This is a genomic window from Mycobacterium terramassiliense (genome assembly GCF_900157385.1).
Classification (GTDB): Bacteria; Actinomycetota; Actinomycetes; order Mycobacteriales; family Mycobacteriaceae; genus Mycobacterium; species Mycobacterium terramassiliense.
The window spans coordinates 1-113149 of the sequence record NZ_LT717701.1; the positions used below are offsets into that span (position 1 = coordinate 1).

Annotated in this window: 104 protein-coding genes and 4 pseudogenes (1 of these 108 cut by a window edge); 35 read left to right on the top strand and 73 right to left on the bottom strand. The window is 68.6% G+C overall.

Going from position 1 to position 113149, the window contains the following annotated elements:
- The 3 genes from MTAB308_RS14615 to MTAB308_RS14625 all read left to right on the top strand — a co-directional run.
- Positions 1-843: L,D-transpeptidase (locus MTAB308_RS14615; RefSeq protein WP_216823672.1), on the top strand; the 843-nt coding region annotated here is incomplete at its 5' end.
- A 108-nt stretch (positions 844-951) separates the two neighbouring features.
- Complete coding sequence (locus MTAB308_RS14620) at positions 952-1539, top strand: TetR/AcrR family transcriptional regulator (RefSeq protein WP_077100212.1); 588 nt, start codon at positions 952-954, stop codon at positions 1537-1539.
- Entirely contained in the window at positions 1536-3770 is a 2235-nt protein-coding gene (locus MTAB308_RS14625) for a molybdopterin-dependent oxidoreductase (protein ID WP_077100213.1), read from the top strand. The genes MTAB308_RS14620 and MTAB308_RS14625 overlap by 4 nt, the downstream gene beginning before the upstream one ends.
- Here MTAB308_RS14625 and MTAB308_RS14630 read toward each other — a convergent pair.
- Entirely contained in the window at positions 3767-5743 is a 1977-nt protein-coding gene (locus MTAB308_RS14630) for a M13 family metallopeptidase (RefSeq protein ID WP_077100214.1), read from the bottom strand. The two genes, MTAB308_RS14625 and MTAB308_RS14630, sit on opposite strands and share 4 nt — an antisense overlap.
- 42 nt (positions 5744-5785) lie before the next feature.
- Here MTAB308_RS14630 and MTAB308_RS14635 point away from each other — a divergent pair, with 42 nt between their 5' ends.
- Together MTAB308_RS14635 and MTAB308_RS14640 are read left to right on the top strand one after the other, a co-directional pair.
- The gene (locus tag MTAB308_RS14635) at positions 5786-6439 is read left to right on the top strand and encodes a hypothetical protein (protein ID WP_077100215.1); all 654 of its coding nucleotides are present in this window, start codon (positions 5786-5788) and stop codon (positions 6437-6439) included.
- The gene (locus tag MTAB308_RS14640) at positions 6436-7125 is read left to right on the top strand and encodes a hypothetical protein (protein ID WP_077100216.1); all 690 of its coding nucleotides are present in this window, start codon (positions 6436-6438) and stop codon (positions 7123-7125) included. Before MTAB308_RS14635 ends, MTAB308_RS14640 begins: the two co-directional genes overlap by 4 nt.
- On the opposite strand, the gene MTAB308_RS14645 is transcribed toward MTAB308_RS14640, so the two are convergent.
- Together MTAB308_RS14645 and MTAB308_RS14650 are read right to left on the bottom strand one after the other, a co-directional pair.
- Positions 7126-7662 carry a transcriptional regulator gene (locus MTAB308_RS14645; protein ID WP_077100217.1) on the bottom strand — a complete coding sequence of 179 codons (537 nt, stop codon included), beginning with the start codon at positions 7660-7662 and terminating at the stop codon, positions 7126-7128. It abuts the gene before it with no gap.
- Entirely contained in the window at positions 7659-10694 is a 3036-nt protein-coding gene (locus MTAB308_RS14650) for an MMPL family transporter (RefSeq protein ID WP_077100218.1), read from the bottom strand. The genes MTAB308_RS14645 and MTAB308_RS14650 overlap by 4 nt, the downstream gene beginning before the upstream one ends.
- Before the next feature lie 322 nt (positions 10695-11016).
- Between MTAB308_RS14650 and MTAB308_RS14655 the strand changes: the two genes are divergently transcribed.
- A complete protein-coding gene (locus tag MTAB308_RS14655) occupies positions 11017-11553 on the top strand; it encodes a hemophore (protein ID WP_077100219.1) in 537 nt (178 codons plus the stop codon).
- On the opposite strand, the gene MTAB308_RS14660 is transcribed toward MTAB308_RS14655, so the two are convergent.
- Entirely contained in the window at positions 11550-12716 is a 1167-nt protein-coding gene (locus MTAB308_RS14660; RefSeq protein WP_077100220.1) for a lysylphosphatidylglycerol synthase transmembrane domain-containing protein, read from the bottom strand. The genes MTAB308_RS14655 and MTAB308_RS14660 overlap by 4 nt on opposite strands.
- 158 nt (positions 12717-12874) lie before the next feature.
- Here MTAB308_RS14660 and MTAB308_RS14665 point away from each other — a divergent pair, with 158 nt between their 5' ends.
- Entirely contained in the window at positions 12875-14032 is a 1158-nt protein-coding gene (locus MTAB308_RS14665) for an AI-2E family transporter (RefSeq protein WP_077100221.1), read from the top strand.
- A 152-nt stretch (positions 14033-14184) separates the two neighbouring features.
- Here MTAB308_RS14665 and MTAB308_RS14670 read toward each other — a convergent pair whose 3' ends face one another.
- Entirely contained in the window at positions 14185-15342 is a 1158-nt protein-coding gene (locus tag MTAB308_RS14670; protein WP_077100221.1) for an AI-2E family transporter, read from the bottom strand.
- Positions 15343-15500: 158 nt separating this feature from the next.
- On the opposite strand from MTAB308_RS14670, the gene MTAB308_RS14675 reads away from it, so the two are divergent.
- Positions 15501-16667, top strand: a complete 1167-nt coding sequence (locus MTAB308_RS14675) for a lysylphosphatidylglycerol synthase transmembrane domain-containing protein (protein ID WP_077100220.1) — start codon at positions 15501-15503, stop codon at positions 16665-16667.
- Here MTAB308_RS14675 and MTAB308_RS14680 read toward each other — a convergent pair.
- Positions 16664-17200 carry a hemophore gene (locus MTAB308_RS14680; RefSeq protein ID WP_077100219.1) on the bottom strand — a complete coding sequence of 179 codons (537 nt, stop codon included), beginning with the start codon at positions 17198-17200 and terminating at the stop codon, positions 16664-16666. The two genes, MTAB308_RS14675 and MTAB308_RS14680, sit on opposite strands and share 4 nt — an antisense overlap.
- 322 nt (positions 17201-17522) lie before the next feature.
- Here MTAB308_RS14680 and MTAB308_RS14685 point away from each other — a divergent pair, with 322 nt between their 5' ends.
- Together MTAB308_RS14685 and MTAB308_RS14690 are read left to right on the top strand one after the other, a co-directional pair.
- Positions 17523-20558 (top strand): MMPL family transporter, encoded by a 3036-nt coding sequence (locus tag MTAB308_RS14685; protein WP_077100218.1) that lies wholly within the window; start codon positions 17523-17525, stop codon positions 20556-20558.
- Complete coding sequence (locus tag MTAB308_RS14690; RefSeq protein ID WP_077100217.1) at positions 20555-21091, top strand: transcriptional regulator; 537 nt, start codon at positions 20555-20557, stop codon at positions 21089-21091. The genes MTAB308_RS14685 and MTAB308_RS14690 overlap by 4 nt, the downstream gene beginning before the upstream one ends.
- Here MTAB308_RS14690 and MTAB308_RS14695 read toward each other — a convergent pair whose 3' ends face one another.
- Together MTAB308_RS14695 and MTAB308_RS14700 are read right to left on the bottom strand one after the other, a co-directional pair.
- A complete protein-coding gene (locus MTAB308_RS14695; protein ID WP_077100216.1) occupies positions 21092-21781 on the bottom strand; it encodes a hypothetical protein in 690 nt (229 codons plus the stop codon).
- Positions 21778-22431 (bottom strand): hypothetical protein, encoded by a 654-nt coding sequence (locus tag MTAB308_RS14700; protein WP_077100215.1) that lies wholly within the window; start codon positions 22429-22431, stop codon positions 21778-21780. The genes MTAB308_RS14695 and MTAB308_RS14700 overlap by 4 nt, the downstream gene beginning before the upstream one ends.
- A gap of 42 nt (positions 22432-22473) precedes the next feature.
- Here MTAB308_RS14700 and MTAB308_RS14705 point away from each other — a divergent pair, with 42 nt between their 5' ends.
- Positions 22474-24450, top strand: coding sequence for a M13 family metallopeptidase (locus MTAB308_RS14705; protein WP_077100214.1), 1977 nt, complete (start codon positions 22474-22476; stop codon positions 24448-24450).
- Here the strand turns inward: MTAB308_RS14705 and MTAB308_RS14710 are convergent.
- The 5 genes from MTAB308_RS14710 to ricR form a co-directional block, all read right to left on the bottom strand.
- Positions 24447-26681, bottom strand: coding sequence for a molybdopterin-dependent oxidoreductase (locus tag MTAB308_RS14710; protein WP_077100213.1), 2235 nt, complete (start codon positions 26679-26681; stop codon positions 24447-24449). The genes MTAB308_RS14705 and MTAB308_RS14710 overlap by 4 nt on opposite strands.
- Positions 26678-27265, bottom strand: coding sequence for a TetR/AcrR family transcriptional regulator (locus MTAB308_RS14715; RefSeq protein ID WP_077100212.1), 588 nt, complete (start codon positions 27263-27265; stop codon positions 26678-26680). Before MTAB308_RS14715 ends, MTAB308_RS14710 begins: the two co-directional genes overlap by 4 nt.
- Positions 27266-27373: 108 nt before the next feature.
- The gene (locus MTAB308_RS14720; RefSeq protein ID WP_077100222.1) at positions 27374-28381 is read right to left on the bottom strand and encodes a L,D-transpeptidase; all 1008 of its coding nucleotides are present in this window, start codon (positions 28379-28381) and stop codon (positions 27374-27376) included.
- Positions 28382-28499: 118 nt separating this feature from the next.
- Positions 28500-29741: an MFS transporter gene (locus MTAB308_RS14725; RefSeq protein ID WP_077100223.1), complete on the bottom strand. Its 1242-nt coding sequence runs from the start codon at positions 29739-29741 to the stop codon at positions 28500-28502.
- A gap of 118 nt (positions 29742-29859) precedes the next feature.
- The gene (ricR, locus tag MTAB308_RS14730) at positions 29860-30150 is read right to left on the bottom strand and encodes a copper-sensing transcriptional repressor RicR (RefSeq protein WP_077100224.1); all 291 of its coding nucleotides are present in this window, start codon (positions 30148-30150) and stop codon (positions 29860-29862) included.
- Between the two features lie 77 nt (positions 30151-30227).
- On the opposite strand from ricR, the gene ilvD reads away from it, so the two are divergent.
- Positions 30228-31955 carry a dihydroxy-acid dehydratase gene (gene ilvD, locus MTAB308_RS14735; protein WP_077100225.1) on the top strand — a complete coding sequence of 576 codons (1728 nt, stop codon included), beginning with the start codon at positions 30228-30230 and terminating at the stop codon, positions 31953-31955.
- 28 nt (positions 31956-31983) lie between these two features.
- Here the strand turns inward: ilvD and MTAB308_RS14740 are convergent, their stop codons facing one another.
- Entirely contained in the window at positions 31984-32421 is a 438-nt protein-coding gene (locus MTAB308_RS14740) for an SPW repeat protein (RefSeq protein ID WP_077100226.1), read from the bottom strand.
- A 116-nt stretch (positions 32422-32537) separates the two neighbouring features.
- Here MTAB308_RS14740 and MTAB308_RS14745 point away from each other — a divergent pair, with 116 nt between their 5' ends.
- Positions 32538-33521 (top strand): nitronate monooxygenase, encoded by a 984-nt coding sequence (locus tag MTAB308_RS14745; RefSeq protein ID WP_077100227.1) that lies wholly within the window; start codon positions 32538-32540, stop codon positions 33519-33521.
- 5 nt (positions 33522-33526) lie between these two features.
- On the opposite strand, the gene MTAB308_RS14750 is transcribed toward MTAB308_RS14745, so the two are convergent.
- Entirely contained in the window at positions 33527-34186 is a 660-nt protein-coding gene (locus tag MTAB308_RS14750; protein ID WP_077104359.1) for an O-methyltransferase, read from the bottom strand.
- Between the two features lie 69 nt (positions 34187-34255).
- Here MTAB308_RS14750 and mymT point away from each other — a divergent pair, with 69 nt between their 5' ends.
- Positions 34256-34444 (top strand): copper-binding metallothionein MymT, encoded by a 189-nt coding sequence (gene mymT / locus MTAB308_RS14755; protein WP_173842187.1) that lies wholly within the window; start codon positions 34256-34258, stop codon positions 34442-34444.
- 42 nt (positions 34445-34486) lie between these two features.
- On the opposite strand, the gene MTAB308_RS14760 is transcribed toward mymT, so the two are convergent.
- The 4 genes from MTAB308_RS14760 to MTAB308_RS14775 form a co-directional block, all read right to left on the bottom strand.
- Positions 34487-36562 (bottom strand): beta-glucosidase, encoded by a 2076-nt coding sequence (locus MTAB308_RS14760; RefSeq protein ID WP_077100229.1) that lies wholly within the window; start codon positions 36560-36562, stop codon positions 34487-34489.
- 104 nt (positions 36563-36666) lie between these two features.
- Positions 36667-37167 carry a TIGR04338 family metallohydrolase gene (locus tag MTAB308_RS14765; protein ID WP_077100230.1) on the bottom strand — a complete coding sequence of 167 codons (501 nt, stop codon included), beginning with the start codon at positions 37165-37167 and terminating at the stop codon, positions 36667-36669.
- The gene (locus tag MTAB308_RS14770) at positions 37164-37913 is read right to left on the bottom strand and encodes a DUF2786 domain-containing protein (protein WP_077100231.1); all 750 of its coding nucleotides are present in this window, start codon (positions 37911-37913) and stop codon (positions 37164-37166) included. The genes MTAB308_RS14765 and MTAB308_RS14770 overlap by 4 nt, the downstream gene beginning before the upstream one ends.
- A 122-nt stretch (positions 37914-38035) precedes the next feature.
- Positions 38036-38875, bottom strand: a complete 840-nt coding sequence (locus MTAB308_RS14775; RefSeq protein WP_077100232.1) for an alpha/beta hydrolase — start codon at positions 38873-38875, stop codon at positions 38036-38038.
- Here MTAB308_RS14775 and MTAB308_RS14780 point away from each other — a divergent pair.
- Both MTAB308_RS14780 and MTAB308_RS14785 read left to right on the top strand, forming a co-directional pair.
- Positions 38823-39948, top strand: a pseudogene (locus MTAB308_RS14780) (sigma-70 family RNA polymerase sigma factor). The gene MTAB308_RS14775 and the pseudogene MTAB308_RS14780 overlap by 53 nt on opposite strands.
- A complete protein-coding gene (locus tag MTAB308_RS14785) occupies positions 39945-41375 on the top strand; it encodes an alpha/beta hydrolase domain-containing protein (protein WP_077100234.1) in 1431 nt (476 codons plus the stop codon). Before MTAB308_RS14780 ends, MTAB308_RS14785 begins: the two are co-directional and overlap by 4 nt.
- On the opposite strand, the gene MTAB308_RS14790 is transcribed toward MTAB308_RS14785, so the two are convergent.
- The gene (locus MTAB308_RS14790; RefSeq protein ID WP_077104362.1) at positions 41366-42235 is read right to left on the bottom strand and encodes an SDR family oxidoreductase; all 870 of its coding nucleotides are present in this window, start codon (positions 42233-42235) and stop codon (positions 41366-41368) included. The two genes, MTAB308_RS14785 and MTAB308_RS14790, sit on opposite strands and share 10 nt — an antisense overlap.
- Positions 42236-42339: 104 nt before the next feature.
- Here MTAB308_RS14790 and MTAB308_RS14795 point away from each other — a divergent pair, with 104 nt between their 5' ends.
- Positions 42340-42912, top strand: coding sequence for a TetR/AcrR family transcriptional regulator (locus MTAB308_RS14795; RefSeq protein WP_077104364.1), 573 nt, complete (start codon positions 42340-42342; stop codon positions 42910-42912).
- Here MTAB308_RS14795 and MTAB308_RS14800 read toward each other — a convergent pair whose 3' ends face one another.
- Positions 42913-44052 carry an NAD(P)H-dependent amine dehydrogenase family protein gene (locus MTAB308_RS14800; RefSeq protein WP_077100235.1) on the bottom strand — a complete coding sequence of 380 codons (1140 nt, stop codon included), beginning with the start codon at positions 44050-44052 and terminating at the stop codon, positions 42913-42915.
- Positions 44053-44114: 62 nt separating this feature from the next.
- Here MTAB308_RS14800 and MTAB308_RS14805 point away from each other — a divergent pair, with 62 nt between their 5' ends.
- The 4 genes from MTAB308_RS14805 (at position 44115) to MTAB308_RS14820 (ending at position 48325) form a co-directional block, all read left to right on the top strand.
- Positions 44115-44969 carry a MarR family transcriptional regulator gene (locus MTAB308_RS14805; protein WP_108637322.1) on the top strand — a complete coding sequence of 285 codons (855 nt, stop codon included), beginning with the start codon at positions 44115-44117 and terminating at the stop codon, positions 44967-44969.
- Between the two features lie 10 nt (positions 44970-44979).
- The gene (locus MTAB308_RS14810) at positions 44980-45705 is read left to right on the top strand and encodes a pirin family protein (protein WP_077100236.1); all 726 of its coding nucleotides are present in this window, start codon (positions 44980-44982) and stop codon (positions 45703-45705) included.
- A 36-nt stretch (positions 45706-45741) separates the two neighbouring features.
- Positions 45742-47136, top strand: coding sequence for a YhgE/Pip domain-containing protein (locus tag MTAB308_RS14815; protein WP_077100237.1), 1395 nt, complete (start codon positions 45742-45744; stop codon positions 47134-47136).
- A gap of 79 nt (positions 47137-47215) precedes the next feature.
- Complete coding sequence (locus MTAB308_RS14820) at positions 47216-48325, top strand: phosphodiester glycosidase family protein (protein ID WP_108637323.1); 1110 nt, start codon at positions 47216-47218, stop codon at positions 48323-48325.
- Here MTAB308_RS14820 and MTAB308_RS14825 read toward each other — a convergent pair.
- The 14 genes from MTAB308_RS14825 to fadD5 all read right to left on the bottom strand — a co-directional run bounded on the left by MTAB308_RS14825 (position 48318) and on the right by fadD5 (position 64094).
- Positions 48318-49049, bottom strand: coding sequence for a YoaK family protein (locus MTAB308_RS14825; protein WP_077100239.1), 732 nt, complete (start codon positions 49047-49049; stop codon positions 48318-48320). The genes MTAB308_RS14820 and MTAB308_RS14825 overlap by 8 nt on opposite strands.
- A 22-nt stretch (positions 49050-49071) precedes the next feature.
- On the bottom strand, positions 49072-49785 hold the full coding sequence (locus MTAB308_RS14830) for a mammalian cell entry protein (RefSeq protein WP_077100240.1): 714 nt from the start codon (positions 49783-49785) through the stop codon (positions 49072-49074).
- Positions 49752-50306, bottom strand: coding sequence for a mammalian cell entry protein (locus tag MTAB308_RS14835; RefSeq protein WP_077100241.1), 555 nt, complete (start codon positions 50304-50306; stop codon positions 49752-49754). Before MTAB308_RS14835 ends, MTAB308_RS14830 begins: the two co-directional genes overlap by 34 nt.
- On the bottom strand, positions 50303-51292 hold the full coding sequence (locus MTAB308_RS14840; protein WP_077100242.1) for an RDD family protein: 990 nt from the start codon (positions 51290-51292) through the stop codon (positions 50303-50305). The genes MTAB308_RS14835 and MTAB308_RS14840 overlap by 4 nt, the downstream gene beginning before the upstream one ends.
- Entirely contained in the window at positions 51289-51954 is a 666-nt protein-coding gene (locus tag MTAB308_RS14845) for an Mce protein (RefSeq protein ID WP_077104369.1), read from the bottom strand. Before MTAB308_RS14845 ends, MTAB308_RS14840 begins: the two co-directional genes overlap by 4 nt.
- Before the next feature lie 191 nt (positions 51955-52145).
- Positions 52146-53696, bottom strand: coding sequence for a virulence factor Mce family protein (locus tag MTAB308_RS14850; RefSeq protein ID WP_077100243.1), 1551 nt, complete (start codon positions 53694-53696; stop codon positions 52146-52148).
- Positions 53690-54850 carry a virulence factor Mce family protein gene (locus MTAB308_RS14855; protein WP_077100244.1) on the bottom strand — a complete coding sequence of 387 codons (1161 nt, stop codon included), beginning with the start codon at positions 54848-54850 and terminating at the stop codon, positions 53690-53692. The genes MTAB308_RS14850 and MTAB308_RS14855 overlap by 7 nt, the downstream gene beginning before the upstream one ends.
- Before the next feature lie 50 nt (positions 54851-54900).
- Positions 54901-56520, bottom strand: coding sequence for a virulence factor Mce family protein (locus MTAB308_RS14860; protein ID WP_077100245.1), 1620 nt, complete (start codon positions 56518-56520; stop codon positions 54901-54903).
- Positions 56517-58106: a virulence factor Mce family protein gene (locus tag MTAB308_RS14865; protein WP_077100246.1), complete on the bottom strand. Its 1590-nt coding sequence runs from the start codon at positions 58104-58106 to the stop codon at positions 56517-56519. Before MTAB308_RS14865 ends, MTAB308_RS14860 begins: the two co-directional genes overlap by 4 nt.
- On the bottom strand, positions 58103-59143 hold the full coding sequence (locus tag MTAB308_RS14870; protein ID WP_077100247.1) for a virulence factor Mce family protein: 1041 nt from the start codon (positions 59141-59143) through the stop codon (positions 58103-58105). The genes MTAB308_RS14865 and MTAB308_RS14870 overlap by 4 nt, the downstream gene beginning before the upstream one ends.
- The gene (locus MTAB308_RS14875; RefSeq protein ID WP_077100248.1) at positions 59140-60489 is read right to left on the bottom strand and encodes an MCE family protein; all 1350 of its coding nucleotides are present in this window, start codon (positions 60487-60489) and stop codon (positions 59140-59142) included. The genes MTAB308_RS14870 and MTAB308_RS14875 overlap by 4 nt, the downstream gene beginning before the upstream one ends.
- Before the next feature lie 2 nt (positions 60490-60491).
- Complete coding sequence (locus tag MTAB308_RS14880) at positions 60492-61361, bottom strand: MlaE family ABC transporter permease (RefSeq protein WP_077100249.1); 870 nt, start codon at positions 61359-61361, stop codon at positions 60492-60494.
- A gap of 1 nt (position 61362) precedes the next feature.
- Positions 61363-62178: an MlaE family ABC transporter permease gene (locus MTAB308_RS14885; RefSeq protein WP_077100250.1), complete on the bottom strand. Its 816-nt coding sequence runs from the start codon at positions 62176-62178 to the stop codon at positions 61363-61365.
- Between the two features lie 275 nt (positions 62179-62453).
- Positions 62454-64094, bottom strand: coding sequence for a fatty-acid--CoA ligase FadD5 (gene fadD5 / locus MTAB308_RS14890; RefSeq protein ID WP_077100251.1), 1641 nt, complete (start codon positions 64092-64094; stop codon positions 62454-62456).
- A gap of 150 nt (positions 64095-64244) precedes the next feature.
- Between fadD5 and MTAB308_RS14895 the strand changes: the two genes are divergently transcribed.
- Positions 64245-64925: a GntR family transcriptional regulator gene (locus MTAB308_RS14895; RefSeq protein WP_216823700.1), complete on the top strand. Its 681-nt coding sequence runs from the start codon at positions 64245-64247 to the stop codon at positions 64923-64925.
- A 230-nt stretch (positions 64926-65155) separates the two neighbouring features.
- On the opposite strand, the gene MTAB308_RS14905 is transcribed toward MTAB308_RS14895, so the two are convergent.
- The 16 genes and pseudogenes from MTAB308_RS14905 to MTAB308_RS14980 all read right to left on the bottom strand — a co-directional run.
- Positions 65156-65593 (bottom strand): SRPBCC family protein, encoded by a 438-nt coding sequence (locus MTAB308_RS14905; protein WP_077100254.1) that lies wholly within the window; start codon positions 65591-65593, stop codon positions 65156-65158.
- A 61-nt stretch (positions 65594-65654) separates the two neighbouring features.
- Positions 65655-66125, bottom strand: a complete 471-nt coding sequence (locus MTAB308_RS14910; RefSeq protein ID WP_077100255.1) for an acyl-CoA thioesterase — start codon at positions 66123-66125, stop codon at positions 65655-65657.
- A 3-nt stretch (positions 66126-66128) separates the two neighbouring features.
- The gene (locus MTAB308_RS14915; RefSeq protein WP_077100256.1) at positions 66129-67436 is read right to left on the bottom strand and encodes a hydroxyacid-oxoacid transhydrogenase; all 1308 of its coding nucleotides are present in this window, start codon (positions 67434-67436) and stop codon (positions 66129-66131) included.
- A 7-nt stretch (positions 67437-67443) separates the two neighbouring features.
- The gene (locus tag MTAB308_RS14920) at positions 67444-68637 is read right to left on the bottom strand and encodes an enolase C-terminal domain-like protein (protein ID WP_077100257.1); all 1194 of its coding nucleotides are present in this window, start codon (positions 68635-68637) and stop codon (positions 67444-67446) included.
- A 31-nt stretch (positions 68638-68668) separates the two neighbouring features.
- Complete coding sequence (locus MTAB308_RS14925; RefSeq protein ID WP_077100258.1) at positions 68669-69610, bottom strand: alpha/beta hydrolase; 942 nt, start codon at positions 69608-69610, stop codon at positions 68669-68671.
- A complete protein-coding gene (locus MTAB308_RS14930; RefSeq protein ID WP_083746555.1) occupies positions 69607-71097 on the bottom strand; it encodes a flavin-containing monooxygenase in 1491 nt (496 codons plus the stop codon). The genes MTAB308_RS14925 and MTAB308_RS14930 overlap by 4 nt, the downstream gene beginning before the upstream one ends.
- Complete coding sequence (locus MTAB308_RS14935) at positions 71079-71807, bottom strand: SDR family NAD(P)-dependent oxidoreductase (RefSeq protein ID WP_077100260.1); 729 nt, start codon at positions 71805-71807, stop codon at positions 71079-71081. The genes MTAB308_RS14930 and MTAB308_RS14935 overlap by 19 nt, the downstream gene beginning before the upstream one ends.
- On the bottom strand, positions 71804-72202 hold the full coding sequence (locus MTAB308_RS14940; protein WP_077100261.1) for a nuclear transport factor 2 family protein: 399 nt from the start codon (positions 72200-72202) through the stop codon (positions 71804-71806). Before MTAB308_RS14940 ends, MTAB308_RS14935 begins: the two co-directional genes overlap by 4 nt.
- The gene (locus tag MTAB308_RS14945) at positions 72199-72960 is read right to left on the bottom strand and encodes an HpcH/HpaI aldolase family protein (RefSeq protein ID WP_077104372.1); all 762 of its coding nucleotides are present in this window, start codon (positions 72958-72960) and stop codon (positions 72199-72201) included. Before MTAB308_RS14945 ends, MTAB308_RS14940 begins: the two co-directional genes overlap by 4 nt.
- 2 nt (positions 72961-72962) lie before the next feature.
- Positions 72963-73931, bottom strand: coding sequence for a zinc-binding dehydrogenase (locus MTAB308_RS14950; RefSeq protein ID WP_077100262.1), 969 nt, complete (start codon positions 73929-73931; stop codon positions 72963-72965).
- Position 73932: 1 nt separating this feature from the next.
- Positions 73933-75144: a cytochrome P450 gene (locus MTAB308_RS14955; protein WP_077100263.1), complete on the bottom strand. Its 1212-nt coding sequence runs from the start codon at positions 75142-75144 to the stop codon at positions 73933-73935.
- 8 nt (positions 75145-75152) lie between these two features.
- The gene (locus MTAB308_RS14960; RefSeq protein WP_077100264.1) at positions 75153-75857 is read right to left on the bottom strand and encodes an NIPSNAP family protein; all 705 of its coding nucleotides are present in this window, start codon (positions 75855-75857) and stop codon (positions 75153-75155) included.
- Positions 75857-76408, bottom strand: coding sequence for a hypothetical protein (locus tag MTAB308_RS14965; RefSeq protein WP_077100265.1), 552 nt, complete (start codon positions 76406-76408; stop codon positions 75857-75859). Before MTAB308_RS14965 ends, MTAB308_RS14960 begins: the two co-directional genes overlap by 1 nt.
- 123 nt (positions 76409-76531) lie before the next feature.
- Positions 76532-77701, bottom strand: coding sequence for a CaiB/BaiF CoA transferase family protein (locus MTAB308_RS14970; protein ID WP_077100266.1), 1170 nt, complete (start codon positions 77699-77701; stop codon positions 76532-76534).
- A 79-nt stretch (positions 77702-77780) separates the two neighbouring features.
- Positions 77781-78029, bottom strand: coding sequence for a hypothetical protein (locus MTAB308_RS14975; RefSeq protein ID WP_077100267.1), 249 nt, complete (start codon positions 78027-78029; stop codon positions 77781-77783).
- A 26-nt stretch (positions 78030-78055) separates the two neighbouring features.
- A pseudogene (locus MTAB308_RS14980) lies at positions 78056-78556 on the bottom strand (PE family protein); the annotation flags it as partial.
- A gap of 213 nt (positions 78557-78769) precedes the next feature.
- On the opposite strand from MTAB308_RS14980, the gene MTAB308_RS14985 reads away from it, so the two are divergent.
- On the top strand, positions 78770-79447 hold the full coding sequence (locus MTAB308_RS14985) for a DUF427 domain-containing protein (protein ID WP_077100269.1): 678 nt from the start codon (positions 78770-78772) through the stop codon (positions 79445-79447).
- A 69-nt stretch (positions 79448-79516) separates the two neighbouring features.
- Here the strand turns inward: MTAB308_RS14985 and MTAB308_RS14990 are convergent.
- The 3 genes and pseudogenes from MTAB308_RS14990 to MTAB308_RS15000 form a co-directional block, all read right to left on the bottom strand.
- Positions 79517-80669: pseudogene (locus MTAB308_RS14990) on the bottom strand (acyl-CoA dehydrogenase family protein).
- Positions 80670-81584, bottom strand: coding sequence for an LLM class F420-dependent oxidoreductase (locus MTAB308_RS14995; RefSeq protein ID WP_077100270.1), 915 nt, complete (start codon positions 81582-81584; stop codon positions 80670-80672).
- Positions 81585-81599: 15 nt separating this feature from the next.
- Positions 81600-82490, bottom strand: a complete 891-nt coding sequence (locus MTAB308_RS15000; protein ID WP_077100271.1) for an acyl-CoA thioesterase — start codon at positions 82488-82490, stop codon at positions 81600-81602.
- Positions 82491-82587: 97 nt separating this feature from the next.
- Between MTAB308_RS15000 and MTAB308_RS15005 the strand changes: the two genes are divergently transcribed.
- From MTAB308_RS15005 to MTAB308_RS15020, 4 genes are read left to right on the top strand one after another with little or no spacing between them, the layout of a single operon-like run.
- Positions 82588-83079 (top strand): SRPBCC family protein, encoded by a 492-nt coding sequence (locus MTAB308_RS15005; RefSeq protein WP_077100272.1) that lies wholly within the window; start codon positions 82588-82590, stop codon positions 83077-83079.
- Between the two features lie 51 nt (positions 83080-83130).
- The gene (locus tag MTAB308_RS15010) at positions 83131-83949 is read left to right on the top strand and encodes an SMP-30/gluconolactonase/LRE family protein (protein WP_077100273.1); all 819 of its coding nucleotides are present in this window, start codon (positions 83131-83133) and stop codon (positions 83947-83949) included.
- Between the two features lie 19 nt (positions 83950-83968).
- Positions 83969-84808, top strand: a complete 840-nt coding sequence (locus MTAB308_RS15015; protein ID WP_077100274.1) for a thioesterase family protein — start codon at positions 83969-83971, stop codon at positions 84806-84808.
- A 24-nt stretch (positions 84809-84832) separates the two neighbouring features.
- A complete protein-coding gene (locus MTAB308_RS15020) occupies positions 84833-85372 on the top strand; it encodes a TetR/AcrR family transcriptional regulator (RefSeq protein ID WP_077100275.1) in 540 nt (179 codons plus the stop codon).
- Positions 85373-85453: 81 nt separating this feature from the next.
- Here the strand turns inward: MTAB308_RS15020 and MTAB308_RS15025 are convergent, their stop codons facing one another.
- The 5 genes and pseudogenes from MTAB308_RS15025 to MTAB308_RS15045 form a co-directional block, all read right to left on the bottom strand.
- On the bottom strand, positions 85454-85804 hold the full coding sequence (locus MTAB308_RS15025) for a PNPOx family protein (protein ID WP_077100276.1): 351 nt from the start codon (positions 85802-85804) through the stop codon (positions 85454-85456).
- 34 nt (positions 85805-85838) lie between these two features.
- Positions 85839-87188 carry an FAD-binding oxidoreductase gene (locus MTAB308_RS15030; protein WP_077100277.1) on the bottom strand — a complete coding sequence of 450 codons (1350 nt, stop codon included), beginning with the start codon at positions 87186-87188 and terminating at the stop codon, positions 85839-85841.
- A gap of 126 nt (positions 87189-87314) precedes the next feature.
- A pseudogene (locus tag MTAB308_RS15035) lies at positions 87315-87632 on the bottom strand (WhiB family transcriptional regulator); the annotation flags it as partial.
- A gap of 105 nt (positions 87633-87737) precedes the next feature.
- Positions 87738-88478, bottom strand: a complete 741-nt coding sequence (locus tag MTAB308_RS15040) for a glucose 1-dehydrogenase (protein WP_077100278.1) — start codon at positions 88476-88478, stop codon at positions 87738-87740.
- A gap of 15 nt (positions 88479-88493) precedes the next feature.
- A complete protein-coding gene (locus tag MTAB308_RS15045; RefSeq protein WP_077100279.1) occupies positions 88494-89594 on the bottom strand; it encodes an NAD(P)H-dependent amine dehydrogenase family protein in 1101 nt (366 codons plus the stop codon).
- 104 nt (positions 89595-89698) lie between these two features.
- On the opposite strand from MTAB308_RS15045, the gene MTAB308_RS15050 reads away from it, so the two are divergent.
- Positions 89699-90595: an alpha/beta hydrolase gene (locus MTAB308_RS15050; protein ID WP_077100280.1), complete on the top strand. Its 897-nt coding sequence runs from the start codon at positions 89699-89701 to the stop codon at positions 90593-90595.
- Between the two features lie 139 nt (positions 90596-90734).
- Positions 90735-92246, top strand: coding sequence for a PE family protein (locus tag MTAB308_RS15055; protein WP_077100281.1), 1512 nt, complete (start codon positions 90735-90737; stop codon positions 92244-92246).
- A 12-nt stretch (positions 92247-92258) separates the two neighbouring features.
- On the opposite strand, the gene MTAB308_RS15060 is transcribed toward MTAB308_RS15055, so the two are convergent.
- Positions 92259-92882 (bottom strand): TetR/AcrR family transcriptional regulator, encoded by a 624-nt coding sequence (locus MTAB308_RS15060; RefSeq protein ID WP_077100282.1) that lies wholly within the window; start codon positions 92880-92882, stop codon positions 92259-92261.
- Between the two features lie 161 nt (positions 92883-93043).
- On the opposite strand from MTAB308_RS15060, the gene MTAB308_RS15065 reads away from it, so the two are divergent.
- Entirely contained in the window at positions 93044-93169 is a 126-nt protein-coding gene (locus MTAB308_RS15065; RefSeq protein ID WP_108637325.1) for a hypothetical protein, read from the top strand.
- A 123-nt stretch (positions 93170-93292) separates the two neighbouring features.
- On the opposite strand, the gene MTAB308_RS15075 is transcribed toward MTAB308_RS15065, so the two are convergent.
- Genes MTAB308_RS15075 through MTAB308_RS15090 form a run of 4 tightly spaced genes read right to left on the bottom strand, consistent with a single transcriptional unit; the run spans position 93293 to position 96693 of the window.
- Positions 93293-94726, bottom strand: a complete 1434-nt coding sequence (locus MTAB308_RS15075) for an NAD(P)(+) transhydrogenase (Re/Si-specific) subunit beta (RefSeq protein WP_077100283.1) — start codon at positions 94724-94726, stop codon at positions 93293-93295.
- Positions 94723-95061: an NAD(P) transhydrogenase subunit alpha part 2 gene (locus MTAB308_RS15080; RefSeq protein WP_077100284.1), complete on the bottom strand. Its 339-nt coding sequence runs from the start codon at positions 95059-95061 to the stop codon at positions 94723-94725. The genes MTAB308_RS15075 and MTAB308_RS15080 overlap by 4 nt, the downstream gene beginning before the upstream one ends.
- Positions 95062-95071: 10 nt before the next feature.
- Positions 95072-96175 carry a Re/Si-specific NAD(P)(+) transhydrogenase subunit alpha gene (locus MTAB308_RS15085; protein ID WP_077100285.1) on the bottom strand — a complete coding sequence of 368 codons (1104 nt, stop codon included), beginning with the start codon at positions 96173-96175 and terminating at the stop codon, positions 95072-95074.
- A 56-nt stretch (positions 96176-96231) separates the two neighbouring features.
- Positions 96232-96693 carry a nuclear transport factor 2 family protein gene (locus tag MTAB308_RS15090; protein ID WP_077104375.1) on the bottom strand — a complete coding sequence of 154 codons (462 nt, stop codon included), beginning with the start codon at positions 96691-96693 and terminating at the stop codon, positions 96232-96234.
- Positions 96694-96842: 149 nt separating this feature from the next.
- Here MTAB308_RS15090 and MTAB308_RS15095 point away from each other — a divergent pair, with 149 nt between their 5' ends.
- The 4 genes from MTAB308_RS15095 (at position 96843) to MTAB308_RS15110 (ending at position 102579) form a co-directional block, all read left to right on the top strand.
- Complete coding sequence (locus tag MTAB308_RS15095) at positions 96843-98063, top strand: acyl-CoA dehydrogenase family protein (protein WP_173842242.1); 1221 nt, start codon at positions 96843-96845, stop codon at positions 98061-98063.
- Positions 98056-98889: a tyrosine-protein phosphatase gene (locus MTAB308_RS15100; protein ID WP_077100287.1), complete on the top strand. Its 834-nt coding sequence runs from the start codon at positions 98056-98058 to the stop codon at positions 98887-98889. The genes MTAB308_RS15095 and MTAB308_RS15100 overlap by 8 nt, the downstream gene beginning before the upstream one ends.
- Before the next feature lie 160 nt (positions 98890-99049).
- Entirely contained in the window at positions 99050-100708 is a 1659-nt protein-coding gene (locus MTAB308_RS15105) for a PE family protein (protein WP_077100288.1), read from the top strand.
- A 173-nt stretch (positions 100709-100881) separates the two neighbouring features.
- Positions 100882-102579 carry a PE-PPE domain-containing protein gene (locus MTAB308_RS15110; RefSeq protein ID WP_077100289.1) on the top strand — a complete coding sequence of 566 codons (1698 nt, stop codon included), beginning with the start codon at positions 100882-100884 and terminating at the stop codon, positions 102577-102579.
- 7 nt (positions 102580-102586) lie between these two features.
- Here MTAB308_RS15110 and MTAB308_RS15115 read toward each other — a convergent pair whose 3' ends face one another.
- The 8 genes from MTAB308_RS15115 to MTAB308_RS15150 form a co-directional block, all read right to left on the bottom strand.
- Entirely contained in the window at positions 102587-103555 is a 969-nt protein-coding gene (locus MTAB308_RS15115) for an NADPH:quinone oxidoreductase family protein (RefSeq protein ID WP_077100290.1), read from the bottom strand.
- A 4-nt stretch (positions 103556-103559) separates the two neighbouring features.
- Entirely contained in the window at positions 103560-104420 is an 861-nt protein-coding gene (locus MTAB308_RS15120) for an SDR family oxidoreductase (RefSeq protein ID WP_077100291.1), read from the bottom strand.
- Between the two features lie 54 nt (positions 104421-104474).
- Positions 104475-105914 (bottom strand): aldehyde dehydrogenase family protein, encoded by a 1440-nt coding sequence (locus MTAB308_RS15125; RefSeq protein ID WP_077100292.1) that lies wholly within the window; start codon positions 105912-105914, stop codon positions 104475-104477.
- Between the two features lie 145 nt (positions 105915-106059).
- A complete protein-coding gene (locus MTAB308_RS15130) occupies positions 106060-106989 on the bottom strand; it encodes an SAM-dependent methyltransferase (RefSeq protein WP_077100293.1) in 930 nt (309 codons plus the stop codon).
- Entirely contained in the window at positions 106990-107931 is a 942-nt protein-coding gene (locus tag MTAB308_RS15135; RefSeq protein ID WP_077100294.1) for a class I SAM-dependent methyltransferase, read from the bottom strand.
- A 12-nt stretch (positions 107932-107943) separates the two neighbouring features.
- Positions 107944-108888 (bottom strand): class I SAM-dependent methyltransferase, encoded by a 945-nt coding sequence (locus MTAB308_RS15140; RefSeq protein ID WP_077104377.1) that lies wholly within the window; start codon positions 108886-108888, stop codon positions 107944-107946.
- Positions 108889-108971: 83 nt separating this feature from the next.
- Positions 108972-109607: a TetR/AcrR family transcriptional regulator gene (locus MTAB308_RS15145; RefSeq protein ID WP_077100295.1), complete on the bottom strand. Its 636-nt coding sequence runs from the start codon at positions 109605-109607 to the stop codon at positions 108972-108974.
- Positions 109608-109609: 2 nt separating this feature from the next.
- Positions 109610-110572 (bottom strand): pirin family protein, encoded by a 963-nt coding sequence (locus MTAB308_RS15150; protein WP_077100296.1) that lies wholly within the window; start codon positions 110570-110572, stop codon positions 109610-109612.
- A gap of 238 nt (positions 110573-110810) precedes the next feature.
- Here MTAB308_RS15150 and MTAB308_RS15155 point away from each other — a divergent pair, with 238 nt between their 5' ends.
- Positions 110811-112778 (top strand): chloride channel protein, encoded by a 1968-nt coding sequence (locus MTAB308_RS15155; RefSeq protein ID WP_077100297.1) that lies wholly within the window; start codon positions 110811-110813, stop codon positions 112776-112778.
- Here MTAB308_RS15155 and MTAB308_RS15160 read toward each other — a convergent pair.
- Positions 112775-113149, bottom strand: partial view of a Dps family protein gene (locus MTAB308_RS15160; protein WP_077104379.1) — the 3' portion only. It continues 174 nt past the right edge of the window; the window shows 375 of its 549 coding nt (coding positions 175-549); the start codon falls outside the window, past its right edge; the stop codon is at positions 112775-112777. The two genes, MTAB308_RS15155 and MTAB308_RS15160, sit on opposite strands and share 4 nt — an antisense overlap.

Sequence of the window (113149 nt, forward strand, 5' to 3'; positions counted from 1 at the left end):
CCGCCGCCGGCACCCGACCCGCTGGCCGCGCCCCCGCCTCCGTTTGCGCCGCCGCCGTTTACCTTCCCGGGTGCGTCGCCGGTGGCGGCGGGTCCCGCCGCCGGGCAGAACCCGACGCCGTTCACGGGCACGCCGCCGTTCGGGCCGCCGTCGTTCGTCCCGAAAAACGGCTCGACGGTGGGCGTGGGCCAACCGATCATCATCAACTTCCCCGGCCGGGTTGACGACGCGGGCGCGGCCATCGACGCGGTCCACGTGTCATCGGTCCCGCCGGTGCCGGGCAAGTTCTACTGGATGACCCCGACCCAGCTGCGCTGGCGCCCGCTGAGCTTCTGGCCCGCTCACACCGACGTGACGGTCGACGCGGGCGGCACCGTGTCCACCTTCCACACCGGCGACACCCTGATCGCCACGGCCGACGATTCGACCCACCAGCTGACCGTGACGCGCAATGGCACCGTGGAGAAGACCATCCCCATGTCGATGGGCATGACGTCCGGCAACCACCAGACCCCCAACGGCACCTACTACGTGCAGGAGAAGATGCCGTCGGTGGTGATGGACTCCTCGACCTACGGCGTCCCGGTCAACTCGACGTACGGCTACAAGGTGACCGTCGAGCTGGCCGTCCGCTTCGACAACGTTGGGGACTTCGTGCACAGCGCCCCGTGGTCGGTGGACGACCAGGGCAAGCGCGACGTCAGCCACGGCTGCATCAACATCAGCCCGTCCAACGCGAGGTGGTTCTTCGACAACTTCGGGCCGGGGGATCCGATCATCGTGAAGAACTCCACCGGCGGCGACTACAAGAAGAACGACGGCTCGAGCGACTGGATGTCGTAACGGCGTAGCCGAGCAGTCCCAAGAGCCCCCTTTTCGTCACGAACCGGGGGCTTTTGCGGCCGCTGGGCCCCTTTCGCGGGCCGGCCTGTTATGTATAGCATCATACATATGCGTAGCCCCCGCGAGCGGATGGTGGTGTCCGCCGCGCTGCTGATCAGGGAGCGCGGCGCGCACGCCACGGCCATCTCGGACGTCCTCGAGCACAGCGGCGCGCCGCGCGGGTCGGCCTATCACTACTTCCCGGGCGGGCGGACCCAACTGCTCTGCGAGGCCGTCGACTACGCGGGCGAACACGTCGCCGCCGTCATCGCAGGGGCCGCCGGCTGCCGCGAACTGTTGGACACGCTGATCGACAAGTACCGCCGACAGCTCCTCGAGACCGACTTCCGCGCCGGCTGCCCCGTGGTCGCGGTCTCCGTCGAAGCCGGCGAGCAGTCCGACCGCGACCGGATGGCACCGGTGGTCGAGCGTGCCGCGGCGGTGTTCGACCGCTGGTCCGGCCTGATCGCCCAGCGCCTCATCGCCGACGGCATCGCGGCCGATCGTGCCCGCGAGTTCGCGGTGCTGGCGACCTCGGCGCTCGAGGGGGCGATCGTCCTGGCCAGGGTGCGGCGCGACCTCGCCCCGCTCGATGTCGTCCGCCGCCAGCTACACCGACTGCTCGTGGCCGAACTCTCCGAAGGGGTTTCGCAATGACCACCACTGAATGGGCGCCGACGGCCTGCATCCTGTGCGAATGCAACTGCGGCATCGTCGTGCAAGTCGAGGACGGCCACCTGGCCCGCATCCGGGGCGATAAGGCGCACCCGGGGTCGCAGGGGTACACATGCAACAAGGCGCTGCGGCTCGACCACTACCAGAACAACCGCGCCCGCCTGACCTCGCCGATGCGCCGCCGCGCTGACGGCACGTTCGAGGAGATCGACTGGGACACGGCGATTGTCGAGATCGCCGAGGGGTTCAAGCACATCCGCGACGCCTACGGCGGGGACAAGATCTTCTACTACGGCGGGGGCGGGCAGGGCAACCATCTGGGCGGCGCCTACAGCGGCGCGTTCCTGAAGGCGCTCGGTTCGCGGTATCGGTCGAACGCGTTGGCGCAGGAGAAGACCGGGGAGGCCTGGGTCGACGCGCAACTCTATGGCGGTCATACGCGGGGCGAGTTCGAGCACGCCGAGGTGTCGGTGTTCGTGGGCAAGAACCCGTGGATGTCGCAGAGCTTTCCGCGGGCCCGGGTGGTGCTCAACGAGATCGCCAAGGATCCGGCCCGGTCGATGATCGTCATCGATCCCGTCGTCACCGACACCGCGAAGATGTCCGACTTCCACCTGCGGGTGCGCCCGGGAACCGACGCCTGGTGCCTGGCCGCCCTGGCGGGCGTGCTCGTCCAGGAAAACCTTTGCGACGAAGCCTTTCTCGCCGAGCACGTGCGCGGCTCCGACGCCGTGCGCGCGGCGCTGCGCGAGGTTCCGGTCGCCGACTACGCGTCGCGCTGCGGGGTCGACGAGGAACTGTTGCGCGCGGCCGCGCGGCGCGTCGGCGCCGCCGCGAGCGTGGCGGTGTTCGAGGACCTCGGGGTTCAGCAGGCGCCCAACAGCACCCTGTGCTCCTACCTGAACAAGCTGCTGTGGATCCTCACCGGCAACTTCGCGAAAAGGGGCGGCCAGCACCTGCATTCGTCGTTCGCGCCGTTGTTCAGCCAGGTCACCGGGCGCACGCCCGTCACCGGTGCGCCCGTCATCGCCGGGCTGATACCGAGCAACGCGGTGCCCGAGGAAATCCTGACCGACCACCCCGACCGCTTCCGGGCCATGATCGTCGAGAGCAGCAATCCCGCCCACTCGCTGGCCAACTCGGCCGCCTGCCGCGAGGCCTTCGGCGCGCTGGAACTGATGGTGGTAGTGGACGTCGCGATGACCGAGACCGCACGGCTCGCCCATTACGTGCTACCCGCGGCGTCGCAGTTCGAGAAGCCCGAGGCGACCTTCTTCAACTTCGAGTTCCCCGCCAACACTTTTCAGTTGCGCCGGCCGTTGCTGCCGCCCCTGCCGGGCACGCTGCCCGAACCCGAGATCTGGGCGCGGCTGGTGCGCGCGCTCGGCGTACTCGACGACGCCGAGCTGCGCCCGCTGCACGAGGCCGCACGCCGCGGCCGGCAAGCCTACGCCGAGGCGTTCCTTTCCGCCGTGGCCGCCAATCCGACCGTGGCGAAGCTGGTTCCGTACGTGCTCTACGAGACACTGGGGCCGACACTGCCCGACGGGTTGGCCGGCGCGGCCGCCGCGTGGGGGCTGGCCCAGAAGACCGCGATGGCCTACCCCGAGGCCGTCCGGCGGGCCGGCCACGCCGATGGCAACGCGCTGTTCGATGCCATCCTGGCCAGCCCATCGGGCGTCACGTTCACCCGGCACGAATACGAGGATGACTTCGCGCTGATCAGCCACGCGGACCGCAAGATCGCGCTGGAAATCCCCGAAATGCTGAAGGACCTAAGGGCTTTGGCCGCGGCGCCGCCCCGCCTGACCACCGCGGAGTTCCCGATCGTCCTGTCCGTCGGTGAGCGGCGCGCCTACACCGCCAACGACATCTTCCGCGACCCGTCCTGGCGCAAGCGCGACGCCGACGGCGCGTTGCGGGTCAGCGTCGAGGACGCCCAGGCCCTGGGGCTCGCCGACGGGCAACGGGCCCGGGTCAGCACCGCTGCCGGCAGCGCCGAGGTGGCCGTCGAGATCACCGAGACCATGCTGGCCGGGCATGCGGCCCTGCCCAACGGTTTTGGCCTCGACTACGTCGACGACGCAGGCGATACCGTTGTTCCGGGCGTCGCCCCGAACGCGCTCACCTCGACGGAGTGGCGCGACCCGTACGCCGGCACGCCGTGGCACAAGCACGTGCCCGCGCGCATCGAAGCGTGCGGGGTGGCCTAGTTCCAGATCCTGACCCGCCGCTGCGGCGCGAGGTACAGGGCGTCGCCCTCGGTCACGTCGAAGGCGTCGTAGAAGGCATCCATGTTGCGGATGACACCGTTGCAGCGGAACTCCGGCGGCGAATGCGGGTCCACCGCCAATCGCCGGATCGCTTCGGCATCACGGGATTTGGTGCGCCACACCTGCGCCCAGCCGTAGAATACTCGCTGCACTCCGGTCAGGCCATCGATGACCGGGGCGGGTTCGCCGTTCAGTGACAGCTGGTAGGCCAGCAGCGCGATGGACAGCCCGCCGAGGTCGCCGATGTTCTCGCCGACGGTGAACGCGCCGTTGACGTGATACCGGCCGTCGAGCGCCCGGGGCGTGTACGCGTCGTACTGCTCGATCAGCGCCTTGGTGCGGGCACCGAACTCGGTGCGGTCGTCGTCGGTCCACCAGTCGACCAGGTTGCCGTCGCCGTCGTATTTGGCGCCCTGGTCGTCGAAACCGTGCCCGATCTCGTGACCGATCACCGACCCGATCCCGCCGTAGTTGGCGGCGTCGTCGGCCTCGGCGTCGAAGAAGGGCGGCTGCAAAATGGCTGCGGGGAAGACGATTTCGTTCATCCCCGGGTTGTAGTACGCGTTGACGGTCTGGGGCGTCATGAACCACTCGTCGCGGTCCACCGGCCCGCCGAGCTTGGCCAGCTCGCGGTCGTGATTGACCGCGTATCCGCGTTGGTAATTGCCGTACAGGTCGTTGCGGTCGATCACCAGCGCCGAGTAATCCCGCCACTTCGCCGGGTAGCCGACCTTGGCGGTGAACTTCTCCAGCTTGGTCAGCGCCCGCTCGCGGGTCTGCGGCGTCATCCAGTCCAGTTCGCTGATGGACAACCGGTACGCCGCCTTCAGGTTGTCCACCAGGGCGTCGATGCGGGCCTTGGCGCTCGGCGGGAAATGCTGCTGCACGTAAAGCTTTCCGACGGCATCGCCCAGCAGGCCCTCCACCAGCGACACCGCCCTCTTCCAGCGCTCGCGGATCTGCTCGGCGCCGGTCAGCAGGCGACCGTAGAAATCGAAGTCCGCGGCGACGAGGTCGTCGGTCAACCACGCGGCGCGGGCGCGGATCACGCGCCAACGCGCCCAGCGCTTCCAGTCCTCGATGTCTTCGCTGTCCCACAGCGCGGCGAACGCGGTCAGGTAGTCCGGTTGGCGCACAACCACTTCCGCGAGGGCGTCGGGGGAGCCGCCCAGCGCGGCCGCCCAGCCGGCCCAGTCGAAGCCCGCCGCCTCGTCCCGCAGCCCGGCGAAGGTGCGCAGGTTGTAGGTGAGGTCGGCGTCGCGGCGCTTGACCACGTCCCAGTGCGCGGCCGCGAGTTTGCTCTCCAGCGCCACGATCCGGGCCGCGGTGTCGGCGTGATCGCCGCCGTACACGAGGCCGAACATCCGCGCGATGTGTCCCGGGTAGGCGGCCAGCACGGCGGCGTGCTGCTCCTCGCGGAAGTACGACTCGTCGGGCAGGCCGATGCCCGACTGCGAGAAGTGCACCAGGTAGCGGGCCGAGTTCTTGGCGTCGGTGTCCACATAGAACGCGACGCCGCCGCCTACGCCCGTGCGCTGCAGGGCGCCGATCGCGCCGGCCAGGGCGGCGCGGTCCGCGCAGGCGTCGATCGAGGCCAGCTCGTCGAGCAGCGGGGCCAGGCCCCGGCGTGCGACGGCGTGTACGTCGAGGAAGCTGCCGTAGAGGTCACCGATGCGTTGCTCGTCGGTGTTCGCCGGGGCGCCCCGCCGGCTGGCCTCCTCGATCAGGTCGCGGACCTGCTCCTCGGCCCGGTCGTACAGCGCGCGGAACGCGCCGTCGGTCGCGCGGTCGGGGGGAATCTCGTAGTCGGCCAGCCAGCGGCCGTTGACATGGCCGAACAGGTCGTCTTGGGGGCGGGCGGTCGCGTCGACAAAGCTCAGGTCGACGCCCGATCGGATGGCCTCTACAGTCACCCCGCCATCCTTCCATCTTCTTTTGGATGCAACGATCGGCCCATGTCAGACGACGCCGAACTGGTCGAAGCCGAAGACGACGTCGATCCCGACGACGACGTCGACCCCGCAACCGCCGACTCCGAGCCCGAACCGGCGGCCCCCCGGATCTTTTCGCCGTACGGCATCGCGTCCACCGTGCTCGGCGTGCTGGCGGTGGCCGCCGTGGTGTTCGGCTACTTCATCTATTCCGCCCACCGCGACGAGCTGGGCGAGCGCAGCTACCTGACGCGCGTCATGCAGACCGCCGCGGAGTGGACCGGCGTGCTGATCAACATGAACAGCGGCAACATCGACGCCAGCTTGCAGAAGCTGCACGACGGCACGGTCGGCGAACTCAACACCGACTTCGACGCGGCCGTGCAGCCCTACCGGCAGGTGGTGCAGAAGCTGCAGTCGCAGAGCGCAGGCCGGATCGAGGCGGTGGCGATCGAAACGGTGCACCACGACCTGGACACCCAGCCCGGTGTCTCGCGGCCGGTGGTCACCACCAAGCTGCCGCCGTTTGCCACCCGGACGGATTCGGTGATGCTGGTTGCCACGTCGGTCAGCGAGAACGTCGGGGCCAAGCCGCAGGTGGTGCATTGGAACCTGCGGCTCGACGTCTCCGACGTCGACGGCAAGCTGATGATCTCCGGGCTGGGATCCATCCGATGAGAAACATCTGGCGGCTGCTGGCCTTCGACGTCGTGGCGCCGCTGGCCGCCATCGCCGCCCTGCTGGCCATCGGGATGGTCCTCGGCTGGCCGCTGTGGTGGGTGTCGGGATGCACGGCGCTGCTGGTGCTGATCGCCGAGGGCGTGGCCGTGAACTTCTGGCTGCTGCGCCGTGATTCGGTCAGCGTCGGCACCGACGACGACGCGCCCGGTCTGCGGCTGGCCGTGGTGTTGCTGAGCGCGGCCGCCCTGGGCGCGGCGGTGCTGACCGGCTACACGCACTGGACGCGGCCGGATCGCGAGTTCAGGAAGGATTCCCGCGACGTGGTTCAGGTCGCCACGGGGATGGCCGAGGCGATGGCGTCGTTCACGCCGAGCGCCCCCACCAGCTCCATCGACCGGGCCGCGGCCATGATGCTGCCCGAGCAGGCGGGCGCGTTCCGTGACCAATACAAGCAGTCCAGCGCCGATCTGGCCCAGCACAATGTGACGGCACAGGCCGCCACGCTGGCGGCCGGGGTCGAGGCCTTGGGGCCGACGGCGGCCAGCGTGGCCGTGATCCTGCGGGTGACCCAGAACGCGCCCGGCCAGCCCCCCAGTCAGGCGTCGCCGGCGCTGCGGGTGACCCTGGCCAAGAAGGGCGGCACCTGGCTGGTGGCGGACGTGCGGCCGATCAATTCCCGGTGATCAGTCGGCTTCGGTCGGCCGCGCGGACTTCACCTTGACGAACCGATCCGACAGCCGGCGCATCCGGATCATCAGCGCGGACGTCGGGCTGATGCTGCCGTCGAGGTAGGTGCCCAGCTCCTCGGGCGACACCCCGATGCGCGACGCGAATTCCTGTTCGCCCAGTCCCGACCGGTCGATCAGCAGCCGCACGTGGCGGGCGACCTCGGCGCGTTCGTTGGCCTCCAGGTGGGTGCGGGCGCGCTCCAGCACCTCCCAGAGGGCCTTGGAGATGCCCGACGGACGCGTGCCCTCGAGGACCTCCTCGACCTGGCGGGCGGTCCGCCCGTACGGGTCGCGCTTCAGCGCGGCGGCGATGCGCTTCCAGGTGGCGATGTCGCCGCCTTGGAGGGCCGACCGGATGGCGGCCGTCGGCCAGAACTCCACCGGCTGGTCGGGATCCGGAAGGGGGCCGGCGGGTCCGCCGTTGGGCCTGCGCTGGTCGCCGGCGGACCGCTGGGGTGGCGGCGCCGGACGTCGCTCGGATGCCAACGTCACCTCGCCTCCTCCAGCATCGCTACGGCCACCGAGAGGCAGCGCTGCTTGACATCTTCCCAGTCTGCCTTGGCGTCGGGTTCCGACCACTGGTCGTCGCCGAAATCGGAAGGATGCGGATCCGCGAGCCGGCGGACTAGCTGCGTTGCCATCCATTCCCGCCTGGACGTCTGACAACAGTAATAGCTATCCATGCCGGCCAGCACCACAGCGGCGGTCTCCGGCTCCACGCTGTCCACCATGTCAGCAAAGTCGGCGTAATCGCGGCTGCTGTTACGGCACATGATCAAGTAGCCCTTGAGCCGCAGCGCCTCCGCGCCGGTCGGGACGAGCAGGCGGTCGCCGGTGGGCAGCTGCACGTTGGTGGTCTCCACCGGGCTGCGCCGCTCGAACCTCGGCGGCTCGCAGTCGTCGACATCGGTCTCCAGCGCGTCGATCGCCACCGACAGCCGCCCCCGCCACAGCGTGACCGGGTGAACCGGGCGGTCCCCCGCGATCGCGCGGGCGATGCCGTTGCGCGACGCGAGGCCGCCGACGAGCTTCTTGGCGGCCGAGTGGCCGTTGCCGCCGTTCTTGGCGGCCGCCGGGCCCACCCCGTTCCCCGCTTCGTCGTCGATGCTCACCTGGTGGGGGATCTGTCCGGGGCCGAGCCCCCGGCTGCCCTCGGGGCCTTGGGAAAAGCCGGGCTGCGCCGCCTTGCCATTGCGCCCACACCCGGTGAAGGCCAGCGGGTCGGCGACGCAAATGGCATCGGGTGCAAGGGTTTTGAGCTTCGCGGCCGACTTCAGCACCATGCGCAGGTCGGCGCTGGGTGGCGTGAGCGCGGAGATGTCGTCGGGGATGACCACGACGTCACCGAGGTCGACCTCGGGCAGCGGGCGGTCGAAGTCGACCGACGGCAGCACGCGACGCAGCCACCGGGGCATCCACCAGTTCCACTGGGTGAACATCGCCATCAGCGCCGGGACCAGGACCAGCCGCACCACGGTGGCGTCCACGGCGATCGCGACGGCGCACGCCACGCCGATCTCCGCGACCAGCGGCATGCCGGCGAACGCGAAGCCGATGAACACCGCGATCATGATCAGCGCGGCGCTGGTGATGGTGCGGGCGCTGGTGCTCACGCCGTAGGCGACCGCGTCCCGGGTGTTCCCCGAGTGGAGGAACCGCTCCCGGATGCGGGTGAGCAGGAAGATCTCGTAGTCCATCGACAACCCGAACGTCATCGCCAGCACCAGCGGGGGCACGGTGCTGTCGATCGAACTGATCTGGGTGAATCCGAGGCCCTGCAGCCAGCCCCACTGGAAAACCATCACCAGGCTGCCGTACGCGGCGGCGACCGACAGCAGCGTCATCAGCACGCCCTTGAACGCCAGGAACACCGAGTGGATGGAGATCAGCAGCATCACGAACGCGATCGCCGCCACGAACAGCAGCACGAACGGCTCGGTCTGCGACACCCGGTCGTCGAAGTCCTTGATCAACGCGGTCGGGCCGCCCACGTCGACCCGCGCCGTCCCCGGGTCGGGGATCTTGGAGAGCTGCGTGCGCATCCAGCCAACGGTGTCGCGGGCCCTCATGTCCTCGGGATCCACCGACAACACCGCGGACACCAGGGCGCTGCCGTTGTCCTCGGCGAATTGCGGGGGCGACACCGAGACGATGTTGGGCGCCTGCGTCATCTTCTGGCGGATGGCGGCCACCGTCTGGCTGTGCTCGGGTGAGGCCGCGCCGCCGTCGGGAAAGCTGATCAGCACCCGGATGGGACCCAGCGCGCCCGGCCCGAGCGCCTGGGCCGCCGCGCCGACGCCGGCGCGGATCTCGTGGGACGAGTCGAACTGGCGCAACAGGCTGTTGCCCAGCACCATCGACCCCGCCGGCACGGCCATGATGAGCAGCACCACCGACGCCGCCACCGCCGACGCCCACGGCCGGCGCATCACCCAGCCGATCCACCGATTCCAGAACCGGGACTGGGCGCCCTCGGGCTGACGCGACCAGTGCAACAGGCGCGACCTCTTGGCGGCCGCCCGCCCGAACGTCGCCAGCACCGCCGGCGTCAGGGTGGCCGCCGACAGCATCGCGACCGCGACGGCCATGATCGCGCCGGTGGCCATCGACTTCAGCGCCGGGGTGTTGATGATGTAGATGCCGGTCAGGGAGGCGACGACGGTCATCCCCGACAACACCACCGCCAGCCCGGAAGTGGCCATGGCGGCGTCCACGGCCTCGTTCGGCTGGCGGCCGGCGCGCAGTTCCTCGCGGAAACGCATCAGGATGAACAAGGAATAGTCGACGGCGAGCGCGATGCCGAACATCGACACCGTCGAGGTCACGAACACCGACATGGTGGTGTACGCCGACAGTAGATAGACCAGGCCCATGGTGACGACGACGGTGCAGGCGCCGAGGGCGAGCGGGATCGTCGCGGCGGCCAGCGAGCCGAACACCGCCAGCAAGACGATCAGGATGATCGGCAGGTTCCATTTTTCGGCGGCGGCGATGTCGTGCTTGGTGTTCGCCGCCGCGGCGGCGCTGAGCGCGCCCTGCCCGATGACGTAGAGCCGGACCCTGCCGTTGGCGGTCTGGCCCGGCTGATCACCCTTGACGCCGACCCTCTGTTGGAGTTGTTTGGCGAGGTCGCTGGTGCCGGCGTTGCGCGCGTCCAGCCGCAGCGACACGACGTAGGGACGGTCGGGCTGCGGCGGCCGCTGGGTGGGGTTGGGCACCTCGGTGACGCCCGGGAACTCGCCGGCGACCTGCCGCAGCATCGCGACCGCGTCGTTGATGTCGGAGTAGCTGGCGTCCGGGCGGGGAGCCGCCACCAGCGCCAACGAGGATGCGCCCTGATCGTGGTAGAGATCCTCGAGCTGGTCGTGAACCGCCAGCGACTGGGAGCCGGCCACTTCGAAACCGCCACCGGTCAGGTTTCCCGACTGCGACATGGCCAGATACACCGCCGGCACCAATGCCAGCAACCAGCCTGTGAAGACCAACCAGCGGTACTTACGCAGGCTGCGGCTGATGCGCATCATGAACTGCTGGATTTCTTCACTCCCCGGGCTCTCGCGCAATGCGTGCAGGCGAGAATACCGCAGCAGGCTGTGGATTATGTCGGCTTATCTAGTTCCTGAGCTGCAACGACACGGATGTTGCCAAGCCGCCGCCCAGTTGTTGTGAACCGGTGACCAAGCGGGATTTCCGTCACACGCGCTAGCAGCGGCGATGGGGGCGATGGCAGGATGTCGGGTGGCCGCGCGGGGGATGGGAAGTCCGCCGATCAAACACCGTCTAATGCAGCCGTTCGCAACGCGTTTGGCACCCGCGCGCACCTCGCAAACTCCGAAGGGGTTGACCATGACAACAGGCACCGCGACCAGGCGCCGCAGACTTATCGCCGGGCTGATCGCCGCCGCCGCGCCCGGCGCCGCCCTTGCCGTCCTCGCCGGGCCGCCCGCCACGGGCGCCAACGACCCGTGCGCGGCCAGTGAGGTCGCCCGCACGATCGGTTCGGTCTCGAAGTCCATGGGCGACTACCTTGACTCGCATCCCGAGACCAACCAGGCGATGACGACCATCCTGCAGCAGCAGGCCGGACCGCAATCGTTCACCGGGCTGAAGTCCTACTTCGAGGCCAACCCCAAGGTTGCCGGCGACATGACGTCGATCGCGCAGCCGCTGACCAACATCTCGACGCAGTGCAAGCTGCCGATCACCATCCCACAGGCGATGGGCATGATGCAGCAGGCGCAGGGCGCGGCCGGCGGCCTTCCGGGTGGGCTGCCCGCGCTGCCCGGCAACGCCGCCGGTGCCCCGCCCGCCGGCGGTCTTCCGGGCGGCACGCTTCCCGGCGTCACGGTCGGCGGCGCACCGCGCCCGAACAGCGTCGGCTAACCGCCGCGTTCCGGCTGCTGCTCGTGGGGCGGCAGCGGACCCTGCAGGGCGGTCTCGGTCGGGTCGGCGGACGGGTCGACGCGGATCACCGGTAGCGGCCCCGTGATGGGGTCGTCGCCCTCGGCGACGCCGGTGTTCTCGGTGCGGAACACGAAGAAGAACACCACCCAGCCGACGGCGGAGATGAGTAGCCAGCTGATCAGCCGGTAGATCAGCATGGCGGAGATGGCGTTCGGCAACGACATCCCGCTGGAGACGAGGCCGGGCACCAGCACCGCCTCCACGACCAGCAGCCCGCCCGGCATCAGCGGTATCGTGCCGACGGCGCGGGCGGCCGCGTAGGCAACCGTCAGCCCGGCCACCGACGCGTGGTCGCCGGCGGCGTACGCGGCGAAGCCCAGGCAGGCCACGTCGGCGATCCAGTTGAACATCGACCAGCTGAACGCGACGCCCAGGTCGCGGCGGCCCAGGCTCACCGATTCGAGCTGGGTGAGGGTCTCGCGCCACCGGTCCAGGCCGGTGTCGGCCGGCTTGCCCCGGAGGGAGTTGAACCACGACAAAACCCGGCTGCCGATGCCCTCGATCAGCTCCGGCCGCGACGCCACCGCCTGGGCCAGCAGCAACAGCGCGACGAACCCGCCCAGCGTGAACAGCAGCGAGAACGGGTTGTTCTTGGCGCCCAGGAAGAACGCACCGCCCAGCCCGAGCAGCGCCAGCCCCACCGCCTGCAGCACGCCGGACATCACCAACTGCCACGAGGCCACCACCGTCGAGGCACCCCAGATCCGCTGCTGGCGCAGCAGGAACGTCGCCGACAGGACGGGGCCGCCCGGCAGCGTGGTGCTCAGCGAATTGGCCGCATAGAACGCGGCCTCCGACCGCAATTGCCTGACGTGCACGCCGGCCGATCCCAGCAGGGTGCGCTGGATCTGCGCGAAGCTGTGCATCGACGCGGCCGCGGCCAGCACCGACGCGATCAGCCACCACCAATTGGCCTCGTACAGGCTCATCCAGGCCTTGGCCAGCTGATTCCAGCCGAGTGAAATCTCGACAGCAAGCACGATCGCGACGACGGCCAGGATGGCCCAGCGCACCCACCAGTACTTGCCGCGCGGCGGTGCTTCGCGCGTCAGGTCCAGCTTGCGGGTGGCGTCGTGCGACACGTGCTTTAGGGTAACCGCGCAGGTGGCGCGGCCAGCGAGGCGAAGCTCCGACCGTGTCTTGCTCGTTCCGGGGCCGTAACCGGATCGTGCCGGGCCCGGTGAGCGGGGGACCCCGCAACGGCCGGTCGCGGCGCCGCGCCGCCAGATAGGCTGGCCTGATGCCGGCAAATCCCGAGGCCGCCTTCGAGGCTGGGTCCGTCGAACCCCTTGTCCGAAAGGCCGCCGCCTGGGCGTGGCGTTTGCTGGTCATTTTGGCCGCGGTGCTCGCGCTGCTCTGGGTGGTCTCGAAGCTGGAGATCATCGTCGTCCCGGTGTTGCTGGCGCTGATTATCAGCGCGTTGCTGGTTCCCGCGGTCGACTGGATAGACAAACGGGGCCTGCCGCGCGGGGCGGCGGTGGCGCTGGTCATGCTGGGCGGGTTCGCGATTCTGGGCGGCATCCTGGCGTTCGTCATCGCCCAGTTCGTCTACGGCCTGCCCGACCTGACGGAGCAGATCAGCCGCAGCATCGACTCCACCCGCCGCTGGCTGATCGAGGGTCCGTTGCATCTGCGGGGCGAGCAGATCTCCAACGCGGGCAACGCCGCGATCCAGGCGCTGCACAACAATCAGTCGAAGCTGACCAGCGGTGCGCTGTCCACCGCGGCGACGATCACCGAGCTGGTGACGGCCGCGGTGTTGGTGCTGTTCACGCTGATTTTCTTCCTCTACGGCGGGCGCAACATCTGGCAGTACGTCACCAAGATCTTCCCGGAGGACGCCCGTGCGCGGGTGCGTGAGGCGGGCATCGCCGGATACGGGTCGCTGATCAGCTACGTGCGCGCCACCTTCCTGGTCGCCCTGACCGATGCGGCGGGCGTCGGCACCGGGTTGGCGATCATGGGCATCCCGCTGGCGCTGCCGCTGGCCTCGCTGGTGTTCCTCGGTGCCTTCATCCCGCTGGTGGGTGCGGTGGTCGCCGGCTTCCTGGCCGTCGTGGTGGCCCTGCTGGCGAAAGGCTTCGTCTACGCGCTGATCACGCTGGGTTTGCTAATAGCGGTGAACCAGCTCGAGGCGCATTTGCTGCAGCCGCTGGTGATGGGTCGCGCCGTCTCGATCCACCCGCTCGGGGTGGTGCTGGCCATCTCCACCGGCGGCGTCCTCGGCGGGATCGTGGGGGCCCTGCTCGCCGTTCCGACGGTCGCGTTCCTCAACAACGCGATCCAGGTGCTGCTCGCCCCGGATCCGTCCGCGGAGGCCGAAATGCAGGCCGAGGCGGCCGACCAGGCGGAACTCGTTCAGGCCGAACCGGACCGGCCCGGCGATAAACCCGACTGAGCCGCCAAGCCCTTACAGTCGCCCCTCGCGGCGCAACAGATCCTGGGCGCTGACGCCCGCGCCGCCCCCGCCGCCGCGGCGGCGGGGGCGGCGCGGGCGTCAGCGCCCAGGATCTGTTGCGCCGCGAGGGGCGACTGTAAGGGCTTGGCGGCTCAGTCGGGTTTATCGCCGGGCCGGTCCGGTTCGGCCTGAACGAGTTCCGCCTGGTCGGCCGCCTCGGCCTGCATTTCGGCCTCCGCGGACGGATCCGGGGCGAGCAGCACCTGGATCGCGTTGTTGAGGAACGCGACCGTCGGAACGGCGAGCAGGGCCCCCACGATCCCGCCGAGGACGCCGCCGGTGGAGATGGCCAGCACCACCCCGAGCGGGTGGATCGAGACGGCGCGACCCATCACCAGCGGCTGCAGCAAATGCGCCTCGAGCTGGTTCACCGCTATTAGCAAACCCAGCGTGATCAGCGCGTAGACGAAGCCTTTCGCCAGCAGGGCCACCACGACGGCCAGGAAGCCGGCGACCACCGCACCCACCAGCGGGATGAAGGCACCGAGGAACACCAGCGAGGCCAGCGGCAGCGCCAGCGGGATGCCCATGATCGCCAACCCGGTGCCGACGCCCGCCGCATCGGTCAGGGCGACCAGGAAGGTGGCGCGCACGTAGCTGATCAGCGACCCGTATCCGGCGATGCCCGCCTCACGCACCCGCGCACGGGCGTCCTCCGGGAAGATCTTGGTGACGTACTGCCAGATGTTGCGCCCGCCGTAGAGGAAGAAAATCAGCGTGAACAGCACCAACACCGCGGCCGTCACCAGCTCGGTGATCGTCGCCGCGGTGGACAGCGCACCGCTGGTCAGCTTCGACTGATTGTTGTGCAGCGCCTGGATCGCGGCGTTGCCCGCGTTGGAGATCTGCTCGCCCCGCAGATGCAACGGACCCTCGATCAGCCAGCGGCGGGTGGAGTCGATGCTGCGGCTGATCTGCTCCGTCAGGTCGGGCAGGCCGTAGACGAACTGGGCGATGACGAACGCCAGGATGCCGCCCAGAATCGCGAACCCGCCCAGCATGACCAGCGCCACCGCCGCCCCGCGCGGCAGGCCCCGTTTGTCTATCCAGTCGACCGCGGGAACCAGCAACGCGCTGATAATCAGCGCCAGCAACACCGGGACGACGATGATCTCCAGCTTCGAGACCACCCAGAGCAGCGCGAGCACCGCGGCCAAAATGACCAGCAAACGCCACGCCCAGGCGGCGGCCTTTCGGACAAGGGGTTCGACGGACCCAGCCTCGAAGGCGGCCTCGGGATTTGCCGGCATCAGGCCAGCCTATCTGGCGGCGCGGCGCCGCGACCGGCCGTTGCGGGGTCCCCCGCTCACCGGGCCCGGCACGATCCGGTTACGGCCCCGGAACGAGCAAGACACGGTCGGAGCTTCGCCTCGCTGGCCGCGCCACCTGCGCGGTTACCCTAAAGCACGTGTCGCACGACGCCACCCGCAAGCTGGACCTGACGCGCGAAGCACCGCCGCGCGGCAAGTACTGGTGGGTGCGCTGGGCCATCCTGGCCGTCGTCGCGATCGTGCTTGCTGTCGAGATTTCACTCGGCTGGAATCAGCTGGCCAAGGCCTGGATGAGCCTGTACGAGGCCAATTGGTGGTGGCTGATCGCGTCGGTGCTGGCCGCGGCCGCGTCGATGCACAGCTTCGCGCAGATCCAGCGCACCCTGCTGGGATCGGCCGGCGTGCACGTCAGGCAATTGCGGTCGGAGGCCGCGTTCTATGCGGCCAATTCGCTGAGCACCACGCTGCCGGGCGGCCCCGTCCTGTCGGCGACGTTCCTGCTGCGCCAGCAGCGGATCTGGGGTGCCTCGACGGTGGTGGCCTCGTGGCAGTTGGTGATGTCCGGCGTGCTGCAGGCGGTGGGGCTGGCGCTGCTCGGGCTGGGCGGTGCGTTCTTCCTGGGCGCCAAGAACAACCCGTTCTCGCTGCTGTTCACGCTGGGCGGGTTCGTCGCGCTGTTGCTGCTGGCCCAGGCGGTGGCGTCGCGGCCGGAGCTGATCGAGGGCATCGGCAGCCGGGTTTTGTCGTGGTTCAACTCCCTCCGGGGCAAGCCGGCCGACACCGGCCTGGACCGGTGGCGCGAGACCCTCACCCAGCTCGAATCGGTGAGCCTGGGCCGCCGCGACCTGGGCGTCGCGTTCAGCTGGTCGATGTTCAACTGGATCGCCGACGTGGCCTGCCTGGGCTTCGCCGCGTACGCCGCCGGCGACCACGCGTCGGTGGCCGGGCTGACGGTTGCCTACGCGGCCGCCCGCGCCGTCGGCACGATACCGCTGATGCCGGGCGGGCTGCTGGTCGTGGAGGCGGTGCTGGTGCCCGGCCTCGTCTCCAGCGGGATGTCGTTGCCGAACGCCATCTCCGCCATGCTGATCTACCGGCTGATCAGCTGGCTACTCATCTCCGCCGTCGGCTGGGTGGTGTTCTTCTTCGTGTTCCGCACCGAGAACACCGGCGTCGCCGAGGGCGACGACCCCATCACGGGGCCGCTACCGGTGATCCGCGTCGACCCGTCCGCCGACCCGACCGAGACCGCCCTGCAGGGTCCGCTGCCGCCCCACGAGCAGCAGCCGGAACGCGGCGGTTAGCCGACGCTGTTCGGGCGCGGTGCGCCGCCGACCGTGACGCCGGGAAGCGTGCCGCCCGGAAGACCGCCGGCGGGCGGGGCACCGGCGGCGTTGCCGGGCAGCGCGGGCAGCCCACCCGGAAGGCCGCCGGCCGCGCCCTGCGCCTGCTGCATCATGCCCATCGCCTGTGGGATGGTGATCGGCAGCTTGCACTGCGTCGAGATGTTGGTCAGCGGCTGCGCGATCGACGTCATGTCGCCGGCAACCTTGGGGTTGGCCTCGAAGTAGGACTTCAGCCCGGTGAACGATTGCGGTCCGGCCTGCTGCTGCAGGATGGTCGTCATCGCCTGGTTGGTCTCGGGATGCGAGTCAAGGTAGTCGCCCATGGACTTCGAGACCGAACCGATCGTGCGGGCGACCTCACTGGCCGCGCACGGGTCGTTGGCGCCCGTGGCGGGCGGCCCGGCGAGGACGGCAAGGGCGGCGCCGGGCGCGGCGGCGGCGATCAGCCCGGCGATAAGTCTGCGGCGCCTGGTCGCGGTGCCTGTTGTCATGGTCAACCCCTTCGGAGTTTGCGAGGTGCGCGCGGGTGCCAAACGCGTTGCGAACGGCTGCATTAGACGGTGTTTGATCGGCGGACTTCCCATCCCCCGCGCGGCCACCCGACATCCTGCCATCGCCCCCATCGCCGCTGCTAGCGCGTGTGACGGAAATCCCGCTTGGTCACCGGTTCACAACAACTGGGCGGCGGCTTGGCAACATCCGTGTCGTTGCAGCTCAGGAACTAGATAAGCCGACATAATCCACAGCCTGCTGCGGTATTCTCGCCTGCACGCATTGCGCGAGAGCCCGGGGAGTGAAGAAATCCAGCAGTTCATGATGCGCATCAGCCGCAGCCTGCGTAAGTACCGCTGGTTGGTCTTCACAGGCTGGTTGCTGGCATTGGTGCCGGCGGTGTATCTGGCCATGTCGCAGTCGGGAAACCTGACCGGTGGCGGTTTCGAAGTGGCCGGCTCCCAGTCGCTGGCGGTTCACGACCAGCTCGAGGATCTCTACCACGATCAGGGCGCATCCTCGTTGGCGCTGGTGGCGGCTCCCCGCCCGGACGCCAGCTACTCCGACATCAACGACGCGGTCGCGATGCTGCGGCAGGTCGCCGGCGAGTTCCCGGGCGTCACCGAGGTGCCCAACCCCACCCAGCGGCCGCCGCAGCCCGACCGTCCCTACGTCGTGTCGCTGCGGCTGGACGCGCGCAACGCCGGCACCAGCGACCTCGCCAAACAACTCCAACAGAGGGTCGGCGTCAAGGGTGATCAGCCGGGCCAGACCGCCAACGGCAGGGTCCGGCTCTACGTCATCGGGCAGGGCGCGCTCAGCGCCGCCGCGGCGGCGAACACCAAGCACGACATCGCCGCCGCCGAAAAATGGAACCTGCCGATCATCCTGATCGTCTTGCTGGCGGTGTTCGGCTCGCTGGCCGCCGCGACGATCCCGCTCGCCCTCGGCGCCTGCACCGTCGTCGTCACCATGGGCCTGGTCTATCTACTGTCGGCGTACACCACCATGTCGGTGTTCGTGACCTCGACGGTGTCGATGTTCGGCATCGCGCTCGCCGTCGACTATTCCTTGTTCATCCTGATGCGTTTCCGCGAGGAACTGCGCGCCGGCCGCCAGCCGAACGAGGCCGTGGACGCCGCCATGGCCACTTCCGGGCTGGCGGTGGTGTTGTCGGGGATGACCGTCGTCGCCTCCCTGACCGGCATCTACATCATCAACACCCCGGCGCTGAAGTCGATGGCCACCGGCGCGATCATGGCCGTCGCGGTCGCGATGCTGTCGGCGGCCACCCTGACGCCGGCGGTGCTGGCGACGTTCGGGCGGGCGGCCGCCAAGAGGTCGCGCCTGTTGCACTGGTCGCGTCAGCCCGAGGGCGCCCAGTCCCGGTTCTGGAATCGGTGGATCGGCTGGGTGATGCGCCGGCCGTGGGCGTCGGCGGTGGCGGCGTCGGTGGTGCTGCTCATCATGGCCGTGCCGGCGGGGTCGATGGTGCTGGGCAACAGCCTGTTGCGCCAGTTCGACTCGTCCCACGAGATCCGCGCCGGCGTCGGCGCGGCGGCCCAGGCGCTCGGGCCGGGCGCGCTGGGTCCCATCCGGGTGCTGATCAGCTTTCCCGACGGCGGCGCGGCCTCACCCGAGCACAGCCAGACGGTGGCCGCCATCCGCCAGAAGATGACGCAGGCGCCCAACATCGTCTCGGTGTCGCCCCCGCAATTCGCCGAGGACAACGGCAGCGCCCTGGTGTCCGCGGTGTTGTCGGTGGATCCCGAGGACATGAGGGCCCGCGACACCGTTGGCTGGATGCGCACGCAGCTCTCCAAGATCCCCGACCCGGGGACGGCGCGGGTCGACGTGGGCGGCCCGACCGCGTTGATCAAGGACTTCGACGACCGGGTGTCGCAGACCGAGCCGTTCGTGCTGCTGTTCGTGGCGGCGATCGCGTTCGTGATGCTGCTGATCTCCATCCACTCGGTGTTCCTGGCGTTCAAGGGCGTGCTGATGACGCTGCTGTCGGTCGCCGCCGCGTACGGCAGCCTGGTGATGGTTTTCCAGTGGGGCTGGCTGCAGGGCCTCGGATTCACCCAGATCAGTTCGATCGACAGCACCGTGCCCCCGCTGGTGCTGGCGATGACGTTCGGGTTGTCGATGGACTACGAGATCTTCCTGCTCACCCGCATCCGGGAGCGGTTCCTCCACTCGGGGAACACCCGGGACGCGGTCGCCTACGGCGTGAGCACCAGCGCCCGCACCATCACCAGCGCCGCGCTGATCATGATCGCGGTGTTCATCGGCTTCGCGTTCGCCGGCATGCCGCTGGTCGCGGAGATCGGCGTGGCGTGCGCCGTCGCGATCGCCGTGGACGCCACCGTGGTGCGGCTGGTCCTGGTCCCGGCGCTGATGGCGATGTTCACCCAGTGGAACTGGTGGATGCCCCGGTGGCTGCGTCGCGTGCTGCCGTCGGTCGACTTCGACCGCCCGCTGCCCGAGGTCGACCTCGGTGACGTCGTGGTCATCCCCGACGACATCTCCGCGCTCACGCCACCCAGCGCCGACCTGCGCATGGTGCTGAAGTCGGCCGCGAAGCTCAAAACCCTTGCACCCGATGCCATTTGCGTCGCCGACCCGCTGGCCTTCACCGGGTGTGGGCGCAATGGCAAGGCGGCGCAGCCCGGCTTTTCCCAAGGCCCCGAGGGCAGCCGGGGGCTCGGCCCCGGACAGATCCCCCACCAGGTGAGCATCGACGACGAAGCGGGGAACGGGGTGGGCCCGGCGGCCGCCAAGAACGGCGGCAACGGCCACTCGGCCGCCAAGAAGCTCGTCGGCGGCCTCGCGTCGCGCAACGGCATCGCCCGCGCGATCGCGGGGGACCGCCCGGTTCACCCGGTCACGCTGTGGCGGGGGCGGCTGTCGGTGGCGATCGACGCGCTGGAGACCGATGTCGACGACTGCGAGCCGCCGAGGTTCGAGCGGCGCAGCCCGGTGGAGACCACCAACGTGCAGCTGCCCACCGGCGACCGCCTGCTCGTCCCGACCGGCGCGGAGGCGCTGCGGCTCAAGGGCTACTTGATCATGTGCCGTAACAGCAGCCGCGATTACGCCGACTTTGCTGACATGGTGGACAGCGTGGAGCCGGAGACCGCCGCTGTGGTGCTGGCCGGCATGGATAGCTATTACTGTTGTCAGACGTCCAGGCGGGAATGGATGGCAACGCAGCTAGTCCGCCGGCTCGCGGATCCGCATCCTTCCGATTTCGGCGACGACCAGTGGTCGGAACCCGACGCCAAGGCAGACTGGGAAGATGTCAAGCAGCGCTGCCTCTCGGTGGCCGTAGCGATGCTGGAGGAGGCGAGGTGACGTTGGCATCCGAGCGACGTCCGGCGCCGCCACCCCAGCGGTCCGCCGGCGACCAGCGCAGGCCCAACGGCGGACCCGCCGGCCCCCTTCCGGATCCCGACCAGCCGGTGGAGTTCTGGCCGACGGCCGCCATCCGGTCGGCCCTCCAAGGCGGCGACATCGCCACCTGGAAGCGCATCGCCGCCGCGCTGAAGCGCGACCCGTACGGGCGGACCGCCCGCCAGGTCGAGGAGGTCCTCGAGGGCACGCGTCCGTCGGGCATCTCCAAGGCCCTCTGGGAGGTGCTGGAGCGCGCCCGCACCCACCTGGAGGCCAACGAACGCGCCGAGGTCGCCCGCCACGTGCGGCTGCTGATCGACCGGTCGGGACTGGGCGAACAGGAATTCGCGTCGCGCATCGGGGTGTCGCCCGAGGAGCTGGGCACCTACCTCGACGGCAGCATCAGCCCGACGTCCGCGCTGATGATCCGGATGCGCCGGCTGTCGGATCGGTTCGTCAAGGTGAAGTCCGCGCGGCCGACCGAAGCCGACTGATCACCGGGAATTGATCGGCCGCACGTCCGCCACCAGCCAGGTGCCGCCCTTCTTGGCCAGGGTCACCCGCAGCGCCGGCGACGCCTGACTGGGGGGCTGGCCGGGCGCGTTCTGGGTCACCCGCAGGATCACGGCCACGCTGGCCGCCGTCGGCCCCAAGGCCTCGACCCCGGCCGCCAGCGTGGCGGCCTGTGCCGTCACATTGTGCTGGGCCAGATCGGCGCTGGACTGCTTGTATTGGTCACGGAACGCGCCCGCCTGCTCGGGCAGCATCATGGCCGCGGCCCGGTCGATGGAGCTGGTGGGGGCGCTCGGCGTGAACGACGCCATCGCCTCGGCCATCCCCGTGGCGACCTGAACCACGTCGCGGGAATCCTTCCTGAACTCGCGATCCGGCCGCGTCCAGTGCGTGTAGCCGGTCAGCACCGCCGCGCCCAGGGCGGCCGCGCTCAGCAACACCACGGCCAGCCGCAGACCGGGCGCGTCGTCGTCGGTGCCGACGCTGACCGAATCACGGCGCAGCAGCCAGAAGTTCACGGCCACGCCCTCGGCGATCAGCACCAGCAGCGCCGTGCATCCCGACACCCACCACAGCGGCCAGCCGAGGACCATCCCGATGGCCAGCAGGGCGGCGATGGCGGCCAGCGGCGCCACGACGTCGAAGGCCAGCAGCCGCCAGATGTTTCTCATCGGATGGATCCCAGCCCGGAGATCATCAGCTTGCCGTCGACGTCGGAGACGTCGAGCCGCAGGTTCCAATGCACCACCTGCGGCTTGGCCCCGACGTTCTCGCTGACCGACGTGGCAACCAGCATCACCGAATCCGTCCGGGTGGCAAACGGCGGCAGCTTGGTGGTGACCACCGGCCGCGAGACACCGGGCTGGGTGTCCAGGTCGTGGTGCACCGTTTCGATCGCCACCGCCTCGATCCGGCCTGCGCTCTGCGACTGCAGCTTCTGCACCACCTGCCGGTAGGGCTGCACGGCCGCGTCGAAGTCGGTGTTGAGTTCGCCGACCGTGCCGTCGTGCAGCTTCTGCAAGCTGGCGTCGATGTTGCCGCTGTTCATGTTGATCAGCACGCCGGTCCACTCCGCGGCGGTCTGCATGACGCGCGTCAGGTAGCTGCGCTCGCCCAGCTCGTCGCGGTGGGCGGAATAGATGAAGTAGCCGAACACCACGGCGGCCACCGCCAGCACGCCGAGCACGGTGGACGCGATGCCGTACGGCGAAAAGATCCGGGGGGCCGCCGGTTCGGGCTCGGAGTCGGCGGTTGCGGGGTCGACGTCGTCGTCGGGATCGACGTCGTCTTCGGCTTCGACCAGTTCGGCGTCGTCTGACATGGGCCGATCGTTGCATCCAAAAGAAGATGGAAGGATGGCGGGGTGACTGTAGAGGCCATCCGATCGGGCGTCGACCTGAGCTTTGTCGACGCGACCGCCCGCCCCCAAGACGACCTGTTCGGCCATGTCAACGGCCGCTGGCTGGCCGACTACGAGATTCCCCCCGACCGCGCGACCGACGGCGCGTTCCGCGCGCTGTACGACCGGGCCGAGGAGCAGGTCCGCGACCTGATCGAGGAGGCCAGCCGGCGGGGCGCCCCGGCGAACACCGACGAGCAACGCATCGGTGACCTCTACGGCAGCTTCCTCGACGTACACGCCGTCGCACGCCGGGGCCTGGCCCCGCTGCTCGACGAGCTGGCCTCGATCGACGCCTGCGCGGACCGCGCCGCCCTGGCCGGCGCGATCGGCGCCCTGCAGCGCACGGGCGTAGGCGGCGGCGTCGCGTTCTATGTGGACACCGACGCCAAGAACTCGGCCCGCTACCTGGTGCACTTCTCGCAGTCGGGCATCGGCCTGCCCGACGAGTCGTACTTCCGCGAGGAGCAGCACGCCGCCGTGCTGGCCGCCTACCCGGGACACATCGCGCGGATGTTCGGCCTCGTGTACGGCGGCGATCACGCCGACACCGCGGCCCGGATCGTGGCGCTGGAGAGCAAACTCGCGGCCGCGCACTGGGACGTGGTCAAGCGCCGCGACGCCGACCTCACCTACAACCTGCGCACCTTCGCCGGGCTGCGGGACGAGGCGGCGGGCTTCGACTGGGCCGGCTGGGCGGCCGCGCTGGGCGGCTCCCCCGACGCCCTCGCGGAAGTGGTTGTGCGCCAACCGGACTACCTGACCGCGTTCGCCGCGCTGTGGGACAGCGAAGACATCGAGGACTGGAAGCGCTGGGCGCGTTGGCGCGTGATCCGCGCCCGCGCCGCGTGGTTGACCGACGACCTCGTCGCCGCGGACTTCGATTTCTACGGTCGCCTGCTGACCGGCGCCGAGCAGATCCGCGAGCGCTGGAAGAGGGCGGTGTCGCTGGTGGAGGGCCTGCTGGGCGATGCCGTCGGAAAGCTTTACGTGCAGCAGCATTTCCCGCCGAGCGCCAAGGCCCGCATCGACGCCCTGGTGGACAACCTGAAGGCGGCGTACCGGTTGTCCATCAGCGAACTGGACTGGATGACGCCGCAGACCCGCGAGCGGGCGCTGACCAAGCTGGAGAAGTTCACCGCCAAGGTCGGCTACCCGGCGAAGTGGCGGGATTACTCGGCGCTGGTGATCGACCGCAACGACCTGTACGGCAATTACCAACGCGGATACGCGGTCAATCACGACCGCGAGCTGGCCAAGCTCGGCGGGCCGGTGGACCGCGACGAGTGGTTCATGACGCCCCAGACCGTCAACGCGTACTACAACCCGGGGATGAACGAAATCGTCTTCCCCGCAGCCATTTTGCAGCCGCCCTTCTTCGACGCCGAGGCCGACGACGCCGCCAACTACGGCGGGATCGGGTCGGTGATCGGTCACGAGATCGGGCACGGTTTCGACGACCAGGGCGCCAAATACGACGGCGACGGCAACCTGGTCGACTGGTGGACCGACGACGACCGCACCGAGTTCGGTGCCCGCACCAAGGCGCTGATCGAGCAGTACGACGCGTACACGCCCCGGGCGCTCGACGGCCGGTATCACGTCAACGGCGCGTTCACCGTCGGCGAGAACATCGGCGACCTCGGCGGGCTGTCCATCGCGCTGCTGGCCTACCAGCTGTCACTGAACGGCGAACCCGCCCCGGTCATCGATGGCCTGACCGGAGTGCAGCGAGTATTCTACGGCTGGGCGCAGGTGTGGCGCACCAAATCCCGTGATGCCGAAGCGATCCGGCGATTGGCGGTGGACCCGCATTCGCCGCCGGAGTTCCGCTGCAACGGTGTCATCCGCAACATGGATGCCTTCTACGACGCCTTCGACGTGACCGAGGGCGACGCCCTGTACCTCGCGCCGCAGCGGCGGGTCAGGATCTGGAACTAGGCCACCCCGCACGCTTCGATGCGCGCGGGCACGTGCTTGTGCCACGGCGTGCCGGCGTACGGGTCGCGCCACTCCGTCGAGGTGAGCGCGTTCGGGGCGACGCCCGGAACAACGGTATCGCCTGCGTCGTCGACGTAGTCGAGGCCAAAACCGTTGGGCAGGGCCGCATGCCCGGCCAGCATGGTCTCGGTGATCTCGACGGCCACCTCGGCGCTGCCGGCAGCGGTGCTGACCCGGGCCCGTTGCCCGTCGGCGAGCCCCAGGGCCTGGGCGTCCTCGACGCTGACCCGCAACGCGCCGTCGGCGTCGCGCTTGCGCCAGGACGGGTCGCGGAAGATGTCGTTGGCGGTGTAGGCGCGCCGCTCACCGACGGACAGGACGATCGGGAACTCCGCGGTGGTCAGGCGGGGCGGCGCCGCGGCCAAAGCCCTTAGGTCCTTCAGCATTTCGGGGATTTCCAGCGCGATCTTGCGGTCCGCGTGGCTGATCAGCGCGAAGTCATCCTCGTATTCGTGCCGGGTGAACGTGACGCCCGATGGGCTGGCCAGGATGGCATCGAACAGCGCGTTGCCATCGGCGTGGCCGGCCCGCCGGACGGCCTCGGGGTAGGCCATCGCGGTCTTCTGGGCCAGCCCCCACGCGGCGGCCGCGCCGGCCAACCCGTCGGGCAGTGTCGGCCCCAGTGTCTCGTAGAGCACGTACGGAACCAGCTTCGCCACGGTCGGATTGGCGGCCACGGCGGAAAGGAACGCCTCGGCGTAGGCTTGCCGGCCGCGGCGTGCGGCCTCGTGCAGCGGGCGCAGCTCGGCGTCGTCGAGTACGCCGAGCGCGCGCACCAGCCGCGCCCAGATCTCGGGTTCGGGCAGCGTGCCCGGCAGGGGCGGCAGCAACGGCCGGCGCAACTGAAAAGTGTTGGCGGGGAACTCGAAGTTGAAGAAGGTCGCCTCGGGCTTCTCGAACTGCGACGCCGCGGGTAGCACGTAATGGGCGAGCCGTGCGGTCTCGGTCATCGCGACGTCCACTACCACCATCAGTTCCAGCGCGCCGAAGGCCTCGCGGCAGGCGGCCGAGTTGGCCAGCGAGTGGGCGGGATTGCTGCTCTCGACGATCATGGCCCGGAAGCGGTCGGGGTGGTCGGTCAGGATTTCCTCGGGCACCGCGTTGCTCGGTATCAGCCCGGCGATGACGGGCGCACCGGTGACGGGCGTGCGCCCGGTGACCTGGCTGAACAACGGCGCGAACGACGAATGCAGGTGCTGGCCGCCCCTTTTCGCGAAGTTGCCGGTGAGGATCCACAGCAGCTTGTTCAGGTAGGAGCACAGGGTGCTGTTGGGCGCCTGCTGAACCCCGAGGTCCTCGAACACCGCCACGCTCGCGGCGGCGCCGACGCGCCGCGCGGCCGCGCGCAACAGTTCCTCGTCGACCCCGCAGCGCGACGCGTAGTCGGCGACCGGAACCTCGCGCAGCGCCGCGCGCACGGCGTCGGAGCCGCGCACGTGCTCGGCGAGAAAGGCTTCGTCGCAAAGGTTTTCCTGGACGAGCACGCCCGCCAGGGCGGCCAGGCACCAGGCGTCGGTTCCCGGGCGCACCCGCAGGTGGAAGTCGGACATCTTCGCGGTGTCGGTGACGACGGGATCGATGACGATCATCGACCGGGCCGGATCCTTGGCGATCTCGTTGAGCACCACCCGGGCCCGCGGAAAGCTCTGCGACATCCACGGGTTCTTGCCCACGAACACCGACACCTCGGCGTGCTCGAACTCGCCCCGCGTATGACCGCCATAGAGTTGCGCGTCGACCCAGGCCTCCCCGGTCTTCTCCTGCGCCAACGCGTTCGACCGATACCGCGAACCGAGCGCCTTCAGGAACGCGCCGCTGTAGGCGCCGCCCAGATGGTTGCCCTGCCCGCCCCCGCCGTAGTAGAAGATCTTGTCCCCGCCGTAGGCGTCGCGGATGTGCTTGAACCCCTCGGCGATCTCGACAATCGCCGTGTCCCAGTCGATCTCCTCGAACGTGCCGTCAGCGCGGCGGCGCATCGGCGAGGTCAGGCGGGCGCGGTTGTTCTGGTAGTGGTCGAGCCGCAGCGCCTTGTTGCATGTGTACCCCTGCGACCCCGGGTGCGCCTTATCGCCCCGGATGCGGGCCAGGTGGCCGTCCTCGACTTGCACGACGATGCCGCAGTTGCATTCGCACAGGATGCAGGCCGTCGGCGCCCATTCAGTGGTGGTCATTGCGAAACCCCTTCGGAGAGTTCGGCCACGAGCAGTCGGTGTAGCTGGCGGCGGACGACATCGAGCGGGGCGAGGTCGCGCCGCACCCTGGCCAGGACGATCGCCCCCTCGAGCGCCGAGGTCGCCAGCACCGCGAACTCGCGGGCACGATCGGCCGCGATGCCGTCGGCGATGAGGCGCTGGGCGATCAGGCCGGACCAGCGGTCGAACACCGCCGCGGCACGCTCGACCACCGGTGCCATCCGGTCGCGGTCGGACTGCTCGCCGGCTTCGACGGAGACCGCGACCACGGGGCAGCCGGCGCGGAAGTCGGTCTCGAGGAGCTGTCGGCGGTACTTGTCGATCAGCGTGTCCAACAGTTCGCGGCAGCCGGCGGCCCCTGCGATGACGGCGGCGACGTGTTCGCCCGCGTAGTCGACGGCCTCGCAGAGCAGTTGGGTCCGCCCGCCCGGGAAGTAGTGATAGGCCGACCCGCGCGGCGCGCCGCTGTGCTCGAGGACGTCCGAGATGGCCGTGGCGTGCGCGCCGCGCTCCCTGATCAGCAGCGCGGCGGACACCACCATCCGCTCGCGGGGGCTACGCATATGTATGATGCTATACATAACAGGCCGGCCCGCGAAAGGGGCCCAGCGGCCGCAAAAGCCCCCGGTTCGTGACGAAAAGGGGGCTCTTGGGACTGCTCGGCTACGCCGTTACGACATCCAGTCGCTCGAGCCGTCGTTCTTCTTGTAGTCGCCGCCGGTGGAGTTCTTCACGATGATCGGATCCCCCGGCCCGAAGTTGTCGAAGAACCACCTCGCGTTGGACGGGCTGATGTTGATGCAGCCGTGGCTGACGTCGCGCTTGCCCTGGTCGTCCACCGACCACGGGGCGCTGTGCACGAAGTCCCCAACGTTGTCGAAGCGGACGGCCAGCTCGACGGTCACCTTGTAGCCGTACGTCGAGTTGACCGGGACGCCGTAGGTCGAGGAGTCCATCACCACCGACGGCATCTTCTCCTGCACGTAGTAGGTGCCGTTGGGGGTCTGGTGGTTGCCGGACGTCATGCCCATCGACATGGGGATGGTCTTCTCCACGGTGCCATTGCGCGTCACGGTCAGCTGGTGGGTCGAATCGTCGGCCGTGGCGATCAGGGTGTCGCCGGTGTGGAAGGTGGACACGGTGCCGCCCGCGTCGACCGTCACGTCGGTGTGAGCGGGCCAGAAGCTCAGCGGGCGCCAGCGCAGCTGGGTCGGGGTCATCCAGTAGAACTTGCCCGGCACCGGCGGGACCGATGACACGTGGACCGCGTCGATGGCCGCGCCCGCGTCGTCAACCCGGCCGGGGAAGTTGATGATGATCGGTTGGCCCACGCCCACCGTCGAGCCGTTTTTCGGGACGAACGACGGCGGCCCGAACGGCGGCGTGCCCGTGAACGGCGTCGGGTTCTGCCCGGCGGCGGGACCCGCCGCCACCGGCGACGCACCCGGGAAGGTAAACGGCGGCGGCGCAAACGGAGGCGGGGGCGCGGGCAGCGGGGCGGGGGCCGGCGGCGGCGCGGGCGGACCGGGCGGGGCGACGACCCCGGGGTCGCCGGGGTCCGGGTCCGCCAGCGCGGGGCCGGCGCTCAGCACCAGCACACCGAACATCGACGCCACTCCGGCCGCCTTCAGCGCCGCGAAGAGGCCCTTGGAAGTCCAGGCTCTCGTCCAGCCCGACATACGCATCCCTCCAGTCGCTATCTGGGAAATAGTGTGGCACAGCGGCCGGGCCAGCTATCTCTTCCGCCGCCGGCGGCCGGCCGATGTGCGGGGCGATTGGGGACGCTGACCTGCGCAGCTATGAATTGCGTGAGCTTGCCGGGGCAACGTCCAGCGTCTGCCGATTGGCGGCCATGGCGACCAGGGCGGCGGCCATCAGGCCCGCCGACGCGGTCAGCATCAGCGCGACGTTGCGCTCATACAACAGGCCACCCGCCAGCGAGCCGGCCATGATGCCCACCTGGAAGGCCGTCACGTAGAGCCCCGATGCCCCGTCCGGGTCGTCGGCCCCGTTACGCATCGCGGCGGCTTGCAACATCGGCGACACGGCGGTGGCCATCGCGCCCCACAACACGATCGCGGCGGTTCCGATGAGGGCCGTCGCCGCGGCGGGTGCGCCGCCGAACGCGAGCGCGGTGAGCACCACGAACGCGAAGGTCAATCCGGCCATGCACAGGATGACGGCGCTCTTGGGCCGCCGGTCCAGGGACCGCGCCACCACGCCCACCGCGATCACGCCGGCGGCGCCGTAGGCGGCCAGCAGCCAGGCGAGATTGGGTCCGTGCACGCCGACCACGTCGCGGATGATCACCACGATGTAGGTGTACGACACGAAATGGCCCGTGACCCCCACCATGGTGATGAGGCTGACGATGATCAGCCGGGGATTGCGGTGGTGGCGCGCCCGCGGACCCACGCACTTGAGCTGGTCGTCGGTGAGCGCCAGCTCCGGCAGCAACAGCCAGGCCGCCAGGGTGACGACGGCCGCCGCGACGGTGACGCAGGCCGCGGCCAGCCGCCAGCCCCACATCAGGCTCATGGCGGCCGTGAGCGGGCTGCCGATCACCAGCGCCAGGCTGGTGCCGACGTAGATCGACATCGTGGCGCGCCCGGCGTGGCTCGGGGGCACCAGCCGCGTGGCAAGCGGGGCGATGATCGACCACAACAGGCCGTGGGTGACCGCGCACAGCACCCGCCCGACGGCCAGCACCGCAAAGCTGGGCGCCAGCGCCGAGATCAGCTGCGAGACGGTCAGGCAGGCCAGGCTGAACACCAACGCGCGCCGGCGCGGCCAGTGCGCAGTCCACCGCACCAGCGGGAACGTCGACAGCGCCGCCACCAGCGCGTACCAGGACAGCAGCGTGCCGACCAGGACCACGCTGACGTGCAGGTTGCGCGCGATCGCCGACAGGGCGCCGACCGGCAGGATTTCGGCGGTGACGTAGGTGAACGCCGCGGCGGCCAGCACAGCCAGCTGTGCGGCGATCCGTGGCGTCCACGTTCGCCCAGCAGAGGTGGTGGCGGCAGTCATGGCGGTCATCGGTTGGGTACGCAATCGGCCGGGCAAGGCTGCTGGCGCAATCACGCTGCACCTACCGTACGCACCGCAACAATAGGTTCCCGCAAGTTAGCGGTTCAACACGCCTACCAACCGGCGGTCAGGACCGCACCAGACGCGCGATGGCGGCCGAGGCCTCGGCCAGCTTGTCGTCGGCCTCGCTCCCGCCCTCGGCCACGGCGCCGGTGACACAGTGGCTCAGGTGCTCGTCAAGCAAGTTCAGCGCCACCGAACGCAGGGCGCTGCTGACGGCGCTGATCTGGGTGAGGACGTCGATGCAGTATTTGTCTTCCTCGATCATGCGCGCGATGCCGCGCACCTGGCCCTCGATGCGCCGCAGCCGCTTGGCGTAATTGTCCTTCTGCTGCGAATATCCGTGTGCACTCGTCACCGCTCGAGTCTACCCCATACCCCGACGGGGTATGACCCGCGCGTTTGCGGACGCGGTGTGCCCGGCATACTTGCACGATGAGTTCAGGGCAGGCCACACCCACCGATGCGGCGCCGGTCGCCGACATCAAACCGCGTAGTCGCGACGTCACCGACGGCCTGGAGAAGGCCGCCGCCCGTGGCATGCTGCGCGCCGTAGGCATGGGCGACGAAGACTTCGCCAAGCCCCAGATCGGGGTCGCCTCGTCCTGGAACGAAATCACGCCGTGCAACCTCTCGCTGGACCGGCTCGCCAAGGCGGTCAAGGAGGGCGTGTTCTCGGCCGGGGGCTACCCGCTCGAGTTCGGCACCATCTCGGTTTCCGACGGCATCTCGATGGGGCACGAGGGGATGCATTTCTCCCTGGTGTCGCGCGAGGTGATCGCCGACAGCGTGGAAACCGTGATGCAGGCCGAGCGCCTCGACGGGTCGGTGCTGTTGGCCGGCTGCGACAAGTCGCTGCCCGGGATGCTGATGGCGGCCGCGCGGCTGGACCTCGCGGCCGTGTTCCTCTACGCCGGCTCCATTTTGCCGGGGGTGGCCAAGTTGTCCGACGGCAGCGAACGCGAGGTCACGATCATCGATGCGTTCGAGGCGGTGGGGGCGTGCGCGCGCGGGCTGATGCCGCGCGAGGACGTCGACGCCATCGAGCGCGCGATCTGCCCCGGCGAGGGCGCCTGCGGCGGCATGTACACCGCCAACACCATGGCCAGCGCCGCCGAGGCGCTCGGCATGTCGTTGCCGGGCAGCGCGGCCCCGCCCGCGACCGACCGCCGCCGCGACGGGTTCGCGCGCCGCAGCGGCGAGGCCGTCGTCGAGCTGCTGCGGCGCGGCATCACCGCCCGCGACATCCTCACCAAGGAGGCCTTCGAGAACGCGATCGCGGTGGTGATGGCGTTCGGCGGCTCGACCAACGCGGTGCTGCACCTGCTGGCCATCGCGCACGAGGCCGAGGTCGCGCTCACCCTCGACGACTTCAGCCGGATCGGGTCGAAGGTGCCGCACCTGGCCGACGTCAAGCCGTTCGGCCGGCACGTCATGTCCCATGTCGACCACATCGGCGGCGTGCCGGTGATCATGAAGGCGCTGCTGGACGCGGGCCTGCTGCACGGCGACTGCCTGACGGTGACCGGCCAGACCCTCGCCGAAAACCTGGCCGCCATCGCCCCACCGGACCCGGACGGCAAGGTGCTGCGGGCCATGGACAACCCGATCCACCCGACCGGCGGCATCACCATCCTGCACGGATCGCTCGCGCCGGAGGGCGCGGTGGTCAAGACGGCCGGTTTCGACTCCGACGTGTTCGAAGGCACCGCAAGGGTTTTCGACGGCGAGCGGGCGGCGCTGGACGCGCTCGAGGACGGCACCATCACACATGGCGACGCCGTGGTGATCCGTTACGAGGGACCGAAGGGCGGGCCCGGGATGCGCGAGATGCTCGCCATCACCGGCGCAATCAAGGGCGCCGGCCTCGGCAAAGACGTTCTGCTGCTGACCGATGGCCGGTTCTCCGGCGGCACGACCGGCCTGTGCGTGGGGCACGTCGCTCCCGAGGCGGTCGACGGCGGACCGATCGCCCTGCTGCGCGACGGCGACCGGATCCGCCTCGACGTGGCCGCCCGCCCCCTCGACGTGTTGCCCGCCCCCGCCGAATTCGAGGCGCGGCGAACAGATTTCACGCCTCCCCCGCCCCGCTACAAGACCGGGGTGTTGGCCAAGTACGTCAAGTTGGTCAGCTCGGCCGCGATCGGCGCGGTCTGCGGTTAGCCGCCTTGTCGCCTAACCGAATTCGCGACTACGCGTGCGCGGCCGCCCGGGTGCGCACGCCGAAGTAGGTGGCGTTGAGGCCCAGGACGGTCAGCAACGCGCCCGCGACGACATTCGACCAGAGCATGCCGGCCGTGAGCGCGACGCCCGGCAGGATCCACGGCGACACGATGACCCAGACACCGAGCACCGGCAGCGTCCAGGTCATACCGTGCGCGCGGTCCAGCGCCGTGGCAAACCCGTACGCCAAGAACGCCACCGCGATCCCGACGATCAGGTCGGACGTGGCAAGCGATGCCGTCGCGCTGAACCCGACGATCCACGGCGAGGCGGCCACGTACAGGCCCGTCAGCAGGGCCAGGCCGAAGGTGACATGCGCACTCGTCGACTCGGCGACGCGCTCGTAGTTCGCGCGCAGAGCCAACAAATCGGGGTGGTGATCGATTGATGAATGGACCGTACTCATTTTGTGACCTTTCTGTTACGCAGCAAGCCTTTTGGGCCACACTGCACCCATCCATCTGTGGTCAAGATTACGCCCGATCACGAGCCAATTCGAGGGGCCGCGTAACGTCGTGAGCAATGGACATCGCCGACCGATTGCGGCTCGATGTTCCGGTGGGCCAGGCTGGAATGGGCGGCGGCCTGGCGGGCGCGCCGCTGGCGGCCGCGGTCGCCAACGCGGGCGGCCTGGGAACCCTGGGCATCGCCACCCCGCGCCAGCTGCGGGCGTCGATCGAGCAGGTGCGCGAACGGGCGCCGGGGCGCGCCGTCGCGGTAAACCTGTTGATGCCCTTCGTTCATCGCCGCCACGTCGCGGTCTGCGTCGAGTGCCGCGTGGACGCCGTCGTGCTGGCGTTCGGCGAGAAGTGGGGGCTCGTCGAGCACCTGCGCGGCGCCGGAGCCTTCGTGTTCGTGATGGTCGGCACCGAGAAGCAGGCGCGCGCCGCGGTCGCCTGGGGCGCCGACGGTTTGATCGCGCAGGGACGGCAGGCCGGCGGGCACCTGGTGGGAACCATGGCGGCCCTGGACTTCCTGCCCCACGCGCTCGCGGTGCCCGGCAACCGGCCCGTCTTTCTGGCCGGCGGCATCGCCACCGCCGCCGACACCAGCGCCGCCCGGGATGCCGGTGCCAGCGGCGTGATCGCCGGCACACGATTCCTGCTGACCCACGAGGCCAACGCGAGCCGGGAGTATCAGCGGCGAATCCTGCAGGCGGACAAGACGATTGAGACCGACCTGTTCGGCCTGAGCTGGCCGCTGCGCCATCGCGTCATCCCGAACGCGGCGACGCGGCGCTGGTGTGGCAACGACGGGAAGGCCAAGGCCTTCCCCGCCGCCCTCAACGCCGCCAGCCGTCCGCTGTCGGTGCTGGGCTATTTCGACGCGGGCGCGCTGATGCGCCTACAGTCGCCCGCCCGTCCGTTCTTCACCCCACTGGCGCCGGTGGCCGGGGTCCCCGACGCGTGGTTGGACAGCGCCGCGCTGTACGCGGGCGAAACCGCTTTGCGGATCGGCGAACTCACGTCCGCCAGCGAGGCCGTCAAAACCCTCACCCCGCGCTGACGCCCTCAGCGCACCACCGCGAGCGCAAAACCGTCCCACTGCTTGGCCCCGACGGTCTGGATCACGGCCGTGTCCAGCCGCGGGTGCTCGCCCATCGCCAGCAACGTCCGGCGCGTCGCCTGCACTTTGGCATCGTCGGTTTCCGTGTCGATAATCCGGCCTTCGCGAATGACGTTGTCCACCACGATGACCGAGCCGGGACGAGCCAGCCGAATCGCCCACTCGAGATAGGCCGCGTTGTTCTCCTTGTCGGCGTCGATGAACACCAGGTCGAAAGGGCCACCGTTCAGCGTCGGCAAGGTGTCCAGCGCGGCGCCGACGATCACCTCGACGCGGTCGCCCACGCCGGCGCGCTGCAGGTTGGACCGAGCGACCTCGGCGTGTTTGGGCTCGTATTCGAGCGTCACCACGCGACCTTCGGGTCCCGCCCCGCGTGCCAGCCAGATGGTGCTGAAGCCCCCCAGCGTGCCGACCTCGAGGATGCGGCGCGCCCCTATCGCACCGGCCAGCAGCGACAGGAACTTGCCTTGCTGCGCGGAGACCGCGATCTGCGGCAGCCCGGCCGCGTCGCTGGCCCGCAGCGCCGCGGCCAGGACCGGGTCGTCGCCCACCACGGTGCTGTCCAAGAATGCGTCGACGTCTTGCGGGGTCGGGTCTGCCGTCATGCCGCCCACGCTACCCGGGGCGCGCGCAACCAATCCACCTATTTACGATATACCCCTGCGGGGTATATCATGAGATCTGCGAGTCCACGGCGACAAAGAAGGGTGGTTGACATGGCAACCTATGAAGCGGGAGCCCTGCTGAGTTGTGGCCACGAGGGCTGCGGATGCCGCGTTCGCATCGAAGTTCCCTGCCACTGCTCGGGCGCGGGCGAGCCGTACCGCTGCACCTGCGGCGACGAGCTGACGCCGGTCGAGTAGCCGTCCGGCCGGTCGTACGCCCGGCCCGCGGATCACCTCGAATCAGCGCCCGAACGCGCGGCCGGCCAGCTCCACCCCGCCCGCCAGGCGGAGCGCGACCGCGGACGCGCCCACCGCCACGGTGTAGCCGCCCGGCGCGATGCGCCAGGTCCCCGCGCCCCCGTCGTAATGGGCGAGCAGGCGCGCATCGGCCTCGATGCTCACCCGGCGGGTCGCGCCCGGCTCGAGCTCCACCCGTTCGAATCCCAGCAGACGCGAGCATCGCTCGCCGGGGGCCGAGGTCAGGTACAGCTGCGGGACGTCGGCCCCGGCACGGTCGCCGACGTTGGCGACGCTGAAACTGGCGCTGATCGTGTCCCCGGCGCCGAGCACCAGGTCGCGATACTCAAACCTGGTGTAGGACAAGCCGTGACCGAACGCGAACATCGGTGCCAGGCCGCGCTTGGCGAACCAGCGGTAGCCGACATCGGCCCCTTCGAAGTAGTCGATGGTGGTCGGCGTCCCCCACGGGGTGGCGGGATCGGGCAGCTCCGGGCGCGGTGTCTGGCCGAGGTCGACCGGGAACGTGATCGGCAGCCGGCCCGACGGATTCACCACGCCGGCAAGGACTTCCGCGATCGCCCGGCCACCGTTTTGGCCCGGGTACCAGGCCTGCAGGATGGCGTTCACCGAGTTGCGCCAGGGCATCGTCACCGGGTTGCCGGTCTCCAGCACCACCACCGTGTTCGGGTTCGCGGCCGCCACCGCGGCGATCACCGCGTCCTGGCCCCACGGCAGCGACAGGTCGGCGCCGTCGAAGCCCTCGCCTTCGGCGCGGACGGCGAACACGATCGCGACATCGGCCCGCCGCGCCGCCATCGCCGCCTCCGCGGGGCCCAGGCCGGGATCGAATTCGATCTGCGCCCGGGGAAGCCGCTCTCGCAGTTCGCTCAGCGGGCTCGACGGCAGCAGGTACAGGTTGCGCATGCCGGCCTCCAGGCCCTGCCCGCCGATCGGGACCACCGCGGCGTACCCGCCGGGCGGGACGACGGCGGCCGAGCCGTAGCCGGCCGCGACACCGGCGTGCGCGTAGCCACCGATGACCGCGATGCGTGGGCTCGACTCCGGCGCCAGCGGCAGCGCGCCGCGATTGGCCAGCAGCACGATCCCCGCGCGCGCGATCCGCAACGCAATCTCGTTGTGCGCGTCCATGTCCGGTGCCGGCCCGACGTGGGCACGATCGACGCCGACCGCGAACATCGACCGCAAGATCCGGCGGACCATGTCCGACAGGCGCTCGCTGGCCAGCCCGCCCTCGGCATGCGCGGCGCGCAGGGGGTCCCCGAACGCCTCCGATCCCCACAGCAGCGCGTCGATCTGCGCGCCGCACTCCTGGTCCAGGCCCGCCAGCGCGCATTCCCAGCCCGGCGTGGCGCCCCAGTCGGACATGACCCAGCCGCGGTACCCCCACGCGCCCTTGAGCACGCCATTGATCAGGACGTCGTTGGCGGCCGCGTAGTCGCCGTTGATCTTGTTATAGGCGGCCATCACCGCGCCGGGCGCGCCGCGCTCGATGGCCATCTCGAAGGCCAGCAGGTCGGATTCGCGGTGCGCGTCGGGATCGATCACCGCGTCCAGCCAGTGCCGGTTGGTCTCGTTGCCGTTCAGCGAGTAGTGCTTGACCGTCGAGATGACGCCCTCGTGCTGGATCCCCTTGACCGATTCGGCGGCAATCGTCGCCGTCAAAAGCGGGTCCTCGGAGACGTATTCGAAATTGCGGCCGTTGCGCGGATCGCGTGCGAGGTTCATGGCCCCGGCAAGCTGCACGTTGAAGCCGCGGCTGCGGGCCTCCCGGCCGATCAGGCCGCCGGCTTCGCGCGCCAGCGCGGGATCGAAACTGGCGGCCAGCGCCAGCCCGGCGGGCAGGGCGGTGGCCGTATCACCCGGGCGATAGCCGGGGTTGGTGACCCCGAGCCCGGCGTCGCTCATCAACAGCGCGGGGACTCCGAGCCGCGGTATCCCGGGCACATACGCCGCGCTCATCGGGACCCCCGGCGGGATGCGTTCGTCCGGCACGGGCCACAGTTCGCCGGCGCCCATCACCCCGACCAGGAGCGAGAACCGCTCGTCGTCGGTCATCTGGGCCTCGACCTCGCGGGCCCGGGTGTCCGGATCGCCGGCAGAGCCCGATTGTCCGGCTCCTCCTCGGGCCGCTGCACGGCCCGCATTGTCGCCGAACGAGCTCACCGCACACCCTCTTTGGCGTACACCACGCGCAGCACGTGCCCGAGTTCCGGTCCCATCACCAGACCCGTCAATTCGCAGATCGTCGCGACGAACTCCGGGCCGTGCGGCGGATCGGCCCGGCACAGGTGATGCGCCACCTCGTGCAGCACCACCAGCTCGCGCAGCGCCCAGTCGGCGGTGTCGCGATCGGGAACCGCGATAGTGCCTGCGCCGTCCCGGCTTTCGTAGTGCGCCGCGGTGGCGGCGCGGCGCGCCCGCACCCGCAGCGGCGGGACGTCCGGCCAGCGGCGCCGCACCGACGGCAGGGCGAGGACGTCGTCGACGTAGCGCTGGACGGAGGCGACCGACCCGAATCGCCCCTCCGGCGGCAGCGTCAACCGGGTGCCAAAGAACTCGACGGCGGGCGATCCGTGCTCGGCGGCGCGATCGAACAGCGTGCGGACGAAGTCCTCGGCCGCATAAACCTTGGCGCGCTGCGAATCGCGGGTCGCCGTCACTGGCGCAGCGCGCTCCGCGCCCCGGGCAGTTCGGGGCTGTTCCCGAGCCGCGCCCGCCGGCCCGCCCGGTCCCCCGCGCGGCGCGCCGCCGACGAATAACCTGCCGTCGCGCGACTGACTTGGTAGGTGCCGCGCGCCTTCGACGCGCCACGGTAGAAGTCGCGCAGCTCAAGTTCCTTGTCTCGCAGGGCGATAGCCGTGCCGGGCGGGCGGCGGCGGTCCTTGGTGGCCTCGCGGGTGGCCTCCTCGCGGGCCTCGGCCAGCCGCTGACCCACCCGCGCCCCGAACGCGAGCTGAAAGTTGAGGCGCGCGGTGATCGTCGGCGTGGGCCGGTGGGCGCCGGAGGTCAGGTAGGCGTCTGACGCCCGCACCATCTGGACGACGAGGCTGGCGTAGAGGGCGTGCGTGGCGTCGATGTCCTCGGCGAACCCGTACGCGTAGACGAACGTCGAGTTCGACGCCACGTCACAACGCACGTCGTTGGCGGCCGCGATCACCACGAAGAGCTGCACGTACGTCCGCAACCCCCGGGTGCCGGCCGCGCCGATGGTGATGGTCCGCTGCGTCGGGGCCTGCACCGGCGAGCGCTTGGCCGCGTGCGACCGCGCCACCGCCAGGTCGATGGACGCCGCCGTCGCCAACCGCTGCGCGGCGCTCATGAAGGCGTCCGCCTCGTGCGAGTTGTCGGTGCCCTCGGCCTGACGCAACAGCGCGGCGATGCGAGCCAGCATTTTGTCGTCGCTCATGTGCGCCACTCCTCCTCATCGCTCCGTCCCCCGCGAGCGGGCGGTACTCCGCTCTGCATCGTCGCGGCGCGGCTCATGTGCGCCAAACTAACGCAACGAGACGACACTTTGCCGACGGCCGCTCAGAGCCGGGCGGTGATCCAGGAGACGACGTCGCCGAGCACCTGCTCGCGCTCCGGCTCGTTGAAGACCTCGTGGTACAGCCCCGGGTACACCTTCAGGTCGACGTCGGTGGATCCCACGCATTCGACCAGCCGGCGGCTCCCGTCGACCGGGATGAGCCGGTCATCGGAGCCGTGCACCACCAGCAGCGGCGCGGTCAGCGCCGGCGCCCGCTGCGGCATGGTCTCGCCGACCTGCAGCAGCGCGCGCCCGACGCCGGCCGGGACTTTCCCGTGATACACCAGGGGATCGTCGTTATAGGCCGCCACCACCGCCGGGTCCCGCGAGATGGCGTCGACGTCGAGTTCCTGCACCGGAAGGCCGGGCACGACGACACCGAGCACCTTGGCCGCGAGCACCATCAGCGGGGACACCAGCTCCTGGGCCGCCACCGCCGGCGCCGACAGCACCATCATGTCGTAGTTGTCCGGGCGTTCGACCCCGTAGGCGAACACGATCCCGCCGCCCATGCTGTGCCCGAGCACGATGCATTTGAGGCCGTGGTGTTCCCGGGTGGCGATGCGGACCAGCGTGTCGAAATCCGTCGTGTACTCGGAGATGTCCCGCACCAGCATCCGCTTGCCGCCGGAGCGGCCGTGCCCGCGGTGGTCCAGCGCGTAGGTGACCAGGCCCGCGCCGCCGAAGCACTGCGCGACGTGGTCGTAGCGGCGGGCATATTCGCCGAGCCCGTGCGACAGCACGACCACCGCCCGCGGCGTGGTGTCGGGCGTCCAGACGTCATAGACGATGCGCACGCCGCCGACGCCCTCGAAGGTCCGTTCAGTGCGCGTAGTCATCATGGGCAGCGTAGTGGCTCGGGGGGCGGGCCTTAACAAAGACTCTGTCGGGGACACTGCGTAGGCTCATTCGGGTGAGGCTGCTCACCGAAAACGCCGGAAACTCTGACGCTGACTCGGCCGTCGGCGCGGACTTCTCGACCGACGCGGAGCCGTACCGTCGCGAGTTGCTCGCCCACTGCTATCGGATGACCGGGTCGCTGCACGACGCCGAGGACCTGGTGCAGGAGACGCTGCTGCGGGCCTGGAAGGCCTACGACCGTTTCGAGGGCAGGTCCTCGATGCGGACCTGGCTGCACCGCATCGCCACCAACACCTGCCTGACGGCGCTGGAGGGGCGCGAGCGGCGCCCCTTGCCGACCGGCTTGGGAGCCCCCAGCTCGGACCCGACGGCGGAGCTGGTGGAGCGTCGCGAGGTGCCCTGGCTGGAGCCGCTGCCCGAGCTCACCGAGGACCCGGCGGACCCGTCGGTCATCGTCGGGTCCCGGGAGTCGGTGCGGCTGGCCTTTGTCGCCGCGCTGCAACACCTTTCGCCCCGGCAGCGGGCGGTACTCCTGCTGCGCGACGTGCTGCAGTGGAAGGCGGCCGAAGTGGCCGCGGCGATCGGCACCACCACCGCCGCCGTCAACAGCCTGCTGCAGCGGGCCCGCACCCAGCTGGAAGCCGTGCAGCCCAGCGCGAGCGACCGCTTGACGCCGCCGGAATCGGCCGAGGCGCAGGACCTGCTCGACCGCTACATCGCCGCGTTCGAGGCTTACGACATCGACCGGCTGGTCGAGCTGTTCACCGCCGAGGCGATCTGGGAGATGCCGCCGTACGTCGGATGGTACCGGGGCGCCCGGGACATCGTGACGCTCATTCACCAGCAGTGCCCCGCCGAGCACCCCGGGGACATGCGCCTGCTTCCCGTGATCGCCAACGGCCAGCCCGGCGCGGCCATGTACATGCGCGCAGGCGACGTGCACGTGCCGTTCCAGCTGCACGTGCTCGATGTGCGGGACGGTCGGGTCGCGCACGTGGTGGCGTTCCTCGACGACACGCTGTTCGCCAAATTCGGGCTGCCCGGTTCCCTGTGACGACACGGAAGCCCCCGCTCGTCGCGCCCGCGCCCGGCAAACCGCTGCTGTTGCTGGGCGCCTTTGACATCGCCGCCGTCGGTTACGTCGCCGAGGAGTTCTTCGTCTCCGGCACGGCCTCGTCCTACTCGCCCACGGCCGAGTTGGGCGCCGACGGGCAGTGGAGCGTAACGCCCAGCGGCACCGCCGAATACACGACGCGGATCGTGGCGCTGACCCCTGCACGGCGCTCCGATTTCAACGGCACAGTGCTCGTCGAATGGCTCAATGTCAGCGGCGGCATCGACGCCCCGGCCGTGTGGATGATGGCCCATCGCGAGATCCTTCGTGCGGGCTACGCCTACGTCGCGGTCTCGGCTCAGCGGGTGGGGGTGGAGGGCGGCGGCACCAGCATGCTCGGCTTCGACATGTCGCTGAAGAGCCAGGACCCGGCGCGGTATGCGGCCCTGCATCACCCCGGCGACGAGTTCTCCTACGACATCTTTTCCCAGACGGGCGAGCTGGTCCGCAACGGCGCGCTGGGCGATCTCGCCGTGCGCCACGTGCTCGCCGTGGGCGAGTCGCAATCCGCGATGTTCCTGACCACCTACGTCAATGCCGTCGCTCCACTCGCCCGAAGCTACGACGGCTTTTTGGTGCATTCCCGCTTCGCGTCGGCGGCACCGCTGGACGGCGCTTCCATCTTCGACGAGTCGCAGGCCGCCTCGCCGGACGCGGTCGCATTCCGCACCGACCTGCGCGTCCCGCTCGTCACGATCATCACCGAGACCGACCTGTTGGGCGGACCCCGGCACGGCTACTACCTCGCGAGGCAACCCGACGACCAATGGCTGCGGGTCTGGGAGATCGCCGGCGCCGCGCACGCCGACAACTACACGGTCCAGGTGGCGCCGATCGACGACGGCTCGGCGCCGCTGGACGCCGTCGTGTCGGCCTACGCCCCGACCAACATGCTGATGGGCCAGGAGCTGGGGCATTACATCAACTTCGCGCCGCAGCACCATTACGTGGTGCAGGCGGCGATCGCCGCCCTGCACACCTGGGTGCGAACCGGGCAGCCGGCGCCGGCGGCCCCGCCGATCGAGGTCCGCGACGGCGATCCGCCGCGGGCCGTTCTGGATCCCAACGGCGTTGCCCGGGGCGGCGTGCGGACCCCGTGGGTGGACGTGCCCATCGCCCGGACCTGCGGCCTGCCCAGCTCGGGAGCCGGCGAACAGAGCCTGATGGCCGCGATCTTCGGGTCCGGCGAGCCGTTCGACGCCGCAACGTTGCACCGGCTCTATCCGGGTGGGGCCGAGCAGTACCTCGACGGGTTCACCGCGGCGCTGGACACCGCGATCGGATCGGGATTCATCCTGCCGGCCGATCGCGCCGAGATCCTCGAGCTCGCCGCGGCGACGTATCCCCTCGGCAGCGCTCAGGCGTAGTGCGGCCGCAGGTTGAGGCGCAGCATGCGGTCCAGCAGTCGGTCGGACGCCAGGCGGGCCACCCGTACCAGGACAGCGGCATCGCGCCCGATGGTGTAACGGGTGCGGGGCCGAGATGCCGTGGCCGCCTTGGCGATCACCGTGGCCGCGCGCTCGGCCGTGACACCGCCCGCGGTGAACGATCGGGCTTGCGCCTTGACCGCCTCAGCAAGATCGCCGTAGCGGTGCAATTGGTCGGCGGTCATTGCGGCGCTGAGGCGATCGGCGGTGGCGATCCCGCGCTCGGTGATCTCCGTCTTCACCCCGCCCGGTTCGACGACGACGACCTTGACCCCGAACTCCGCGACCTCGCGGCGCATCGCATCGCTGACGGCCTCCAGGGCGAACTTCGAACCCGCGTAGGCGCCATAGGTCGACAACGCCACCCTGCCACCTACGGAACTGATGTTGACGACGGTGCCGCAGCTTTGCAGCAGGGCCGGCAACAGCGCCTGGGTCATCGCGATGTGACCGAACAGGTTGACCTCGAATTGACGGCGCCATTCGTCCAGCGGCAACGTCTCGACCGGCGCGTTGACGGCGATCCCGGCGTTGTTGATCAGCGCGCGCAGGGGCCGGTGCATCGGATCGCGGGCGACCCGGTCGGCGATGGCCGTGACGTCGGATTCCACGGTGATGTCGAGGGCGTGGGGCTCGATCCCCTCGGCGCGCAACGCATCCGCGTCCACCTGACGGCGGACCCCGGCCAGCACGTGGAAGCCCCGGCGCGCCAGTTCCCGCGCGGTGGCCGCCCCCATGCCGGTCGAGGCGCCGGTGACGACGATCAGTTCCCGCCGTTCGGGGTCAGTCGAAGCAGTCATAACCGTCTCCATCGTGGGGCCGACACGTTGAGTTGACAACGTCAACAATCTAACAGCTTTGTTGACGATGTCAACTCAAGTGCAGGACGCTTATGCTTCTCCGGATGGCGACACGATCAGAGGCGGCCGCGGCGACGCGCCGCTCCCTCCTCGACGCCGCACAGGTGTTGCTGGATATCGGCGGACCCGAAGCGGTTACGCTGCGCGAAGTGGGCGCGCGCACCGGTGTTTCGCGCTCGGCGCCCTACCGTCACTTCGCCGACAAGGAAGGCCTGCTCACCGCCCTCGCCACGAATGCGTGGAGCGAACTGGGTGACGCGCTGGAACTTCTGGTCGCCAGCGGTAACCCGCCCGAGCAGTCATTGCGCGCCGCCTTGCTGTCGCTGATCGCCGTGGGCCGGACCCGGCCGCACCTGTACCGCTTGATGTTCACCACGCCCGCGGGTGATCCCACCGCGCTGGCCCGGGCGGCCGAGCGCACGCAGGACCTCTTTCTCGACCTGGTGGGCCGCATCGTCGGTGCCAAACGGGCGCGCCGCTACGGGGCGCTCCTGCTGACCAGTGCGCACGGCATCACGGGCCTGGAACTGAGCGGCCACCTGGTGTGGGACAAATGGCAAACCGACGCCGAGCAGCTCATCGATACGCTCATCGCCCTGCTGCCCGCCGCGAAGTAGTCACCTGGGGAACAGCCGGCTGTCCGGTGACGGTCCCTCCACCGAGCGGACCAGCCCCGCACCGGTGATCAGCGGCAGGTCCAGCGCCGACAGCAGGCCGGGCCGGGCCGCGCACACCGCGGGGATGGCGTTGACCATCCGCGACGCGCCGGCGATCCGCGCGCCTAGGTCGTGGTCGTGGTCCTCGGCCATCTCGAATTCGCAACGCATGCTTGGGGATCCCTCGATCTCGACGCGATACAGGCCGCGCCCCGACGCCGTGCCGTAGCCGAGATCCTTGGGCGGGATACAGATGTGGGGCTGGGGCCAGTCCGGGGCGATGTCGTCGCGCATCCGCGTCACATGATCGAGGACGAAAGTCGGCTTCCCGCCGACGTATCCGGTCAGTGTGGAGCGCATGGCCGCGATCGTTCCGGCCTCGATGTGGCCGGTGGGCGTGTCGAAGGCCTCGGCGGCGGGGACGCGGTCGTTGGCTTCCTCGATGTTGTCGATCTTGACGCCCAACCCGGCGGCGAGCTGGTGCAGCACCGGCCCCCAGCCGAACGTGAATATTCCCGGCTGGGCCGCGAAGGCCTGGTATTCCGGCGGCTTGCCGAAACCGAGGATCTCATAGACCGCGGTGCGGTCCGGGTAGGTGGCGTAGTTGAACATCTCGGTCACCCGCACCGACTCGATGACGCGGGATACCCCCGAGAGCACGAGCGGCAGCACGTCATTGGCGAAGCCGGAGTCGATGCCGGTGGTGAAGAACGACACTCCGCCGTCCAGCGCGGCCCGGCGCAGCGGATCGGTGAACGCCGCGTCGACGGCGTCGGGAAACACCAGCGGTACTACCGAACACGACACCACGTTCTTGCCTGACCGCAGGATCGACGCCATGTCCTCGACGGCGTCGAGCGGACGCAGGTTGGCGCCGGCCGCGTACACCACCGCGTCGGCGTCGCCGGCGAGCATCGGCGCCGGGTCCCGCGTGGCGGTCACCCCGACCGGCGCGATCCCACACAGCTCTCCGGCGTCGCGGCCCGCCTTGGCATCGCTGTGCACGACGAGGTCGACCAGCTCCAGCTCCGGATGGTCGATTACGCCGCGCAGGGCGATCACGCCCATCGAACCCGGCCCCCAAACTCCCACCTTGAACACGATATTCTCCTAATATTAGGACGGCTATTCGTAGATTTTGGACGGATCGTAAGGAGCCACGCGTGGGTGAGTCAACCGCCAAGTCGCCGCCCACCGCCCGCGTCGTGGATGTGCTTGAAGCGCTGGCGGATTCACCCGGGGGTCGCACCTCGGCGGAGGTGGCGAAGGCCTGCCGGATCAGCACCTCGACCTGCGCCCTGGTGCTGGCCGAACTGGAGCGGCGCGCGTGGGTCGCGCGCCGTGATGACCGCCGCTATGTGCTGGGCAGTGGGTTGTTCGGTCTGGTTCACGGGCTGCGCGCGCAGTTCCCCCTCCTGGACCGCGGTCGCGACGCGCTGCGCTTCCTGCATGACGCGCTCGGCGCCGGCTGCTCGATGTCGAGGATCGGCGATCGCCACCTGACCACCGTCGACGCGGTCGGCCACGGCACCGACGGCGAACACGCCGTCGGTCAGCGCTTCCCCATCGACCCGCCGTTCGGACTGGTCGCCATGGCTTGGCGCGACGACGTATTCGTCGAGAGCTGGCTGCGGCACGTCACGCCGCGGCTGACGCGCGCCGAAGTCGCCCAGCATCAGCGGGTGCTCGCCGACATCCGGGCCCGCGGCTACGGAGCGTGGCGGTTCGACGACACCCACCAGTCGCTACACCACCGCCTGGCGGACGTGCTGGCGTCGCTGGAGCCGACCGCCCAGGTGGCGCGCCGGCTCACCACCCTGATGACCATGGTGACGCTGCAATCGATCACCGATGTGCTCGAAACCGAGCTGGCGTCAACGGAATTCGTCGTCCTGCCGATCTTCGGCATGGACGGCCAGCCCGAGTACCAAATCGAGATCCACCTGGGGGGCGCGGCCGGGCTGACCCTGTCCGCGCTCGACACCGCGCTGCGGCGCGCGCAGACAATGTTGGCCTAGGCTGGAGCCCATGCCCGCAACCGTCGAGATTCGGCGTGCGGCCGACCGTGCCGTCACCATGACGTCCTGGCTGACGTCCCGGCATTCCTTCTCGTTCGGCGACCACTACGACCCCGACAACACCCACCACGGGTTGCTCCTGGTCAACAACGACGACATCGTCGCGCCCGGAACCGGATTCGATACCCATCCACACCGCGACATGGAGATCGTGACCTGGGTGCTGCGCGGCGAGCTGACCCACCGGGACTCCGCCGGCAACCGCGGGGTCATCTATCCCGGTCTGGCCCAACGCATGTCGGCCGGCAGCGGCATCCTGCACTCGGAGAAGAACGACTCCGCCACGGAACCAGTCCATTTCGTGCAGATGTGGGTGGTCCCCGACGAGACGGCCATCACACCGAGCTACCAGCAACACGAGATCGGCGACGCGGAGCTGTCGGGCGGACTTGTGACCATCGCCTCAGGCATCCCCGGAGTTGAGGCGGCCATCACGCTGCACAACCGCAACGCCGCGCTGCACGCCACGCGGCTACGACCCGGCGACTCGGTGGACCTCCCGCAGGCGCCCTACCTGCACGTATTCGTCGCACGGGGTCGGATTGACGCGGCCGACATCGGCGAGCTCGCCGACGGCGACGCGGTCCGGTTCACCGGCGCCGACGGCGCGCGGGTGACGGCGGCCGAGCCCGCGGAGCTGCTGATCTGGGAGATGCATGCAAAGTTGGGCGCCTGACACCACATAGAGTGGGCACGACAGACAGGAGCCCGCATGTCTCAATCGCAGCCGCGGCACGCGGCGCCCAACCCCAAGCGGAATATCAAGGCAGTTCGGACCGTGCGGTTCTGGACGCTGCCGATCGTCGTCACGCTGGCGCTGATGTCGGCGCTGTGCGCGCTGTACCTCGGCGGCATCCTGAACCCGATGACCAACCTGCGGCACTTTCCCGTCGCCGTCGTGAACGAGGACGCCGGGCCGTTCGGGGGACAGATCACCGACGGCCTCGTGGCCGGGCTGGACAAGGACAAGTTCGACGTCCGCGTCGTGTCCCACGACGCCGCCCAACGCCTGCTGGACACCGCCCAGGTGTACGGGGAGCTGGTCATTCCGCCGACCTTCTCGTCCAACCTGCGCGAATACGGAGCCAGCGCCGTCACGCCCGGCCGCGCGACCCGGCCGTCGGTCACCATCTCTACGAACCCGCGAGCGGGCACACTCGGCTCCAGCATCGCCGGACAAACCCTCACCCAGGCGATCGCCGTAGCCAACGGGAAAGTGGGGCAACGGCTTACGGCCGACGTCGCAGCGCAGACCGGGGGCGCGCCGCTGACCGGCGCGTCGGCGCTGGGCCTCGCCAACCCCATCGAGGTCAAGGCGAACGTGTACAACCCGCTGCCGAACGGCACCGGAAATGGGTTGTCGGCCTTCTATTTCGCGCTGCTGCTGCTGCTCGCGGGGTTCACCGGCAGCGTCGTGGTCAGCACGCTGGTGGACGCGCTCCTCGGCTATGTGCCCGCGGAATGGGGGCCGGTGTACCGATTCGCCGAGCAGGTCAGGATCTCGAGATTCCAGACCCTGCTGCTCAAATGGGCCATCATGGTGGTGCTGGCGCTGCTGACGTCGGCGGTTTACCTGGCCATCGCCCACGGGCTCGGCATGCCCATTCCGCTCGGCTGGCAATTGTGGGCGTTCGGGGTGTTCGCGATCATCGCGGTCGGCATCACGTCGAGTTCCATCTTGTCGGTGCTGGGCTCGATGGGCCTGCTGGTCAGCATGCTGATCTTCGTGATCCTTGGGCTGCCGTCCGCGGGCGCCACCGTCCCGCTGGAGGCCACGCCGACGTTCTTTCGCTGGCTGGCCGAATTCGAGCCGATGCACCAGGTCTTCCTGGGCGTGCGCTCGCTGGTCTATCTCGATGGCCGCGCCGATTCCGGTCTGTCCCAGGCGCTGTGGTTGACAACGATCGGCCTGGTGATCGGGCTGTTGTTAGGTGGCATCATCACGCAGCTCTACGACCGCCAGGGCTTCCACCGCATCCAGGGGGCGGTCGAGCTGGCGATCGCCGCGCAACACCAGGCGGAGCACCAGGCCCGCGTGAGCAAGCGGGAGAACGCCGCGGTGGGCCAGGCCGACGCCGAGAGCGAAAGTTCAAGCGAGCAAGCGTAATTCGAGTGCGGCCCAAGCGTCATGCGTTCGTTATCGAAATTGACAGTGTGACTGGTGTGACTAATGCTATTCATGTTGCATAGCTACACGCGCCGAAAGGTCCACCGTGCTGACGCCCCTTGCCAGCCTGCGCCGGCTGGCGGCCTGCTGCACCGCCGTGGCCGCGTGCGCGGTCCTGGCGTGCACTTCCGGACAACCCGTCGCGCGCGCCGCGGACGGGCGCGACCTGCTGGCCAACGCCATCGAGACCACCCGGGGCTCCTACCTCGTCTATAACTTCGGCCCCGGTCGCCCGACGCCGATGCTCAACGCCGGTGGCAGCTGGTACGAGATGAACAACGGCGGCCACCTGATGGTCATCAAGAACGCGGCGGGGCGGCTCGCGCCGCACCTGCTGGTGGACAGCCACCAGGGCGATCAAGCGCGCTGCGAGAACAATCCCGGTGCCCGCACCGGCGAGGGACTGTGGCAGGCATCGGAGGTCTCCCCGCCGCTGCAGGCGTGGCAGCGGCTGGGGCAGCCGACGATCGCGATCAACGCCAACTTCTTCGACATCCGGCCGCAGAAGGCCGGCTCCTGGCGGCAGACCGGCTGCAGTTCCCCGCTGGGCGCCTTCGTCGACAACACCCACGGCCAGGGCCGGGCGAACCAGGCCGTCACCGGCACGGTCGCGTATCCGGGCAAGCAGGGCCTCTCCGGCGGCGGCGAGAGCTGGAGTGCCTTGTCGACGATGATCCTGCCGGCCGGCGGTGCGCCGTATGTGTTGCGCCCCAAGAGTCCTCAGGATTACGACGTCGCCACCCCGGTGGTCGCGGACCTGCTGAACCGCAACGAGCGGTTCGTCGCGGTATCGGGAATCGGCCTGTTGTCCCCCGGCAAGACCGGGCAGCTCAACGACGGCGGTCCCAGCGCGGCGCGAACGGCCCTCGCCTACGTGAAGCAACGCGACGAAATGTACGTCTTCGAGGGCGGCAGCTACACGCCGGACAACATCCAGGACCTGTTCCGCGGCCTGGGCAGCGACACCGCGGTCCTGCTCGACGGCGGCGGGTCGTCGGCGATCGTGCTGCGGCGCGACACCGGCGGCATGTGGGCCGGCGCCGGGTCGCCACGGGGATCGTGCGACACCCGCCAGGTGCTGTGCGACTCCCACGAACGGGCGCTGCCCAGCTGGCTTGCCTTCAACTAGCGCTCGATGGCGGCGACCCGCTTCGCCCGGCTTCGCCGCGCTCGCGATCGCCGCCGGCCGGCCCGAAGCGGAAGATCAGCAGGCTGGCCGCGACGACCGCCGCCGTGACCGCGAACACCGGCGCGACGACGAACCGTGACATCGTCGCGCCGACCAGGGCGCCCGCGCACATCGTGAAAACGACGCTGAAACGCAGCTTCTCGCGGGCGCCCGTCCCGCCGGCCAGGTGGCTGTCCAGGCCAAGGCTGACGATCGTCGACGTCAGCACCGTGGTGGACAGCTCCTGGATCCCGAACTGGCGCGCGCTCGAGTGCTGCAGGCCGAACGTCACCGCGAGCAGGCCGATCATGATCAGCTTGGTGTCGTCGTGGTAGTGCAGCACGCCGCTGCCCGCCAGGATCGACAGCGTCACCAACAACACGATTTCGGTTGCCAGCACGGTGGTTATCCAAGGCCGCACCCGTTCACCGAAATGCCGGGCCAACCGGCCGCTGACGATCGTGGTGCAGACGAACGTCGGCAGGGCCACCACGACGGCCGTCAGGTCGATGTTGGTCCTGGGGGCCAGCCAGAAGCCGAGGAAGATCACGTTGCCGGTCATGTTCGCCACGAAGACGTGGCCGAGCACCAGGATGCTGATCGCGTCGGCCAAGCCGGTGGCAAAGGTCAGCAACAGCAGCGCCGCAACGGTCGAGCGCTCGGAGACCGGCGACGCAAGGGGCATGTGCGGGTTGGGATCCGGCGCGTCAGACCTGCGGGGTCAGGTCCAGCGAGGTGATCGTCGTCATTCTCGTCACCAGCCAGCGGCCGTTGGTGCGCTTCATGAACAGCCGGTAGGACAGGTATTTCAGCGACGGGATGTTCTTGGTCAGCGGGCTGGTGGACGTGGTGTTGGTGTACACGATGACGACGGCATTCGGATCGTCCAGCGACTCGACGGCCGCGCCGGTGACTTCGGTGTGGTTGCTGACCTTCGCCTGCTTGTTGGGGGCCACGATCGCGTCGACGAATTTGCGGTACTGGGCCTCGAAGTCGCCGCTGAGGTAGGCCGCCGCGCGATCGGCGAGGCCATCCATGTTCTCCGGTGTGTACGTCCAGAGCGTGGTGATCGCGTTGGCCGCGGTCTGCGCCACTTTCAGCTTCGTTGCGGCGCTGGCGCGATCGGTCAGATACGGCTGGACCATCGCTCCCGCGAACGCCGCGGAACCGACGAACAGCATCGCGGCGAGCGTGACGACGATGGCCAGCCACTTGCCGGCCAGCAGCTTGCGGCGGGGGCGCTTTTCTTTGGCATCCGTCGCCGCCTCTTCGCCGTCCGCCGTGGCAGCGTCGGCGACGTCGGCGGATTCGGTTGCCCCATCGGCGCTTTCGCTGGCCTCCGCGGTGTCCTGGCCGGAGGATTCTTCGGTCTTTTCCGCGTCGGCGGTCAGGTCACCTGCAGCAGGTTGCTGATCTTCCACTGATTCCCTTCCTGCGTGACGGTTGCCGTCCAACGATTGGTGTTCTCGAACACCTGCTTTTCGTCCGGCGACTTGGAGGTCACGTCGGTGGCCACCATCACGGTGGCGCTGCCGTCGTCGTTCCACCGTTCCAGCCCGGAGCCCAGGACGGTGCCGGTCGCGGGTTCGGCCCGGGCGACCTGCAGCAGGATCTCGTTCGCCTTGTCGTGGTATTGCTTGGCGAAATCGCCTGTCGCCTGGGCCAATATTCGGTTCACATAGTCGTTGGCGTGATAGGGGTCGATGGAGGTGAACTGCGTCATGAACCCGCCCACGTAGCTGAGCACCTCGCGCTCCTTCGACGCGACGCGCGTCCGACGATCGTGAGAAATCAGCATCAGCGTGCATGCCGCGATCGACATGACCATCAGCACCGCGGCGCCCGCGACGGCCGCCGGCATCCACCGCGGTCGCGACGGCGGCACCGGGCGCGCCACGAGCAGCGGCTCCTCGCCGGGCCCAAACTTGCGGCGGGGGCTCATTTTCCGTTCCCCGGCGGTTTCGGTCTGGTCAGCACGGCGAGGTCGTCAACGCGCCAATGCGCGTCCGCGCCCTTGGCAAATTCCACCCGAACGCTCGCGCTGATGTAGCGCTCCTCGGGTCCCACGCCGCGCCGCCCCTGCAGGAACAGCAGCATCGTCGCGCGATCCGGCGTGACCGATTGCACCGACCAGTCGGTGGGCCAGTACTCGTTGATGACGGGATTGCCCCTCTGGACCACGTCCTGCTGCGCCGCCAGCTGGCTTCGGTACTTGTCGGTCGCCAGCGACCGGGCGCGAGCGAAGTCGTCGCGCAACGATTTCGGGTCGTACGTCAGCATCTGCGCGACCATCTTGGGTCCCTGCGCCTCGATCTCCGCCCTGCTTCGATCGCTCGCCTGATCGCGGGAGTAAACCACCAGGTAGCTCAAGGCGATCCCGGCGAGGCACACCGCCGTCGCGATCAGCACCGCCAGCGTGGTCCAGCGCCGCGACTTTCCCAGCGCCTCGTCGTCGGGTTCGACGCGGCGCGCTTCGGTGCCCAGCAACATGTCGGCAAAGGTGCGGCGCCGCGAATCCCAAAGCGGCCAAAGCCATCCCACCACCGATGCGGTGTCGAGCAGGTGGGCCAGGTCGCGCAGCAGCAGCCCCCACGGCCCGATGGTCGTGCCGTCGCGGCGCACCACCGCGATTCCGAACAGGCCGCGTCCCAGGCTCCAGCCGGTAAGGGTTGGCAGCAGCAACCGGTCGGCCAACATCAGCAGGATGGCCAGGCCGACGACCGAGACACACACCCACCACCAAACGGGGTGCGCGGCCACGGTCCAGGCGACCAACGCCATCGTCGTCGCCACGGCGGCACACGGCAGGACGTCGACGGCAAACGCGGCCGCTCGAATGCGCCAGGGGGCCAAGGCATCCCGCGGTGACTCCGGTACGGTCGCCGTGGTTTCAGTCCGAGCCTGAATCTCCTCGACCACCACCGTCACTTCGTCACCTGGTCGAGCTTGGAAATCCGGTACTGTCCTTCGGCGAATGCCATCTTCACCCGCAGGCGGTAGCCGGTTTCCTTTTGCGACTGGTCGCTTGTCACCTTGACGCGCATCGCGACGAGCACGTCGACCGTGCCGTCGTCGTTGTTACGCTCCACCGCCGCGCGCGCATCGGACACCTGAACATGGATGTTGGCCGCCTGGTATGCCTGAACGATCATGTTGGTGTACAGCAGCGCCTGAGAGCGGAACGCGTCGGTGCCGCACTCGATGATCTTCTGTTCGCTCTGGACCATCGCGTTGGTGTCGGGGGCCTGAGTCGCCGACACACAATCCACCGCCGCCTTCAGCGCCGCGGCGTCGTTGCGCGCGATCACTTGGCTTTGGTGGTGGTAGCGCAGGGCGAAGTAGCCACCCGCCCCGAGGGCGCCGGCCAACAGCACCAGCGCCGCGGCGATGCCGGAGAGCCACCCCCGGCCCAGTCGCGACGGCCGGCGTTCGGCTGTCGCGGTGCCGCCCTCGGCCTCGTCCCCGGACTCCGGCGTCTCCTCCGCCGTGGTCTCCTTGGATGCCGGCGCCTCGTCGGATGCCGGCGCCTCGTCGGATGCCGGCGCCTCGTCGGATGCCGGCGCCTCGTCGGCCGCCTCCTCGGACTCCAGCGTCTGCTCGGTCCCGTCCTGGACCGTCACCGCCGGGCTGGTCTGCGCGCCGTCCTCGGATGCGTTCGAGTCCTCGGGCGTCGGCTGCGGGGTGGTCTCCTCGGCAGCAGCCGCCGGCTCCTGATGGATCTTCGGACTGGACTTCTGGGAGTGCCTACGCAGTCGACGAAACCTCGGCATGGGTGGGGGGTTCAGCCGGCCGGTGCCAGCATCTCCTTCCATCCGTCGTCTCCTGTTTTGGTCGAGTTCTCGACGGAGTATTTCACCCCGTCGGGCCCCACCAGTTCACCGCTCTGCGGACTGTAGACGGCGGCGGGGGGCCCGCTCGGAGTGTAGACACACGGATTGGGCTGCTGGCCGTTGCACTGCACCGTGCCGCTCCCCGGCCGCGACAACGGGTCGCTGGTCGGCGGCGGCGTGCCCGGGACGCGGTCCGACGGAGCCGGGTTGAGGCCATTGTTAATGGACGGTGCCGGAATCACCATGCCGGGCCGCACCGACTGATCGCAGCGCGCCGCGGGGGCGGGGCAGGTCAGGATCTGGTTCGGGTCCCCGTACCAGGGGTTGGTGCCCGCCGGAACGTACGGGTTGGGGTCGCGGCACTCCCGCGGCGTGGCCGCCCGCTTGCCGGGCGCGTCCGTGCACGGGATGTTGCGCGAGCCGCGCACGCTGTTGGCCGGGGTCTCCATCGGAATCTTGCAGTAGGTGCCCGACGGCAACGGCGCCAGGTTGGTGTCCGCCGGGGACCGCCACTCCGCCGCCGGAATGAAGCCGGTCAGGCAGGGCGGGGGCTGGTTGATCGACAACGCCAGGTCGAGCGCGGCCTGGTTCGGGAACGGCGCGGCCACCGTCTGCGCGATGGAGGCACCCTGGGGCAAGAAGACCAGCACCTGCTCAACACCGGTGTGGTAGCGCTTGAGCAGGTCGAACACGACCTCGAGGTTGGCCAGCGTCTGCGGCAGCGAGTCGCGGACGTCGTTGAAGACCGAGTTGACCTGGTCGGCCGTCGGCGCCGCCTGGCGCAGCACGCTGCGCACGTGGGTGTCCTCCCGGGCGGCCTGCGCGGACAGGTTGTTCAGGTTGCGCGCCCAACGCTCGATCGCGGCATTGGAATTGACCTGACTGTCCAGGATCGGCCCGGAGTTCTGAATGATGTCGTTGACGTCGGTGATCTGGGTTTTGAAATCACCGACGATCGCCTGGGTGGAGTCGACCAGCCGCTGCAGGGCGGGCCCCAACCCGCCGACGGACTGCGCCGTCTCGTCGAGCAGTTGACCGATCTTCTCCTTGGGCAGCACGGCAAGCCCGCGGTTGGCGGTGTCCAGCGCCGGGCCGATCTCGGCGGGCACCGTGCCCTTGGTGATGGTCTGGCCGTCCGCGAGGTCCTTGCCCGGGTGCCCGGTCGACACCAGGTCGAGGTACTGCTCGCCGACCGCCGACACCGAGTGCACGTTGGCCACGGCATCGACCGGGATCTTGTAGCGGCTGTCGATGCTCATCGTCGCCTGCGCGCCCGTCTCGGTCGGCTCGACGTCGGTGACCTTGCCGATGGTGATGCCGCGATAGGTCACGTTCGCCGTCGGGTACAGCCCACCTGACGCGGGCAGGTCGGCCTTGAGCGTGTACCGGCCGACCCCCACCAGGCTCGGGATCTGCAGGTAGTACACGCCCAGCACCAAGATCGAGATCACGGTCAAGATGCCGAACGCGATCAGCTGGCGTCTGATGAAGGGAGTCAGCAATTCCTATCCGCCCTTTCCACCAGGGGACCGCCGGGCGCGTCGTTCGGGTTCGGCGTGTAGCGGACGTCGGGGATCATCGTCTCCGGGTCGCGCCCGTACGACTGCTCGAGCGCGCGCAGGGCACCCGACAACCCGGTGCCGGTGAGGAACGCATTGTCGATCGAGCTGTAAGTGACGTCCAGGGTGATCGAAATGTTCTGGTAGTCGCCGCGCATGAGCTTCGGAATCGTGTCGATGTCGTAGGGCTGCGTCAGGATCAGCTTCAGCGCCCCGATCAGGTACGGCGACGCCCGGCCGAGTTCCTTGAGCGGGCATTGCAGCGCCTGCAGATCCTGGTGCAGCGGGCCGCGCGCCTCCGACAGGTACTGGTCGGCGGCCTGGCTCAGCCGGCCGACGGAGTCGACGGCGTTGATCAGCAGCTGCTTGGTGTCGGCGAAATGCTTGATCAGCGGCGGGAGGTCGGTCAGCGCCCGATCCAACACATCGGCCCGGCCACCCACGTACGTCAGCAGTCGGTTGGTGGAGTCGATGGCGTGGGTGATGTCATCGCGCTGCTGGTTGAGCTGGTCGGTGAAAGTGTCCAGCTTGCCCAGGAACGCCCGGATCTGGTTGCCCCGCCCGTTGAAGATGTTGAAGACCTCGTTCTGCAGCACCTCCAGGTTCGGGATGCCGCCGCCGCGCAGGATCAGCGACAGGCTGGCCAGGGTCTGTTCGGTGGTGGGAAACGCCGACGAGTTCTTTAGGGGAATGGTGTCGCCATCCTTGAGCTGCCCCACCGGGTTGGGCGGTGCCGCCAGCTCCACGTGCTGCGAACCCAGCAGCGAGGTCTGGCCGATCTTGGCCGTCGCGTTCTTCGGCAGCTTGACGTTCTTGTCGATCCCCAGCTTCAGCGTGGCCACCCAGTTCTTCAGCTGAATGTCCTTGATGGAGCCCACGAACACGTCGGCGACCATCACCTTGCTGTTCCCGTTGATCGCGAGCGTGTCCGGCATCTGCACGTAGATGGTCATCGCGCCTGAGCCGCTGCCCGGGCCGCCGGGAATCGCCACGTTGGAAATCCCTTTCCAACCGCACGAGCTGAGCACCAGCGCGGCCGCCCCCAACACCAGCCCCTGCCAGGCGCGGTGCCGAACGATCCTCGTCACGCCCCTCACTGGCCGATTGTTCGGCTTGCTCCTCGCGCGTACCGCGCTCCTCGCGCCCCTCACTGGCCACCCCCTAGGTCAGCCGCGGCGGGCGCCGCCGGCCCACCGGCGTTGGGCGCCGGCGCCGCTACGGGTGCGGGCGTCGGAGCGACCGGGCCGGGGAGCACCTCCGGCCCCGGCGGCGGCGGGGGTATCGGCACCTGCGGGGGGTTTTGACCGATCACCGGCGAGGGGCCCTCGTCGTAGGCGTTCGGCGGTCCGGGCGGGGTGTGGAGAGTCGACTGCACGGGCGGAATGTTGGGCCCGCCCATCAGTTCGGCAAGCGACTCAGGCGTCATCAGGCCTTGCGTGATCGGTCCCACCTGCTGCCCCTGCATGCCGGGGGCCACGATCCACCCGTGTTCGGTGTTGCGGTGCGACGTCGGCGTATCCGGTGACCAGATGCCCGGGACGGTGGTGTCCTTATATCCGTCCGGTGGATGCAGGCGAGGCTCGGAGTAGGCGACCTCCTTGGGCAGCGTCTCGGCCGTGCTGGCTACGTTGAGGCCGAACGGCAAGTAGTTGAACTTGATCGCGTCGAGGATCGGCGCCAGGTATTGCGCGCACAGCTCAGCGGAGTCCTGGTAACCCAGCCGGCTGCCGGCCTGAATCGAGCTGCAGATGAACTGCATCGGGTTGGCGAAGTTGGTGATCGCCGGGACGGCCACCACCGACCCGTGCGTCGGGTGGTAGATCTGGTTGATGTTCGCCGCGGCCGTCGGGAGGACGTGCAGGGCGGTCTCCAGACCGTTCAGCGGGTCCGGCTGAAGCAGCGTGTTCGTCGCCGTCGCCAGGTTGTTGACGTCGTGGGTCAGCACCTCGCGGTTCTGGTCGAGCCAGGGCCGCACGGTCTTGAGCAGGCCGTCGAACTGCGTGATCGCGTCGGCCAAGGCGCCGTCGGAGCTGGCGAGCCGGCCGGTGACGTCGGCCAGGTTCTGGTTCAGCGCGACGAACTGCTGATCGTCGGCGTGCAGGGCGTTGACGAACAGCGCCAGGCTGCGCACCACCGCAAAGAAGTCGCCACGCCCCTCGTTCAGCGCGGTCAACGCCTGCGACAGGCTGTTCAGCGTGGTGTTGATCTGCTTGCCCTTGCCGGCCAAGCCGTTCGCGTAGGACTCGATGACCTCACCGAACGGGCCCTTGGGCTGCTCGGGCGTCGGACCCAGCTTTGAGATGATGTTGGTGATGCTGTTGCGCAGGGTGTCCCACTCCACCGGCACCTGTGTGCGCTCTTCCGGGATCACCGCGTCGTCGCCAAGCACGGGCCCGCCCTTGTAGGCCGGCTCCAGCTGGATCGCGCGCGAGGCCACCAGGGTGGGGTTGAGGATCACCGCCGACGCGTTGGCGGGCACCTTGTACTTGTTCTGGTAGTGGAAGGTGACCTTCATCTTGTCGCCGGCCGGCTCGATCTTGTCGATCGTGCCCACCCGCAGCCCCATGATCTGGACCTTGTCGCCCGGATACAGCGCGTTGGCCGCCGGGAAGTAGGCGACGACGGTGTTGTTCGTCAGCTTCTGGTAGAGCCGCCAGCCGACGAACGCCAGCACCAACGCCAGCACAATCACCAGCGAGCCGATGATCACCGACGTCCGGGACAGCTTCGGCAGCCGGATGTTGCGGACATCAAAGATGGTGCTCAATTCTGGCTACCTCCCGTGATGCCGCTGCCTCCCGTGCCGCCGGGGTTGATGAACGGTGCCGGCAGCTGGATCCCCGGCCCGGGCGGTGCCGGTGGTCCGGGCGGCAGGGCGGGCGCGAACGTCGACGGGGGCGGTGTCGGACCAGCCGGCCCCAGGTTCTCGGTGCGCGCGCCTGGGGGTGCCTGAGTCGGCAGCGGCACCGGCGTGCCCGGAACGTTCGGCGGCGGGTCACCCGGCCGGCCGGCGATGTTGATGCCAGGGGTGGGCGGCAGCCCGTCGGGGTTCGGCGGAGACGTCGCGACGTCGACGGGCGCCGGGAAACCCACTCCACCGAACGGGCCGATGGACGCGCCCGCGCACGGCAGCGGGTTCCACGGCCGCGGCAGGCCCTCGTCGCCGACGGTGACGTTGCCACCGGGGTTGGCCGGCGTGTACGAGCACGGCGACCCGGGCGGGACTGCCGGACCGGGGTGCTCGGGCGTGCCCTCCAGCGCCGGCGGCGCCGGCGGCGGCGCGCCGTTGGGCTGCCGGGTGCCGTTCGGGTCGGGCCACCGGAATTCCGGCAGACCCGCGCTGCGCCAGAAGTTCTCGGGGTCAATGCCGCGCTTCTTGAACGCGGCGTCGATGAAGGGCTGCACGATCTGACCGGGAAACAGGTTGTGCAGCACCACCTTGAAGAACGGTCCGGACGCGATGGCCTCGTTCAACGACGGCAGGAATTTGCCGACCTCGGTGAAACCGGCGGCGAGGTCGTCCTTGCGCTGGACCAGGATGTCGCTGACCGTGCGCAACTGCTCGAGCACGTGGTTGAGGTTGGGGTTGTCGTTGATGAAGCCCTTGATCTGTTCGGAGAAGGCGGCGATGTTGCCTAGCAGCGCGTTGATCGCCTGGCCGCGCTCGTTGAACGCGGCCAGCAACACCTTCGCGTTCACCAGCAGCCGGTCGATCTGCTCGCTGCGATCCCCCAGGATGCCGGCCACCTGATTGGCCTGCGCGAGCAGGTGCTTGACCTCCTCGTCGCGCTTGCCGATGGTGTCAGAGAACTTGGCCACCCCATCGAGCGCGGAACTCAGGTGCGGGTAGGTCTGATCGATCGTCTCCGAGAGCACGTGCAGCGACTGCTTGACCGTGTCGATGTCCCAACCCTGCGCGGCCTTGGTCACGTCGAAGAACGCGTCGTAGATCTGGTAGGGCGTGGTGCTCTGCCCGATCGGCAACGACGCCCCGGGCCGCAGCTCCTGGCTGCCCCGGTTCTCGATCTCGAGGACCTTCTTGCCCAAGATGGTGTCGGTCTTGATCGCCAGCCGGCTCTCGGTGCCGATCCGTTGGGTGCCGAGATTGAATTTGATCAGGATGTGGTCGCCGTCGATCTTGAGGCTTTCGATCTTCCCGACGTCCATGCCGGCGATGCGCACCTTGTCGCCGGTGCTGATGCCGCCGGTGTCGGTGAACTGCCCGTAGTAGTGCGGTCGGGCCATCAGCATCGGCACGCTGGTGAAGCTCTGACCGACGCCGATGACGAGCAGCGTCACGATGATGCCCATCAGGCCGATGCGCATCCGGTTGGGGGGTTCCAGCGTCCTCATTGCGGCGTGCACCTACCCGTCGGCTGCGAGAAGAGCTTGACCGTGCGCACCGGCCCACCGGCCTGCAACCCGTTGATCTTGAGGGTGATGTCGCAGGCGTAGAAGTTGACGAAGTCGCCGTAGGAACCGATGGTGCGCCCGATCATGTTCAGCGCGGTCGGCACCTTGTGGATGAAGTCGTTCAGCTGCTCGCGCTGATCGATGAGCGGCTGCTGGACGGCGTCGAGGTAGTTCAGGGTGCTGTGCAGCAACCCGCGGTCCTCGGCCAGCAGGTCGGCCACCGTCCCGGCGGCGTTGCTGATATGCGCGGTTCCGCCGGCCAGCTGGTCACTGTGGTTCTTCAGCCCGGTGATCAAGCCCTCGAGGTTGTTGACGGTCTGATCGAATTGCTGGCGATGCCGGACCGTGGTGTCCAGAACGACGTTCAGGTTCTTGATCACCTCACCGATGGCCTGGTCGCGCTGCCCGAGCTGAGAGGTCAGCTGCGCGGTGTTGTCGAGGATGTCGTTGATGGTGCCGCCCTGCCCCTGGAACACCGTGATCAGCGCGGTCGCGATGGTGTTGACCTTCTGCGGGTCCAGCGCCCGAAACAGCGGCTTGAAACCGCCGATCAGCGCGTCGAGGTCGAGCGCCGGCGAGGTCCGCGACGCGGGGATGAAGCCCCCCGGGGGCATCACCTTCTCGGAACCCTCGCCCTCGCCGCGCTTGAGCTCCAGGTAGCGGTTGCCGATCAGGTCGAGGTAACGGATCTGCGCGGTCGTCGACTGGTACAGCGGAATCGAACGGTCCACGCTGAAGTCCACCCGGGCGCGCCTACCGCCGTCGACCAGCTTGATCGAACTGACCTTGCCGATCTCCACGCCCGAGGCCCGGACGAACTGGCCCTGCCGCAGCCCGCTGACGTTGGTGAATTCCGCGGAGTACCCGTAGGTGCGGTCGAAGCGCATCTGACCGAACACCACGATGATCATCACAGTGAAGATCAGCAGCACCAGCGAGAAGATGCTGAGTCGGACGATGGTTCCGGAGATTTTCATGGGTTGATCGTGTTATCCCCTACTTGGCGGCCCCAGACGTACTCGATCGCGTACGGGGAACCGGTGTCGAGGTGGTTGTACGGCGCGATGCTGTTGCCGGAGTCCATCACCAACTCGGGCGCGGGCCACAGGTCGTGGGTGATGTGCTGCCAGCAACCCGGCGCGCCGCCGGGCCCGCCGCGTGCGTTCACGCGCGGCAGGTTCTCGGGCCACACGTACGGGTTCGGCGCCCCGCCGATCAGAGTGGCGATGTTGCCCAAGGCCGAAAGTCCTTGGGTGGGCAGCGCGAAGATTCCGATCAGGCCGACGAGGGTCACCGCCGACACCGGATTGAGCAATAAGCCCAGCCCGGACAGCAGCTTCGTGTCGGCGTTGAGCGAATAGCCGTTGCCGCCGAGGAAGCTCCGGGCCGTGGGCTCGATGTCGTGGTAGTTGCGGACGGTGCAGAACAGCTCGGGACTGTAGGTGTCCAGCAGCTGGGCCGTGGGCACCAGGTCCTTGGCACCCCGCGCCAGGTAGGGCCCGCCCTTCTCGAAGATGTCGGCGCCGGTGTTGCCGAAGCCGGCCGCCGACAGCAACGCCTGGTCGAGGTCCTTCTGCTGCGCGTTGATCGTGCGCGACGTGACGACGGCGTTGTTGAGGAAGTCGAACAGGTCCGGCGCGGCGTTGGCGTAGGTGTCGCCGAGACCCGCGAGCTGGCGGATGTCGTGACGGGCCTGGGGCATCTGCGGGTTGACGTCGTCGAGGATCGCGTTGGCGTTGACGACCGACTGACCGAACCGATCACCCAACCCGGTCAGCGCCTGCGCGGCGGCGCTCAGCGTCAGGTTCAGCTTGACCGGATCCACCTGCTGCGCGATCTCGGTGATGGTCTGGAACAGCGTGTTGATCTCCGTCGTCACCGACCTGGCGTCGATCACGGTCTGCGGCGTGATCCGTTGCGGGGACGGGTTTTTCGGCGTCGTCAACGACACATACTTGCCGCCGAACACCGTGGTCGCCTTGATGTCGGCGTTCACGTTCGACGGGATCAGCTGGAGGTATCTCGGATATACGTCGAGGCTGAACTTGGCCGCCGGCTTTCCGTCCTTGACGACCTCCGAGATGTTGGCGACCCGGCCGATCTCCACCCCGTTGTAGGTGACCTTGGAGCCGGGATCCATGACCAGCCCGGCCCGGGAGGCCACCATCGTCAGGTGTTCCTTCTTGGTGAAGTCCCCCCGGAACTGCCCGTAGACCAAAACAAGAGCCACCGCCGCGGCGACCAGCATCGCGACCCCGGCCAGCTTGTACGGCGGGTTGCGCGCGGGATTGATCTTTCCGGGTTGCCCTGTCGTGGTGGTCATGGCTACACCGTTAAAGCGAAGTTCGGGTTGACGCCGTAAAGCGCCAACGCTGCGGCCAAAACGACAACCTGCACCGATACCAGCGAGAAGCGCATCGATCGGCCGACGGCCTCGCCGACGCCGACGGGCCCGCCGCCGGCGTTGTATCCGTAGAAGCAATGGGTGATCATCACCACCGCCGTGATGATGATGGCCTCGACGAACGACCAGAACACGTCGTCGGGGCGCAGGAACGTCCGGAAGTAGTGCTCGTAGGTGCCGTGCGACTGCCCGTAGATCACGGTCGTGGTGATCTGCGGTGACAGGAACGACATGATCATGGCCAGCGAGTACAGCGGGATGATCACCACCAGGCCCGCCATGATCCGGGTGGTCGCCAGGAACGAGATCGACTTGATGCCCATCACCTCGAGGGCGTCGATCTCTTCGCTGATCCGCATGGCCCCCAGCTCCGCGGTGGCGCCGGCCCCGACCGTGGCGGCCATCGAGATGCCGGTCACGACGGGTGCGGCGATGCGCACGTTGATCAGCGCGGCGAAGAAGCCGGTGAACGCCTCGACGCCGATGTTGCCCAGGGACGCGAACCCCTGGATGGCGACCAGGGAGCTACCGGACAGCGTCACGAAACCGACGATGGCGACGGTGCCGCCGACGACGGCCATCGCGCCGGTGCCCATGCCGATCTGGGCGATCAGCCGCAGGGTCTCCTTGCGGTAATTGCGCAGGGCGTGCGGGATGTGCCCGAGGGCGACCACGCCGAACCAGCCCATCTGCCCGATGTCGTCGAGCCCGCGACCGAAGGCACCGCCGTAGCGGTTCAAATTTTCGGCCGCGCGCGGGAAGCGCGAGCGCAGAACCGTACCGGTCGACATGTCAGCGCCCCGTTCCGAAACGCACACCGATGGTGGTCAGGACCACGTTGACCGCGTAGAGCGCGACCACGCAGAGCACCACGGTTTCGTTGACGGCGGTGCCCAGTCCCTTGGAGCCGCCGCGCACGGTCAGCCCGCGGAAGCAGCCGACCAGCCCGGCGATCAGGCCGAAGATCGCGGCCTTGACCGTGGCGATGATGACCTCGGGCAGGCCGGTGATGGTGGTCAGGGTGGCGAGGTAGGCCCCGCCCGACACGTTCTGCAGGTACACGCCGAAGAGGTAGCCGCCCACCAGGCCGACGGTGATCACGAGCCCGTTGAGCAGGGTGGCGACCAGGGTCGCGGCGATCACCCGGGGCACCACCAGCCGGTGGATCGGGTCGATGCCGAGCACCTCCATCGCGTCGATCTCTTCGCGGATGGTGCGGGCGCCGAGGTCCGCGCAGATGGCCGTCGAGCCGGCGCCGGCCACCACGAGCACCGTGGTCAACGGGCCCAGCTGGGTGACCGCGCCGATGGCGGCGCCCGCGCCGGACAGGTCGGCCGCGCCGAACTGCGCCAGCAGAACGTTGAGGGTGAAGATCAGCAACACCGTCAGCGGGATCGACACCATGATCGTCGGCAGGAACGCCACCCGCATGATGAACCAGCACTGCAGGATGAACTCGCGCCATTGGAAAGGCCAGCGGAACAGCGCTTTTCCGGCCAGGACGCACATCCGGAAGAATCCGCCGATGAGAGTCAGCGGCGTTTCCAGCTGGTCGCGCAGGTAGCCGACCAGGTAGGGGCCCCGCCGACTCTCCGTCGTCGAAGTCACCGCTGCCCCCTCCCTTTTGCACCGCCGGCCCGGCGGATTCGCGGCGGATCGAATCGCACGCTCTGCCCCTCGCCTCTACGTGGCTGGGGGTGCCCCCACCCCCTCGCCGCTACTGGGCTGGGGGTGCCCCCGCCTGACCCTACGTCTGTGACCATCGGCTCCCTACCCGCAAGTAGTAACGGAGACCACAGGAATGTACCCGATGGCCGTGAGCGTGTGAACTGCATCCGCACAATTAACCCTTCGTCAACAGCGGGCAAACGTTACAGTTTCTGTCAATCTCCCTCTCCGCTCGTTGAATCACTTGCCGCAGAAGCGTTTTCGGTCATGGTGATGACGCCGTAGCGCACCCGCAGCTCAGTCTTGAGCACCTTTCCGGCCGGGTTGCGGGGCAGCGCATCGACGATCTCGAGCGCTTTCGGATGCTTGTAGCGCGCCAGGCGCTCGGCCAGGTACTCGTGCAGGTCGTCGAGCCGCAAGTCCTCGCCGGCGACGGCCGCGACCGCGATCGGCACCTCGCCCCACTTCTCGTGGGGCCGGCCGATGACGGCGACCTCGACGATCTGGGGATGACCGGCGAGAACGTTTTCGACCTCGGCGCAGTAGATGTTCTCGCCGCCGGAGATGATCATGTCCTTCTTGCGGTCGACCACCCAGACGTAGCCGTCCTCGTCCATCCGGACCAGGTCGCCGGAATGGAACCACCCGCCGGCGAACGCCTCCGCCGTGGCCTCCGGATTGTTCCAGTAGCCGCTCATCAATGTGGGTGCGCGGTAGACGATCTCGCCCACCTCGCCGACCGGCACGTCGTTCATGTTTTCGTCCACCACGCGAGCCGCGACCGTGGGGATCACCTTGCCGACCGAGCCGCGCTTACGGATCGCGTCCTCGCCGAGCAGCATGCAGGTGACCGGCGACATCTCGGTCTGCCCGAACGCGGCCAGGATCTGGGTTCCGGGGAAGGTTGCCGACATCTCCCGCAGCAACGCGTCCGGCGCCGGGGCCGCCCCCCACGACATCACCCGCAGCCTCAGCTCGCGGGGCCGCGCCTGCTGCTCGGCGCACACCGCCTGCCATTGCGCGGGGACCAGGAACAGGCCGGTGACCTTCTCCGCCGCCAGCACGTCCAGCAGCTGCCCCGGGTCGAACGCCCCCAGCGGGTAGATCACCGTGGGGATGCCCAGCAGCATGCTAGTGAGCATGTTGCCGATCCCGGCGATGTGGAAGAACGGGACACCGATGAAACCGACGTCGCTATTTATATCGGCGCCGTTGGTGTACAGACCCGTCATCGTCTGGCCGGTCAGGTTGGCGTGGGTCAGCACCGCGCCCTTGGGGCGGCCGGTGGTGCCGGAGGTGTACATGATCAGCGCCGGCGAATCGTTCGGGATGTCGACGGACCCGTGCGATTCACCGGTCTCGTTAATGAGGTCTTCGTAGCCGAAGACGCGGTCGTCGGTGGCCGCGCCGGCCACGACGATGGTGTCGAGCATCGGCTGCATGTCGCGCACGCCGGTGGCCACCGGGGCCAGCACCGTTTCGGTGATCAGCACGCGGGCTTCGCAGTCCTCGACCAGGAAGACGATCTCGGCCGAGGTGAGCCGGAAGTTCAGCGGGACCGCGATGGCGCCGAGCGCGTTGGCGGCCAGCACCGCCTCGACGAACTCGGTGCGGTTGAGCATCAGGATCATGACCCGGTCGCCGAAGCCGACGCCGCGGCGGCTCAACGCGTCGGCGAGCGCCGAGACCCGGTGGTGCAGCGCGCCCCAGGTGATCGTGTTCCCCAGGAACCGCAGCGCCGTCGCGTTCGGTTGCATCAGCGCGTGCCGCTCCAGTTGGTTGCACCAGTTCTGCCGCCGAGCCAGGTATGGCTGCTCGGTGGCCGCTGTCAGGTGGCTGGCCAATTGCGCGGTCAACTACCGCCTCCCCTTCACCTCTCGCACCGCTTGCGCCAGGTTGATATTTGATAAAACATAGTGTTGTGTGGGTCACATTATGGCTTTAGTGCCACAAAGACAAGACCCGCCCAGCCCGCGAAACCCCTGGCAGCCCGCGTGAACGCACCAATGAAGACGCAGCCGAAGACCCGTCGGCCGCTGCGCCGGGCGCAGCTGTCCGACGAGGTCGCGGCCCACCTGCGCGCGGCGATCATGTCCGGTGCGCTGCGCCCGGGGACGTTCATCCGCCTCGACGAGACCGCGGCCGAGCTCGGGGTCAGCATCACTCCGGTGCGCGAGGCGCTGCTGAAGCTGCGCGGCGAGGGCATGGTCCAGCTCGAGCCGCACCGCGGTCACGTCGTGCTGCCCCTGAGCCGGCAGGACATCCAGGACATCTTTTGGCTGCAGGCGACGATCGCCAAGGAGCTGGCGGCCGCGGCCACCGATCACATCACCGACGCCGAGATCGACGAGCTGGACCGTATCAACGACGCGCTCGAGGCGGCCGTCGGCTCCAGCGAGCCGACCACCATCGCGGGCATCGAGTTCGCCTTTCACCGGGTCTTCAACCAGGCCAGCGGCCGGATCAAGCTGGCGTGGTTCCTGCTGAACGCCGCGCGCTACATGCCGGCCGAGGTGTACGCGGCGGACCCCGAGTGGGGCGCGGCCACCGTCGCCCACCACCGGGAATTGATCGCTGCGCTGCGCCGGCGCGACGCGGATGCGGTGATCGAGCACACGGTCTGGCAGTTCACCGACGCGGCGGCCCGGCTGACCGTGATGCTGAACCGGGCCGGGATCTTCGACTAACCCTGCTCACGTGGCGATCGCGAGGGCGGCGCAGCCGCGCGAAGCGGGTCGCCACCATCTGCTCACGTGGCGATCGCGAGGGCGGCGCAGCCGCGCGAAGCGGGTCGCCACCATCTGCTCACGTGGCGATCGCGAGGGCGGCGCAGCCGCGCGAAGCGGGTCGCCACCATCTGCTGACGTGGCGATCGCGAGGGCGGCGCAGCCGCGCGAAGCGGGTCGCCACCATCTGCTCACGTGGCGAGTTGCTCCGCGCGCTGCTTCAGGTTTTCCGCAAGATGGTCGAGCACGTTCCCGGCGAGCGATTTCACCATCGGCGCGGGGACCGGCAGGGTGGTCTCGACGTCCATGTCCACGGTCAGCAGGCTCGCCGCCCCGGTTTCTACGACGCTGAACAGCTGCTCCTGTTTGGAGAACAGGTCGCCTTGCTGCAGTACCGTCTGGATCTGATTTTCCCCGGGGTAGTAGACCGCCTGGATGAACGTGGCCTGCATGCCTTGGTAATCGGCGTCGAGCCGCACCTGGCTGGGGCGCCCGTCGTCGTAGCGGGCGAGCACCCACAGTCCCTTGATCTCCTCGTTCCACTCCGGGTAGCGCTCGAAGTCGGCGACGATCCCCATGATCGACGCGGCGTTGGCGCTGACCTCGACGGTCTTGCTCAGAACTGGCATTGGCGAAGCATAGCGGGGCGCGCGCGTGCCGAAACCGGCCGCCCCGGCGGCCTTTTCAGGCTCAGCCGTTAGGCTCAGCGTCCACGCAGGCCGTCGCCAGCAGCGCGCGGATGGCCTCTGGGATCGGCACCGGTTTGCGGCTGACCCGATCGACGTAGACGTGCACCCAGTGGCCGAGCGCGGTGGTCGGTTGCGGTTCGCCGCCGTCGTCGGCGCGGAACACCCCGAGCCGGTAGGTGACGCTGCTGCGGCCCAGGCGCGTGACCGCGAGACCCACCGCGAGGCGTTCCGGGAAATGCAGCTCGGAGAAGTAGCGGCAGCCCGATTCGGCGACGATGCCGAGCGCGGGCGTGCTGAGCGGGTCGAGCCCTGTGGTCGTGTTGATCCACCCGTTGATGGCGGTGTCGAACAGTTGGTAGTACACCGCGTTGTTGAGGTGGCCGAACATGTCGTTGTCGGCCCACCGAGTTCCTACCGGCCACAGCACCGGGAAGTCGGCGCTGGTCAGGTTGTCCGACGGAGTTGAACTCATGCTCTACCAGTACCGCATGGCTTGTCGAAACAGGTCCGCCAGAACCGGTTTGCTCATCTCGCGGGGAGCGTTCTGCAGGAGGCGCTGCTGCGGGTAGGCCCCCTCCGTCAGGGCCGCCACGTCGTCGTCGGTGTAGCCCACGCCACCCAGCCCGTTGGGCATGCCCACCGCTCGCATGATCCGGATGAGTTCGCCTGCGAGCACCTCCCCCGCGTCGGACGCGCCGGCGCCCTGCGTGTCGGCGCCGAGCAGCCGAGCGCCCTCCAGGTGCCGCTCGGGGCTGACCTCCGCCGTGAAGCGGAACGAAGACGGCGCGTTCAGGATGACGGCCATGCCATGCGGCACGAGCGGCTCGTCGACCGGGTAGCCCGAGGGGCGGAAGTCACGGACCAGCCCGGCCACCGCGTAGGCCATGCCATGCGGTGCGTGAACGCCCGCGTTGCCGAACGCGATGCCCGCCAGCGTGGCCGCCCACATCATCTCCTCGCGGGCCTGGGTATCGGAGGCGTCGTTCACCGCGCGCTCCAGGAACTGACCCAGGACGCGCAGCGCCTCGCGGCAGCCCAGGTCGCTCCACGGATTGGCGCCTTGGCTCATGGGTCGCAGGCTGGGCCGTGCGGCGGCGCGCCGCCGCACGTAGGGCCGCGCGGTGTACGACTCCAATGCGTGCGACAGCACATCGAGCCCCGCCGCGGCGACGACCTCGCGGGGCAGGCTCGCGGTGCAGTCGGGGTCGACGAGCGCCTCGGTCGGACGCAACGCAGGCGCAGCGATGCCGGTCTTGGCCGACATCGACACGAGGTCGAAGATCGCGATGCCGGTCACCTCGCTGCCGGTGCCCGCCGTGGTGGGGCACGCGATGTGCGGCTTGAGCGGGCCGGGCACGGGCTTGCCCTCGCCGATCGGCGCATTGACGTAGGTCAGCAGGTCGGCGGGGTGGGTGGCGTAGAGGTTGGCGGCTTTGCACGTGTCGATGACCGACCCGCCGCCCAGCGATACGTAGCCGTCGGGGTTGCACTCCCGCGCGAACCGCGCCGCGTCCCGGAACGACGCGTCGGTGGGCTCGACGTGGACGTCGGTATAGGCGACGACGTCCAGCCCCGCCGCCACCAGCGAGTCGCGCGCCTTGGCAAAGATGGGCAGTCCGGCCACGACGGCGTCGGAGAACAACGCCACCCGCCGCAGCCCCAGGGCGCCGGCCCGGTCACCGACCTCCGCGAGGCAACCCCGCCCGAAGGTCAGCCGCGACGCGTCGACGGTGAAGGCGCCGTCGCAATCCGCCGCGGCAATGGGGTAGTCGCAGCAAGCCATGCCGCCATTATCTCGGGTGCAGCGGCGCGACCGGTTCCGCGGTGCCGGCGGGCAGGCGGTGAGCCTCGATGTAGTCCCACCGGATCAGGTAGCCGAGCCCCGGCGCCCGCGGCAGCTCGACGAATCCGTCCGCGCCGAGCGGATCGCAGGGAGCGTCGAGATAGGGCGGGGCGGCGTCGTATCGAACCCCCGGCCCGAGCAGGCCGCGCTCGTAGTATTCGCACACGTCTTCGCTCGTGGCGCCCAGCACTTGCAGGTTGCCGAAGCCGCTCATGTGGAGCTCACAGCGCATGCCGACCGCCTCACACATGCCGGTCAGCTTCATGACGCCGGTGATGCCTCCGCGCAGGACGTCGATGCGGCTGATGTCGGACGCATTGCGCAGGATCCAATCCGCGCGGGTATAGATGCCGCCCTCGGCGATCTCCGGTGAGCAGAGCGGGATTTCGAGTGCGGCGGCCAGCTTCACGTAGGAGGTGACCCGGTGCTCGGGCATCGGGTGCTCGTACCAGTAGAAGCCCAGCCGCTCGAGCTCCCGGCCGACGCGCAGCGCGTCCTCGTAGCTGTGGTAGGTGCCCCACGGGTCGAACATCAGCACCATCTCGTCGCCGACCGCCGCCCGAACCTCGCGGCACGCCCGGATATCCCACTCCACATACGATGGCCGGGGCAGCGCCGGTTGCCGGGTCGCGGGGTTCCAGTAGTGGTACGGGTGGATCTTGTAGGCGCGGTAACCCAGGCGCTGGCATTCGACGGCATGGGCGGCGTACTCATCGGGCGACCCGAGGTTGTTGAAGCTGCTCGCGTAGGCCTTGACCCGCTCGCGGGCTCCGCCCAGCAGCTTGTGTACCGGCAACCCGGAGACTCGGCCGGCCAGGTCCCAAAGGGCCAGATCAATGACGCTGCAGACGTTTTCGGGGAGCTTCGCCGCCCATAGCTGCCGCCAGATCTCCGCGCGGTCGAACGGGTCCTGGCCGGCGAGCAGGGGGCTCAGAAATTGGGTGATCAACGCCTGGTCCCCGGGAAGCAGGCCGTCCTGGTCGCCGTGGAAGTGACCACCGAAGTAGTAGCCCTCGACCCCCTCGTCGGTGAGCACCTTCGTGACCGTCTGCACCACGCGGTAATCGGTATTCAACTGGCCGAACGAGATTCGGTCGACGAACGTCTCGAACGGCACGACCTCGAGCCCGGTGATCTTCATGGCAGCAGATTGTTCCGGGCGGATCGGGGGTTCAAGTAGAGCCGAAGGTCCTCGCCAGGGCCTGACCCTGCAGGGTGAACAGACGCTGGGAGTCGGAAAAGTCCGGCAGCAGCGAATCGAACCCGTGGCAGGCGCGCGGAAACACGTGCAGCTCGGCGGAGACTCCGGCGCGCAGCAGCTGCAGCGCATAGTCGACCGCCTCGTCGCGAAAGGGATCGATTTCCGCGCAGGTGATCAACGCCGGTGGCAGACCGGCGAATTCGCCGCGCCGGGCGGGCACGGCCGCGGATGCGCCCCCGCTCTCGGGGCCCAGGTAATAGCGCCACATCTGCTCTGCCGCCTCGCTGTCGAAGGCCGGGCTGGCGCAAAACTCGGCTTTTGACGCGGTCTCGCGATCGTCCAGTACCGGCTGGTGCAGCAGCTGGAACGCGACCGGCGGCAGCGACCCGTCGGCGGCGCCGTGCGCCAAGCACGCGGCCAGGGCCGCCCCGGCGCTGCTGCCCCCGACGGCCACGCGCGCCGGGTCGACGCCCAGTTCTGCCGCGCTGGCCGCCACCCAGCGCAACACGGCGGTCGCGTCGTCGAGGGCGGCCGGAAAGGGGTGCTCGGGCGCAAGCCGGTAGTCGACCGAGACGACCGTGCAGCCGCCCCGGCGCGCGAGTTCCACGCACTGCCGGTGATCGGTGTCGAGGTTGCCCAGCGCGAACCCCCCGGCGTGGCAGTACACGACCGCGGGGGCCGGAGTGGCCTCGGCGCCATGGTAGATCCGCACGGCGACGCCGCCGGCTGCGGCCGCCACGGTGTCGTCCACGATCTTCACGCCCTGGGAGTCGGTCTGTTCGGCCGACTCCCGGCGGCGCTCGTTGAACGGTTCGCGCATGAGCCGGATCGCGTCCAGCGAGAAGTCGGTCCGCGTCGTCGCGACGGCACGCAGCGCAGGATGCAGCCGTCCGAAACCGTCCAACTCGGTCATCGGCTGGGCTTGTCCGGAGCCCGGAAGCTGAAGTCGGCGGGTTTGAATCTGCGCGTCATTCCCCAGAACGTACGCGCGCTGCGCGGCCACTGGGTCACCACGCGCCCGTTGGCGGCGCGGAAGTAGTTGCTGCACTGCGTGGTCCACACCGTGCCGACCATCCACCGGTCGACCTTGGCGACGAACTCGCCCAGCGCGGCCGGCCCCACCGCGATGTACCTTTTGTTCTTGCGCCGCAGGTATTTCAGCGCCCGCACGATGTAGCGAGCCTGGGCCTCGAGCATGAAGATCACGCTGTTGGAGCCGACGTTGGTGTTCGGCCCGTACAGCATGAAGAAGTTCGGGAACCCCGGGACGGCCATGCCGAGATACGCGTGCGCCCCGTCGCGCCACACCTCCCGCAGCGTCGCCCCGCCCTCGCCACACACGTCCAGCTCGCCCAGGTAGTCGGCCGCGGCGTAGCCGGTGGCACACACCACGACGTCGACGTCGCGCTCGGTGCCGTCCTCGGTGACCAGGCTGCGCGCGCGCAGGCATCGCGCCGGGCTGTCCAGCACCTCGACGTTGGGGCGGGTCAGGGCGGGCAGGTAGTCCGAGGAGAAGACCAGCCGCTTGCAGCCCATCGGGTGATCCGGGGTCAGCTTGCGGCGCAACTCCTCGTCGGCGACGCTCTGCTCGAGCAGGCCGAGCGCGATCGCGGTGAAATCCTGCGTCTTTTCGCTGCCGTGTTCGATCACCGCGATGTTGGCTTCGCTGCGCAACCACAGGCGGGGGCGGGACAGCTTCTTCGCGAGCGGAACGTGGGCGAAGACCCAGCGCTCCCGCCGCGTGTAATGCCGGTCGGGCTTGGGCAGTATCCAGGTGGGCGACCGTTGCACGGAGTACACCTTGGCGGCCACCTTGGTCAGTTCCGGCAGCAGCTGCGACGCCGTCGATCCGGTGCCCAGCACGGCAATGCGCGCGCCCTCGAGCGGGATTGAGTGATCCCATCGCGACGAGTGCATCACCGTTCCGGTGAACGGCTCCTCTTCCACCAGGTCCGGGAGCAGCGGGCGGGTGAACAGGCCGACGGCGGACACCACGACGTTGAAGCGGTGCCGTTGACCGTCCGCGGCGGTCAGGCACCACCGCTGGGTGTCCTCCTCCCACCGCGCGGAACGGATCTCGGTGCGCAGCTTCAGGTGTGGCCGCAGGCCGTGCTTGTCGGCGCATCTCTCGAAGTACTCGAGGATCTCGGGCTGCGCGGACCACAGCCGCGACCAGTGCGCGTTCAGGTCGAACGAATACGAGTACAGGTGCGACTTGACGTCGCAGGCCAGCCCCGGATAGGTGTTGATCCGCCAGGTGCCGCCGACGTCGTCCTCGCGGTCGAAGATGGTGAAGTCACGAAAGCCGGCCCGCGCGAGCAGGATCCCCAGAGCCAGGCCGCCCGGCCCGGCACCGATGATGCCGACGGACAGGTCAGCGCTCATCGGATCTGCAGGCATTGGCCACCGTCGACGACCAGTTCCGAGCCGGTGATGAACGAGGCCGCATCGGAGACGAGAAAGGCGACCGCATCGGCGATTTCGCCCGGCCGCCCGATCCGCCCGAACACCGACGAGGCGGCGAGCCTGCGCTGGGTGGCGTCGTCGAGCATCGGGGTCGCGATGGGCCCGGGGAACACCGCGTTGACGCGGATGCCGAGCGAGGCAAGTTCGGCGGCCGCGTTTTGGGTCAGGCCCCGCAGCGCCCACTTCGCCGAACCGTAGGCGCTGTGCCGGGGGAAGGGGCGGATCGCACCGGTACTGCAGATGTTGACGACGGCCGCGTTCGAGGCTGCCTGCAGCTGCGGGAGCGCCGACTGAATCCCGAGGAACGCACCGAAACAGTTGACGCGCCATGAGTTTTCGAAGCCCTCGGCGGTTTCGTCGGTCAGCGATGCGCGGTGCAGCACGCCGGCGTTGTTGACCAGCGCGCTCAGCGAGCCGAAGCGCTCGACCACCGTGTGGACGGCCGCTTCCCACTGCTCCCGCGAGGTGACGTCGAGCTCGATGCCGACCACCCCGTCGTCACCCAATTCGTCTACCACGGCGGCGAGTTCGTCGGCGCGCCGGTCGCAGGCCGCCACCCAGTGGCCTTCGGCGCGCAGCCGTGTGGCGATCGCCCAGCCCTGTCCACCGGCGGCGCCGGTCACCAGGGTGACGCGCTGATTCATGATGACGTGACCTCGGAGCTGTCGGACAGGCCGCGGCTGGTGACGAATTGGCAGCGCCGGCGCCGAAAGCGCCAGCGCCCGTCCGTGAGAACCAGCTCGTCGTCGTAGAGGGCGGGCCGCAGGTGCAGGTCGCCGGCCCTGACGAACAGCACCTGCGACCGGGCCGTTGCGGTGTCGCCGGCGACGTCGATCCGCGAGACACCGGTGTGGTGCAACCCGCGCGGCGCGTCCCGGAACATCCGACCGATGCCGTCGCGGCCCGCGAAAGTCCTTCCGTAGACCGAAAATTGGGCGTCCGGGACGAAGAGAGCCACGCACTGCTCGATGTCGCCGGCATCGAGGGCCAGCGCGTAAGCTGCGATCACCTCGCGGATGGCGGTGTGGTTGTCGGTCATTGGCCGGTCGCCTCGCGGAGGTGCTCCGCGGCCCCGCGGCGCAGGGCCTGGGATTCGGCCGCCAGGGTGATCATCCGGAATCCCAGCTTCGCCATGGTGCGACCGGCCTTGCCGTCCCCCGCGTGGATGCCGGTGACCAGCCCCGCGGTGGTGGCGGCGGCGTGGATGCGCGCGATGGCGTCGATGATCGCCGGATGCTGGGTTGCGCCAACGACATCCACTCCCATCGAGAGGGCCAGATCGGCGGGCCCGACATACAGCCCGGCCAGGCCCTCGACGGCGCAGATCTCGCTCAGACCCGACAGCGCCGCCGCCGTCTCGATCATCGCGAACACGCTGACGCGGGATTCCAGGGCGATGGGGTCGTGGCCGAGGCTGGCGCGCAGCGGGCCGAAGCTGCGGATTCCCCTGGGCTGGTGGCGGGTGGCGGCCACCGCCGCGGCGGCCTGATCCGCCGACTCGACCATCGCGATGACGACGGCGTCGGCGCCGGCGTCCAGCACCCGCCCGATCGGCGCCGCGTCGGCGTTGGGCAGCCGCACCACCGTGCCGATGGGGACGTGCTCGATGCGCCGCAACATGCGCGCGATGCCGGCGTCGTCGAGGTAGCCGTGCTGGGCGTCGAAACCCACGTAGTCGTAACCGGTCCGGGCGAATTCCTCCGGCCCGAGCACCGTCGGCCCGGTGATCCAGCCGCCCCATAGCGGGCCCGCCCGCTGCAGCGCCCGCTGCAGAGCGCTCTGCGAATCGTCGGCCACCGTCACTGCCCGATCGCGATCTTGATGCGCTCGGGGTCGGGCCGGCAGGCCAGATCGAATGCGCCCTGGACATCGTCGACGCCGAAGGTGTGCGTGAGGTAGGTGCGGAGCAGCTCCGGGTGCTCGCCCGCGAACTTGGCCGCCAGGTCCAGGACGCGTCGCCGGTCCAGGGTCACACCGGATTTCAGGGTCAGGTTGTTGCGCAGCATCAGGCGCATGTTGATCGGGTAGGTCTCGTCGTCGGCGACGCCGAAATAGAAGACGGTGGCTCCGGGCGCGGCGGCTTCGATGGCGTGCCCCAGGGTGGCCACCTGGTGCCCGACGGCCTCGATGACGACGTCGGCGCGGTCGTCGGGCGCCAGCTGGCTCACCCACCGGTCGCTGGTGGCCCGCACCGGGTCGTCGACCCCGAAAGCCGTTGCGTGACCGCTGCGGTCGACGGGATCGACGCCGGTGACGCGCCGGGCGCCGGTTGCCTTGGCGACGTAGGAGAACAGCAGCCCGATCGAGCCCTGGCCGATGATCGCGACGTGCCGACCGGACAGGTCGGGGAGCTGTTCGCACGCGTACAGGACGCACGCCAGCGGTTGCAGGCCTACCGCCTCCGCCGGACTCAGCGCTGGGTCGTACGGCGCGAGCATGTTCCCATCGCTGATCACGCGTTCCATCAGGCCGTCGAACCGGGATGCCCAGCCCACCACCCGGTCGCCGGCCCGGTGATCGGGGTGCCGGCTGGCGATGACTTCACCGGCCACCTCGTGGATCGGGAAGCCGTCCTTCTCGGCGGCGCTTTTTCCGTCGTCGCCCGGAAGCCGGCCCCGGTTGCCGCGGAAGGGGGGCAGGTCACTGCCGCACACGCCGGCGGCCGAAAACTGCAGCAGCACTTGGCCGTCGGCCAGGTGCTCGACCGTGTTGTCGGGGATCGACGTGCGCTCGAACAGGTACGGGGCGATGATCCGGTAAGACCACACGTCAGACCTCCACCGGGATCTTGTTGTATCCCCACTGGAAGCTGGAGGGCAGACGGGCGGCGGCCTCGCCGTGGATCGCGTAGTCAGGGACCCGGCGCAGCCATTCCTGCAGTAGCACAGCGATTTCCAGCCGCGCGAGGTGGTAGCCGATGCAGAAGTGCTGGCCGCGGCCGAAGGCCAGCGAGCGACGGATCGGCCGGTTCCAGACGAACTCGTCGGGCTCGGGGTACTCCCGTTCGTCACGATTGGCCGAGGCCAGCAGCGTGATGACGCGCTGGCCCGGCCGGATCGTCGCGTCGTGAATGGTGAAGGGCTTGCGCGCGGTTCGGGCGAACCACTGCGCCGGGGCACAGAACCGGATCATCTCCTCACGCGCGATCGGCACGTTGTTGTCGGGGTCGGCGCGCACCGCCGCCAGCTGCTCGGGGCGCTGGGTCAGCTCCCACAGGCCGTGGGCGACGATTTTCGGTACCGTTTCCGTGCCGCCGATGAAGATGCAGAGCATCTGCACGGCGACTTCGACGTCGTCGAGCGCGCTGCCGTCGGGCAGGCGGTAGCCGAGCAGCCCGTCGACAACGCCGAGCGGACCACCGGACGCGTCGGCGCGGCGGCGCTGGACCGCCGGCACGAGGAACTCCATGTAGTTGGGCCGCGCCTCGGCGGTGTCCACGCCCACCCCGGGCTCGGCGAGGCTGCCGGCGTTCACCGAGGCCAGCACCTGCGGCGCGAGATCAGTTGGAATACCGAGCAATTCGCAGACGACCGACGCCACCACGATGCCGCCGTAGTCCTGGGTGAGGTCGAACGAGCCGCACGGCAGCAGAGCATCGAGGCGTTCGTTGGCCAGCGCGCGGATCCGGTCCTCCAGCCCGGCGACGGCCCGGGGGCGCAGCGGAGCCGAATGCGCGCGACGGATCTGGCCGTACAAGTCCGCGTCGAACACCGCGTGGAACGGCAGCGGATGCAGCGGTGGGTCGTCGACCGGCCCGGTGTTGTGCTGGGCCAGCACGGCCGCCGCGGGCAGGGTCCCCTCCGACGCCACGAAGGTGCCGTCGTTGACCTCCAGGACCCCCCAGATGTCGTCGAAGCGGGAGAGCGCGAAGGTGTCCCACTGTGGCATGTAGTACGCCGGATGCCGATCGCGCAGGATCCGGTAGTACGGCAACGGGTTTGCCATCACCTGCGCGTCGAACGGGTCGTAGGCGAAATCCACGTGACTGCTCACTGCAGTGGCGATGGCGGTAAGGCCTGCAGGATGGAGTCCTCCCAGCCGTCGCGCAGGGCCGGCGCCACGCTCATCCACGTGACGATCTCGGCGGGCGGGCTCTCCTTCCAGGACGGGTAGTGATTGGCGAAGCATTCCCAGCCGCCGTCCAGCGCCCAGTAGTGGATGACCTCGTTGTAGCGGAACGTCGTGGTGAAAGAACCCAGCCACCGCTTGCCGGTGCGCTCCGACCACGGGACATACAGGCGCTCGAGCTCGCGGATGTAGTCGTCCTGGCGCCCGGGCTTGGTCTGCATGACCTCTTGGATCACCAGGGGCGCAGCGAAATTCGCCTCACGCAGCTGTGCCAGCGTCTTGTTGCTGGGCCCGGGATACATGATCCGCCCCTCCCCGGAGGCGCCGATGTCGGACAGGTATGCCGCCCACTTGACCGCCGCGGCCTCATGGCTGCCGCCGCGCGCCTGGGCGGCCCCGATGCGGGCGTAGTCGGCGAACCCGTCGATCTCCCAGATGATCGTGGCTTGCGGCCAGTGACCGTTGTAGGGGGTGGTCTCCCAGATCGCGAAGAGCCGGGCGCCGAGATCGTCCATCATCGGGCGGTAGGTGTCGGTGAACGCCTCGGTGAAGCCGTCGCCCCGCGCGGATCCCAACGAGATCGTCTCGTGCAGGTAGAGCAGGGTATGGCCGTAGTACCTCTTCATCAGTCGAGCCGGGTCGCCCTGTCGCACAGCAGCGTTTCGGTGGGATCGACGGTGTCGCAACTTATTCCGGCCGCGGCCAGGGCATAGCCCTTGAATCTGCGCGCCGCGGTGGTCAGCACGTGCTGCGCTTGGGTCATCCCGCGGTCGACCGCCAGCGGCCACCCGTCACCCCACAACGCGACCTCGGTCAACCGGTCACCGATTGCCTCGAGCACCTTCTCCCGCACGCGCGGGTCGGCGGCGAACGCCTCGGCGCTGACCGCCAGGCTGTGGCTCCTTGCGCCCGCCGGGTCCGGCTGCCCGTCGGAGGCCAGTGGGCGCACACCGAGGATCCGCAGCGCGCGGGTGTCGCAGCCGTGCGGCAGCAGCACGTTCACCTCCCAACCGGCCATCACCCGGTCGTAGAGCCAACCCCCGGCGGACTGCACCACGTCGGCGGCGCTGGCCGCGACGACATCCAACCGGTATCGCAGACACTCACCGTCGGCGCGGGCCGATCGCGCAGACCTCGCCCGGCTCTTGTGGCCGATGTTGAACGTTGGAGTGACCATCAATCCGTTCCTCACCGCCGCACCTCACGGTGCGAGGACGCTACCTGCAGCGCTCGTCATGGGCTTGTTGTCACCGGACAGCGTGACACTTCTGGCCAAATTTGTAAAGGTCCCGGGGGCCGGTCAGGAGCCGCGCCGGGCCTTGAGTTCGGCGAGAACCTCGTCGGTGTGCTGCCCCAGTTGCGGCGCCGCGGACCGCGGCGCCCACGGCGTGCCGTGGAAATCCGCCGGTGTGGCCACCATCGCGACGGAGGCCTGCCCGTCGGGCACGTCGATGATGCCGCCCGCGGCGTGGAACTGCTCGTCGGCCACGACGTCCTCGAGCGCGTTGACCGGCGACCAGAAGAGGTCGGGTTCGCCGGCGAAGATCCGCGCCCATTCGTCGAGCGGGCGGGTGGCGAAGATCTGGTCGAGCTCGGCGATCAGCTGCACCGCATTGACGGCACGGGCCCGGGCGTCGGCGAACCGGGGATCGTCGGCCCACTCGGGGCGGCCCACGGCGCGGCACATCGGCGGCCAGTGCCGATCGGCCTCCAGCCCGACGATCCAGAACCGGCGCCCATCGGCGGCGGCGTAGTTGTTCATGCACGGGTTGCCCATCGATTCCCGCTGGCCGATCGCGATCGGCTGGCCGGTCAGCAGGTAGGTGTTGAGGTCGAAGCTGATCGTGTAGGCGCCCTGGCGGTACAGCGAGGTGGTCACCAGCTGGCCCGAACCGGTGCGTTCGCGGGCGAGCAGCGCCGCGCACACCGCCGCGGCCAGGGTCATCCCGGCCGAGTGGTCACCCATGCCGCCGCGCTGAAACGGGGGCGTGTCCCCGGGCCGGGTGAGCAGGTGGGCCACCCCCGCCCGCGACCAGAACGCGGCGACGTCGTAGGCGGCGCGATCGGCGTCGGGCCCGGTTTCGCCGTAGCCGGTGATGAGGCCGTAGACCAGGCGGGGATTGCGGGCCGACACCGACTCGAAGTCCAGCCCGAGGCGTTCCAGCGCGCCGGGCCGCACGTTCGTCACGAAAACGTCAGCGTCGCTGAGCAATTCGAGGGCGGTGTCGCGGCCCGCCTCGGTGGTGAGGTCCAGGACGACGCTGCGCTTGGAACGGTTGTCCATTTCGAATGGCGGGTTGACCCCGAGGTCGCACCCCAGCATCCGGCCGAACAGGCGGCCCGGGTCACCGGTCGGCGGTTCGATCTTGACCACGTCGGCGCCCCAGTCGGCCAGGATGCCGCCGGCGGCCGGTCCGGCCACCCAGACCCCGAGCTCGACGACCTTGACGCCTTCCACCGGTCCCGCCATGGCTTGGACAATAGCCAGCCGTTCCGCGCGCCAATCATCGACTGGGGTCGGTTGGCCCACCCCGTCGCTGCGGCTTGGCCTACAGGAACCCGTTGGCCCCAGCGTTGCCCACATGACCCGCGGCCCCGAGGGGCAGCGGTCCGAAAAGGACGGTACCGCTGGTATGGCCGGTCGCGAATGTGACCGTCACTGGGATCGTGCCGCCGGTAGCCAGGTTCGCACCCGCTGGGCTGATGGATGTGACATCCGCACCGATCAGGAAGGCGACGGTAGCACTTCCGGAGGCGTTGTTGAGGAGCGTGAAGCTCGAACCGACGGTGAGGCTCACCGTTGAGGGACTCTGACCGCTGCCCGTCCCCCCTTGCCCGGCAGCCCCGCCCAGACCGTGTAGCCAGTGCCCGATTGCGAATAGCCGTTGCCGCCGTTGCCGAACAGCAACCCACCCGCCCCGCCGTTCGGGTTGGTTGCCGTCCCATTGGCACCGTTCCCGATCAGCGGGCGCCCCAACAACAGGTTGGTGGGCGCGTTGATCGCCGCCAAAACGTCTTGCTCCACGGTCTGCAACGACGAGGCGTTGGCCGCCTCGGCGGCCGCATACGAGGCGCCCGCGCCGCTCAACGCCTGCGCGAACTGGGCCTGAAACGCCGCGGCCTGGCCGCTGAGCGCCTGGAAGGCCCGTCCGTGACCGGCGAACAGCGACGAGATGGCCGCTGATATCTCATCGGCGGCGGCAGGCGCCATTGCGGTTATCGGAGTCGTCGCCGCCACATTCGCCGCGGTCAGCTGCGAGCCGATGTCAGTCAGATCCGTTGCCGCCCGAGCCAGGAATTCCGGAGCCGCCGCCAGATACGACATCGTTTCCTCTCACCGGGCCGTCGTCGCATCAAAATCGAGATATACAGGTGAATGGTAAGAACGTTCAGGCTACGCGGATTCCCAACCGTTCTTTCCGCTTTCCGTCAAACGCGCACCTGTCGAAAGAAGTCCGTTAGCAGAAGCCCGCATTTCTCCATTTACACTATGTGGATCATTTGTAACGCAAAGGGGAACAGTGTCGGAGCAAGCGTCATGAGTCTGGTGGCCGGACGCGGTCCGCTCAGCGGCGATCCGGCCGGGTGGTTCTCTCCACCGATACCGCCCGACGTCGTATACCTCGAGCCGCACCCGCGGCGCGTCCAGGCCTTCCGCGACCGCCGCTTGATGATCGACACCGAGCGGGCGCTCCTGGTGCACCGCCGGGGCCGACCGCTGAGCTACGTGTTCCCGGCCGAGGACGTGGGCGACCTGCCGACCGAACCGGAGCCCGAGGCCCCCGGCTTCGTCCACGTGCCGTGGGAAGCCGTCGACACCTGGCTGGAGGAAGGCCGCGAACTCGTGCACTATCCGCCGAACCCCTACCACCGCATCGACTGCCGCCCGACTAAACGCCGCCTGCGGGTCTCGGCCGCCGGCACGCCCCTGGTCGACACCGACGACACGCTGATCCTGTTCGAAACGTCGCTCGAGCCCCGCCTTTACGTCGACCCGAAACACGCGCGCACCGACCTGCTGCGGCGATCGGAGACGTCGAGCTACTGCAACTACAAGGGCTTTGCGACGTATTGGTCAGCTGTGCTTGACGACCTGGTCGTCGATGACGTCGCGTGGAGCTACGAAGACCCGCCGCCGGAAAGCCTGCCCATCAAGGGGTTTCTGAGCTTCGACGCCGCACGCGCCGACGTCGTCGCCGAGCTACCGCTCACCTAAGCCGCGAAAGTGCAACTGGCGACGCATTTCCCGAGTACCGCCGCCGGTGGTCGCACTTTCGCGGGAAAGCTAGCCGTAATGAGGGCGTCCGAGGCCCAGCGCGTGCTGGGCGATCATGTTGCGGAACACCTCGAGAGTTCCGCCGTAGATCCCGAGCGGTAACGACAGCCGGTAAAGGTGTTCTGCCGCACCGTCGCTCGCGGCTCCCTGGGTGCCGGTGGGCAGCGTCGACGCCGCTCCCAGGATGTCCATCAGGTCCGGGGTGATGTCGCGCATCGTCTGCGCGATCGCCACGCGTCCGAACATCCCCGGCGTGGACAGCGCCGCCTCCATCCGCGCGACGGCGCGCCCGAGCCGGTACTTCACCGACTCGTCGTCCACGCAAGAAACGAGCGCCGCGACGGCGTCGACCACTTCGGCCATGATGTCGCCGTGGCCCGCCATCGCCGCAACGTACTGCAGGCCATGGTCTTCCGGGTCGGTGATGCCGTGCTCGGAGTCCAGCGCCGCGCGCATCACCGTCCAGCCGCCGTTCACCTCGCCGATGCGCTGGAGGTCATCGACGCGCACATCGCTGTAGTAGACGATGTTGGTGCGGTCGCCGTCCAGGGTGCGGATGCCCTGGATCTCGATGCCCGGCGCCAGGGGGACCAGAAACATGGTCAGGTTCTTGTGTTTCGGGCCCTGCGGGTCGGTGTTGGTGAGCAAAAAAACGTACCGGGCGTTCTGCGCGTTAGAGGTGAACATCTTGGAGCCGTTGATAATCCAGCTGGATCCATCCGCCTCCCGCACCGCCCGGGTCTGGCAGGTCGCGACGTCGGAGCCCCCCTCCGGCTCGGTGTACCCCAGGCAACAGCCGGATTTCGCCGGAGAGCACACCAGGCAAGACCTTGTCGGTCAGTTCCGGGGCGCCGAATTGCTGCACCAACCGCGCGACGACGGACGTGGTGCCCCAGTGGTACCACGGGGTGTGGGCCCGGGCGATCTCGAGCTGAAAGATACGCCGCCGAACCGGGCTGAACCCGCCGTCGGCTTCCGCCTTCCAATCCGAGGCCAGATAGCCGGCCTCCCCGAGCGCCAAATGCACCTGCTCGTCGAAGTTTTCGCCGAATTCAAGCTGGCGAGCCAGCACCTCGTCGGTGACGTGCTTGCCGATGAAGGCCCGGGTATCCTCAAGAAATTCCTGGTCCTGAGGAGAGAGTTCGACGTGCGAGAAGTCCATTTACATCGCATCGATGACTAGGGTTCGGAACCGGTCGAGGGTGTCGAGTGCATGCGCCACGCTGTCGCCGGGCAGACCGACGCTCACCCACGTCACGCCCACTGCCGCAAGCTTTTCCAATCCATCGAGGTATGCGTCGGCGTTGAACTCATCCGACGCGGGGCTGCCGCCTTCGAAGTTGGTGAAGGTGACGTCGATCGCCGACCAGTCGCGGCCGGCCGCGTCGCAGCGCCGCCGCAGATCGTCGATGCCTTCGGTGAGGCGCTGCACCGAGTCGATCACCGCGGTGCCCGCGGTCTGGGCGAGCTGCGGCGGGGCGGGAAAGGGGCACCAGCCGTCGCCGTGCTCGGCGACGCGCTGGCGAGCGGTCGTGGTGTTGCCACCGATCCAGATCGGTGGGCAGCTGGCCGGCCGTGGGTGCGCCGTGATACCCCGTGCGGTGAAATGCTTTCCCTCGAAGGCGATGTCATCACCGGTCCAGATCGCGCGGATCACCTGCAACGCTTCGTCGAACAGCGCGGCGCGCTCGTCGTAATTCACGCCCAGCGCCGCGAATTCACGCTTGAGGTAACCCACCCCGACCGCGAGCGTGAAGCGGCCGCCCGAAAGCAGGTCCAACGAAGCCCCGGACTTGGCCACCACGAACGGGTTTCGATACGGCAGCACCACGATGTTGGGAATCAAGCGCAGCGTCGTCGTCCTCGCCGCCGCATATCCCAACGCGACGAAGGGATCCAGGGCGTCGTGCCCGCCGGCCTCGAGCCACCGCTGCGACGGAGCCGGGTGATCGGTGAAGCCGAACCCGTGAATCCCGGCCGCCTCGGTGGCCGCCGCCACCGTGGCGATGCCGTTGCCGCTCACCAACTCCGGGTTGTACGGATGGCTGTGCATCGGGTGGGTGATGGTGAAGCGCATGAGGTTGACCCGACGTTAGAACCGCGCGCGGGAATCGATCGCGGTGTCGCTCGTGCGCAGCGGACGGATCAGCGCCTCCTGGGCAAACGAACACAGCAGCTCGCCGTCCTCGGAGTGCACGGTGCCCCGCACGTACGACATTCCCGCGCCGACCTGGGTGCTCTCGTGGGTGTAGAGCAGCCAGCCCTCCCAGCGCACCGGTTCGTGGAACGCGACGGAGATGCTCATCGGCGCGGTGGACACGGTCAGGTGCGCCTGGGCGGTGCCGATGCCCGGATGCGCGCGCATGGTGGTCGAAATCCCAAGGTGGCCGGTGAAGTACGCCAGCAGGGCCTTGGCCAGGTCGTCCCGGGTGGGGATCGGTTCGTAGTGCAGCCAGGCATACAACTCCGGCGGCCCGACCTCGTCGGGACTGTTGACGTCGACGACGTCGACCAGGCGCAGTTCGCGTCCGACCATCGGCATCGGCGAGGGGTTCGCCTCCGCCGGCCCGGCCACGTCGGGACGCAGCAGCTGGTGACGGATGACGTCGGCCGTCGGAACGTCGGCCAGCACGGTGATGCTCAGACAGCGCCGACCGTTCTGGTGTACGGCCACCACGGCGGTCGCGGTGGACCGGCCCTCGGCCACCACGTCGAGGACGAATTCGATCGGCGGGCCGACGGTGACGGCGCGGGAGAACACCGCGTGCGCCGAGCGCACCGATTTGTCCGGGAATCGTTTGGCCACTGCGACGATCGCCTGGGCGAGCACCTGGGTGCCCTCGACCACCTGCCGTTCGTCGCCGGCGGCGATACCGGTCTCTCCGGTGAACCGATCTTGCCCGTCGGGCCGCACGTCGAAGAGATCCAGCAGGCCCTGCACCGTCCACTCGGTCTGCTGGGATTCCTCGGAAGCTTTGGTCAAGTCCGCTCCATCTCTCGGGCTAGCAGCTCACGGCTCAGCGTGACACTTTGAGTAGGATTTGTAAAGCTTGGCTAACGGACTCAGGGAGGCAACGCAATTGGGCATCGTGACGAGCACCTCGGAAATCGCCTATGCCCATCCCGCCGAAGCGGTCTACGACTATGTCACCAATCCGGCGAATTGGACGAAGACCTACCCCGGCAGCGCGCACGTCGGCAAGCTGCCGGAGCTGCCGCTCACGGTCGGCGACACCTGGGAGGAGGCGGGTCCGGACGGCGAGCGGATCTTCAGCTGGCAACTAGCGATCGCCGACCGGCCCTCGCTGTTCGTGTTCAATTCGGTCGGCCGCCTCGGCCACGACCGCGATGGGAAGGGCGGGCTCGAGGGCCGGATCACCGTCGCCTACCGGTTCACCAGGCCGGGCCGGGAGATCACCCTGTTCTCCCGGACCATGACGATCGAGGCATACAAGCACGCCCCGCTGCCCGATCAGCTCTTCCAGCAGGCCAACCCGGCGCGCATCGACGCCTACCACGAGGCCGTGGCGCGCGAACTGGGCGAGATTGACACCGGCGCACGTCCTGCATGACACTTCTGCGATGTTTTGTAATGCGGAACGGTTGTCAGAGGGGGCGGGCGGATGATCCCCGAGCCCCTGGCCAACGGATTCTGCTTCGGTGAAGGCCCGCGCTGGTTCGAGGGACTGCTGTGGTTCTCCGACATGCTCGGCGAGGCCGTCCACACCGCGGACATGCGCGGCTCGCTGACCACCTTGCCCCTGCCCGGACGCTCCCCGTCCGGCCTGGGGTTCCGCCCCGACGGGTCACTGCTGATCGCCTCGACCGAAGACCGGCAGGTGCTGCGCTACGACGGCGAAACGGTCCTCCCCATCGCCGATCTCGCCCCTCTGACGCCGGCCAATCTGGGTGACATGGTTGTCGATGACGCCGGGCGGGCCTACATCGGATGCCAGGCCTTCGCCGGCGGCGCGATCATCCGCCTCGATGCCGACGACACCGCCACCGTCGTCGCCGAAGACCTGGCCTTTCCGAACGGCATGGTGATCACCCCGGACCGGAAGACGTTGATCGTCGCCGAGTCGACCGCCCGCCGGCTGACCGCGTTCACCATCGACGCCAACGGCGGGCTCGCCGACCGCCGGGTCTTCGCCGACGGCCTCGACGGGCCGCCCGACGGGATCGCGCTCGACGCCGAGGGCGGGGTGTGGACGTCGATGACGCTGGCCCACCAGTTCGAGCGGATCACCGAAGGCGGCGCGGTGACCGACCGCATCGACATGGGCGAGCGGGTCGCCATCGCATGCGCGCTGGGCGGCCCCTCGCGACGCACGCTGTTCCTGCTGTCCAGCACCGACGCGTATCCCCGGCGCCTGATCGGCACCAAGCTGTCCCGGCTGGACGCCGTGACGGTCGAGACGCCCGGCGCGGGCCTACCCTGACACCCCGAGAGGCGCACGAGTGACGGATTCCTATTACGAGCTGATCGAGGACGCCGGGGCGCCGGGCGAGAAGTTCCGGGCGACCGACCTGGCGCGCGGCACCTGGTCGGCGGCGATCCAGCACGGCGGGCCGGTGTCGGCGCTGCTGGTCCGGGCGCTGGAACGGTGCGACCAGCGCGACGACACCCGGCTGTCGCGGGTCGTGATCGACCTGCTGGGCGGGGTGCCGGCCGAGGGTGACCTATGGGTGAGCTCTCACGTGCAGCGCGGTGGCAAGCAGATCGAACTGGTCGGCGCCGAGATGCTCGCCCCGGGTCCCGACGGTGAACCCCGGCCCGTGGCCCGCGCCAGCGGATGGCGCTTGCAACAGCAGGACACCCAGGCGATTGCCCACGCGGCGGCCACGCTGCCGCGCCCGCGGACCGAGGCCCGCAACCGCAACCTCAAGGCGCGGGACTGGGATCGCAATTACGTGCACAGCCTCGAGTGGCTCTGGCTCACCGAACCGCTGAGCGACGGTCCGGGCGAATCCTGGATCAACCCGACCGTGGACCTCGTCAACGGCGAGACCATGACGCCGCTGGAGCGGCTGTTCGCCGTGGCCGACTGCGCCAACGGCATCGGCAGCAAGCTGGACATCACCAAGTGGACGTTTCTCAACACCGACCTCGCCGTGCACGTGTTCCGGATCCCCGACGGCGAGTGGATCGGCATTCGCGCGGAGACCAGCTACGGGCCGGACGGGATCGGGACGACCGTCGGCACCCTGTTCGACGAGCGCGGCGCCGTCGGCGCCATCCAGCAGTCGGTGCTGGTGCGCGCGCGACCTGCCCGGGAAAAGAAAAGCCGTGACACCTAGGCGATACTTCGTAAAGTTTCTTTTATGAGCCAACCGGCCCAAGCGGCAGAGATCGACACCTCGACGCGTCAGCGCATCCTCGACGCCACCGCCGAAGTACTCGGCCGCAACGGCCAGACCAAGCTCAGCCTGTCCGAAGTGGCGGCCCAGGCGGGGGTGTCGCGCCCCACGCTCTACCGATGGTTCGCGTCCAAAGAGGAACTGCTGTCGGCCTTTTCGCAATACGAACGGCAGGCCTTCGAGAGCGGTTTGGTGAGGGCCACCGCCGGACTGAAGGGAGTCGACAAGCTCGACGCCGTGCTGCGGTTCATCGTCGAGTTCCAGCATTCGTACTCCGGTGTGCGCATGGTCGACGTCGAACCCGAGCACACCGTGGCGCAGTTCGGCCGCGTCATCCCGGAGATGCGCGCCGGCCTGCAACGTCACCTCTCCGGACCCAACGCCGCGGTGAAGGCGGCGACGGTCATCAGGATCGCGATCTCGCACTACATCGTCCGCAGCGACGACGCCGACCAGTTCCTGGAGCAATTGCGCCACGCCGTCGGGATCAAGGGCAGCCCCTGATCACATTCCCGCGAGCGCGCGCGTTTGTACGGCGACACGCCGTATTACGCGTACAACTGCGCACCCTCGCGCACGAGCTGATCAGTCGAGCTGCACCGCGACCTTGACCCGGCCCTTCTCGTCGCGGGCGGCGATCGCGTGTCCGGTGCGGTCGGCGCCGTCGAAGTTGAGCAGCGTGATCGGCCCGCCCGCGCCGAGGAAGTTTCGCCACCATGTCTTGCTATCGGGCGACATGACGTTGATGACGATGCCGTCACCGGAGCGGCGGTACCCGACCGGGGTCTGGATCGTCTTACCCGAACGCCTGCCGACGTAGCGAATCTTGATCATCCCGCGTCGTACCAGTGGCCCGACGATGGGCGCGTCGATCAGTCCGCCGAATAAGTTGTTGACGATCCCGACAATGGGCGTGTCGAAGATTCCGGATGCCATGAATCCCAGCGTATGTCAGGCGGCACAACAATGATCAGTCGAACAGCACCGCGGCGTTGAGGTAGCCGGTCGGGTCCAGAGCCGCCTTGACCGTCCGCATCGCGGCGATGTCGGCGGGCTCCCGCGACATGTCCAGATACGGGCGCTTGCGGGTGCCGACGCCATGCTCGGAGCTGACGTTGCCCCCGCACCGCGCGATGAGGTCCATCATCGGCTCGTACAAATCCCGCTCGCGCTCGGGCGGGCAGCGCAGCACGTTGAGGTGCAGGTTGCCCTCGCCGACGTGGCCGAACAGCACGGGCAACGCCTCGGGAGCACGCTTGCCGATCAAATCCGCTGCCCGCATTGCGAATTCGGCTATGGACGACAACGGCAACGACACGTCGAACTTCAGCGGCGGCCCGTACACACCGAGCACGTCGGCGAGGCCTTCCCTGACACGCCACAACCGTTGCTGCGCCGCGGCATCCACGCCGACGGCGGGTTCGCCGCACAGCCGCACGCCATCCAGCAGGTCGGCGAGGCGATCTGTTTGGTCGTGGTCGGCGGCCAGCTCCACCAACAGAAGCCAATCGCCGGCGACCGGTGCGCCGAACCCCAGATGTTCGGCGGTCAGCGCCGCGGCCCGGCCGTCGATCAGCTCCAGCGCCGCAATCCCGTCGACGTCCCGAAAGGAGCGGCCGGCCTCGACCAGCACCTCGAGGTCGGCGAACCCGCAGACCGCCGTCACCCGGTGCGACGGCGTGGGGTGCAACCGCAGGTCCAGCGCGGTGATCACGCCGAGGGTGCCCTCGGCGCCCACGAACAGTGCCGGCAGGTCGTAGCCGGTGTTGTCGCTGCGCACCCGGCTGTGGCGGCGCATCAGCGAACCGTCGGGCAGCGCCACCTGCAACCCGACGACCTGCTCACCCATGTTGCCGTAGCGGACCGTCCGCAGGCCCCCGGCGTTGGTCGAGGCCATGCCGCCGACGGTCGCCGTGTCGCGGGCGGCCAGGTCCACACCGAACACCAAACCCGCTGCGGTGGCGGCACTTTGAACGGCGGCCAGCACCGCGCCGGCGCCGGCCTCGATGCGGCGCTCGACGATGTCGACGTCGCCGACGGCGCAGAGCCGTTCGGTGGACAGCAACACGTCGTCGTGCTCGGGGACGGTGCCGGCCACCAGCGAGGTGCGTCCGCCCTGCACCGTCACGTGCGTCCCGGCGTCGCGGCACACCCTCAGCACCGCGGCGAGCTCCTCGGCGGACCCCGGCCGCACCAGCGCGCTGGCCCGCCCGCGATAGCGGCCGGTGTGGTCGACGCTGCGGCCGGCCAGCACGTCGGCATCGGTGATGACGTGCTTGGAACCGACGATCCCCTTCAGGTCCCCGAGGCTGCCTGGCATGCTCGCGGTTATAGCACCGCCCGACTAGAGCCAGAAGGGCGACATGTCTTCCGCGCCGGACGCCACGGCCGGACGTCCGCCGACCCGCAACATTCGGCGCAATTCATCCGACTCCACTGTGCGCAGGAAGTTCGACCAGGACGCCACCTCTGGGTGCCGCTGGAGCAGGGCCCGCCGCTGGCGCTCCGTCATGCCGCCCCACACACCGAATTCCACATTGTTGTCCAACGCTTCCGCCGCGCACTGCCGCATGACGGGGCAGTGCCGGCAGAACGCCGCGGCCTTGCGCTGCTCGGCGCCCGTGACGAAGAGGCCGTCGCCATCGGTGGCGGTGCACAGGGCCCTCGACACCCACCGGGCCGGGTCGTCCGCGTCCGCGCTGCGGACCACCCCCCGGACGCCCGCGCCGTAGGGTCTGCGACCGGCAAGGGTTGACACTGACATGAGCTGATCCCTTCATCCGGCCCGAGGACCCCCCGCAGGTCAATGCGTAATTCCCCGCGATCCCAGGGTCTAAACACACGTCCAATAAGGAGGGGCGAGGAAGGTTCAGAACTCCTTGTGCGGCACGTCGGTGACCAGTCCGCCATCCATGACGAATTCGCTGCCGGTCGTGTAGGACGACTCGTCGCTGGCGAGGAACAGCACGAAGGTCGACACTTCCCGCGCCTCGCCCGGGCGGCCCAACGGGATGGTGACCATATCCTCGGGCAGCTTCTCGGTCATCGGGGTGCGGATGAAACCGGGGTGTATCGAGTTGACCCGGATGTTGAACGGCGCGAGTTCCAGCGCCGCCGACTTGGCCAGGCCGCGCACCCCCCATTTCGAGGCGACATAGGGGTGCACCGCGGGCGCGCCCCGCAGTCCCTCGATCGACGACACGTTGATGATCGAGCCGCCGCCGGCCTCGGTCATGGGATCGACGGCCACCCGCATGCCCAGGAAGGTGCCGGTCAGGTTGACGTCAATCACCTTCTGCCACTTGCCCAGATCGAAGTTCCTCAGCTGCCCCAGCGCCACGATGCCGGCGTTGTTGACCAACACGTTGAGCTTGCCGAATTCGCCGGTCGCCGTGGCCACCGCGGCGTCCCACTGGTCGGGCTGGGTGACGTCGAGGTGGACGTAGCGCGCAGCCTCGCCGATCTCGTCGGCCAGCGCCTTGCCCTCGTCATCGAGGATGTCGCCGATCACCACCTTGGCGCCCTCTTCCGCGAGCATCCGGGCGTGCGAGGCGCCCATCCCCCGGGCGCCACCGCTGATGAGCGCAACTTTGCCGTCTACCCGTCCCACCGGGACTCCTTTCGATTACGTGACTAGCAGGTCGTTCGGTGCATAGAGACCTTTGCCGGTGACCAGCGGAAGGTCGAACGTGGTGCGGATGCCGGGCGGGGCCGCGATCACCGACGGGATGGCGTTGACGATGCGCCCCGCCGCGCCGACGATCGCGGCGTGGTTGTGGTCGCCCTTGCGGCTGCTCGGGACGATGTCGACGGCGTAGGACGGCTCCCCGGTGATTTCGACCCGATAGGAGCCGCCGCCGGAAGCCGGCTGCGGCCAGTCGGGCCGGAGGTCGGGGCGCAACCGGGTGATGTGCTCGACGACGATGGCCGGGCGGCCGCCGGACATGCCGCGGATCTCGAACTGCAGCGCGGCCATGGTGCCCTCGGCCACGGGCCCGACCGCGATCTCGAAGTCCTCGGGCGCCGGTTCGCGCTGGCACGAGTCGGTGATCTCGTCGATCTCGATGCCGAGCCCGGCCGCCAGCTGACGGATCGCCGTCCCCCAGGCGATGCTGAGCACTCCGGGCTGCAGCAGCATCGGCATCTCGTCCAACGGCCTGCCGAATCCCATGTAGTGCATGACCTCGGCGCCGTCGTAGGTGGCGTAATCGGCGATCTCCATGCAGCGCACCTGCTCGATGCTCTGACAGGTGCCGGCCAGCGCGAACGGGATGAGGTCGTTGATGAACCCGGGATCGACGCCGGTGATGAAAACGCTCGAATTTCCTTGCCGCGCAGCGTCTTCGACGCGATCGATGTACTTGCCGGGCATCACGCCCCACGGGTATTGCAGCAACCCCGGCGACGATCCGACGACGTTGATCCCGGCGGCCAGGATGCGCATCACGTCCGCCATCGCATCGGGCAGGCGGGTGTCGCCCATCGCGCAGTAGACGACGCACTCGGGCTTGGTGGCCAGAATCGCGTCGAGGTCTCCGACGGCGGCGACGCCCGTCACGGTCGCGGCGTCCAGGCCGGCGCCGCACAGCTCCCCGGCGTCCTTGCCCACCTTCTCCGGGGTGGAGACGCACACGCCCGTCAGGTCGAACTGCGGGTTGGTGATCAGTTCGGCCAGGGCCAGCCCCCCGACATTTCCGGTGCCGACGTGCGCGACGCGGATGGCCATCAGAGTCTCCGTCCCTCGAACGCTCGAAACGTTTCTAGACAGTAGTCCACTATTTCTCAGGCGCCTATCGGGCCCAACAGGGCACGGGGCAGAATTGAAAAGCTGTGGCACAACGCGAGGACGTCCAATTCGCATCCGGCGACGACCGGGTCAGCGCGTGGCTGTACCGGCCCGCGGGCGCTGACCCGGCGCCGCTGCTGGTGATGGCGCACGGCCTGGGCGCGGTGCGCACCATGCGACTGGACGCCTACGCCGAGCGATTCAGCGCCGCCGGCTACGCCTGCCTGGTGTTCGACTACCGCAACTTCGGCGACAGCGGGGGCCGGCCGCGCCAACTGCTCGACATCAAGATGCAGCTCGCGGACTGGGCGGCCGCGGTCGCTTACGGGCGCACCCTTGAGGGCATCGATCACGATCGAATCGGCTTGTGGGGCACCTCGTTTGGCGGCGGCCACGTCATCGCGACGGCGGCGCGCCTGCCGGGCATCAAGGCCGTCGTGGCGCAGTGCCCGTTCACCGACGGTGTCGCGTCCGCGCGCACGCTCGACCCGGTGATCTTCGCCCGCATCGGCGCCCTGGCGGCGCGAGACCTCATCGCGGCCCGGTTGGGCCGGTCACCGGTGATGGTAGCCGCGGCGGGTAAGCCGGGCGAGGTCGCGTTGATGAACGCCCCCGACGCGTACCCCGGCTACCTGCGGCTGATCCCCGAGGGCGAAACGGTGCCGAACGAGGTCGCCGCGCGGTTGGCGTTGAAGGTGATCTTCTACCGGCCGGGGCGCGCCGCCGCGAAGGTCGGCTGCCCCGTCCTGTTCTGCGTCTGCGAGGCCGACTCGGTGGCTCCCGCGGTCCCCACCCTGCGCTACGCGGCCAAGGCTCCGCGCGGCGAGGTCAGGATGTACCCCGAGGGCCACTTTGCGATCTATGTCGACGACGCGTTCGAGCGCGTGGTGGAAGACCAACTCGCTTTCCTTGGCAGGCATTTGAAAAACGCGCAAATGTAGCCCGGGCAAACTTCCGCAAAACGCCAGATTTCCCGGCGGGACGGCTCTAGTCTCGGTCAGTACCTAATACCCACGGTCGCGGGTAAGGGTACGTCCCGTGTGACCGTTGGGGTCCCAGTCTGTGGGGAAGGACGGGGCGATGTCGCAGTTAATAAGCACCCCTGAGACGCTGGCCTCCGCGGCTGCCGACGTGCAAAACATCGGGTCGACGATCAACGCCGCCCGCGCCGGCGCGGCGGGACAGACAACCGGTTTGGTCGCAGCGGCCGAAGACGAGGTGTCGGCGGCCATCGCGAATCTGTTCGGCGCCTACGGCCAGCAATATCAAACGACCCTTTCCCAAGCCGCAAATTTCCATACCGAATTCACCCGGACACTGGAGGCCGCGGCGAGCACCTACGCCCAAGCCGAGGCCACCAACGCGGCGCTGGTCGCGGGGATCTCCAATGAGCTCACCGCGCCGCTGCGGGCGCTGCTCGGTCCGGCGGGAGTCACCGGCGGCGCATCGACGGGCCCCAGCGTGCTGACCTCGCTGGTCAGTTCGCCCGCCGGGGACCCGCTGTACGCGCTGATCATGGGCGGCACCAACAACCCCCAACCGGACCCCTTCTACGCAAACAGCGTCTACAACTCCTACATCAAACCGGTTTTCGGCTCAGCGATCGTCCAGGGCGTGTTCACGCCCGAGCAGTTCTGGCCGGTGACGCCGGGGCTCGGCAATCTGACGTTCGGTCAGTCCGTCGCCAAGGGCGTCACGCTGCTGGACAGCGCGATCAACTCGACGCTCTTCAACCAATCGAACAACCACGCCGTCGTGTTCGGCTACTCGCAGAGCGCCACGATCGCCACGAATGAAATACGGAACCTCATGGCCGCGGGCTCGCCCTATCAGGGTCAGTTGAACTTCACGCTGATCGGCGATCCCAACAACCCCGTCGGCGGGATCCTCGAACGCTTCCCCGGCTTCTACATCCCGTTCCTGGACGTGGCGTTCAACGGCGCGACCCCGCCGAATTCCCCGTATCCGACGTCGATTTACACGCTCCAATACGACGGCATCGCCGACCTGCCCCAGTACCCGCTCAACCTCGTCTCCGATCTCAACGCCTTCATGGGCTACTTCTTTGTCCATGGCAGCTACCCAGACCTGTCGGCCACCTCGGTCGGCACCGCTGTCCAGTTGCCGACCTCGCCCGACTACACCGGCAGCACGAAGTACTACATGCTCATGTCCCAGAACCTGCCGCTGCTGGAGCCGATCCGCGCCATCCCCTACGCCGGTCCGCCGATCGCCGACATCTTCCAGCCGGACCTGCGGGTGCTCGTCGACCTGGGCTACGCCGACTACGGACCCGGCGCCAACTATGCGAACATTCCGACGCCGGCCGGACTGTTCGACCTGCCGAATCCGTTCACGGTCATCCCCGACCTCGCCCTGGGCGCGGTGCAGGGCCCCTACGGCGCCGCGGTCGAAATCGGGGTGGAGTCGGGGCTGCTGTCCCCGTCGTACTTCCCGGACACCTACCCGTGGGTTCCGTCGATCAATCCGGGCCTGAATATCTCCTTCGGCCAGTCCAGCACGACGCTGCTGTCGGTGCTCAGCGGCGCGGCCGGGAACGTGCTGCACCTGATTCCGCCGCCGAACTTCTGACGCTTGGTCGAACTACGGTCCGAGCGGGCAACTGTTGCGGATCGACTCGTCGCGGATCAGCCCCCGCAACAGCGCGGTGCTGAACTCGGCGGCGATCTCCTTGGCGGTGCGCCGCCCGCTGGGCCGCAACCAGCGGTAGCTGCCCAGCGTCATCCCGATGTAGCCCAGGGCCACCACGTGCGAGTCGCACTCGAAGAACTCCCCGCTGGCGATGCCGCGGTCGATGAGCCCGTGCACGTGCTCATAGACCTGCGCCTCCTTCTCGCGGACCTCGGCGACCTGCTCGCTGGTGAACCATTCGGTGATGTAGGGCTGCTCCTGGAAGTAGACGGCGGCCCGCTCCGGATTGGCCGCGATCCCGGTGAGCAGGCGGACGGTGTACTGGTAGAGCGCTTCGCGGGCCGTCCACGACGGATCGTCATGCACGGCGGCCAGCGTGCCCTCGGCCGCCTGGCGGTAGATGTCGAACAGGATCAGCGACTTGCTGGCGTAGTAGTGGTAGACGGTCGCCTTGTTCAGCCCGATCACATCGGCGACGTCGTCCATCCGGGTCCCGTGATAGCCGCGCGCGGCGAACAGCTTGGTGGCGACAGCCAGCAACTCCTCACGGCGGGTCAGCCCGTTCTCGGATGGCATTCGCACTCTCTATCGTCGCTGCCTTGGGCCGCGGTGGGGCCCGGATAAGGCAAAGTATCAATCAACTGGTTGGACAGTTTAAGGCCACCGCCGCCTGTCGCACCGACGCCTCTGCGACTAGGATGGGGTGTCGAACTGGTCGCGAGTCGAGAGGTGGGGACATGGATCCGAGTCCGGACTATGACATGAGCGACGAGATCGAGTTCTTCTTCAAGTACGTGCCGTGGGGTCTGCGCGGTGTCGTCGACGGTAACGGGTACCCGCCGCCGGCCTACCCGCCCGTCTGACCACCCGTCGGACCGACCGTTTGGCGGCGACCCGCAGCGCCCAGCTCCGCTGCGCTCGCGATCACCGCTAAAACGTCCGGCGCTGACCCGCAGCGCCCAGCTCCGCTGCGCTCGCGATCACCGCTAAAGCGCCTTCAGTTCCTCGGCGACCTCGCTCACCGACTTCTTCGCGTCCCCGAACAACATCGTCGTGCCGTCGGCGTAGAACAGCGGGTTGTCGATTCCCGCGAACCCCGAATTCATCGAGCGCTTGAGGACGATCACCGATTTCGCCTTGTCCACGTTGAGGATCGGCATGCCATAGATAGGGCTGGACGTCTCGTTGCGCGCCGCCGGGTTGGTGACGTCGTTGGCGCCGATGACGATCGCGACGTCGGTGCGCGCGAATTCGTCGTTGATGTCGTCCATGTCCTTCATGGCGTCGTAGTCGACCTCGGCCTCGGCCAACAGCACGTTCATGTGCCCGGGCATGCGACCGGCGACCGGGTGGATGGCGTACTTCACCGGCACCCCCTTGTCCTCTAGCAGCGACGCCATGTCCTTGACCGCGTGCTGGGCCTGCGCGACGGCCAGGCCGTACCCCGGAACCACGATCACCTGGTTTGCATAGGCCATCTGGATCGCGGCGTCGGCGGCCGAGGTCGACCTGACATGCTTACCGCCGCCTTGAGCATCCGGGCCGCCGCTGGGCGCCACGCCGCCGCCGCCGAATCCGCCCGCAACGATCGCCGGGATAGAGCGGTTCATCGCCTTTGCCATCAGGTTGGTCAGGATGGAACCGGAGGCGCCGACGATCATCCCCGCCACGATCATCGCGGTGTTGTTGAGCGCCAGACCGGCCGCGGCGGCCGACAGCCCGGTCATCGCGTTCAGCAGGGAGATGACCACCGGCATGTCGGCGCCACCGATGGGCAGTACCACCATCAGGCCGAGCACACCAGCGGCGGCCAGCAGGGCGATCATCCACCACAGCGACACCCCACCGGTGCCGGGATGCGCGCCCAGGCCGATGACCACCGCCGCGGCGACCGCGCCGGCCAACAGCAGCAGGTTGATCGGTTGCTGGGCCTTCCCGAAGCCGATCGGCGACCCCGAGATGATCTCCTGCAGCTTGCCGAACGCGATGATCGAGCCCCAGAACGAGATCGACCCGATGATCGCGGCGAACAATGACGCCACCACGATGTGCACGGTCGGCGACTCGCCATGCTGAAAGGCCGAAAAACCTTTCGTCTCAATGAATTCCGACAACGCGATCAGCGCGACCGTGCCGCCGCCGACGCCGTTGAAGAACGCCACCAGCTGCGGCATGGCGGTCATCTTGGTGTAGCGGGCCGGCGGGACACCGAGCACGACACCCACGACCAGCCCGAGGATGATCAGCACCCACGACTCGGTGTGCCGGATCTTGATCAGTGTCGCGGCGACCGCGATGGCCATGCCCACCGCGGCGATCAGGTTGCCCCGCACCGCGGTCTTGGGCCCGGTCAGGCCCATCAGGCCGTAGATGAAGAGCGCGAACGAGACGATGTAGAGAACGGTGACGAGGTAGTTCATTTCGCCGCCAGGTCCTCTATATTTTCGGGCTTCGCGGGCACTGGCTTTTTCTTGCCCTTGAACATGCCCAGCATCCGGTCGGTGACGATGAAACCGCCGATGACGTTCAGCGTGCCGAACACCACCGCAACGAACAGGATGATCTGCACGGCGAGCGACGGGTGCTCGACCTCCCCAAAGACCACGAGCGCGCCCAGCACCACGATGCCGTGAATGGCGTTCGTACCCGACATCAGCGGCGTGTGCAGGGTATTGGGCACCTTGGAAATCACCGCGAACCCGACGAATCCGGACAGGACCAGGATCGCCAGGTTGGCCAACAGCTCGTCGTACATGTAGTCCTCTCTAACCGGCCGCGGGGGTCCGGGTGACACAGGCCGCCGCGACGACCTCGTCGTCGAAGTCGGGCGCGAGCTTGCCGTCGGTGATCAACAGGTCCAGCAGCGCGGTGATGTTCTTGCTGTAGAGCTCGCTCGCGTGCTCGGGCATCGTCGCCGGCAGGTTCAGCGGCGCGGCGATCGTCACGTCGTGCTTGACCACCGTCTGCCCGGGCTCGGTGAGCTCACAGTTGCCGCCGGCCTCCCCGGCCAGGTCCACCACCACGCTGCCCGGCTTCATCGCCTCCACGGCGGCGGCGGTCACCAGCCGCGGGGCGGGCTTGCCGGGTACCAGCGCCGTGGTGATCACCACGTCGAAACCGCTGATCGCCTTCTCCAGCGCCTGCTGCTGCTGGGCACGTTCGTCTTCGGTGAGCTCGCGGGCGTACCCGCCCTCGCCGGCCGCTGTGATTTTTGAGATGCCCACGTCCAGCCATTGCGCACCCACCGACCGCACCTGATCGGCCACCTCCGGACGCACGTCGTAGCCGGAGGTTCGCGCGCCCAGTCGTTTGGCCGTGGCGAGCGCCTGCAGCCCGGCGACCCCGACACCGAGCACCAGCACCGAGGCCGGCTTCACGGTGCCCGCCGCCGTCGTCAGCATCGGGAAAAACCGGGTCGACTCCGAGGCCGCCAGCAGCACCGCCTTGTAGCCGGCCACGTTGGCCTGCGACGACAGCGCGTCCATCACCTGGGCCCGCGAGATCCGCGGGATGGCCTCCAGCGCGAACGCCTGGACGCCGGCGTCGGTGAGCGCGCCGATCAGGTTGTCGGGATTCCGCGGCGCCAGGAAGCCGATCAGCGTCTGCCCGCTGCGCAACCTGCCGACCTCGTCCGCCGTCGGCGGTGCGACTTTGACGACCACGTCGGCGGCCCAGGCGTCGCCGAGACTGGCCCCCGCTTCGGTGTAAAGCTCGTCGGGAAGCAGCGCGCCTTCGCCCGCACCCGCCTCGACCACCACCGCCACACCGCTGTCGACCAGCGACGCGACCGCCTTGGGGACCAACGCGACGCGCCGCTCGTCGGTCCCGGACTCGGCGACCACCCCCACCGTCGTCTGCGCATCTGTCATGGCGCCTACATCCACTTCCTTATGTCTTTGGCTTGCCGCAGACACCCTAACCGCCGCTACCAGAGCGGGATATCTTGCCCGTGCTCCGAGGCCGGGCGGGGGCCGAAGTACCGGCGCTCGGACTCCTCGATCGGCACATCGTTGATGCTGGCTTCGCGGCGCGCCATCAACCCCGACGGGCTGAACTCCCACAGTTCGTTGCCGTAACTGCGGTACCACTGGCCGCCGTGATCGTGGCACTCGTACTGGAACCGCACGGCGATGCGGTTGTCGTGGAAATCCCACAGGCTCTTGCGCAGCGAATAGTCGAGTTCGCGCTCCCACTTGCGGGTCAGGAACGCGACGATCTCGTCGCGGCCGACGACGTGTTCGCCCCGGTTCCGCCAGACGGAGTCGGGCGTGTAGGCGAGGCTGACCCGCTGTGGATCGCGGGTGTTCCACGCGTCCTCGGCTGCCTGGACCTTCTGCATCGCCGTTTCGTGGGTGAACGGCGGGAACGGGGGGCGGGATTCGGTCATGACGTCCATCGTGCTCGACCGGAATCGCGACACATAAACATCTGCGACGACACGCCGCCGCCAGTCGCAACCGTTTATATCTGGCGCCCTGGCGACCTGAAACGACGCGTCGCGGCGCGTGTCCTATCGTGACGGTCATGGACTTCGCGATGTCGGCCAAAGCCAGCGACTACCACAAGCGACTGTCCGACTTCATGATCGAGAACGTGTTCCCGGCCGAGGCCGCATACGACAAATACCGTCACGAGGCCGGCCCGAACGACCACACCGTTCCGCCGGTCATCGAGGAACTCAAACGCAAGGCCAAACAGCAAGGACTGTGGAACCTGTTCCTGCCGGCCGAGTCGGGCCTGACCAACCTCGAATACGCCCCGCTGGCCGAACTGACGGGCTGGAGCCTCGAGATCGCGCCCGAGGCGCTCAACTGCGCCGCGCCGGACACCGGCAACATGGAAACGCTGCACCTGTTCGCCACCGAGGAGCAGCGCAAGCAGTGGCTGGAGCCGCTGCTTGCCGGCGAGATTCGCAGCGCCTTCTCGATGACGGAGCCGGCGGTCGCCAGCAGCGACGCCCGCAACATCGAGACCTCCATCCAGCGCGACGGCGCCGACTACGTCATCAACGGCCGCAAGTGGTGGACGTCCGGGGCGGCCGACCCGCGCTGCAAGATCCTCATCGTGATGGGCCGCACCAACCCGGAGGCGGCCAGCCACCAGCAGCAGTCGATGGTCTTGGTGCCCATCGACACCCCCGGCGTGACCGTCGTGCGCTCGACCACCGTCTTCGGTTACCAGGACCAGCCCGGGCACTGCGAGATCATCTACGACAACGTCCGCGTTCCGGTCACCAACCTGCTCGGCGAGGAGGGTGGGGGCTTCGCGATCGCCCAGGCGCGGCTGGGTCCGGGCCGCATCCACCACTGCATGCGCGCGCTCGGTGGCGCCGAACGCGCGCTGGCCCTCATGGTGGACCGGGCGAACAACCGGGTGGCGTTCGGCCGCCCGCTGGCTGAGCAGGGCGTGGTGCGCGAGGCAATCGCCAAGTCCCGCAACGAAATCGACCAAGCGCGGCTGTTGTGCCATAAGGCGGCGTGGACGATCGACCAGCACGGCAACAAGGCTGCCCACACGTTGGTCTCGCAGATCAAGGCGGTGGCTCCGCAGGTGGCCTGCGATGTGATCGACCGCGCCATCCAGGTGCACGGCGCCGCCGGCGTCAGCGAGGACACGGTGCTGGCCCGGTCGTACGGCTGGCACCGAGCCATGCGATTGTTCGACGGTCCCGACGAGGTGCACATGCGGACCATCGCGCGCGCCGAGATCGGCCGGGAGAAATCCGGGCTCGCCGCGGCGGTTACCGCGCATGGCTGAAGCCGTCCAAGAACTGTCCGGCGCGTGGAACTTTCGTGATGTCGCCGACGGTGTTGCCGCGCTGCGGCCCGGACGGCTGTTCCGTTCCGGCGAGCTGAGCCGTCTCGACGACGAGGGCCGGGCAACGCTGCGGCGGCTCGGGATCACCGACGTCGCCGACCTGCGCGCGTCGCGCGAGGTTGCCCGGCGCGGCCCGGGGCTGGTGCCCGACGGCGTCGAGATCCACCTGCTGCCGGTTCCCGATTTGTCCGATCAACCCGACGAGGAGCAGGCCGACGGGGCCGCGCCCCACGAAGAGGCGTTCCAGCGGCTGTTGCGCGGTGAATCGGATGGTTCCGAGGAGTCGGTGAACGAGACCGCCGTCCGCTTCATGACCGACGAGTACCGCCAATTCCCGACGCGCAACGGGGCGCAGCGCGCGCTGCATCGTGTCGTCACGCTGCTGGCCGCCGGGCGCCCGGTGCTCACGCATTGCTTCGCGGGCAAGGACCGCACCGGCTTCGTCATCGCGACGGTGCTGGAGGCCGTCGGCGTCGACCGCGACGCCATCGTCGCCGACTTCCTGCGCAGCAACGACGCCGTACCCGAACTGCGGACGCATATCTACGAAATGATCCAGCAGCGCGGCGACACCGAGCTGACTCCCGAGGTGGTGACCTTCACCGAGGCTCGGTTGTCCGATGGGGTGCTCGGCGTCCGGCCGGATTACCTTGCGGCAGCCCGCCAAACGATCGACGACGAATTCGGTTCGCTGGGCGCCTATCTCAAGGATGCCGGCATCACCGAGGCCGACCTCGACCGCCTGCGCGGCGCGCTACTCGGCTGAGCCGTCCGCGGCCGACCACGGACGGAATGCTGGCTCGCGAAATCCGTTCGCGCTCAAGGTCGCTCACGACGAGCGAAAGGGTTTGACGCAAACGCGGGACAGGACTGCAGGCGCACCTTACGCTGACGTGGTCCGTCGTTGTCGGGAAAGGCTGGGGACCATGTCGTATGTGATTGCTGAGCCGCTCGCGCTGGCGTCGGTCGCGACGGAGATCGAGGGGATTGGTTCGGCATTCAGTGCCGCGACCGCGGCCGCGGCCGCCCCGACGTCGGGCGTTGCGGCAGCGGCCGGCGACGAGGTGTCGGCGGCCATCGCGGACGTCTTCGGCGCCGTCGGCAAGGAATATCAGGCCGTCGTCGCGCAGTTCGAGGCGTTTCACGCTCAGTTCCAGCAGGCGCTGGCGTCCGCGGGACTCGCGTACGCGGAAACCGAGTCCGCCATCGCCGACACTCTGGGCCTGGGCGGGGCCGCGCCCGCCGCGCCGCTGCCCGCCGCCACGATTCCGCCGTTCCCGGCCAACCAGGTCTCGTATTTCATCGGCGGCACCGGTGTCCCCATCCCGTCGCAGTCGTTCGTCACCCGGGCCAACAACCTCTACGTCCGGTCGGTCAGCACCCTGGAAGCGCTCTACACGCCGGAGCAGTTGTACCCGCTGACCGGCGTGAAAAGCTTGCCCCTGAATCAGTCGGTGGCCGAGGGCGTGACGATTCTCGACAACACGCTGTACAACACGATCCACGGACAGGGTCAATCGGTCACCGTCTTCGGCATTTCCCAGAGTGCCATCATCTCCTCGCTGGAAATGCAGAACCTCGCCAACGGCACGTCCCTGTTCGGTGCGAACCCTCCCAACGTCAACCAGCTCAACTTCGTGCTGACCGGCAACGAGGTAAACCCCAACGGCGGCCTGCTGTCGCGGTTCCCGAACCTGTCCCTGCCCGCCCTGGGCCTGGACTTCTATCCCGCGATGAACGCCAACACGCCGTACCACGTGGCCAACTACACGCTGGAATACGACGGGTTCGCCGACTTCCCGCGCTATCCGATCAATGTGCTTTCCGACCTCAACGCGGTCGCGGGCATCGTGTTCGTCCACACCACCTATCTGGATCTCACGCCCACCCAGGTCAACAACGCGATCCAGTTGCCGACGTCTCCGGGTTACACCGGTAACACCACCTACTACATGATTCCCACCGCGGACCTGCCGCTGCTGAAGCCGCTCGATGCCATACCGGTCATCGGCAAGCCCCTGGTCGATCTGCTGCAACCGGACCTGAAGGTGTTGGTCAATCTGGGCTACGGCCCCGACCCCACCCTCGGGTACTCGACGAGCTACGCCGACGTTCCGACGCCGTTCGGCCTGTTTCCGAATGCCAATCCGGGCACCGTCTTCAACGCGCTGGCCGCCGGCACCCAGCAGGGAATCCACGACTTCTCGCTCGACATGCAGCAGATCGCGTCGCAGCCCCCGGCCCTGCCGCAGTTCACCCTGCCGACCGCACCGGGGCCGACAACGACGCCGACCAACTTCCCGTCACCGCAGCAGGTCTTCGACACGGTCAACAAGATCGTCTCGACCGACTACGCGGTCGTGCTTCCGACAGCCGACATCGGTTACTCCCTCGCCACGGAGTTGCCCTTCTACGACTCCGAGCTTTTCCTGAGCCAGCTCGGGCAGGGCAACCTCATCAACGCCATCGGCTATCCGATCGCCGCCGACGTCGGGTTGGGGACGGTGGCGGGCGGCGTCGAATTCCTGACGATCGTTTCGGCGCTCTCGAGCAACGTCACCGACATCCAAAGCCTCATTCCCTAACGCGCCCCCGCGCCAGGCGGATTGCCCCAAAGACAACGGCGCAAAATGCCCACAACAAGGCGTGATCGCTCCTAAGCTGACTGCGTGCCGGTTACGGCGGTGCCCCTGGTCATCGGGTTGGCGGCGTCGGCAGGACCAACACGCGTGCCCCTCTGTTCGGAAGGGAAGAAGCGATGACGAATTTGGTTGCGCAGCCCGAAATCTTTGCGACGGCCGCACAGGATGCTTCCACAATCGGTTCGGCGATCAACGACGCCCGGGCGGCCGCCGCCGGCTCCACCACAACCGTGATGGCCGCGGCCGAAGACGAGGTGTCGGCGATCACCGCGCAGCTCTTCGGCTCGTTCGGTCAGGAATACCAGGCGCTGCTCCAGCAGGCGGCCGCGTTCCACGGACAGTTCGTTGCGACACTGGCCGCCGCCGGAAACGCTTACGCCCAGGCCGAGGCCCAGATCGCCGGCACGCTCGGGCTCACCGGCGCGGCGGGCGGCGTGCCATTCACGGCGCTCACACAGGCGGCGGACCCGGCCGTCGATGCCATTTTGATCATGACGGGCAGCGGCACCGCCAATCCCCCACCGAGCTACATCACCAACGTCACCAACCTCTACCTGCAGAACTTCACCAGTGGCCTCACGATCCCGGTGACCACCGCCGAAGGGTTGTACCCCTTCACCGGTGTCAAAGACCTGACGTTGGATATCTCCCTTGCCCGCGGCGTCACGTCGCTGAACAACGCGATCACTGGCGTGCTCGGCCCCGCACCCAGCGCAAAAGTCGTTTCCGTTCTCGGCTATTCGCAGAGCTCGATCATCGCCTCAATGGAAATGCCGAAGCTCCTCGCCCAGGGTTACAACTCGTCCAACGCCTACTTCACCCTGCTGGGTGATCCGGCCAACCCCAACGGCGGCCTGCTTTCGCGCTTCCCCGGCCTGAGCTTCCCGAGCCTGGGGGTCACCTTCGGCACCTCGACACCCAGCAACGACTTCCCGACCACCATTTGGTCGCTCGAATACGATGGCTTCGCCGACTTCCCGCGCTATCCGATCGACATCTTCTCGGACCTCAACGCCCTTGCCGGCATCGTGTTCGTCCACGGCACCTACCCGCATCTGACGCAGGCGACGCTCAATACCGCCGTCACGCTGGGACAGTCCACGAACCCCTCGATGACGACGTACAACATGATCCCCACCGAGAACCTGCCGCTGCTGGCGCCGCTGCGTTTACTCCCGGTCATCGGCAACCCGCTCGCGGACCTGATCCAGCCGGACCTGAAGCTCCTCGTCAACTGGGGCTACGGCGACCCCAACTTCGGCTGGTCGACCAGCCCGGCCGACATCCAGACTCCGTTCGGATTCCTGCCGCCGCTCAGCGCAACGACCGAATTGGTGTCGCTCTTCCCCGGCGCCACCGCCCAGGGAGTCAGCGCCTTCAGCAACGACCTGTCGAGCCTGGCGGCCTCGCTTCCCGGAGCCGCCACATCGGGCTTCGCTCAGCTGGCGTTGCCACCGTCCGCGTCGCTGCCGACCACGCCCACGGGCTTTATCCAGGCCATCGAGTCGGCGAACACCAACATCGTCGGCACGTTGACAAGCGATGTCTCGACCGCCTACGCGACCCTGCTCCCGACGGCGGACATCGCGACCGCCGTGGTGGTGACTCTCCCGTCCTACGACGTCAACCTGTTCCTCGACGGCATCACGCAAGCGATCAACGGCGATCCGGTTGGGGGGCTGATCAACGCGTTCGGCCGTCCGATCGCCGCCGATGTCGGATTGGTCACCCTCGCAGGCGGTTTCGAGCTCATCAACTTTGTCAACGCGGGTGAGACGATCTTCACCGGGGTACCGAACCCCGGCCCTCAGTGATCGAACGCTAGGGCTCCAGAACCACCTTGCCGAGCACCCCGCCGTCGGCCAGGCTCTGCAACGCGACCGCGCCCTCAGACAGCGGATAGCGCTGCGGCGGAGGCGGTTTCAGCCCGAGGAACACCAACTGGCTCAGCCCCCAGGAAAACAAGGCGGCCGAACCTGGAACCTTGTTCAGGTACTCGCCCCAGGCGACGCCCACCACGCTGACGTTGCGCAGCAGCAGTCGGTTGACCTTCACCGTCGGAATGCCGCCGGCGGCAAAGCCGATCACCAGCAGCTTGCCGTCGATCGCCAGCACACGAACCGCGTCGTCGAAGGCCGGGCCGCCGATGGGGTCGACCACGATGTCGACCCCACGGCCCTGGGTGTAGTCACGCACCCGGTCGGCCCAGCCGTCGACCAGCGGCACCACCAGGTCGGCGCCCAGGGAAGCGACATAGTCCGCCGCGGCCTCGCGGTGCACCACGGCCAGCACCTTGCTCGCCCCCATCGCCTGCGCGACCTGGATCGCCGCCGTGCCCACCCCGCCGGCGGCGCCCAGCACCAGCACCGTGTCACCCGGCCGCATCGCGGCGCGGCGGGCCAGCGCGAAGTACATGGTGTTGTAGTTGACCAACAGCGAAACCGCTTCGGCGTCATCGAGTTCCGCCGGGCTGCGCATCACGTTCGGCACCGGTACGGCCACCTGTTCGGCGTAGGCGCCCAGGATGCCGAACGCCGAAACCCGCTCGCCCACCCGATAACCCGACCCCTCCGGCGCCGAACGCACCACACCCGCGGCTTCCATGCCGGGCACGAACGGCGGGGGCAGCTTCAGCTGGTACTCGCCCTTGGCCAGCAGCAGGTCGGGAAAACACACGCCGGCGGCGCGGACGTCGATGACGACGTGGTTTCCATCCTCGGGGACGTCTTCGATATCGGTGAAGACCAGGCCGTCCGGACCGGACAGCTCTTGCACCACACAGGCTTTCATGGCCCTACAGCTTGAAGCCGGCCTTTTGCGCTGAGGACAGATCCGTGATCTCGCTCCAGTGCGAGGCGATGTCGTCCACTGACGGAGGCTGGTCGAAGTTGATGCCCTGGTTCTCGAACAGCGCGACCCGCTGCACCTTGCCGCCGCCGACGACGAAAACCGATGCGCTGTCGGGGCATTCCTCGGTGCACAGGTAGGCCACCACCGGTGCGACGTACTCGGGGGTGAGCTTTTCGAGCACCTCCTTCGGAAGGATGTCCTCGGTCATCCGGGTCGCCGCGATCGGGGCGACCGCGTTCGCCTTGATGTTGTACTTGGCACCTTCCAGCGCCAGCGTGTTGATCAGGCCGACCAGGCCAAGCTTGGCCGCCCCGTAGTTGGTCTGCCCGAAGTTGCCGAACAGACCGCTGGTGGAGGTGGCGACGACGACGCGGCCGTAGCTCTGCTCCCGGAAATGCGGCCAGGCGGCGCGGATCACGTTGTACCCGCCGTAGAGGTGCACCTTCAGCACGGCGTCCCAGTTCTCGGACGTCATCTTGTGAAAGGTGCCGTCGCGCAGGATCCCGGCGTTGCTCACCACGCCGTGCACGGCGCCGAACTCGTCGATGGCGGTCTTGATCATGTTCTCGGCGCCCTCGGGGTCCGCGACGCTGTCGTAGTTGGCGGCCGCCCGGCCCCCCGCGTCCTTGATCTCCTTGACCACCTGGTCGGCCATGTTGTGGCCGGCGCCGGTGCCGTCGCGGGACCCGCCGAGGTCATTGACGACGACGCTGGCACCCTCACGGGCAAGGGTAAGGGCGTATTCACGGCCCAAGCCCCCACCGGCTCCGGTGACGACGATGACGCGATCCTGCACTCCAGGCATCAGGTTCCTCTCTCCTGTTCAAAGGACTTGGGTGGTAAGGGAATTGGGGTTGTGTCAGAACATTCTGCGAGCCATCTTGAAGGCTCGCGCGGTGTAAGGCGGGTAGATGAACTTCGACAGGTCCGGCCGGGTCGGCTTGGTCAACACCGATTTGCGGTGACTGAACTCCTCGAAGCCATAGCGGCCGTGGTAGGCGCCCATGCCCGACGCGCCGACGCCGCCGAAGGGCAGCTTGGCCGTCGACACCTGGAAGGCCAGGTGGTTGACCAGCATGCCGCCGGCCGGCACCTGCTTGATCACCCGCTCGCGGGTCTCGCGAGTCTTGGTGAACAGATAGGCGGACAGCGGCTTGGGCCGCGAGTTGACGAAACGTATTGCGTCGTCCAGGGATTGGACCGTGATCACGGGCAGCACGGGCCCGAAGATCTCGTTCTGCATCAGCGGGCCGTCCGGATCGGGGTCGACGACAACCGCAGGCTGGATCCGCAGGCTCGACGGGTCACATTTGCCACCGACGACGACCTTGCCGTCGCCGCCGGCGAGGTAGCCGCTGATCCGGTCGAACTGCCGCTGGTTGACGATCCGCATTCCGTCGGGCTTGTCCGACGTGAACTTCGTGATGGCGGCCCCGATCTTGCTGACCAGCTCGTCGCGAATCTTTGCGTCCGCCAACACGTAATCTGGTGCGACGCACGTCTGCCCCGCGTTGAGCAGCTTCATCCAGGCGATCCGCTTGGCAGCGACTTCGACGTCGGCGTCCTCCGCCACGATCACTGGGCTTTTGCCGCCGAGCTCCAGCGTGCATGGGGTCAGGTGGGGTGCGGCGCCTTCGTACACCTTGCGGCCGATCTCGGTGCCGCCGGTGAACAACACGCGGTCCAGCCCCTGCGCGATGAGCTCCTGGCTCACCGAACCGTCGCCCTCGACCACGGCGATCGCGTCGTTGTCGAGATAGCGCGGCACCAAGTCGGCCATCAAGTGTGCGGACGCCGCGGCGATCTCCGACGGTTTGAGGATGACGGCGTTTCCCGCGGCGATCGCGCCGACCGCGGGACCCAGCGTCAGGTAGAACGGGTAATTCCACGCGCCGATGATCAGCACGGTGCCGTAGGGCTCGTATTCGATCCAGCCGCGGCCGGGTAGCTGCGGCATTTCGAGCAGCTGGTACTTGCGGCGCGTCCACCTGCGCACACGCTTGGCCGCGAACTTCGCCTCCCCGGCCGTCGTCGCGACGTCGGCGATGAACGACTCGAACGGGCTGCGGTCCAGGTCCTCGGCGAGCGCGGCGCCGATGGCCGCCTCGTTCTCATCCATCAACTTCGCCAGCTGCAGCAACTGCCGCCTGCGCCACTCGATGTCGCGGGTGCGGCCGGTGGCGAAGGTCTTGCGCAGTCGAGCGACCGTGGCCGGGACGTCGACGGGCCGAGCCGCGGATCGCGAGGGGGCGCCGTTCGTGGATTCCGATGTCTTCGGTGCAACCGATTCGGTGGTCATCGTTGTCCTTCCCGAGCAGAGTCGCCCGCTGCAACGCGGGTGGCCGCTCATCGGTGTTAACCGCGATCCTAACCATCCGGTTGGGAGAGCAATAGAAAGGATCCGCCCCGGCCGGATCCACTCGATCCTGCGGCGGCGTTTCCGGTCAGGGTTTTGCGGCCGTCACAAAACTGTTCGTGAACGGCCTCTCCTCCGACTGTGGCGCGCGGCCCAGCCGCAGCCCCTCGTCGAGCGCGGTCGTCACGCGAGTCGTCCAACCGTGAGCGGCGAACCAGTCCGCGCAGTCGGGGCGGCCCTCGTCGTCAAACCATAGGTCGAAGGGGTTGAACGAGGTGTCCTGGCCGCGCGCTTCGCGCTTGGCCCGCAGTTCCTGCCACTTCTGCTCCGCCTCCCGACGCTTTTCCTGGTCGACCCCGAAGATTTCGACCGCAACCCGGCTGCCGGATCCGCTCAGGTTGTCGATGGAGGCGAACATGGCCGCCTGCGCCGCCGCCGGCAGGAAAGGCAGCAAGCCTTCGGCCAGCCAGGCGGTCGGACTCGTGGCGTCGAAACCGGCGTCGCGCACCGCCTGCGGCCAATCGTGGCGAAGGTCCACCGGCACCGGCCGCCGGTCGACGACCGGGGCGGCCCCGTGGGCGGCCAGCGTCTCGGCCTTGTACTCCAGCACCTTGGGCAGATCGATCTCGTAGACGACGGTGCCGTCCGGCCAGTCCAGCCGGTAGGCGCGCGAGTCGAGGCCGGCGGCGAGGATCACCACTTGGCGGATGCCGGCGTCTTGCGTCGCCTCGGCGAAGTACGCGTCGAAGAAATGGGTGCGCACCGCCTGGTAATTGATCATGTGCCGGGAGTCGACGGTGGAATCGGCTGCCTCGTCGTCGGGCTCCGGCGTCCACCAGGCGGCGACCTGCTCCCGAACCCCCTCGAGTTCGGGAGTAGACACCAGCACTTCGGCGAACCGGTCGCGGATCAGCGGTTCGGCGCTGGCCGTCTCGGCGGCACGGGCCAGTGCCACCATCACCGCGGTCGCCCCAACGCTGGTGGCGATGTCCCAGGAATCGTCCGCGGTGCGCGGCATTTACAAACGTTCCGCGACGACGAAGTCGGAGAACGCGTCCTTGTCGTCGGCCAGCGGGACGTTCTCGATGAAGCGGCCCAGCCGGCGCATCGCGTCGATCGAGTGCTCCGCCGTCGCGCGCCAGCCGTGTTCGTTGAGCCACTCGGTGACGTCCGCGCGGTCCTCGTCGCGGTACATCAATTCGCCGACGTCGACGGTCTCCTCGAGCCCGATCTCGTCGGCGACCTTCTTGAAGCGTTCCCGCATCTGCTGTCGCCGCTCTTCGGCGTGGTTGGGTGCGGTCTCGGCCGAGACCCGGCTGCCGGGCGGGCTCAGCTCGCCGATCAGGGTGAACAACCGGTCCTGGGCGTCGGCGGGCAGATACATCAACAGCCCCTCGGCCAGCCACGCGGTGCGCTGGGTCGGGTCGAAGCCCGCGGCACGCAGCGCCGCCGGCCAGTCCTGGCGCAAGTCGATGGCCACCTCGCGGCGATCGGCGGAAGGCTGCACGCCGTTGTCGGCCAACGTGGTGGATTTGTAGGCCAACACCTCGGGCTGGTCGAGCTCGTAGACCGTGGTGCCGGCCGGCCAGTCCAGCCGGTACGCGCGGGAATCCAGCCCCGATGCGAGGATCACGATCTGGCGGATCCCGGCGGCGACGGCGTCGGTGAAGAAGGTGTCGAAAAAGTGCGTCCGCACGGCCTGGTAACCGCGCATGTGGTGTAGGTGGGCCGCGGAATCCTCGTCGAGCGCTTCGACCTTGGCCGCGATCTCGGGGTCAAGCATGGCCTCCCACAAGACGCCGGCGCCGGCGTTGCTGACCAGTAGCCTCGCGTACGGGTCGCGAATCAGCGGGTCGGGCCGCTCGGTTTCGACGGCACGGGCGGCGGCCACCATGACCGCGGTGCTGCCGACGCTGGTCTTGATGTCCCAGGTGTCGTCGTGGGTGCGCAGTGAGCTCATCGGGTTGCTCCTCTATCGGGTGTTCGGCTGGTCGAGACGCGCTCGCAGCAAGGTGCTGCGCACGGCCTCGTCGGCCAGGTCGTCGGGAACCGGTCGGCCCAATCGGGCCATCTCCTCGCGGTTGTCCACGGCGTTCACCTGCCAGCCGTGGTCGGACAGCCACTGGATGGCGTCCGTGCGATCGGGTTCGTGGTAGGTCAGCGCTTGGACGTTGACGTCCAGGCCGAGCCGCTCCCGCACGCGCAGCCAGCGCTGCGAGTTGCTGCGCGAATTCATGCCGAACACCTCGACGGCCACCTCGCTGCCCGGGGCGCTGAGCGCGGTGAACATCTCGAACAGCCGGTCCTGGGCGTCGCTCGGCAGGTAGGGCAGCAGGCCCTCCGCCAGCCACGCGGTCGGTTGGGTGCGGTCGAACCCGGCGCCGGTCAGGGCCGCCGGCCAGTCGTCACGCAGATCGATCGGAACGGGGCGCCTGCTCGCGGTGGGGGCAGCGCCCTGCTGCTCGAGAATCCCGGTCTTGTACTCCAGCACCTTGGGCTGGTCGATCTCATACACCGCGGTGCCCGGCGGCCAATTCAACCGGTAGGCCCGCGAGTCGAGCCCGGCGGCCAAGATCACCACCTGGCGAATCCCCCCGCGGACGGCGTTCTCGAAGTACTCGTCGAAGAAGTGCGTGCGCACCGCCTGGTAGTCGATGCCGAGCCGATGCGCGCGCTGGCCGTGCGGATCGCCGTCCAGCCAGGCCAACTCGGCGTCGGCCAGCCGCGCCCACGCCGGACCGGCCGAAGACACCAACGGGCGAGCGAATTCGTCGCGGATCAGCGGATCGGCCCCGGCCGTCTCGACCGCGCGCGCCGCGGCGACGCCCAATGCGGTGGCGCCGACCAGTTCGGTGATGGCCCAGCTGTCGCCGGCCGTGCGTAATGAGGGAGGTAACGACGCATCGAGATCAGTCATGACCCGAACCATGCTACCGAATAAGTTAGTTAGCCTATACGCTTTGTGCGCAACTTCACTGCGCCCGGGCCGGCGCCAAGCGGTCAGGCCTCAGGGCGCCAGAGGGCGCCTTCCAAAAGCTGCCGCAGCATTCCCGTGACGGCCAACATCGCCTGGTAGCTGCGGACGTAGCCGGAGTAGAGCCCCACGCCGCAGATCACCACGAGCAGCGTTTCGACCAGGGCCGACGGATCCGTACCGGGGATGACCTCGCCGCGCTCGATCGCGTCGTTGACGACGCGCATCAGGAATTCACGACTGAGCAGGACGGAATCGTTCTCGGTTCTGCGCAATTCCGGGTGCCGTTGAAATTCCAGCACGGCGGTGATCAAGAACGCCGATCCGGCGGGATTCTCCGAATTGGCCCGCACCGCGGCCGAGATGAACGCCGTCAGCCGCCCGATGAGAGTGGTCTCGTGCTCCGCCTGTTTGATGCCGGCCCCGATGACGAATTTGTTCGTTTCGTCCAGCACCTCGCGAAACAACACCCGTTTGCTGGAGAAGTAGTGGTTGATCGCGGGCCGGGTCAGGTCCGCCTGGGCCGCGATCGCCTGGAACGTCGCGCCGTCGTAACCGCGTTCGCTGAACACCAGACGAGCGGCCTGGATAATCCGTTGACGCGTCTCGTCCGCCTTGGCGGCGGGCGGGCGCCCCGGCCTGCGACGCGCCGTTGCCGACATTGCTAAATTGTGCCACCGCCATGGTGCGGCATTAACGCGTTTGGCGGAATGGTGCCGAACTTTCCGGCCTGGTAGTCCTGCAGCGCCTCGACCAATTCCGCGCGACTGTTCATCACGAAAGGCCCATAGTGGAATACCGGCTCGCGAATCGGCCTCCCGCCGAGCAGCAGCACATCAATTGCCTCCCGAGGGGCCCCCACGGTAATCCGATCGCCCGGCCCGAGCACGGCCAGTTGCCCCGAGCGAACCGGGTGGGCGACGGGACCGACGTATCCGCTCCCGGACAGCACGTAGACCAGCGCATTGAAGTCACGCCGCCACGGGACGTCGAGCCGAGCGCCGTGTGCGATCGTCACATGCGCCAACGTGATTGGCGTGTGGGTGATGCCCGGTCCACGGTGGCCGTCGATCTCGCCGGCAATGATGCGGACCAGGGCCCCGCCGTCGCTTGAGGCGAGCAGCGCGGCGTCGTCCCCGTCGATCGCCTGATACCGCGGCGGAGCGAATTTGTCGCTCTTCGGCAAATTCACCCAGAGCTGGATGCCGTGGAAGACGCCACCGCTTTCCACCAGTTCGGCCGGCGGGGTTTCGATGTGCAGGATGCCCGACCCGGCCGTCATCCACTGCGTCGCGCCGTCGGTGATCAGGCCGCCGCCGCCGTGCGAATCCTGGTGCGCGAATTTGCCGTCGATCATGTAGGTGACGGTCTCGAAGCCGCGGTGCGGATGCCAATCGGTGCCCCTCGGCTCGCCCGGCTGGTACTCGACCTCCCCCATCTGGTCCATGTGCACAAAGGGATCCAGGTCGGCGGCGCTGACCCCGGCGAACGCGCGTACCACCGGGAAGCCCTCACCCTCGTAGCCTCGCGGGCCCGTGGTGATCGATCGGACCGGCCGTTCGGTGTCGCCGGGGCCGGCGGCGCCGATGCGTGGCAGCGTGAGGGTGTCTGCGGTGACTGCTGGCATGTCTGTCTCCTTCGATGAGTGCTGGCCGATATAACCGGACTCTGGTCCGTTTATTCCGAACGGCATGCGTAGTCCGGCAATCCGACGGCGCTCGGCGGCCGTCGCCCCGACCCCCTAAATGTTTAAAGTTCGCCAATCGTTGTATAAAGCAATATTTGCTGAGGTGTGGGGTCGCCGTGCATGCCCAACCCTGAGATGGTGCAAAGCGAGAAGGTCGAAGGCGGGAAGGGTGACGCGAATGCTGTCCAACACACTCGGGCGGGGAGCCGGCTGGCTGCGGGCAAACCGCCTGGGCTTGTTCTGTCTGGCGATCGTGGTGGGAATTGGCGCCGGGCTTGGTGCGGCGGCATTCCGCTACTTGATCTACGGCTTCACCTGGCTGGCGACCGGGCACGATGAGTTCGGCCAGCAGGGCTGGGTGGCCAGCGACCACCTGCCCTGGTTGGGAATCGGATTCTTTGTGGTCAGCCCGGTCATCGGCGGGTTGCTGTACGGGCCGTTGATATCGCGGTTCGCCCGCGAGGCCCGGGGCCACGGCGTGCCGGAGGTCATGATCGCCGTGGCCGAAAATGGCGGCCGTATCCGACCCCAGGTCACGGTAGTCAAGGCGCTCGCGTCGGCGCTGTGCATCGGCACCGGCGGATCGGTCGGCCGCGAGGGGCCGATCGTGCAGATCGGCGCGGCGCTGGCGTCCAGTTTCGGCCAGTGGGTGCGGATGCCGGAGAACCGGCTACGGGTGCTGGTGGCGTGCGGCGCTGCCGGCGGCATCTCGGCGACGTTCAACGCGCCCATCACCGGTGTCTTCTTTGCGGTGGAGCTGATCCTTCGGGAACTCTCGGTGGAAGCGATCTTCACCATCATGCTGTCGGCGATGGTCGCCGACGTGATCTCGCGGGTGTTTTTCGGCTCGGCCCCTTTCCTCACGCAGCTGCCCACCGGCATTGCGCTGGACCACATCGCCAATTACGTCTTGGTGGCCCTGCTGGCGGCGATCGCCGGCGCGATCGGGGTCTTGTTCAAAAGCGTGCTGTACAAGACCGAGGATCTCTGCGACCGCGTCTGGGGCCAGCGCCCGGACTGGGCGCGCCCGGCGGTGGGCGGAATCGTGCTGGGCCTGCTGCTGCTCGCGGTGCCGCAGCTGTACGGGGTCGGCTATCCGGTGATGTATGCCGCCTTCGCCGGTCACTACGCGCTGTGGTTTCTGGTGATACTCGCCGCCGGCAAGATGCTGGCGTGCAGTCTGACCATCGGCATCGGCGGCTCAGGCGGTGTGTTCGCCCCCTCATTGTTCGTCGGCGCCACGTCGGGCATGGCCTTCGGCCTCATCGTCCATCAGATCATCGGCCCCGGGGCCGGAGACCCCGCGCTCTACGCAATCGTCGGAATGGGCGCCGTGTTCGCGTCGGCGGCAAGAGCCCCGCTCACCGCACTGGCGAGCACGGTGGAGATGACCGGGGACTTCACCCTCACGCTGCCGGTCATGCTGGCCGTCGCGGTGGGCACGACCGTTTCCCGCGCACTCTCCTACGGCACCATCTACACCACCAAGCTGCTGCGCCGCGGCATCGACATCGAGCGCCCCACTCCCACCCATGCGTTTGCCAACCTGACCGCGGCGGATGCCATGCACCCGTTCAGCGTTCCGCTCGACCTCGCGGGCCACCGCGGCGACGCCGACCGGGACTGGACGACCCTGCTCGGCCCGGTTACGCGAGTTCGCCAGCCGCAGGCGCTCTTCGCCAACGACAGCTTGGCCCAGGCGCTCCGGCAGCTCGTCCTCTACGGTCGCGACGGGCTTCCGGTCATCGACACCGATGCCCGACACGTCCAAGGCTGGCTCACCAACCAGAATGTGCTGCGCGCCGTCGACGCCTACCTCGCCGACGTACAACCCGACATCGCCGCCAGCCACCGAGCCGCTGGATGGGCCGACCCGCGTGCGAATACGGCCGAACATGACCCCCACAGCCAGCTCGCCGGGTACCAGATCGTCGAACACACCCTTACCCCTGCTTCCGGCGCCGTCGGCCGGCTCGTCGGCGAGCTGGACTGGCCGCCCGGCCACTTTCCGGTGTCGGTGCTCCACAAGCGGCAACTAGTCGACGCCGACGCCACCGTCCGGCTGTCCGCGGGTGATCGGCTCAGCGTCCTCGTGCCGAGAAACGGCACAGACACCAAGGAATCCGACGGATCGTCGTCCCGCTAGGAAGCGCTGCGCGCGCTGCTCGCGGCGTCCCGTTCGGTGGACGAGCCCTCGTGCGTCAGCTTCCCGCCCGCGCTCTCCAGGTGGGCCCGGACAAACCACTGGAACTTCTCCAGGTGCCCGGCCTGATCGATCAGAAGATCCTGGGTGACCGGGTCGAGTTCCTCGGTCTCCTCGATGTATTTGCGGATGTCTTCGATGACTCCGGTGTAGACCAGGTCCAGCGCGGCCAGGTGCGCCTGGACGCAGTCGCGGCCCACCGAGTAGTCGTCCCAGGTGCGGTCCTTGAGGATCGCTCCCGGCGTGCCCTGCGGTGACGCCCCCAGGGCGGCGATGCGCTCGGCTACGTCGTCGGCAAACCCGCGGACCGCGTC

What these genes read in the sequence shown, in the direction of transcription:
- MTAB308_RS15115 (WP_077100290.1), bottom strand. Translation starts at nt 103,555, where the DNA reads ATGAAAGCCTGTGTGGTGCAAGAGCTGTCCGGTCCGGACGGCCTGGTC.
- MTAB308_RS14620 (WP_077100212.1), top strand. Translation starts at nt 952, where the DNA reads ATGCGTAGCCCCCGCGAGCGGATGGTGGTGTCCGCCGCGCTGCTGATC.
- MTAB308_RS15085 (WP_077100285.1), bottom strand. Translation starts at nt 96,175, where the DNA reads ATGACAGATGCGCAGACGACGGTGGGGGTGGTCGCCGAGTCCGGGACC.
- MTAB308_RS14740 (WP_077100226.1), bottom strand. Translation starts at nt 32,421, where the DNA reads ATGAGTACGGTCCATTCATCAATCGATCACCACCCCGATTTGTTGGCT.
- MTAB308_RS14925 (WP_077100258.1), bottom strand. Translation starts at nt 69,610, where the DNA reads ATGACCGAGTTGGACGGTTTCGGACGGCTGCATCCTGCGCTGCGTGCC.
- MTAB308_RS14895 (WP_216823700.1), top strand. Translation starts at nt 64,245, where the DNA reads ATGAAGACGCAGCCGAAGACCCGTCGGCCGCTGCGCCGGGCGCAGCTG.
- MTAB308_RS14655 (WP_077100219.1), top strand. Translation starts at nt 11,017, where the DNA reads ATGACAACAGGCACCGCGACCAGGCGCCGCAGACTTATCGCCGGGCTG.
- MTAB308_RS15140 (WP_077104377.1), bottom strand. Translation starts at nt 108,888, where the DNA reads ATGACTGATCTCGATGCGTCGTTACCTCCCTCATTACGCACGGCCGGC.
- MTAB308_RS15060 (WP_077100282.1), bottom strand. Translation starts at nt 92,882, where the DNA reads ATGCCATCCGAGAACGGGCTGACCCGCCGTGAGGAGTTGCTGGCTGTC.
- MTAB308_RS14795 (WP_077104364.1), top strand. Translation starts at nt 42,340, where the DNA reads ATGGCGACACGATCAGAGGCGGCCGCGGCGACGCGCCGCTCCCTCCTC.
- MTAB308_RS15105 (WP_077100288.1), top strand. Translation starts at nt 99,050, where the DNA reads ATGTCGTATGTGATTGCTGAGCCGCTCGCGCTGGCGTCGGTCGCGACG.
- MTAB308_RS15130 (WP_077100293.1), bottom strand. Translation starts at nt 106,989, where the DNA reads ATGCCGCGCACCGCGGACGATTCCTGGGACATCGCCACCAGCGTTGGG.
- MTAB308_RS15100 (WP_077100287.1), top strand. Translation starts at nt 98,056, where the DNA reads ATGGCTGAAGCCGTCCAAGAACTGTCCGGCGCGTGGAACTTTCGTGAT.
- MTAB308_RS14670 (WP_077100221.1), bottom strand. Translation starts at nt 15,342, where the DNA reads ATGCCGGCAAATCCCGAGGCCGCCTTCGAGGCTGGGTCCGTCGAACCC.
- MTAB308_RS15110 (WP_077100289.1), top strand. Translation starts at nt 100,882, where the DNA reads ATGACGAATTTGGTTGCGCAGCCCGAAATCTTTGCGACGGCCGCACAG.
- MTAB308_RS15020 (WP_077100275.1), top strand. Translation starts at nt 84,833, where the DNA reads ATGAGCCAACCGGCCCAAGCGGCAGAGATCGACACCTCGACGCGTCAG.
- MTAB308_RS14970 (WP_077100266.1), bottom strand. Translation starts at nt 77,701, where the DNA reads ATGGCGGGACCGGTGGAAGGCGTCAAGGTCGTCGAGCTCGGGGTCTGG.
- MTAB308_RS14920 (WP_077100257.1), bottom strand. Translation starts at nt 68,637, where the DNA reads ATGAAGATCACCGGGCTCGAGGTCGTGCCGTTCGAGACGTTCGTCGAC.
- MTAB308_RS14815 (WP_077100237.1), top strand. Translation starts at nt 45,742, where the DNA reads ATGTCTCAATCGCAGCCGCGGCACGCGGCGCCCAACCCCAAGCGGAAT.
- MTAB308_RS15120 (WP_077100291.1), bottom strand. Translation starts at nt 104,420, where the DNA reads ATGCCTGGAGTGCAGGATCGCGTCATCGTCGTCACCGGAGCCGGTGGG.
- MTAB308_RS14870 (WP_077100247.1), bottom strand. Translation starts at nt 59,143, where the DNA reads ATGAAAATCTCCGGAACCATCGTCCGACTCAGCATCTTCTCGCTGGTG.
- MTAB308_RS15080 (WP_077100284.1), bottom strand. Translation starts at nt 95,061, where the DNA reads ATGTACGACGAGCTGTTGGCCAACCTGGCGATCCTGGTCCTGTCCGGA.
- MTAB308_RS14710 (WP_077100213.1), bottom strand. Translation starts at nt 26,681, where the DNA reads ATGACCACCACTGAATGGGCGCCGACGGCCTGCATCCTGTGCGAATGC.
- MTAB308_RS14695 (WP_077100216.1), bottom strand. Translation starts at nt 21,781, where the DNA reads ATGAGAAACATCTGGCGGCTGCTGGCCTTCGACGTCGTGGCGCCGCTG.
- MTAB308_RS14665 (WP_077100221.1), top strand. Translation starts at nt 12,875, where the DNA reads ATGCCGGCAAATCCCGAGGCCGCCTTCGAGGCTGGGTCCGTCGAACCC.
- MTAB308_RS14635 (WP_077100215.1), top strand. Translation starts at nt 5,786, where the DNA reads ATGTCAGACGACGCCGAACTGGTCGAAGCCGAAGACGACGTCGATCCC.
- MTAB308_RS14935 (WP_077100260.1), bottom strand. Translation starts at nt 71,807, where the DNA reads ATGAATCAGCGCGTCACCCTGGTGACCGGCGCCGCCGGTGGACAGGGC.
- MTAB308_RS14875 (WP_077100248.1), bottom strand. Translation starts at nt 60,489, where the DNA reads ATGACCACCACGACAGGGCAACCCGGAAAGATCAATCCCGCGCGCAAC.
- MTAB308_RS14960 (WP_077100264.1), bottom strand. Translation starts at nt 75,857, where the DNA reads ATGAAGAGGTACTACGGCCATACCCTGCTCTACCTGCACGAGACGATC.
- MTAB308_RS14810 (WP_077100236.1), top strand. Translation starts at nt 44,980, where the DNA reads ATGCCCGCAACCGTCGAGATTCGGCGTGCGGCCGACCGTGCCGTCACC.
- MTAB308_RS15010 (WP_077100273.1), top strand. Translation starts at nt 83,131, where the DNA reads ATGATCCCCGAGCCCCTGGCCAACGGATTCTGCTTCGGTGAAGGCCCG.
- MTAB308_RS14760 (WP_077100229.1), bottom strand. Translation starts at nt 36,562, where the DNA reads ATGACCGACGACGAGCGGTTCTCGCTCCTGGTCGGGGTGATGGGCGCC.
- MTAB308_RS14650 (WP_077100218.1), bottom strand. Translation starts at nt 10,694, where the DNA reads ATGATGCGCATCAGCCGCAGCCTGCGTAAGTACCGCTGGTTGGTCTTC.
- MTAB308_RS14680 (WP_077100219.1), bottom strand. Translation starts at nt 17,200, where the DNA reads ATGACAACAGGCACCGCGACCAGGCGCCGCAGACTTATCGCCGGGCTG.
- MTAB308_RS14915 (WP_077100256.1), bottom strand. Translation starts at nt 67,436, where the DNA reads ATGGCTTGCTGCGACTACCCCATTGCCGCGGCGGATTGCGACGGCGCC.
- MTAB308_RS14965 (WP_077100265.1), bottom strand. Translation starts at nt 76,408, where the DNA reads ATGGTCACTCCAACGTTCAACATCGGCCACAAGAGCCGGGCGAGGTCT.
- MTAB308_RS14910 (WP_077100255.1), bottom strand. Translation starts at nt 66,125, where the DNA reads ATGAGTTCAACTCCGTCGGACAACCTGACCAGCGCCGACTTCCCGGTG.
- MTAB308_RS15150 (WP_077100296.1), bottom strand. Translation starts at nt 110,572, where the DNA reads ATGCCAGCAGTCACCGCAGACACCCTCACGCTGCCACGCATCGGCGCC.
- MTAB308_RS14790 (WP_077104362.1), bottom strand. Translation starts at nt 42,235, where the DNA reads ATGACTGCTTCGACTGACCCCGAACGGCGGGAACTGATCGTCGTCACC.
- MTAB308_RS15065 (WP_108637325.1), top strand. Translation starts at nt 93,044, where the DNA reads ATGGATCCGAGTCCGGACTATGACATGAGCGACGAGATCGAGTTCTTC.
- MTAB308_RS15095 (WP_173842242.1), top strand. Translation starts at nt 96,843, where the DNA reads ATGTCGGCCAAAGCCAGCGACTACCACAAGCGACTGTCCGACTTCATG.
- MTAB308_RS14905 (WP_077100254.1), bottom strand. Translation starts at nt 65,593, where the DNA reads ATGCCAGTTCTGAGCAAGACCGTCGAGGTCAGCGCCAACGCCGCGTCG.
- MTAB308_RS14640 (WP_077100216.1), top strand. Translation starts at nt 6,436, where the DNA reads ATGAGAAACATCTGGCGGCTGCTGGCCTTCGACGTCGTGGCGCCGCTG.
- mymT (WP_173842187.1), top strand. Translation starts at nt 34,256, where the DNA reads ATGAGATCTGCGAGTCCACGGCGACAAAGAAGGGTGGTTGACATGGCA.
- MTAB308_RS15045 (WP_077100279.1), bottom strand. Translation starts at nt 89,594, where the DNA reads ATGGCCATCCGCGTCGCGCACGTCGGCACCGGAAATGTCGGGGGGCTG.
- MTAB308_RS14625 (WP_077100213.1), top strand. Translation starts at nt 1,536, where the DNA reads ATGACCACCACTGAATGGGCGCCGACGGCCTGCATCCTGTGCGAATGC.
- MTAB308_RS14685 (WP_077100218.1), top strand. Translation starts at nt 17,523, where the DNA reads ATGATGCGCATCAGCCGCAGCCTGCGTAAGTACCGCTGGTTGGTCTTC.
- MTAB308_RS14775 (WP_077100232.1), bottom strand. Translation starts at nt 38,875, where the DNA reads ATGATGACTACGCGCACTGAACGGACCTTCGAGGGCGTCGGCGGCGTG.
- MTAB308_RS15135 (WP_077100294.1), bottom strand. Translation starts at nt 107,931, where the DNA reads ATGAGCTCACTGCGCACCCACGACGACACCTGGGACATCAAGACCAGC.
- MTAB308_RS14865 (WP_077100246.1), bottom strand. Translation starts at nt 58,106, where the DNA reads ATGAGGACGCTGGAACCCCCCAACCGGATGCGCATCGGCCTGATGGGC.
- MTAB308_RS14770 (WP_077100231.1), bottom strand. Translation starts at nt 37,913, where the DNA reads ATGAGCGACGACAAAATGCTGGCTCGCATCGCCGCGCTGTTGCGTCAG.
- MTAB308_RS14715 (WP_077100212.1), bottom strand. Translation starts at nt 27,265, where the DNA reads ATGCGTAGCCCCCGCGAGCGGATGGTGGTGTCCGCCGCGCTGCTGATC.
- MTAB308_RS14940 (WP_077100261.1), bottom strand. Translation starts at nt 72,202, where the DNA reads ATGACCGACAACCACACCGCCATCCGCGAGGTGATCGCAGCTTACGCG.
- MTAB308_RS14995 (WP_077100270.1), bottom strand. Translation starts at nt 81,584, where the DNA reads ATGCGCTTCACCATCACCCACCCGATGCACAGCCATCCGTACAACCCG.
- MTAB308_RS15155 (WP_077100297.1), top strand. Translation starts at nt 110,811, where the DNA reads ATGCTGTCCAACACACTCGGGCGGGGAGCCGGCTGGCTGCGGGCAAAC.
- MTAB308_RS15055 (WP_077100281.1), top strand. Translation starts at nt 90,735, where the DNA reads ATGTCGCAGTTAATAAGCACCCCTGAGACGCTGGCCTCCGCGGCTGCC.
- MTAB308_RS15075 (WP_077100283.1), bottom strand. Translation starts at nt 94,726, where the DNA reads ATGAACTACCTCGTCACCGTTCTCTACATCGTCTCGTTCGCGCTCTTC.
- MTAB308_RS14930 (WP_083746555.1), bottom strand. Translation starts at nt 71,097, where the DNA reads ATGCCTGCAGATCCGATGAGCGCTGACCTGTCCGTCGGCATCATCGGT.
- MTAB308_RS14700 (WP_077100215.1), bottom strand. Translation starts at nt 22,431, where the DNA reads ATGTCAGACGACGCCGAACTGGTCGAAGCCGAAGACGACGTCGATCCC.
- MTAB308_RS14720 (WP_077100222.1), bottom strand. Translation starts at nt 28,381, where the DNA reads ATGTCGGGCTGGACGAGAGCCTGGACTTCCAAGGGCCTCTTCGCGGCG.
- MTAB308_RS14750 (WP_077104359.1), bottom strand. Translation starts at nt 34,186, where the DNA reads ATGACGGCAGACCCGACCCCGCAAGACGTCGACGCATTCTTGGACAGC.
- MTAB308_RS14835 (WP_077100241.1), bottom strand. Translation starts at nt 50,306, where the DNA reads ATGAGCCCCCGCCGCAAGTTTGGGCCCGGCGAGGAGCCGCTGCTCGTG.
- MTAB308_RS14825 (WP_077100239.1), bottom strand. Translation starts at nt 49,049, where the DNA reads ATGCCCCTTGCGTCGCCGGTCTCCGAGCGCTCGACCGTTGCGGCGCTG.
- MTAB308_RS15090 (WP_077104375.1), bottom strand. Translation starts at nt 96,693, where the DNA reads ATGACCGAATCCCGCCCCCCGTTCCCGCCGTTCACCCACGAAACGGCG.
- ilvD (WP_077100225.1), top strand. Translation starts at nt 30,228, where the DNA reads ATGAGTTCAGGGCAGGCCACACCCACCGATGCGGCGCCGGTCGCCGAC.
- MTAB308_RS15025 (WP_077100276.1), bottom strand. Translation starts at nt 85,804, where the DNA reads ATGGCATCCGGAATCTTCGACACGCCCATTGTCGGGATCGTCAACAAC.
- MTAB308_RS15145 (WP_077100295.1), bottom strand. Translation starts at nt 109,607, where the DNA reads ATGTCGGCAACGGCGCGTCGCAGGCCGGGGCGCCCGCCCGCCGCCAAG.
- MTAB308_RS14880 (WP_077100249.1), bottom strand. Translation starts at nt 61,361, where the DNA reads ATGTCGACCGGTACGGTTCTGCGCTCGCGCTTCCCGCGCGCGGCCGAA.
- MTAB308_RS14985 (WP_077100269.1), top strand. Translation starts at nt 78,770, where the DNA reads ATGAGTCTGGTGGCCGGACGCGGTCCGCTCAGCGGCGATCCGGCCGGG.
- MTAB308_RS14745 (WP_077100227.1), top strand. Translation starts at nt 32,538, where the DNA reads ATGGACATCGCCGACCGATTGCGGCTCGATGTTCCGGTGGGCCAGGCT.
- MTAB308_RS14725 (WP_077100223.1), bottom strand. Translation starts at nt 29,741, where the DNA reads ATGACCGCCATGACTGCCGCCACCACCTCTGCTGGGCGAACGTGGACG.
- MTAB308_RS15125 (WP_077100292.1), bottom strand. Translation starts at nt 105,914, where the DNA reads ATGACCACCGAATCGGTTGCACCGAAGACATCGGAATCCACGAACGGC.
- MTAB308_RS15030 (WP_077100277.1), bottom strand. Translation starts at nt 87,188, where the DNA reads ATGCCAGGCAGCCTCGGGGACCTGAAGGGGATCGTCGGTTCCAAGCAC.